The following is a 113511-nucleotide window of genomic DNA, read 5'->3' as shown; positions in this document are numbered from 1 at the left end:
CCCCTTCGCGCGGCAGCGCTGGGGCGCGCTCTGGCAGCGATCAGCCAGGACGGCGAAGTGCTCAGTCGCGCCGTGGAGTACCAGCCGGAACGTGGCGTTCCCGCCCACCGTGAGCGGCTCGCCGCCTGGATGGACCGGCTGGGCATGCCGGTGGACCCCGAACGGCTGCTGGTCACCCAGGGCGGTCAGCACGGCATCGATCTCACGCTGCGCGCCCTCACTCGCCCCGGGGATCGCATCGCCGCCGATGCCCTCACCTATCCCGGCCTGATCGGCGCGGCGCGCCAGGCACACCTCAAGACCCTGGCCGTGCCGATGGACTCAGAGGGAATGGACATGGAGGCCTTGGCGCGGCTCTGTGCACAGCAGCCACCGCAGTTGGTCTACGTCACCCCGGATCAGAACAACCCTACGGGCACCGTGCTCAGCGAGACGCGCCGTGAGCGGCTCGCCGAGTTGGCCGAGCGCCACGAGTTCTGGATTCTGGAGGATGGCGTGCAGTACCTGCCGGAAGGCGAGCGGGGCACTCCGCTCTATCGGCTGGCGCCACAGCGTACCCTGTTCGCTTTCAGCACTGCCAAGGTGCTCGCCGGCGGGCTGCGCATCGGCGTGCTGGTGGTTCCCGATGCGTTGCAGGAGCGGCTGGGAGCGGCGCTGCGCGCCCAGAGCTGGATGGTGCCGCCGCTGATGGTCGATGCGGTGTGCCACTGGGTGGCCAGCGAAGACGCCGAACGGCTGCTGGCCTGGCAGACTCAGGAGCTGGGCGAACGCCAACGCCTGGCCCGCGAGTGGCTCAGCCCCTATGCACCTTGCGGCCGCCCCCACGGCAACAACCTGTGGCTGCCGCTGCCCGACGGCATGCGTGCCGCCGAACTCCTGGCCAACCTGGAGGCAACCGGAGTCCGCCTGACCAGCGCCGAGCCGTTCTGCGTGGGCAGCGAGCCGGCGCCCCAGGCCGTGCGGCTCTGCCTGGGCGCCGCCGCCTCGCGGGAAACCCTGGCCCTGGCCCTGGAGCGCCTCGTCGCAACGCTGGCCGAACCGCCGCCCTCGCCGTGGCACACGCTATGAAATATCCTCTATAGTCTCTCTTGATGCCACTCACCCACGGCGAGACACGTCATGCCGCAGTATCGCAACGACCCGACGCTGGAGGTCCCGGTCTTTCCCGGCAGCCACGTGGTCTTCGACGACCACTATCTCTTCGTGTCGGGTTTGACCGTCACCGACATCCAGGGCGGCGAGACCGTTCTCGGCGATATCGGTGAAGAAACCACCTGGATCCTGCACCGGCTGAAACGCATGCTCGCCTTCGTCGGCGCCGACCTGGCCGATACCGTACGCGCCGACGTCCACCTGACCAACCTCGACGACATCCACGAGTTCGATGCCGCCTATGCCGAATTCTTCCATCACGAGCGCTACCCGGCACGCACCTGTACCGAGTCACCGCGCCTGTACGGCGGGGCCAACGTGGAGATCACCCTGATGGTGAAACGCCGCCCCGCGCCGAATGGGGATGACGGCGCCGAGGCGGCATCTCACGAAACCTGACCTCTCAGGCCTCGGCCGGATGGCGGCGACGCCCCCACAGGCAGGTGGCCAGCAGCAACAATCCCGCGACGGTGGCGATCATGCCCGCCGCACTCAGCGAGGCATCGAAGCCCAGCCAACCCGGCCCATAGCCGGCCAGCACGTAACCGAGCACCGAAGCGACCACCGCAAACCCCTGACTCCAGGCGATCTGTGCGCCTAGCCGGTCGGTCATCAGCCGGGCGGCAGCGGCCGGACAGATGAACATGGCGATGACGATGATCGACCCCACCGCCTCGAAGGCGGCGATGGCCGCCACCGCCACCAGCGACACCAGCAGCAGGTCGACCAGCGCCGGGCGAGCGCGAACGCTGGCCGCGAAATCCGCATCGAAGCTGCCGAGCACCAAGTGGCGCCGAAACACCGCCACGAAGGCCACCACCAGCCCACCCACCAGGACGACGCGCGCCAACTGGGGTGGCAGTTCGGCGAGCGCCAGCGGATCGAACAGTGCGTACGGTCCAGTACCCTCGAACCAGATCAGGCTTTCCAGATTGCCGTACAGGGCGTGCTCTACATCGAGATGCACGCCGGCCGCGTCGTGCCACTCCAGCAACAACACGCCCAGGGCGAACAGACTGGTGAAGGTCACCCCCATGGCGGCGCTGACTTCCACCCTCCCCAGCCGGCGAATCAGTTCGATCATCACCACGGTGACCAGAGCCGACACGCCCGCCCCCAGCATCATGGCACCCGAGGCGAGCATGCCGGTGAGAATGAAGCTGGCCACGATACCGGGCAACGCCACGTGGCTGATGGCATCGCCGATCAGGCTCTGGCGCCGAAGCACCAGGAAATTGCCGAGCAGCGCACAGGTCATGCCGATGACCACCGCCACCGCCAGCGGCACCAGGCTGAACATGAAGAAATCGCTCATCGGCGGGCCTCCTGCTTGCCATTGGGCGGCAACTGGGCCTCCAGCGTCATGATGGCGTCCGGCGACAGCACGCTGGCAATGGGCGTCAGGCCGGAGTGCTCCTGCTGCAGGGCATCCTCGGGCTGGCATTCACGATACAGCGCCCACAGGCGTTCTTCGTGCTCGGCATCCCGAGCCGCAGCGCGACCCGGCGCCGTGGGCACGCCGTCACGCCTCAGATAACCACGGCGCTGCAGGATACGCAGGGTGAGGTTGTCGAAGATCGGTTCATCGCGGGCGACCGCCAGCAACCCCTGGCGCAGATGCACCCGGCGGCGAAATCGCTGATGGGCAAGCAGCGAGGCCAGCACGCCCCGGCGTGGCGAGAAGAGGAAAGAGACGAAGAACAGGCCGAAGGCAGAAAGAACGATCAGGGGCCCCGTGGGCAAGCCCTCCGTCACACTGGAAAGCGTGACTCCCAGATAGCCGGCCAGGATGCCGAGCAGCGCCGCCAGAATGACCATGTGCAGGGGGCGATCGGTCCAGAATCGCGCCGTCACCGGTGGAATGATGGTCAACGCCACGATCAGGATCAGCCCCGTGACCTTGAGGCCGATCACCACCACCACCATCAGCAGCGCCAGCATGGCCAGATCGACCCGCCCGGTGTGCAGGCCCTGGGTGCGCGCGAATTCGGCATCGAAGCAAACCATCAGAAAGCTGCGGCGCCATACCAGTACGGCCAGCAGCACACCCAGTGCGCAAAGAGCGATGAGCTGCGCCTCGGCCGCCACCATGCCGGCCGTGGCTCCTACCAGGTAGCCGGTGAGACCGGCCTGTCCGGATACCGGCATCGCCTGGATCACGGTGATCAGCACCACGCCGAACGCGAAGAAGGTAGAGAGCACCGCACCGATGGCGGCATCCTCACCCAGGCGAGTTCGCTCACTGATGCGCTGCACGGCCCACAGTCCGAAAGCAGCGCTTCCCGCGGCTCCCACGAGCAGCGCCGGCAACCAGCGACCATCGCCCTGGATCAGGCCCACCACGATGAAGGCCAACGCCAGGCCCGGAAGCGTGGCATGGCTGATGGCATCGCTCACCAGCGAACGCTTGCGCAGCAGAATGAAGCTGCCGATCATGCCCGCCCCGGCGCCCAGCAGCATGGTACCCAGGGTCACCAGGCTAGTGTTGTAGCCCAGTCGAAACGTCAGGGCGAGCCACCAGGTTTCCATCATTCGCCTCTCGATTCGCCTTGCGCCACCGGCTCCATCAGTCGCACCAGTTGCATGGGGCTCAAGCGACCGCCATAGGTCGCCTGCAGGTTGGCCGCGGTGAACGCTTCTTCCACCGGTCCATCGGCGATGCGACGCACGTTGAGCAGCAGCACGTGGTCGAAATAGTCGCGCACCGTGGCCAGGTCATGGTGCACGCAGAGCAACGTCCGCCCTTCGCGCTTGAGCTGCTTGAGCACTTCGACGATGGCCTTTTCGGTGGCGGCATCCACGCCGGCGAAGGGCTCGTCGAGGATGGTCAGCGCCGCCTGCTGGATCAGCGCTCGTGCCAGGAAGACGCGCTGCTGCTGACCGCCGGAGAGCTGCCCTATCTGGCGGTCGGCGAAGGCCTCCATGCCGACCCGACTAAGACTCTCCAGGGCGCGCTGGCGATGTCGATGCCGCGTCGGTTGCCACCAGCGCAGGTCGCGAAACAGCCCCATGGTGACCACGTCGATCACCGTGGCCGGAAAATCCCAGTCGACGCTGGAACGCTGGGGGACGTAGGCCACGTGCCGCGACATCGCCTCCACGGGCTGACCGAACACCCGCACTTCGCCAGTGAGCCGCCGCGTGATGCCCAGCACGGCTTTGAGCAGGGTCGACTTGCCGGCCCCGTTGGGGCCGACGATGGCCGTCATGCTGCCCGGCGGAGTCACGAAATCCACCGAATGCACCACCGGACGATGAGCATAGCTGACCGTCAGCCCACGAATGGCCAGAGGGCTCTGAACGATGGCCTCGCTGTCACCCATCATGAATCCTCCTTCTCGTCGGCATCAGCAAGACGCCCCTCGCGCCCTCCCTCCGGGGCTTCGCCACCCAGCGCCGTGGCGATGGCCGTGACGTTGTGATCGAGCATGCCCAGCCAAGTCCCCTCGTAGCTGCCTTCCGGACCCATGGCATCGGAGAACAGCTCACCACCGATGCGGACCTCGTGATCGCGCGACTTCGCGCCTTCGATCAGCGCACGCACGTTACGATCCGACACCGACGACTCGATGAAGATCGCACGGATGTCACGCGACACCAACTCGTCCACCAGCGACTCGATGCGTGCCAGGCCCGCCTCGCTCTCGGTGGAGAACCCTTGAATGCCGAGCACCTCGAAGCCGTAGGCGTCGCCGAAATACCCGAAGGCATCGTGGGCGGTGACGAGCACCCTGGACGACTCCGGCACGCTCTCCAGTACCTGGCGCGCGTAGTCGTCCAGCGCCTCCAGCTCGTCCAGATAGACATCGGCACGCTTCTCGAAGGCCTCGGCCTGCGAAGGCTCCAGCTCGCTCAGTGCATCGCGCACCGCCACGACCACATGACGCCAGCGAGAGGGATCCATCCATACGTGCGGGTCGTACTGGTTGTCATACTCCGCATCGGCCAGACGCCGCTCCTCTGGCACGGCCTCGCCCACGGCAAAGACCGGGCGGCGCTCGGCCAGCCGTTCGAGGAACTCCTCGAGCTGTGCTTCCAGGTACAGTCCATTCCAGAACACCGCATCGGCCTGCGTCATGGCACGCACGTCGCTGCGGGTCTGTCGATAGAGGTGAGGATCGACGCCGGGCCCCATGAGCCCGTCCACCGACACCGCATCGCCACCCACCTGGCGCAGGACATCGGCGATCATGCCGGTCGTTGCCACCACTTCGAGCCGCTCACCCTCCGCGTCGGCATGGGCGTCGAGAATCATCCCCAGGGCCATTGCCCCCATCAGACCGGCCTGCGCAAGGCGGCGAATTCCTATCACGTTCGAACTCCTCTTCTGAAGCCATCGCGTCTGCGATTATAAAGGCTACCATCGATAGGCTATCTTGTCGGAAAGCGATGGCTAATCGGGGTTGGCTAGCCGGCCCATAGCCTCGGCTCATTCGGTACCCGCCAGGGGAGCGACATCATGGCCAATGGATCATTCGAGCCGCCCGTCGAAGGCCCTCTCAATCATTACGCTTACATACATCGCCTGCTGCACTGGCTGATTGCCGTGCTGGTCCTGTACTCGCTGACCAGTGGCATGACGTTGGGTTCCCTGGGCTTCGAAGGCAGCGTGGAAACCTTCGGCCGTGCAGCCACCGACACGATCTACACTCTTCACAAGACATCCGGCGTACTGATTCTCGGCTTGATGGTGCTGCGTCTGGTGAGCCGGTTGACCAACGGCAAACCACCCTATGCCGTGCCCCTGCCAACCTTCCACCGCCTGGCCAGCGGCCTGGTGCACACCCTGCTCTACGTACTGCTGCTGACGATGCCGATACTCGGCTGGCTGGCCACGGCCAGCGGGGATTTTCCCGTGCAGTTCTTCGCCTGGAATCTACCGAGGTTGATCGGCGTGGACGAGGCGCTCTCCGAAACGCTGTTCCTCTGGCACGGCCGCGTGGGCGTGCTCATCCTGCTGCTGGCGACACTGCACATCGCTGCCGCTCTCTACCATTGGCTGATCCGCAAGGATGGCGTCATGGCGCGCATGAGCCTGTTCCGGCACTGAGCGCTACAGCGTCATGCCCGGCTCGATGCGATAGCCCAGATCGATCACCCGCTCGGCATCGGTTCGGCCGCCGATACTGGCCAGCAAAGCACGAGCCGCCCATTCGCCGATCGCCTGACGCGGGGTGATCACGCTTGCCAGGCGCGGCGTCATCACCTGGCCCACGTCATGACCGTGAAAGCCGGCAATGGCCATCTGCTCCGGCACGCGGACCCCGCGACGCAGACACTCGAAATAGGCACCGACGGCCACGTCGTCATTGGTACAGAAGATGGCATCGGTTTCGGGATGATCGACCAGAATTTCGCCGAGCAACGCCGCGCCGACACTGTAGGAAGAGCGCTGGCTGCGATGCAGGGTGACCGGCATCAGTTCCCGCTCCTCCATCGCCCGACGGTAGCCCTCCTCGCGCTGGCGGGTGCGCTCGTCCAGCCGCACCGCCAGATAGAGCACATGACGGCGACCGCGGCGAATCATCTCGCTGACCATGTCGTAGGCAGCCGCGACATTGTCGAACCCCACCGCCTGTTGCAACGGCGTGGAGCGCGCGTCCATGATTTCCACGGTGGGAATGCCGGCCGTTTCCAGCATGCGTCGCGTGCGCGACGTGTGGCGGCTGTCGGAGAGAATCACACCGTCGACGTTGTAGGAGAGCAGCGAGGCCAGGCTGCGCTCCTCGAGTTCCTGGCTGTAGCCGTAGTGAGAGAGCATCAGGTGATAGCCGGCCGGCTCGGTCACCGCCTCGATACCCACCAGCACGTCGGCGAACACCTGATTGGTGAGCGACGGCACCAGCACCCCGATGGAATGGCTGGTGGCTCGCGAGAGCAGGTCCGGGGCACGATTGGGGATGTAGCCGACCTGTTCGGCAGCCGAGAAGATGCGTTCGCGCAAGCCCTCCGAGACGGTAGCGGGATCGCGCAGGCAGCGACTGACGGTCATTTTCGTCGCGCCGACGCGATCGGCGATGTCCTGGAGGGTGGGGCGTCGTTTCTTCACGGTACCGTCAGTCGTTTGATGAACGTCTCGACCAGTGCCTCGGGCGACTCGGCAATGTCCAGCTCCACTGCCTCATCGGGTCCGGGAGGCTCCAGGTCGGCGAACTGGCTGTCGAGCATCGCCTCGCCCTTGAAGAAGTGGCTTTCCCGGGCCATCAGACGCTGCAGCAGGCAAGCCCGGCTGCCGCTCAGGTAGAGGATGAGCAGGTCGGGATCGCCGTCGCGCAGGATGTCGCGGTAGTGCCGCTTGAGCGCCGAGCAGCCGATCACCACCCCGGCCCCGCGGTGCCGGTAATCGGCGAAGCGCTCTGCCAGCGTCTCCAGCCAACCGCGACGATCCTCGTCGTCGAGCGGGATACCGCGAGCCATCTTGGCGATGCTGGTCGGGGCGTGGTAATCGTCGCCATCGATGAAGTCGAAGCCGAGCCGCTCCGCCAGCAAGCAGCCGACATGAGACTTGCCCGAGCCCGACACCCCCATCACCAGGATACGCTGCGATACCGTCACGCTGCCCCTCCGTCAATTGCCGCTCACAGCGGTGAGTTCGGGCAGCCAGGTGACTAGCCCCGGGAAGGCAATCAGGATCACCAGAACCACCAGCAGCGCCGCGTAGTAGGGAAGCATGGCCTTGACCAGTTGCTCCATCGACACCTTGCCCACGCCGCAGCCGACGTAGAGGCAGGTTCCCACCGGCGGGGTCAGCAGGCCGATGCCCAGCACGAAGGCCATCAGCACGCCGAAGTAGACGGGATCGATACCCACCGAAGTGACGATGGGCGTGAGCATCGGCGCCATGATCACCATGGCCGGCGTCAGATCCATGACGAAGCCGACGAGCAGCAGCAACCCGGCGACGATCATCAGCAGCCAGAACGGATCCTGAGTGATCGCCCTCACCTGCTCGACCAGCGTCTGCGGCACCATGTTGATGGTGAGAAACCAGGCGATCACCGTGGCGAACGCCAGCAGCAGTAGCACCATACCGGTCAGCCGTGCCGTGCGCACCAGCATGCCCCACAGCTCGCTCACCTGGAATTCGCGGTACACCACCAGCGAAATGAACAGCGAATAGAGCAGGGCCGCCACCGCCGCTTCGGTGGCGGTGAACACCCCACCGATGATGCCGCCGATCACGATCACCGGCAGCAGCATCGCCAGCCACGCCTGCTTGAAGGCCTGCCACAGCAGATCGAGGCGAAACTTACGGGTCTGCCCGGCGTGCTCGAGGCTGGCCATGATGAACGTCGTCACCATCAGCGCGAAACCGATCATCACGCCGGGCACGATGCCGGCAACGAACAGCCGGCTGATCGACGTCTCGGTGACGATCCCGAAAAGAATCAGCGGGATCGACGGCGGAATGATGATGCCGATCACCGAGGAGACGGTGTTGATGGCAGTGGCATGGGGAGCGGAGTAGCCCTGCTGCTTCATCGAGGGAATCATCATCGAGCCCGTGGCAGCGGTGTCGGCCACGGCCGAACCGCTGATGCCGCCGAAGAACATCGAGCCGGTGATCGCCACCTGGCCGAGCCCGCCGCGAATGAAGCCGACCAGCGCTCCAGCCAGATCCATCAGTCGTCGGGCGATGCCGCCGGCACTCATCACCTCGCCGACGAGGATGAAGAAAGGAATGGCCAGCAGCGGGAAGTTGTTGACCCCGCGGATCGACTGTTCGATGAGGATCGACAGCGGGATGTCGGAGATCACCGCCAGTACCACGGCTGCCACGCCCAGGCCGAAGGCGATGGGCAGGCCGATGGCGATCGAGACGAAAAGAATGCCCAGGAAAATCCACAGCATGACTCAGGCTCCTGCATCGGGGGTCGTCGACGACCGCTCGGGGTCTCGCAGCAAGCGTATGCACTGCAACGCACGCCATACGGCAACCGCGGTGATGAAAGCGGCACACAGCACCAACGACGCGTTGATCAGGTTCCAGGGCACGCCGAGGATGGCGGTGGCCCCGGTAGAGCGGCTCATCACCAGATACCCGCTCCACAGAATCACGACCATCAAGGCAATGATGAGCAGGTGCTGAAGCAGATAGAGCGCATAGGCCGCGCGCGGCGGCAACCGACGCACCATGAAGTCCACGGCGATGTGCTCATAGCGTACGAAGGCGGCCGCCGCACCGATGAAGATCAGCCAGATGAACAGCATGCGTGCCAGCTCATCGGCCCAGGGCAAGGAGTGGTTGAGCAAGGAGCGTCCGATGACATTGGATGATACGGAGACGATCAGCGCAACGAGGATCGCCGCGATCAACTGCTCCATGGCGAACGTGATCCAGCGAAACGCAGCGGGTCCCTTGCGTAGCTCGAGATCGATCTCTAGCGAGTGGCGGCGGGGATCGTCGAGATATACCTCAGGGTCGACCGCATCGCGGTCGCGTGAGGGCGAGGAAGTGGTTGTCATGCCGAACTCCGGGGGGCAGAACGGGGCTACGCCCGTCCTGCCCAGCATGGGAAGGAAGTATCAGTCGCTGGTGGTTTCTTCGACGATGGCCTGGACTTCCTGGATCAGCTCCTCGCCGATCTCGGGCGACCACTTCTCGTAGACCGGCTGCACGGCTTCCTGGAAGGCAGCCAACTGCTCGTCGTCCAGGCGAGTGATCTCCATGCCACGCTCTTCGAGCTGTTCGCGCGACCAGTCGTCATACTCCGCCGAGAGCTGGATTTCGTACTCCGCCGACTGGCGAGCCGCCTCTTGAACCAGCTCCTGGTATTCCGGCGCCAGATTGTCCCAAGTGCGCTCGGACATCATCATGATGAACGGCGTGTAGACGTGCCGCGTTTCCGAACCGTAGTCCTGCACCTCGTAGAAATTGGAAGTCAGGATGGTGCTCCAGGGGTTCTCCTGGCCGTCGACCACGCCCTGCTCCATGGCCGAGAACAGCTCTCCGAAGGCCATCGGCGTGGGGTTGGCGCCCAAGGTCTCCCAGATATCCAGGTGAACCGGGTTCTCCATGGTGCGAATCTTCAAGCCACTGACATCGAGGCCAGCCACGTCTTCCGGAGTCTCCACCGGACGAGCGCTGTTGGAGAGTTGACGATAACCGTTTTCGGAAAACGTCAGCGCCTTGATCCCGGTACCGTCGAAGGCATCGAGCATCTCCTGGGCAACGTCGCTCTGCATCACCGCCACGGCTGCCTCGCGGGTGGGCAGCAGGAAGGGCAGGTCGAATACCGCCAGCTCTTCGACGTAGGTCGTGGCGGGTGACGACGAGGGATAGCTCATGTCCAGCGAGCCGGTCTGCAGCATCTCCATCATCTGCACGTCGTCGCCCAGTTGGCTGTTGGGGAAGACGTTGACGGTGATGCGCCCTTCGGTCCGCTTATCGAGGATATCGGCGAAGTACTGGCTGGAGAGGTACTGCGGCGAACTCTCGGCCAGACCGATTCCCATACGCAGGGTGTGGCTGCCGTGATCGCCAACCACTTCGCCGTCGATCGCGGGCGGGTCGGAGAGGTCCGGCGTCTGGGCGTGAGCCATGCCGAGCGTGAGACTGGCCGCACCGGCCAGAGTGAGCGTACGGCGCCAGATAGCAGTCATGGCGTGGTCTCCTTTCATCGGGTTGTTGTTGGTCGTTGACGATATAGGACCGGCCGGGGAAAGCCTGTCCCTGGTAGGCCGCATTCAGAAAGGCCTACGAATGTCCGACTTGTGCCTTGTTACCGGTAACATTCACCTCGAAACTAGTTGCAGCACCACGGAGTGTCAACGCAGAACCGCTCGACTTCGACCAAGGTCTCATGCCGATCGACGTCGCCGCGAGCATGACACGCCGGCCATCAACCGGCAGAGTGGAAGCCGTATCGACGGACAGGAGCCATTACGTGAGCGACATCCCTTCGCTGGACTGGCTGACGACCCGGGGCAGCCATTTCGACATCGGCCTGGCACTCGGCCGCAGAGGACGAGCGGCCGTGCGCGACCAGCTTCGCCACACGGCACTCTGGCAGCGTATCGTCACCCTGGCCGATTCGCCGGCGGTCGCACGGATGCGCGCCTACACCGCGCATCGCTTTCCGCGGGTGATGGCAGAGCTCAACGGCCTGGCGGAGGGGCTCGCCCTGCCGCTCGACGATGTCTTTGCCTGGCACTGCCGCGGCGAGCTGTTGGCAGGTGCCCCCGAAGGTTGCACCACGCTACTGCTACCCGGCGAGACGCCGATTCTGGCTCACAACGAGGACGGTCTACCCTGTCTCGACGGTACGGCCTTTCTGGTCCATGCCATGCCCGACGACCAGCCGGCCTTCCTGTCGTTCTGCTATCCCGGTTCCCTGCCGGGCCACACCTTCGCCATGACCGATGCCGGCCTGGTGCAGACCGTCAACAATCTGCGCCTGACCGGCCTCGAGCCCGAGGTGCCGCGCATGGTGCTGGGCCGCGCCACGCTCGCCCAGCCTTCGGTGACGGCGGCTCTCGAGCGGCTCGAGGCCGCTCCGGCCTGCGCCGGCTTCCACTTCGGCCTTGCCCGGCTCGGTGAGCCCGACCTGACCAGCGTCGAGTTCGGTGCTGGCCAGGCATGCCACCGCCCGGTCTCCGCGCCCCAGTTGCACGCCAACCACGCGCTCTACCACCCCGCCATGGAGGCAGGCCAAGTGATCACCCGCTCGTCACGCGACCGACAGCACCGAGGCGAGGCGCTGCTCGCCGAGGGCGAGCGCGACCCTCTGGCGATTCTCCGCGATGGCGGCCTGCCGATCTTCCGTCGTTCTCCCGACGATCCCGACGATGAGAACACCCTGGCCACCGTCTGCTTCCGGCTGTTGCCCGACGATATCCTCTGGGAAGTGCATGCGCCGGGGCAGGCAACGCCGCGGCGCGGCAGCCTGCAGACGCTGTTCGGCAACGATGACTGAAGGCCTGCTCTAGCCCGCCACAACCACTATGCTGAGGGTATGGAATCCACACGCGAAGGGAGGCATCTCATTCCCTCGATCATCGGCCCCGGGGGCCGAAGGAGCACATCCCATGGCCATTCCCATGACCCTCAGAGAGTATCTCAGGGCCTGCGACATCGACTACGAGGAGGTGAAGCACCCACGGGAAGTGAGCACCAGTCGCCTGGCCCAGCAGGTGCACATCACCGGCGACCAGTTGGCCAAGGCCGTCATGGTCCACGGCGACTCGGGCTACCGCATCGCCGTGCTGCCCAGCAGTTGCGACGCCGATCTCGACAAGCTCTCGCAGCTGTTCAACGAGAAGGTGGACCTCGCTTCCGAAGACGAGATCGTCGATCGCTTCAACGACTGCGACCCCGGCGCCACCATCCCAGTCGGTCAGGCCTACGGCCTGCAGGTCTACCTCGACGACCTGTTGCGCCAACAACCGGATATCTACTTCGATGCCGGCGATCACGAGACCCTGCTCCACATGAGCGGCAACGAGTTCGGCCGCCTGATGGGAGACACCCCCCACGGGGCCTTCAGCCGTCCCCACTGACGGTCCGGGCCTCTTCCCTCACGGCCGCCGCGGGACGCGGCGGCCGTGATCGTTGGCCCCGCCGCTTGCTCCGGCTCGCCTCACCGCCTACACCTTGAGCATGGAGACGCATCCCGCAAGCCAGGCAACCGCCCGGGGCCCCATGGGCGTCATGCGCTTCCTGGCCCTGGTGCTGCTGGGAGCGCTGATCGGCGCTGTGGCTGCCGCACTGGCGACGGGGTTCGTCAACGCGGTGCTGTGGCTCAACGAAGCGCTGCTGGTCTCGCCGCGCAGTCGCATGATGTTCGACCGGCCCGACATGCTGCTGATCGCCACCGTGGCGGTACCCGCGCTGGGTGGACTCATGGTGGGGCTCTTGCACCGCGCCATCGCCGAGCGGCGTGCCCATACTCCGGCCGACGTGATTGCGGCCGTCCAGACGCGCCAAGGCCGCCTGCCGGCCCGAGCCGGCGCGCTTTCGGCGCTCTCCGCCCTGGTGTCGCTGGGCGCCGGCGCCTCGGTGGGCCAGTATGGCCCGCTGGTGCACCTGGGTGCGACCATCGGTTCGCTGGGCGCGCGACTGCTGCGCCTGGGCCGCTCGGAAGACAACATCACCATCGCCTGCGGCGTGGCGGCGGCCATTGCCACCGCCTTCAACGCCCCGCTGGCAGGCATCGTCTTCGCTCACGAGGTGGTGCTGCGCCACTATGCCCTGCGGGCCTTCGCCCCCATCGCCGCGGCAGCCATCGTCGGCTACGTGATCGCCACCAGCGTGCTGGAGCGCGGCGCGCTGTTCCACGTCGCCGATACCGCCGTGCCGCAGCCCTGGGAGTTCGCGCTGTTTCTCGCCATCGGCGGCCTAGGCGCTCTGGTCGCCGGTGCCTACATGCGCGCCACCCTCGGCGTCGCTCGGCTCGCTGCCCACCTGCCCCTGGCGCCAGCCCTGCGTCCGGCGGCGGCGGGCGCCTTGCTGGGCGCCACGGCGCTGTGGGTGCCGGACATTCTGGGTATCGGCCAGGAGACCCTGCGCTTCGCCACCATCGCCGGCGCTTACGACAGCGGCGAACTGGTGGTCGTGCTGGTGCTCAAGATCGCCGCCACGGCACTGTGCCTGGGCATGGGCTTCAGCGGCGGAGTGTTCAGCCCGGCGCTGGTCATCGGCACCCTGTTCGGCGCCCTGTGCGGTAGCCTGGTGGGCGAGCTGGGAGCCCTCTCCACCGACACCTTCATCTATTACGCAGTGTGCGGCATGGTGGCCGTGACCGCCCCGGTGATCGGCGCTCCGCTGACCAGCCTGCTGATCGTCTTCGAACTGACCGGCAGCTACGCCCTGACGACTGCCGCTCTGGCCAGCGTCACTCTGGCCAGCCCCATCGCCGCCCAGCTGTTCGGCCGCTCGCTGTTCGACATCCAGCTCCAGGCGCGCGGCCTGGACCTCTCCGCCGGCCGCGGCCGTGCGGTGCTCCAGAGCATGCCGGTGGGCGAGCACCTCAGCCGCGACGGCGTGACCCTGGCGCCGAGCGTCACGGTGGATCGCGCCGTGGCGGAGCTGGGCCGGGCCGGCCACGGCGAAGCCTATCTGGTCGATGCATCGGGCCGCTACCGCGGCTGTGTGACCCTGGCCGACCTGGAAGGAGCCCGTGCGTCGCAAGATGCTCCCGCCTCCGTCGGCGAACTCGCCACCGTCGAACGTCCGGTGCTGCACCCCAGCACCTCGCTATGGGCCGCCATGACCACGCTCGAGACGGTCACCGGCGAAGCGCTACCGGTCGTCGACGAAGCGGACGACGAAACCTTCCTGGGCGTGGTCTACGAAACGAGCATCGCCCGCGCCTACCTGGCTCACAGCGACGAACTCAGGCAGGAGGAACATGGCACCGGCTAGACGATGGCGGTACGGCATCGGCGTCCTGCTGCTGGGACTGAGCCTGGCGCTTGCCGCCGACAGCGAAGAGAAGGCCGAAGCCCTGACCGTGCTGAGCTGGGGCGGCGCCTACGAGCGCGCCCAGCGCGAGGCATGGTTCGAGCCATTCACGGCTGAGACCGGCATCCCCGTCGAGGTAGCACGCTACGATGGCGGCCTCGACGGCCTGCGCCGAGCCGTCGCCAGCGGCGAGGTACCCTGGGACGTCATCGACATGACGCGCAGCGACGCCATGGCTGCCTGCGAAGAGGGCCTGCTCGAGCCCCTGTCGCCCACGCTGCTCGCCCCGGCCCCCGATGGCACCCCGCCCGAGCGGGACTTCCTGCCCGACTCCATCGGCCGCTGCGCCGTCACTCACACCCTGTTCGCCACGGTGATCGCCTACCGTCGCGACGCCTTCCCCGGCCAGCGCCCCACTGCCATCGCCGATCTCTTCGACCAGCAGCGTTTTCCCGGCCCACGCGCCCTGCAACGCACCCCAGCGGTCAATCTCGAGTGGGCGCTGCGTTCCTACCGCGTACCGCGCGAGGAGCTCTACGGCCTGCTCAGCACGCGACGCGGCCTGTCCCTGGCGCTCGATCGGCTCGAGCAACTCGACACCATTCGCTGGTGGGAAGGCGGCGAGCAGCCGGTGGAGTGGCTGCTGGACGGCGAGGTGGTGATGGCTTCGGGCTACAACGGCCGCTTCTTCGATGCCATGATCCACCGCAACGCGCCCATCGAGATACTGTGGGACGGCCAGGTCCAGGAACACGAGACCTGGGTGATCCCACGCGGCAGCCCCCAACCCGAGTCGGCGCGCGAACTCGTCCGCTTCACCACCTCTACCGAGCGGCTCGCCGAACTGGCGCGACGCATTCCCTATGGCCCGGCACGCCGCTCCGCCACCCGCCGGGTGACCGACCATCCCGAGACCGGCCAGGACATGCGTCTGCACCTGCCCACCCATCCGCTCAACGCCGACGGCGCCATCGTCAAGGACGAGGCCTGGTACGCGCGTACCCTCGAGCGGATCGACGACTATTTCCGTGACTGGCTGGCCGCGCACGTCGACGAGTGACCCTTGCCGGTCGGTACGCGCCTCACTGGCGCTGGCGCATCCAGCCCACCATCGCGATCCAGCCAGCCGAGCCCAGGATCAGAGCCAGGGCGATGCCCAGCACCTGGGGGTAGGAATACGCCTGCCAGGCCCCGAGCAGAAAGCGCAGCACCAGAAAGATCGCCACGATATGGAAGATGAAGGCCATCAGCGCATCCGAACCGATGACGGCGAGCGGGCGCAAGGCACGTGCCGCCCGCTCGCCTCCCGCCAGGCACAGCGCCAGGATCGCCAGAGCGCCGCCCAGGCTGAACAGCACGAAGGATGGCTCCGGCGGATGCTTGCCGGTGTTGCGGGCCACCGCCGTCAGCGCCGGATCGAGTTCGGGCAGCGAAACCAGCACGAACCCGGCCAGCAGGGCCACACCGCCGCCGCCCAACGCCAGCAGCAGATGGCGCATTGCCGGCGACTCGCGGGTACGCAGCAGCGCCTCGCCGATCAGCAGCCCCAGCATCACCAGCGGCAGGCGCGCGAGCTGCCCCCAGGCGTAGTGATCGTCGTCTTCCACGAGGAGCGCCTTGAGCGGCTCCACGCCCCAGAAACCGACGTGGCCCTCCAGCCAGCCCGAGAGCAGCGCAACGGCCGGCGGCAACACCAGCCGCGATACGAGCGGCAGACGCCGCCACAGCGGCAGCACCCAAGGCAGCCATAGCAGCGCGATGGCGTAGAAGCCGAGAATCTCCACCCAGATCGGAAACCGCTGGTAGAGCAGGGTGTCGAGGATGTCCTGGGGCTCGTACAGCGGCAGCATCTCGACCACGGTGAGCACCTTGTACCAGAACAGCACCTCGAGGCCGCGCAGCAGCAGCTTGAGACGCCGGCGCGGCCAGTCCGACGTCTCGGTATGCGGCAGGAAGGCCACTGACAGGGCGATGCCGAACACCGTGATGAACAGCGATGACGCGAACTTGGTGAGTAGATGGACCGGCACCAGGCCCCAATCGGGAAGCGCATCGATGCCCAGCAGCCCACTCGCCGTATGGCTCAGGATCATCAACGCGATGGCCACGCCGCGTGCGAGGTCGATCGCCGCGATGCGCCCTCGCGCCGGCGGCAACGTCGGCCGCTCCGTCAGTCTCGCCGCGACCGCCTTCCCTTGCCTCATCCGGACCCCTCGTCCGCGGTCACGCAACGGTGCTCTCGGCAGCCGGCGACAACCGGGCAACGCGCCTTACTCATCGCCGCCCGGTCGTTGCCCTGGGCATTGCCTCATTCATCCAGCGTCTGCCCCGAGCCACCCATTTCCGCCGGCACGTCCCGCATCTTGGGCAGACCGTCGCGCAGCGGCAGCACCGACTCCTGATAGTGGACGTGCAGCCCCGGCGCGAATGGAAAGTCGGGCATGACCGCCGCATAGACGTCGATCAATCCCATCTGGGGATGCTCGGTCATCACGTGCCCTCCGCAGGTCTGGCACCACATGCGCCGGCTAGCCGGCGTCCGACTGTAGCTCGCCAGGTTGTCGGCCCCCTGGGTGACCCGTACGGCGTCCGGCTCCCACAAGGTGAAGGCGTTCACCGGCCCCGCCGACCAGTGCCGGCACGATTCGCAGTGGCAGTAGCCCATGCCGGCCGGCTCACCGCTCACCTCCACCTGCACGGCGCCGCAGAAACAGCTGCCCCGATAGCTCTGTGCATTGCTCATGGCATACCTCCCGAGGGTCCCGCTTCGTCGAATTGCCCATTCAGTGTAGCCAGCCGCCACTGCTCAGCGATGCAGCCAGCAAGCCGAGCGATGACCACTTCGAGGCTCGAACTCGGGCGGGTCGTCGCGGTCGCACAGCCCGGCCATGAAGTGCGGGCAGCGCGGGTGGAAGCGGCACCCCGCCGGCGGCCGCAGCAGGCTCGGCGGCTCGCCGGCGGGTACCTCGCGCAGCCGGGTGGCGTTGGCCGCGTCGGGATCGGCCAGCGCCGCGAGCAGCGCCTGGGTATAGGGATGCTGCGGGTGATCGAGCAGGTCGTCCACCGCAGCGCTCTCCACCACCCGGCCGGCGTACATGACGAAGATGCGTTCGGCGTAATGACGCACGGTGGAGAGGTCATGGGTGATGAAGGCCAGCGTCAGCTCGCGCTCCTGCTGGATGCGCCGCAGCAGCTCGAGGATCTCCACCCGCACCGAGGCGTCGAGCATGGAGACCGGCTCGTCGGCGACGACCAGCCGCGGGGCGAGAATCAGCGCCCGGGCGATCACCACCCGCTGCTGCTGGCCGCCGCTGAGCATATGGGGAAACTTGCCCAGGTACTCGTCGGCCGGCGACAGGCGGACCTCCTCCAGCGCCGTGCGGATGCGCCGTTCGCGCTCGCTGCGAGCGCCCACGCCATGCACGATCAACGGCTCGGCGAGGATGCGCCGCACGTCGAGAAACGGCGGCAGCGCCCCGTAGGGATCCTGCTGCACGTAGCCCACCTCGGCCCGATACGCCTTGAGTTGGCGACCGCTCAGCGTGCCGAGCGAGCGGCCGGCGAAGCGAACCTCGCCGCGGGTCGGGCGATGCAATCCGAGCAGGGTGCGCGCCAGCGTGCTCTTGCCGCAGCCGCTCTCCCCGACGAAAGCCACGGATTCGCCGCGAGCCAGCGCGAAATCGACGCCGTCCACCGCATGCACCGCACCCACCCGCAGAAACCCCCACTGACGCAGTTCGAACCAGGTGTGCAGGTTGCGGGCGGCGATCAAGTGCGCCGGTTCGTCGCCTGCAGTCGGGATGGGGGGCGAACTCATGAATCGTCTCCTGGCTGAGCATCATCGGCATGCAACCAACAGCGCACCCTATGGCGGTCGCCGAACGGCAAGGCGGGCGGTTCCCGGTCGCAGCGAGCGAAGCGGTGCGGGCAGCGCTCGGCGAAGCGGCAGCCGCCGGGCGGGTCGAAGAGGCTCGGCGGCTGGCCGGGTATCGGTTCCGGGCGGAGGCGCTGATGCAGGCGCGGGACGCTGGCCATCAGCATCTGCGAATAGGGGTGAGCCGGCTCTGCGAAGAAGCGCGCGGCGTCGGCGACCTCGACGAACTGACCGGCGTACATCAGCGCCACCCGATCGGCCAATTCGCTGGAAGTGGCCACGTCGTGGGTGATCAGGATGAAGCTGGTGCCGAGCTCGCGCTTGATGCGTTTCAACGCATTCATGATGCTCGCCTGGGTCAGCACGTCGAGCGCCGAGGTGGGCTCGTCGAGTATCACCAGTTCCGGTTCGGCGATCAGCGCCATGGCCAGCACGACACGCTGACGCATGCCGCCGGAGAGCTCGAAGGGGTAGCGAGCCAGGAAGTCCGTCGACACGCCCACCAGTTCGAAGACCTCAGCGGCCCGGGCAAGGGCACGCCTGCGCGACCAGCCGCGCAGCACCCGAAGCGGCTCGGCAACCTGTTCGCCCACCCGCACGACTGGATTCAGGGCGTTCATGGAAGCCTGCATCACCAATGCCATGCGCGACCACTGCACCTCGCGGCGAAAACGCTCGTCGGGCAACGCCGACACTTCGACGTCGCCCAGCACGATCCGTCCGCTTCGGTGACCGACATTGCGCGGCAGCACGCGCATCAACGTCTTGGCCAACGTGCTCTTGCCGCAGCCCGACTCACCGAGCACCACCAGCGCCTCGCTGCGCTCCACGTCGAAGCTGATGCCGTCCACCGCCCGCACCGCCCCCTGGCGAGTCCGATAGTGCAACGCCAGTTCCTCCACGCGCAGCAGCGTCTCGCTCATCACAGACTCCTCAGCCGCGGGTTGAAGACGCGGTCCAGCGCGAAGCCGAGCATGGCGAAGCCCAGCCCGGTGAGCATCAGCAGCAACGCCGGCGAGATCACCCAGTAGTAGTAGCCGTTGTAGAGCGCGCTCTGCGACTGGGCATCGTTGAGCACCTTGCCCCAGGTGGGCAGCAGCGGATCGCCCAGACCCAGCACCGCCAGCGACGCCTCCAGGAATACGAAGGAGGGAATCAGGGTGACGAAGGTCGGGATCAACACCGGCAGGATGCGTGGGATCAGGTAGCGCAGTACGATGCGCGCGTTGCTGGCCCCGTAGGCGCGTGCCGCCTCGATGTAGGGCGCTTCGCGGATCGGCAGCAGCATCGCCCGGTACATCTTGATGCTGGCGCTGAAGATGCCCAGCACGACGACTACGCCGAGCATCAGCCAGATGCTGGTCGAATAGAGGGTGCCGACCATCACCAGGATGGGCAGGACCGGCAGGATCATGTTGACCTCGGTGAGACGCTGGATGGTCGCATCGACCCAGCCGCGATACCACACCCCCACGGCGGCGATCGCCAGGGTGGTGACGGTGGTGCCCACCGCCGCCAGCAGGCCGAAGGCGAGCGCCACCGGCGTGCCCCACAGCAGGGCCAGGCTCAGCTCGCGGCGTTGATGGTCGGTGCCGGCAATGCCGTGCACCCGGCCATAGAGCACCAGCTCGGCGTCGAACGCTGCCGTCTCGTCGAACGCCAGCACGTCCAGCAGCAGCGTATGGCGGCCTGGCAGCACCTGCGGTTGTCCCTCCTCCCGCTCGGGATCGGCCAACAGCCCGATATGCGGCGCCAGCCCGCCCAGACGACGCTCCAGGGCCCGGTCCTGGGAGATCGAAATGCGCTCATCTGCCCCGATGCGATGCCCTCCGAGCGCGATCTCGCGCCCATCTGGCGTGTGCCACGCCAGGCGCACGAAGGGCGGCTGCTCATGGCCGGGCGCATGCAGGAACAGGTTGAGCTCACTGGGAAAGCCCCCTGCGTCGTAGTCGAAGGCGAGCGGAATGCGCAGGCGGCGACCGCCTTCGAAGACGCGTTCCTCGATCGGCGCCGCCTCGCTGGCGACGACTTGCGTACGCGGCGCATCGCCACCGACCAGGCGATCGAGCCATATCGGTGCAGCATTCACGGGGTTGTCCTGCCACGCCTCGCTGCCGCGCCACTTGGCCACCGCCTCGGGATAGGGAATGGCGATGACGGTGTAGAGCGCCAGCACCAACAGGCCGGCGATGATCGCCATGCCCATGAGCGCCGAGGGGTAGCGGCGCAGCTCGCGCCAGCCCGTCTGCCAGAGTGCTCCCCTCATTGCCGACCTCCGGCAAGGCGAACTCGCGGATCGAGCACGGCATAGAGAATGTCGAGCAGGAAGACCGTGGCCGCGAGCAGATAGGCGAAGATCACCACGCCGCCGATGATCACCGGGGTGTCGCGATGACCGATGGCCTGGAACAGCAGCGAGCCTAGCCCGGGCCAGTTGAACACCTGCTCGAGGATGATGGCGCCACTCCACAGCCCGATCAGCATCAGCAGAAAACTGGTGACGATGGGCGCCAGCGTCGGGCGCAGAATGTAGCGACGTTCGATGAGACGCGACGGCAGCCCCTTGGCGCGGGCCATCTCCACGTAGTCTTCGCTCGAGTGGATCAAGAAGAAGGTGCGCCAGGAGTAGATGGAAATGAATATCTGGGAGAGCAGCATTGCCGACACCGGCAGCAGCAAGTGGCGCACCACGCTGAGCGCATAGGCCCAGCGCCCTTCCGGGGGTGGTACCGCGACCATGCCGCCGGCGGGCAGCAGCGGCGCCACGAAGGCGAACAGCAGAATCAGAAAGATACCGTAAAACCAGGCCGGTGCTGCCGAAGTGGGCGCCAAGGCGACCACGCTGCGGTCGAGCGCACTGCCATAGCGTCGTGACAGCCACAGCGCCACGAATACCGAGACGAAAAAGATCAGCAGGTTGGCGGTGCCGAACAGCAGCAGGGTCGCCGGCAGCCGCTCGACGATGATGTCGCGAACCGCCCGTGAGCCGAGGTCGCTGTGCATCTGTTCGGCGCGCCCCAGGTCGAGACGCAACGCTCGCTGCAGGTAGTCGACGCTGCGCACCAGAAAGGGCTCGTCGAGACGCAGCCGCTCCACCTCGAGCGCCACCTGGCGCTGGATCAGCTCGTTGCGCTCCGCGGGGGAAAGATCCTGGAAGGCAGGATCGGCTCGCGCCGCCTCGGCGGCCTCGCTACGGATCTGCACGCGGCGCAGGTCGTCCACCTGACCGCCCATGTTGGCGATGACGATGGTCAGGTAAACACCCACCACCACGGTGACGAACAGCGCCAGCAGTCGCTTCGCCGTATACAGCAGCAGCCGACGCAGGTCGCGCCACCGGCCGCGACCTGCCGTGGGCGCACTGCCGGGAGCACCGTGCCGAGTCATGGCGATGCCTCCAGGCCGCCGGGCGGCACCGTGGCAAAGACATGCGAAGCGAATGCCGGCAGCGCCACGCGGCGGCTGATCACCGCCACTTCCAGGCTGTTCGCACCAACGCCCAGCGAGGCGAGCACCGGCCTCGGGATCTCGATCCGCCAGTGCCCCTCGGCATCGAGTTCGGCCTCGCCGCGCTCGACCAGAGCCCCGCGTCCATCGAAGAGCAGGAACTGCACGCGTTCGATGTCTTCCGGCGGATAGGGCTTGCCCTCGAAGGTCACCGTCAGTTGGAACCCTGCCGCCCGTCCATCGGCGGCCTCGCCGGAGACGGCTTCCACCAGCAAGGGGCCATCCAGTGTCAGTTCGGGAATCGCCGGGCGCGAGAACCCCAGCCACTTGTCGGCCGGATCGGGAAAGCCGGCAAAGCGTTCGAGTACCAGACTGCCCTCTACCGGATGGACGGAATCGAGCTGAAAGGGTCCGTTGCCGACCCAGAAGTGACCGCGGCGAGCGTGCCACTCGGCAAGCGAGCGATAGCGGGCAGCGGGTTCGTGCGACTCCAGAAACCCGTCCAGCACTTCGCGATAGGGGGCGGCATCGCGCTCGCGGACACGCTCGAGACGACGTTTCAGGATCGGCACGCTGGGACCGGCCACCAGGCTCATCCAGTCCACTTGCAGCCGATCGGCCTTGTTGGAGGAGAACGCCAGCTCGCCGTGACGCTCGGCGAAGATCCCCAGTGCCAGCACATGCCAAGGCTGTGGCGCGGGCGCACGCCTGGCCACCAGGGTCTCGGCATCGGGGAAGACCTGGTCGCTGTAGACCTCGACCACCAGTGGATCGCGGGAGACGATATGCCAACCCCGGAAGTGGCGCTGGAACGCCTCGAAGGTCGGCAGGTGGGCCACGTCGTACAGCGGGCTCGCCTCGTCGGCACGCTCGAAGTCGAGGATCAGCGGCAGCACGAAGTCGGCGAGCGAGAGTGGGGAGCCGTCGTGCCAGCGCTGTTCGAAGATCGCTTCGTCGTAGCGAATGCGTACCTGCGTGCGGGCGGTGACGGGCTCGTCATGCTGCTCACCGACGGTGACGAACCGGTCCGCCTCGCCGTCCCAGTCGATCCACGCCGCCTCCGGCACCTCGATCCGTTCCGCCGTCGAGACGCTCAACCAGTCGAGCGTCCGTTCCACGGTCACGTCTTCCTGCACCGTCACCTCGGCCTCGGCGATGCGCTGGGGACGATAGAGCCCGGTGAAGGGATCGGGTAACGCCACCGGATCCTGGGTGGCACGCATGATCATCCGGTCGAAGATCCAGTTGCTGCCGGCCACGAGATTCCAAGGCTCGGTCAACAGCCCCGGCGTACCGAACACCATCCGTCCGCCCACCCGGTCGGTATAGCGCAGGGTATAGGGCCACAGCGCCGAACCGGAGAGCCCTCCGGCGAGATCCACGGCCACTTCGACGTTGCTGGCCCGTGCCGAGGCGTTGAGCTGGTCGACGAGCCAGATGCGCGCCGAATCCTGCATGGCCAGTTCCAGAGCCCGGGCCATCATTGCCTGGCGCTCCTCCCAGCTCCGGTAGTCGCGGCGCAGCAGACGATCGGCCAGTTCATCGAACGCCGGGGCGGGGTCGTAGGCCTGCCACAGCGGCTCTGCCCGCCCTCGTGGGGTGTAGTAGAAGCTGAACGCCTCCGCCTGATCGCGCTGGATCTCGATGGTGATCCAACTCCCGGTGTAGAGATGCCACTGACCGGCCTGCGGGTCCGTGGCGATCCAGATCCGCGAGGCCTCCTCGGCGGTGCGATAGCGGCGCTCGACGGCGAAACCCTGCGCCTCCAGCAGGTTGGCGACGTAATCGCCGACCAGGCGGCGCTCGTCCTCGGTGCGAATCAGCACGATCAGGCGCACCGGCTCTCCCGCGTAGTGCCACTGGCCGCCGCGCAACTGCGCCCCGAGCGTCTCCATTTCACGCTGGATCACCTCGCGGGCGGCTTGCGGGTCATGCGCATAGCGCAGCTCGAGCTCCCGGGCGACGTCAGCCAGGCGCGCATAGTCGGGGAAGGCGGTGGAAAGCGGTAGAAAGCGCGGCACTGCGAGCCCGCCGTAGAGTTCCTGAGCGATGTAGTCGCGGTCCACCAGGCGGTTGAGCGCCTCGCGGATGGCCGGCACGTGAAAGGGATTGAGGGTGCCGTCGGCGAACTCCGGCCCCGCCGGATTGAGCGTCAGTTCGCTGGAGGTGCCATAGGAGAGGTCATGGGCGATGGCCGGCGAATCGCGCAGCCGACGGTATACCGCGGGACTCGATATGCCCTGGGTGAAGACCTGCTGGGCCCCCGTTTCGATCAGCCCGGTGACCCGCCCCGGCTCGTCCTCGCCGGTGAAGACGACCTGATCCACCAGCGCCCCGCGTCGTTCGGACAATGCATCCTGATCGACGGCCGGGGTCGCACCCAGAGGAGATGTCGACGCGAGAGCCACGACCGACGCAACCAGCGATACCGAGGCCAACCATGGAGCAGCGTTCATCTTTTCCCCGGGAATCGAGCGATAGGCAGTTCCGTACGTCTCTCTACACGGTAGGTGACGACGAAGCTGCACGAACGCTCGGCTTTCAACGCTGGCCGGGGCGAGGCGCGAACCCGCGACGTCCAACGGACTTGCCTCGGGGTTCGGCCTCCGCTCTCAGCAACAGATTGCGTGGCGTGAGTTCGCGGGCGCAAAAGGTGCCGAGTTCGACCGCAAATCCCGCTTCCTCGAGGCGCATCCGTCGATCCAGCGCCAACCACACCTCCAGCGGCCGGCGAAACAGGTGGCGCACGAGCTCGAGCCGTTCGACCTCGGCCAACCGCCGCTGCCCTTCTCGTTCGAAACGTGCAGCGTCCAGCCGGGCTGGCAATGCCAGTCCCTTCTGCTCTGCCGCCCAGCGGCAGAAGCCGGCGAACGTCTCGGGCAGTCGCCCATGGGCGAGGCTGGGCACCGGCAGATAGGCGTCGATGCCACGCACTTCGCGTTGCAGGGCATCGAAACCCAGCCGCCAGGCGTTGGCCCGCGCGCGGCGGCGTCGGTCGCCCCGTGGCGCGGTGACGGTCTCCTGCACGGCCAGCGTCAGATCGTCACGCGCGAGCGCCAGGCCCCGCTCGGCGGTGAGTCGACGTGCGTACCGCGAGAGCGGCCGATAGCGCTCGGCCGCCGTGCGGTGGTAGCAGCACGGAGCCAGGGTGACGGCACCGGCGTGGTCGGCGGCCAGTTCGATCAGCCGGACGTGCAAGTCGCCGCAGGCATGCAGGGCGGCGAGGTGGCCGTTGCCGCCCAGCCAGCGCGTGGCATCCCCGGCCATCACGTCCTGCCCGACCAGAGCGACGTCCGCCCCCTGCCGTTCGGCGAGGCATCTTCCCGCCGCGCACAACGAAGCCTGCCACTCCAGGGCGGTGACATGGCATCCGTGCAGGCGAGACAGCGTCCGCGCCAGATGGCCCTTGCCGGCACACCATTCGATCAACGGTCGGTCCGCGGCCACTGGCATGCGCGCGGCGAAGGCGACGATCTGCTGCCATTTGCGCCCGCCGATGTGTGCGCTCCAGGCGGACGGCGGCTCGACCGAGTCGGCGGAGATCGCCGGCAGGTCGACCAGGGCCGCCAGTTCCTCTACCGGCAGCCATGCGGCCAACGGTGAGTGCTCGAAAGGCGCGTCCTGCAGTCGGGTCAGCGCTGTCTCGTCCAGGGCACGCAGCATCGCCGCCAGCCCCGGCATGCGCTCTTCCCAAGGCAGGCGACGATGCCGAAAGGGCAAGGGGCGCCATGCTCCCTGCCATTCGGCCAGCAGCACGGTGAGGCGAGCAAGGCGCTCGGCGGGTGGCAGCGTCGCAGTGCTCAAATCGCGTTGCGCAGCCCCAGCTCGTAGGGATGAGGGTCGAGATAGGTCTGGGCGCGAACGTAGTCGGAGCCGTGACGCTTGATGTAGTGGTTGATCATCCGGATGGGCACGGCGAGGTGTACGTGCCCCTGGCGATAGTCTTCGATGGCGGCGAGCAGATCCTGCCTGATCTCACCGTCCAGAGAACGCTTCAGATAGCCCAGCACGTGCATCAGCGCGTTGGCGTGGGTCTTGCGCGTGGCCGGCCGCGAGAGTGCCGCCATGAAGCGTTGCAGGTAGTGTTGCATGGCTTCCTCGAGCGGGCGCCGGCCGGCGTCGGCCAGATAGCGACCCAGCTCGCGGTAGGCTTCCACGTGGTGAGCCATCAGCAGGTACTTCTGGCGGCTGTGGAATTGCAGCAGGACGTGGTGGCTGGGAGCGGGCTCGACGTGGCGCTTCCAGTCGTCGAAAGCGTAGACGCGAGTGATGAAGTTCTCGCGCAACACGGCGTCGTTCATGCGCGCCTCTTCCTCCAGCGGCAGCTCGGGGTAATGAAGACGCAGAGCACGCACGAAGGCACCCGAGTCGCTGTGACTGGGCATGCCGTTGTCGTGATAGACCTTGACTCGCTCCAGGCCACAGCTCGGCGACCCCTTCATGAGGATGAAACCGCGCAGGTGGCGGTGTTGCTCCACGAACCGTTCGCTCACCTCGGCCAGGCGCTCGGTGACATCCAGGCTGGGGTCCTTGGTACCCACCAGGCGCGGATCCTCACCGGGCTTGCCGACCAGGCGAATGGGGTCGCGAGGCACGCCCAGACCGGCCTCCAGCTCCGGACAGAAGGGTTCCAGACGGAAACGCTCGGCGAGTACGTCCAGACAGTAGCGCGAACGCTTGTGTCCGCCGTTGTAACGCACCTGCTCGCCCATCAGGCACGCGCTGATGCCGACCGGTATGCCGGCGTCGGCCTCTAGCTGATCGGTCATCTCCTCTCCTCCATCGCGGCTATCGCCGGTGACCCTGACGCTGACGATATTCTGACATAGCCGGCCAGAGCGGTCAGTCGCGGCGACGCCAACCGTGGTTCCAGCGTAAAAGACCGGCATGAGCGGGCTGCTATCTTGTAGCGGTCACGACAATCACGAGGAGTGCACGATGATCGATCTGTGGACCTGGAGCACCCCCAACGGCCGCAAGGTCTCCATTTTGCTAGAAGAGCTCGGCTTGCCCTACCGCACCCACGCCGTGGACATCACCCAGGGCGAGCAGTTCTCCCCCGACTTTCTCGCCGTCAGCCCCAACAACAAGATCCCCGCGATTCACGATCACGACACCGGCATCGACCTGATGGAGTCGGGGGCCATCATGATCTATCTGGCCGAGAAGACGGGGCAGCTGCTGCCGAGTGCCGGCGAAGCTCGTCATCGGGTCTTGGAGTGGCTGATGTGGCAGATGGGCGGATTCGGCCCCATCCTCGGTCAGGTCCATCATTTCGTGAAATTCAACGCCGGACGAGCGCCCTATGCCGAAGAACGTTTCCAACGCGAAGCGCATCGCCTGTATGGCGTACTCGACAAGCGGCTCGCCGATCGCGACTTCGTGGCCGACGAATACAGCATCGCCGACATCGCCATCTGGCCGTGGGCCTCACGCTTCGAGTGGCAGCGGATCGATCTCGGGGAGTACCCCAACGTCAGGCGCTGGTACGTCGAGATCGCCAGACGCCCTGCCGTGGCGCGCGGCTACCACTGCCCGAAATGGGTCAACGAGATTCCGCTGCCATGAAGGATTCGGCATCGCCGCTCCTGCGGCCATCGATTCGCATGCTATGCTTCGACATCGATCGTCAGCCAGCCACCCGTCTCGAGGAACGCCCGATGAACGACGACGCCTTCCACCAGAGCATTCGCAAACTGCTGAAAAACGTGGGTGTGAATTCACAGCAGGCCATCGAGCAAGCCGTTCGCGAGGCCCTGGCCGACGGCCGCCTGCGCGGCGATGAATCGCTGCCGGCCAGCGTGCGCGTGCAGGTGGCCGGCATCGACGTCGACCTGACGTTCAGCGAGGACATCACCCTTGAGTGAGCAGGCGATGATCCGCGTCGAGGGACTCTCCAAGACCTTCGCCGACGGCTTCCAGGCGCTCAAGGACATCGACCTGACGATCCGCCGGGGCGAGATCTTCGCCCTGCTCGGCCCCAACGGAGCCGGCAAGACGACCCTGATCAGCGTGATCTGTGGGCTGGTCAACGCCAGCCAGGGGCGGGTCCTGGTCGACGGCCACGACAACGTGCTCGACTACCGGGCCGCCCGCCAGCGCATCGGCCTGGTGCCCCAGGAGCTCACCAACGAGGCCTTCGTCACCGTATGGGACACGGTGAGCTTCAGTCGCGGGCTGTTCGGCAAGCCCAAGGATCCCGCTCACATCGAGAAGGTGCTGCGCGCGCTGACGCTGTGGGAAAAGCGTCACAATCGCCTGCTCGAACTCTCCGGCGGCATGAAGCGTCGCGTGCTGATCGCCAAGGCGCTGGCCCACGAGCCGGACGTGCTGTTCCTCGACGAGCCCACCGCCGGAGTCGACGTGGAACTGCGACGCGAAATGTGGGAGGTGGTACGCGGGCTGCGCGACCAGGGAGTGACCATCATCCTCACCACCCACTACATCGAGGAAGCCGAGGAGATGGCCGACCGCATCGGCGTCATCCGCAACGGCGAAATCGTGCTGGTGGAGAACACCCACGCCTTGATGCAGCAACTCGGCAGCAAGGAGCTGACCCTGCACCTGCACGAGGCGCTGGAACGGATTCCGCCCGCCCTGTCCGGCCATGCGCTGACGCTGGCCGAAGAAGGCCACGCTCTCGTCTATACCTACGATGCAACGAGCCAGCAGGATGGCACCGGCATTTCCGGGCTGCTCGCCGATCTGGAAGCGGTGGGGCTGCAGGTCAAGGATCTGCACACCCGCCAGAGTTCGCTGGAGGACATCTTCGTGAGCCTCGTGCGGGAGCATCGATGAACATCAGGAACATGAACCTGCAATCCGTCAAGACCCTCTACCTCGCCGAAATGGCACGCAGTCTGCGCACCGTCCTGCAGAGCATCGTCTCACCGGTGATATCCACCTCGCTCTACTTCGTGGTGTTCGGTGCCGCCATCGGCACGCGCATCAGCGAGGTGGAAGGCGTCAGCTATGGCGCCTTCATCGTGCCAGGGTTGATCATGCTGATGCTGCTCACCCAGAGCGTTTCCAACGCCTCCTTCGGTATCTTTTTCCCGCGCTTCTCCGGCACGATCTACGAGGTGCTGTCGGCACCCATGTCGTATGTCGAGGTAGTGCTCGGCTATGTCGGCGCGGCAGCCACCAAGTCATTGATTCTCGGCGCCATCGTCTTGGTGACGGCACGACTGTTCGTGCCCTACTCCATCCAGCATCCGTTCATGATGGTACTGTTTCTGGTGCTCACCGCGGTGACCTTCAGCCTGCTCGGCTTCATCATCGGCATCTGGGCCGATGGCTTCGAGAAGCTGCAGCTGGTTCCGCTGCTCGTCATCACGCCGCTCACCTTCCTCGGCGGCACCTTCTACTCCATCGACATGCTGCCCCCTTTCTGGCAGGCAGTCACGCTGGCCAATCCGGTGGTCTACCTGGTGAGCGGCTTTCGCTGGAGCTTCTACGGCATCAGCGACGTGAGCCCATGGGTGAGCCTGGCCATGATCCTGCTGTTCCTGGGCGTGGCGCTGGCGGTGGTGGCCTGGATCTTCCGTACCGGCTATCGGCTCAAGCCGTGAGAAACGGGCAGTCTGGCGACGCTGCATAGCCCGTCCGTTGGCCATGGCCGAGCGCCGGACGCCTCTTTCAGAGTCAGTGAACGCTAACCCGCACAGCGGCTGGGAAAAAGGAGATCGACTGATAGCAACGACTGATCGAATGGCTCATTCTTGCTTTGTAGGCATTCTCTTACAGGTTTTGTCAGCTCTGAATGACATTCTTTCAAGCCACTGGAAGGCGCTGTGATTCCTGCCATGATTCGGTTTGAGAGACGGCCATGTCGTCGGCGCCTGCCGCCGATGACACCGAAGCCGTTACCGAACTGAAGGGAAGGGAGCGGCCGACGCGACCGCCGCCCTCAAGGATGGTGGCAAATGGCATCAGGCGTATCCGACGCTAAGGCAAACACTCGGCTCAACTGGTACTCCGAATTCAGCGAGCCGACCCTGGAAGCCCTGTTCCAGCGCACGATGCAGACCCACCACGCCTGCCAGCTACGCTATGCGTTGTGGTCTGCTGCCGGACTCTTTCTCGCCTTCAGCCTCGCCGATTATGCCCTGCTCGGCATGGGTGAGGCGTACGGCTGGCTGCTGGTGATGCGCGTGGCCGTGGCGCTGAGCTGCGTGGCCTTGGCCATGGCGACGCTCAAGCGCCCGGCGCTCGCCCAGCGCCCACTGCCGGTCAACGTCATCTGCCTGCTGTGCCTCACCGGACTGATGACTACCATTCCCCTGCGCCCGGATCAGATCGGCATCCACCTCGCCTCGATGATCTTCGCCAGCATGGTGCTCTACCTGTTCGTGCCCAACCGCTTCCCCTGGATTCTGGCCTGGAACGCCTACCTGGCCAGCGGGGTGGTCACGGCGATGCTGATATGGTCGAGCCTGGCCCCTGAGCTGATGTTCACCGGCCTGCTTTTGATGGGCTTCGTCAATATGCTGGGCAGCCTGACGCTGACGCGCCTCGATCGCCTGCAGCGCAACCAGTTCGCATCGTTGCTCGAAGAGCGCGAAATCAATCGCCAGCTGCATCGCGAGATCGAAGAGCGCCGTCTGCTCGAGGAGCGGTTGCGCCACATGGCCACCACCGACGAGTTGACCGGCATCGCCAATCGCCGCCACTTCTTCGAGCTGGCCAACCGCGAGCTCAGCCGCGCCCTTCGCGAACGGACCCCGCTGGCGATGTGCATGGTGGACATCGACCACTTCAAGCGTCTCAACGATCGGTACGGTCACGCCACGGGCGATCGCGTGCTGGCCGCCGTGGCCGACTGCTGCCAGTCCGTTCTCCGGGACACCGACATCATCGGCCGCTACGGCGGCGAAGAGTTCGTGCTGGCCTTCCCCAACGCCAATCTGCACACCGCCGCCTCCATTGGCGAACGCTTGCGCGAGAAGGTCACCCAACTGACGCTACCCGACATCGACGACCTCGGCCCGCTGTCGGTCACGGTGGGCATCAGCCGCGTCGAAGCGCACGAAGTCGAGCTCGACGGCGCCCTGCTGCGCGCCGACCAGGCGCTGTACGCCGGCAAGACGCGCGGTCGCAATCGTGTCGTGGTGGCCGACCCGCAGGTGTCGTTGCTGACCGACGTCAAGGTCTCGGCAGGGCATTAGCGCCGGAACCGTGCTCGTCTTCGAGCGGGCTGGTATCGTACGGTAACGCTTCGCCTTCCACCGTTTCGGCCCGCTGAGATGCCCCACCCCGATCCGCGTATACTCCTGCGCCTGACCCGCATGCTGCGGCCTCATCGCCTGCGCCTGGCCGTGGCAGCGCTGGCACTGCTGATGGCGGCTGGCTGCGTACTGCTGCTGGGCCAGGGACTGCGCCTGGTGATCGACCAGGGTTTTCTCGCTCGGGATCGAGGCGGAATTGCCCAGACGCTGGCGCTGATGCTCGGGGTGGTGGGACTGCTCGCGAGCGCCTCGGCACTCCGCTACTACCTGGTCACCTGGATCGGCGAACGCCTGGCTGCCGATCTGCGTCGGCGGGTCTTCGACCACTTGCTCGAGCTCGAGCCAGGCTTTTTCGAAGATGCCACCGTCTCGGCTCAGGGCCCCGGAGAAATCGCTTCACGCCTGACCGCCGACACCAGCGTGCTGCAGACGCTGTTTGGCTCGTCGATCTCGCTGGCGCTACGCAACCTGGTGATGCTCATCGGTGCCACGGTACTGATGCTCATCACCCAACCCTGGCTCTCGGGGCTGGTACTGCTGGGCATTCCTCTGACCGTGCTGCCGATCCTGTGGTTCGGCCGCCGCGTACGCCGGCTGTCGCGCTCGAGTCAGGACCGCGTGGCCGAACTCGGCCGCTATGCTGGCGAGACACTCGGCGGCATACGTACCGTGCAGGCGTTCACGCACGAAACCGAAGACCGCCATGACTACGGCGTCCGGGTCGAGGAAGCCTTCGACACGGCCGTGGCACGTACCCGCCAGCGGGCATGGCTCACCGGCATCGCCATGCTCGCGGTGTTCCTCGCCGTGGGCGTGATGCTATGGCAAGGCGGCGAGGCCGTGCTCGCCGGGCGCATGACGGCCGGCGAGCTCTCGGCCTTCATCTTCTACGCCGTACTCGCCGCCGGTGCGGTGGCCACCTTGGCCGAAGTGGCCGGCGACGTGCAGCGCGCAGCAGGCGCAGCAGAGCGTCTGTTCGAACTTCTCGACGCCCAGCCCACCATCACCGCCCCGCCCCACGCCATGGCGCTTCCCTCACCGCTGGCCGGCAAGCTGACGTTCGAATCGGTGAGCTACACCTACCCAAGCCGTGAAGAGCCGGCCCTGGAAGCCTTCGACCTGATCGTCGAGCCGGGCGAGCGGGTGGCCCTGGTGGGTCCTTCGGGTGCCGGCAAGAGCACGCTGCTCGCCCTGCTGCTGCGCTTTTACGATCCGGATTCCGGCCGCATCCGCCTCGACGGTATCGAGCTGCGCGACCTCGATCCTCGCGACCTCCGTCGAGCCATGGGGCTGGTCGCGCAGGAACCGGTGCTGTTCACCGGCACCGTGGCCGAGAACCTACGCTACGGCAACCCCCAGGCCACCGTGGCCGAACTGCGCCGTGCTGCCGCCGACGCCAACGCCCTGACCTTCATCGATGAGCTGCCAAACGGCCTGGACACCTCACTCGGACCCGGCGGCGTGCAGCTCTCCGGCGGCCAGCGGCAACGGCTCGCCATCGCCCGCGCCCTGCTCAAGGATCCGCGCGTGCTACTGCTCGACGAAGCCACCAGCGCACTGGACGCCGAAAGCGAACGACAGGTTCAACAAGCGCTCGACCGACTGATGGTCGGCCGCACCAGCCTGGTGATCGCCCATCGTCTGGCCACCGTCATGGCGGCCGACCGACTGATCGTGCTCGACCGGGGACGTCTCGTCGCCAGCGGCAGTCACGCGGAACTGCTCGAACGCAGCCCCCTCTATCGCCACTTTGCCGAGCTGCAGTTCGGCCCGCAGGCGGCTTCCCGATCGGCGACCACGGCCTCGTGAGTCGCACACCGACCAAGGTCGCATTGTCTCTTCCACGGCTGTGAACGAGGCTTCTCTGCGGACGACACATAAAAAAGGTCCCCCGAAGGGGACCAGTAGGAGCACGCCAGCTCACTCGGTATATCGCCACGTCGGTGGCGATGTGGGTCAGGGAGGCGATTCGTCTCCCTACCGCTTGTTCGCTTGCCAAGAATAAAGCGATATTCAGGCCAAAAACAAAACAATCCTTTGCATTCAAAGCCTTGAATAAAAACTATGGCCAAGGCTTTGTCATTGCCCACCATCCTATCACGCTGCACCGCACCATCAACCGCCATTCTTGCCGCAAGCCGCACCACAGTGGCGCAAAACGTCCCTTACGAACGACACTCCGCGCCTCTCGCCCGCCTCTTGCCTCTTCGCGTCGATTGCCAGGCGCCAGCTCGTCCGGCCGAGCGACATGTCGACTTGCTGGAAAACCCTTCCATCGCGCATGCTGGAGTTTTCGACCGCCGCTGGAGACATGCCATGACATCCCCTCGCCTCGGTTTCATCGGGATCGGTCTGATGGGCGATCCCATGACGCGCTGCCTGCTGGATGCCAGCTTCGACGTGACCGTATGGAACCGCTCGCCCGACAAGGCCGAAACGCTGCGCGAAGCCGGAGCCAAGGTGGCAGGCTCCATCGGCGAGCTGGTGGAAAGCGTCGACGTGGTGATGCTTTGCCTGGCGAATACCGCCGCCGTGGAGTCGGTGGTGTTCGGCGACGGCGGCGTCGCTCAGTACGGCCGCAGCGGACAGCGGCTGATCGACTTCTCCAGCAGCGACCCGGCCGCCACGCGAGACTTCGCCGAGTGGCTGGACAGCGAGTGCGGCATGCGCTGGGTGGACTGCCCCGTCTCCGGCGGCGTGGCAGGCGCCGAGTCCGGCACGCTGGTGATGATGGCCGGCGGCGAGAGCGAGGACATCGACGCCATCCGCCCCCTGGTCGAGCCGATATCCGCCCGGCTGACGCACATGGGCCCGGTAGGCAGTGGCCAGGTAACGAAAGTGTGCAACCAGATGATCGTCGGCTGCCAGGCGGCGGTGATCGCCGAGATGGTGGCCCTCGCCGAGGTCAGTGGCGTGGATGCCGGCCGACTCACCGAGGCGCTCTCCGGCGGGCACGCCGACTCCAAGCCCTTCCAGATTCTCGTACCGCGCATGGCGGCCAGCGACTACGAAAAACCGCCCTGGCACCTGCGCACTCTGCTCAAGGATCTCGACATGGCAGTGGCCCAGAGCCAACGTGCCGGCAGCGCCACGCCCATGAGCGGACTGGCGGCACAGCTGATGCGCGCCCACGCCAGCCACGGCCACGCCGAGCACGATCCGGCCACGCTGGTGGAAGCCTATCGCCCCGAAGACGGCGATTGAGGTCTACGACCGGCCCCGCTGTCAGCACCGCGCGGGGCCATCCTGAGCCTGCGCCCCTCACCAGAAGAACGGTTCGGCACTACCAGGCGCGCCCAAGATGCACGCGTCGAAGAGGCACTCTCAACCGCGGAGCGCCGCCTCGATTGCCGCGATGTCGATCTTCTTCATCTCCATCATCGCCTCGAACGCCCGCTTGGCGGCCACGCGATCGGGACCGGTAATCGCTTTCGTCAGGGCGATCGGCGTAATCTGCCAACACAATCCCCATCTGTCCTTGCACCAGCCGCACGCACTCTCTTGGCCGCCATTGCCGACGATCGCATTCCAGTAGCGATCCGTTTCGGCTTGGTCGGCGGTTGCCACCTGAAACGAGAACGCTTCGCTGTGCTTGAAGGCGGGGCCGCCATTGAGCCCGAGGCAGGGAATGCCCATCACGGTGAACTCGACCGTCAAGACATCCCCTTGCCTCCCGGACGGATAATCTCCCGGTGCACGGTGCACCGCGTCGACGGAGGAATCGGGAAAGGTCTTGGCGTAAAACCGCGCCGCCTCCTCGGCGTCACCATCGTACCAAAGACAAATCGTGTTCTTTGCTGGCGTACCCATACTCTCTCGCTCCTGCATCGTGATGAGTTCCATCGAAGGCGAAGACAACCCGCATTTCGCTTCGGAGACCTACTTCTCTCGCTGCATCTTCTCGCGCCGTGCGAGCTCCGCCGCCGTGGGGGGATCCATGGCGAAGTCACCGGTCGTCACCGCGCCGTCGCGCACGTACCGCGCGATCACGATACCGTTGGGCGACTCGCGACTGGCGGCGAGCTTGAACGCCGCGGCTTGCGCGCCGTCGTCGAACAATCTCTTGCCTCCACCGAGCACGACCGGGAATGTAAAGAGATGGATCTCGTCGACGAGTTCCTCCGCCAGCAAGGTTCGGATCAGGTCGCTGCTGCCTTGCGTCACCAGCGCCGGTCCGTCTTCCCGCTTCAGCCTGGCGACATCGGACGCCGCGTCACGCAGGGCCACCGAGTCCTTCCAGGTCAGCTCCAGGCCCCTTCGGGTCGCCACGTACTTGGTGATCGAATTGAAGGTCCTGGCGATGGAGTCATCCGGTCCGTCCTCGGCATACGGCCAGTGCGCGGCGAATATCTCGTACGTCTTGCGTCCGAGCAGCAGGTCGAACCGCTGACCGAACAGCTTGTCGATCTCTTCACCGAACACCTCGTCCGCCAGCGGTGCGACCCAGCCGCCGTAGCCGAATCCGCCGGTCGGGTCTTCTTGAGGCCCGCCAGGCGCCTGCATGACGCCATCCAGCGAAACCATGGCGCCGACAATCACTTTTCGCATGAGCTCCTCCTCTTGGTTTACTCGCACCCAATCGTCGAACGAGGCTCCGCGCAATCGACAGCCGGTGCGTCCTGGATGAGCGTGGCGCCAAATTTCCTTCACGCAGAATAGTGCACCGCCAGCCACAGGGTCGCCTGCTGCGGGTCGGTCCACTTGACGCGGTGCCGGCAGTGCGCCGGAATCGTGAGGTGGTCGCCGGGCGCGAGGACCACGTCGTCGCCCTGCTCGAAGGCGAGCACGGCCCGCCCCTGCAGCACCACCACCCACTCGTGCTGTGGCTGGTCGTACCAGCCGTGTTCCGGCGAGGCGTGGCCGCGCGAGACGATGCGCTCGACCCTCACGTCCTTGCCACCCGCCAGCTCCTCGAACTGCTCTGCTTCCAGGGAGAGGGGAATCGATGCGAACAGGTTCTTTATCACCGCCTTCTTCTCCTTACGTCCATCAAGTCGACATCGGAACTACCTCTGGCTAGTGTAAAGGGCCACTTGCCGCAGAAATGGGTTTGTCCCCTCCCCCGCCCTTCCGTACACTCGTTCGATTGCGAACCTTTCCCGACGATTCAGGGAAACGCTGAACGAATCGGCGAGCGGGATGACGCGCAAGGCGCCCGCGCAAGCATTCGTGCAGTGTTTCCCCAGCCGAGGCACGACTCCATGGCATTTACTTCCACTGCCACCTACGTGGCCACCGAGGCCCTCGAGCAGGCGGTGAACGCCGCCGTGACCCTCGAGCGGCCGCTGCTGATCAAGGGCGAGCCGGGCACCGGCAAGACGCTGCTCGCCGAGGAACTGGCGAGCTCGCTGGACACTCGCCTGATCACCTGGCACATCAAGTCCTCCACCAAGGCGGCCCAAGGGCTCTACGAGTACGACGCGGTGAGTCGCCTGCGCGATTCCCAGCTCGGCATCGAGGGGGTGGAGAACGTCGCCAACTACATCAAGCCCGGCAAGCTGTGGGAGGCCTTCACCGCCGACCAGCGCGTGGTGCTGCTGATCGACGAGATCGACAAGGCGGACATCGAATTCCCCAACGACCTGCTCCAGGAGCTGGATCGCATGGAATTCCACGTCTACGAGACCGGCGAGACCATCACCGCCAAGCACCGCCCGATCATCGTCATCACCTCCAACAACGAAAAGGAACTGCCCGACGCCTTCCTGCGCCGCTGTTTCTTTCACTACATCGAGTTCCCCGACCGCGAGACCATGCAGGCCATCGTCGACGTGCACTTCCCCGACATCGCGCCCAAGCTGGTCGGCGAGGCGCTGGAGGTGTTCTTCGACCTGCGCCAGGCGCCGGGCCTCAAGAAGAAGCCCTCCACCTCGGAGCTGGTCGACTGGCTGAAGCTGTTGATGGCCGACGACCTGGCCCGCGAGGCGCTCTACCAGCGCGACCCGGTGAAGGCGATCCCGCCGCTGGCCGGGGCCCTGGTGAAGAACGAGCAGGACACGCAACTGCTCGAGCGACTGGCCTTCATGCTGCGCAGGCAAGGCAGGTAACCGATGTTCATCGGCCTGTTCGAGACCCTGAAGCGTGCCGGCGTGCCGGTGTCGCTGCGCGAGCTGCTCGATCTTCACGCGGTGGTCGAGCGCGGCGTGGTGTTCGCCGACATGGAGGCCTTCTACCGGATTGCCCGTACCGTGCTGGTCAAGGACGAACGCCACTTCGACCGCTTCGATCGTGCCTTCGCCGCCTGGTTCGAGGGGCTTTCGAACCTCGACGCTGCCATCGAGGCGCTGATCCCTGACGACTGGCTGCGCCGCGAGTTCGAGAAGCAGCTCTCCGAGGAAGAGAAAGCCCAGATCGAGTCGCTGGGCGGGCTCGAGAAACTGATCGAGACCTTCAAGCAGCGCCTCGAGGAACAGCAGGAGCGCCACGCCGGCGGCAACAAGTGGATCGGCACCGGCGGCACCAGCCCCTTCGGCGCCTACGGCTACAACCCCGAGGGCATCCGCATCGGCCAGGAGGGCTCGCGCCACCGCCGGGCGGTGAAGGTATGGGACGAGCGGCGCTTCCGCGACTACGACGATAGCCTCGAGCTCGGCACGCGCAACATCAAGATGGCGCTGCGCCGGCTGCGCAAGTTCGCCCGCCAAGGCGCGGCGGCGGAGTTCGACGTCGACGCCACCATCCTCGAGACGGCCCGCGACGCCGGTCTGCTCAACGTGCAGATGCGCCCCGAGCGCCACAACGCCGTGAAGGTTCTGCTGCTGCTCGACGTGGGCGGCTCCATGGACGACCACATCCGTACCTGCGAAGAGCTCTTCTCCGCGGCGCGAGCGGAATTCAAGCACCTGGAGCCCTACTACTTCCACAACTGCCTCTACGAGGGGGTGTGGCGCGACAACTCCCGTCGCCATCATGAACGCATCCCGACGATGGACGTGCTGCACACCTATGGGGCCGACTACCAGGTGGTGATCGTCGGCGACGCCGCCATGTCACCGTACGAGATCACCCACCCCGGCGGCAGCGTCGAACACTTCAACGACGAGGCCGGCGCAGTGTGGCTGAAGCGCCTCGTCGACAAGTTCCCTCGCCTGGCGTGGCTCAACCCCATGCCGCCACGCGCCTGGGAGTTCACCCACTCCACCCAACTGATCCGCCAACTGGTCGACGACCGCATGTATCCAATGACGCTGGAAGGCCTCGAGAGGGCCATGGGCGAGCTCGCCAAATAGCGGTGCCGGGTTATTCACCCAATTTATAGCCCCTAAGGGTTATTTACTGGCAACATAGTCTTTAAGGGCTATACTGAAGGCGACACTGAATGGAGCCCTCGTTGTCATGTCCCAGCGAATCGCTGTGCTGACAGGCGATGTCATCGATTCCCGCCAGGTGCGGGACCGCACTCGCCTCTACCGTCTGCTGGATGACACCCTGGCGGCGCTGGTCGCCCGCAACGGCGGCCGCGCCGAACGCTTCCGCGGCGATGCCTTCCAACTCGCCCTGCCCGACCCCCGCCCGGCCATGACGGTGGCCATTGCCCTGCGCGCAGCGCTGATCGAGTGCTCCGAACCCGAGCAGCGCTGGGACGCGCGCCTCGCTGTGGCAGTAGGCGCATCGCACTGGCACGGCGAGCGACGCCTCACCAACGCCGACGACGCCCCCTTCGTGCAATCCGGCCAGGGGCTGGATACGCTGGCCGAAGGGCCGGCGCGACTATCGCTGGCACTGCTCGACGAAAGCGACGACGGCGGCCTGGCCCTGCTGGTGCGCTACCTCGACGACCTGGTGGCGAGCTGGTCGCCGTACTCGGCGGAGGTGGTGCGACTGAGCCTGGAAGAAGCGCGCTCCCAGCAGGCGCTGGCCGAGCGGCTCGGCATTCGCCAGCCCAGTGTACACAAGCGCCTGCGCGTGGCGCGCTGGCCGCTGCTCGCCGACACCCTCGCCTATTTCGCCGAACGCCTGGCCGACCGCAAGGAGCGTCCATGACCGCCGCCGAACTTGCCGTGCTGCTGGCGCTGCTGCTCGCTCACCTGGCGGGTGACTTTCTGCTTCAGCCGCTCGCCTGGGTCGAGGATCGCCAGCATCGCAAGCATCGCTCGCGACACCTCATCCACCACGTGCTGGTACATGGCGCACTGACCTTCGCGGTGCTCGCCGTCGCGGGCCTGAGCATGGCCGACGCACCGGGGCTGGTAGCGGCACTGGTCGGGGCCGTGGCGGTAATCGTGAGTCACTGGCTGATCGACCTGGCCAAGGCGCGGCTGCCGCCGGGTCGGCTGCGCTGGTTCCTGCTCGACCAGGCACTGCACTGGCTGGTGCTGGCGGGGGTGTGGCTCGTCTGGCTGGGCAGCGCCCGGCCACTCGATGCGGCCGTCGGCTGGCTCGTCTCGCCCGAGACGCTGGGGGTTGCCACGGCTTACCTGCTGGTGACACGCCCGGCCGCCTTTGCCATCGCGCTGGCCATGCAGCGCTGGAGCGAACAGCTCAGCGCGCCAGGCACCCTGGCCCGGGCCGGGACACGCATCGGCATGCTCGAGCGCACCCTGGTACTGACCCTGGCATTGCTCGACCAGCTCGCCGCAGTGGGCTTTCTGCTCGTTGCCAAGTCGGTGCTGCGCTTCGGCGACCTGCGCGAAGCGCAGGACCGCAAGCTCACCGAATACGTGCTACTGGGCACCCTGCTCAGCGTCACCAGCGCACTGCTGCTGGGGCTGGTGCTACGGCGGCTGTTGGCGGCGTGAAGGCAACCGGCGTCGGGGCAGGAGCGACCAGGGAATGTCCGGAACCGTCATCGCGCACGGCAACCCGGGGCTTGACGCCAGGGTGACGTTGTCGGCCGGAGTCCCGATCGGCAAAATCGGAAGCAGTTCCCATCCATTTCGCGTTTCACCCGCTGACGGAGCTCCCCATGGCCGAGATCCAGCTGACGACCTGCCAGGGCGAGGCCATCGGCCCGCACCTCGAGGACTTGGCACGCCTGCGCATCCGCGTCTTCCGCGACTTCCCCTACCTCTACGACGGCGACTTCGACTACGAGGCGACCTACCTGCGCCGCTACGCCGAGTGCCCCGACAGCCTCTTCGTGCTCGCCTTCGACGGCGACATACTGGTCGGTGCCGCCACCGGCATGCCGCTCACCGACGACGTCGAGGAGTTCCGCGCCCCCTTCGAGCAGGCGGGCTACGACATCGCCCAGATCTTCTACTACGGCGAATCGGTGCTGTTGCCGGCCTACCGCGGCCGCGGCATCGGCAAGGCCTTCATGGCCGAACGGGAGGGGCATGCCGCCCGGCAAGGCTTCGCCATCGTCGCCTTCTGCGCCGTGGAGCGCCCCGACGACCACCCGCTGAAGCCGGAGGGCTACGTGCCGCTGCACGGCTTCTGGCGCGCCCAGGGCTACGAGCGCCAGCCCGAGCTGACCACCACCTTCCACTGGAAGGACATCGACCAGACCGAGGTGACCGACAAGCCCATGGTGTTCTGGCTGAAGACGCTGGCCTGACCGGCTTTTGCCGCGCCCTGCGCTTGGCCGTACAATGCGGGGTCATTGCGGCCGACTCGCGGCCCCTCCCGTTCGAAGAGCTCAAGGAACCGCCGGACCCATGCGCGCCACCCAACTGCTGATCGCCACACTCAAGGAAACGCCCGCCGACGCCGAGATCGTCAGCCACCAGCTGATGCTGCGCGCCGGCATGATTCGCCGCCTCACCTCGGGGCTCTACACCTGGCTGCCGGTGGGCCTGAAGACTCTGCGCAAGGTGGAGCGCATCGTGCGCGAGGAGATGGACCGTGCCGGCGCCCAGGAGGTGCTGATGCCGGCGGTGCAGCCTGCCGAGCTGTGGCAGGAGTCCGGTCGCTGGGAACAGTACGGCCCCGAGTTGCTGCGCCTCAAGGACCGCCACGAACGCGACTACTGCGTCGGCCCCACCCACGAGGAGGTGATCACCGACCTGATGCGCAAGGAGCTCTCCAGCTACAAGCAGCTGCCGGCCAACTTCTACCAGATCCAGACCAAGTTCCGCGACGAGATCCGCCCGCGCTTCGGGGTGATGCGCGCGCGCGAATTCATCATGAAGGACGCCTACTCCTTCCACGTCGACCAGGCCTCCCTGCAGGAGACCTACCAGGTGATGTACGACGCCTACGCGCGCATCTTCGCCCGCCTGGGGCTCGACTTCCGCGCCGTGCTCGCCGACACCGGCGCCATCGGCGGCACCGACTCCCACGAGTTCCACGTGCTGGCCGATTCCGGCGAGGACGCCATCGTCTTCTCCACGGAGTCCGACTACGCCGCCAACATCGAGAAGGCCGAGGCACTGCCCGCGCCGCTCGATGCCACGCCCCAACGCCCTGCACCGAGCGAAGAGCTGCGCCTGGTCGACACGCCCAACGCCCGCACCATCGCCACCCTGGTGGAGCAGCACGGTCTGCCCATCGAGAAGACCATCAAGACGCTGATGGTACATGGCGCCGAAGGTGGTTTGATCGCCCTGCTGGTACGCGGCGACCACGAGCTCAACGAGATCAAGGCCGAGAACCAGCCCGAAGTGGCTGCGCCGCTGACCATGGCCAGCGAAGAGGAGATCCGCGAAGCGGTCGGCGCCGGCCCCGGCTCACTGGGCCCGGTGAACCTCGACATGCCGCTCGTCATCGACCGCAGCGTGGCGCTGATGAGCGATTTCGGCGCCGGTGCCAACGTCGACGGCAAGCACTACTTCGGCATCAACTGGGAGCGCGACGTACCGCTGCCCAGGGTGGCCGACCTGCGCAACGTGGTGGAGGGCGACCCCTCGCCGGACGGCAAAGGCACGCTTGCCATCAAGCGCGGCATCGAAGTGGGCCATGTCTTCCAGCTCGGCAAGAAGTACTCCGAGGCGATGAACGCCACCGTGCTCGGCGACGAAGGCCGCGCCGTGCACCCCTGGATGGGCTGCTACGGCATCGGCGTGACCCGCGTGGTGGCCGCCGCCATCGAGCAGAACCATGACGCCGCCGGCATCATCTGGCCCGATGCCATCGCCCCCTTCCACATCGCCCTGGTGCCGATGAACGCCCACAAGTCGCAGCGCGTGCGCGAGGAATCCGAAGCGCTCTACCAGAGACTGACCCAGGCCGGCTACGACGTGCTTCTCGACGACCGCGACCTGCGGCCCGGCGTGAAGTTCGCCGACCAGGAACTGATGGGCATCCCCCACCGCCTGGTGGTGGGCGATCGGAGCCTCGACAAGGGCGAGCTCGAGTACAAGGGGCGTCGTGACAGCGACGCCACCATGGTGCCGGCCGAGCAGATCCTTGACTTCCTGGGCGAGACGATCAAGCGCTGATGTCAGGCAGGCCATCGCCCTGTTGACGTTGGCCTGCCTGCCGCTGTCCGCCGGTGCCGAATCGGCGGAGCGCCCCTCAGCATCTCCCGAGACGCGGCCCGCCCCGGAACGGCCAGCGTCGCTACGCGACACCCTGGAAGACCTGCAAGGTGCGAAGCCTGCCTCGATGGACGTCCGGACGGCCCGGCAGTGGGTCGATACCATGGAGCCGCGCCTGGCAGGCTTCATCGCCGATGGCGATCGACGCCGTACTCTCCTGTTGCGTCTCTACCAGGAAGCCGGACTCGCCGGGCTGGCACCGGAGCTGGTGCTGGCGGTGGTCGAAGTGGAGAGCGCCTTTCGCGCCGATGCCGTCTCGTCGGCCGGCGCCGTAGGGCTGATGCAGATCATGCCATTCTGGATCCACGAGCTGGGTCTGCCCGCCGACGACCTCGAGGACCCATGGCGCAACCTTCGCTACGGCTGCACGATCCTCGCCCACTATCTTGCCATGGAGCAAGGCGACCTAACCCGAGCGCTGGCCCGCTACAACGGCAGCCTGGGGGAAACCTGGTACCCCGAGCGAGTGATGAGTGCCTGGCAGAGCCGCTGGCATGTGCCGCGCTCCGCAAGCGACGTGACCGTGCGCTGAGCACGGCCGATCAGGCCTGATTCGCGTCGACCCGGTTGGCTTGGGCGTCCTCGCCCTCGCTCGCCTCCCAGCCGTTGCGGCCGTGCTCCTTGACGCGATAGAGCGCGCGGTCGGCCGCCGCATAGCCAGCGGCGAACCCGGCCTCTCCCGCGATGAAGCAGGCCGCACCGATGCTGAGCGTCACGCAACGGTTTTCGGGATGCCCTGGATGGGCGATCGCCGCCTCGCGCAGGCGTTCGGTGATCTCCTCGCATCGCCGGGCCAGGCCGCATCCGTCGTGGCAAGGCAACAGCGCCGCAAACTCGTCGCCCCCCATTCGATAGAGGCGCGCCTGCCCCGCCAGCGACTCGTCGATGAGCAGCGCCAGTCGGCGCAGCAGTCGATCGCCATCCGGATGGCCCAAGGTGTCGTTGTACTGCTTGAAATAGTCGATATCGATCAGCATCAGACTCATGGCCTGACCGGTCTGAGCCATGACGTCTTCGTGCAGGGCGCTACGGTTGCCGACACCGGTCAGCGGATCGCGCAGGGCGCGTCCCATCCAGCGCAGACTTTCGCGAGTGGCTCGCACGGCATTGCGCCGCTGACGTTCGTGCATCCACCAGAAGACCAGCCCCATGAGAAAGATCACCAGGCTACCACCCAGCACCACCCCCTGATGACGGCGAGTGTCTTCGACGAACGCACTGGTCACCTCACTACGCCGATCGAGCTGATCCATCTCGATCTCGGTGAGGCAGCCAATCGGTCCCAGTAGATGGCGATTGAGTTCGGCCGGCGTCAGAACGTCGCCGGCAGACAACCGGCGGCTCAGGCCATCCAGCGAGTCCAGGCTCGGCTCGGTACAGGCGTATTCCCGCCGGTAGAGACCGATATCGAAGAGGCTGTACGCCAGATCCACCCGAAAGGCCGCCTGTTCGCGTGCCGCTTCATCGTCAGGGGCTTCCAGCAACACGCCCAGCCCCTCCTGCAAGTAATCGCGTGAACGAGTGGCAAGCTGCTGACCGGTCAGGTTACCGGTCTGGCTGAAGTAGGCATGAATTTCGGGGTAGACCCAGCGCGTCTCGTAGGTGATGAGGATCAACAGCGTGGTGAAGCTCATCAGGCTGAGCCACAGCCAGCCGGCGTGGCGCCGCCAGGGTCGAGGCGTTGTCACGGAACCGCCTCGATGCTGCGGATCATCCAGATCCAATCGTTGAAGCCACGCAGGTTCTCGGGATCGCGATCGCCATAGTCCCGCTCCACCAGACGAAGCGGGCCACGGTCGCGCAGCGTCAAGGGCTCACCGTTCTGATGGGTGACCAGTATCCAATCGGGATCGTCCCACCCCTCGAGGGTCACTCGATATTCATCCCAGGCCTCGAAGGCGAGCGCCTCGGGTACCTCGCCGAAGTGCTCGACGAGAAAGTCGCGAAATACCAGGCCGCGCATCGCGACGTCTGCGGCTTCGAAGGGGTCGTAAAGGGTGAAGCGTTCATCGGCCTGGTCGCGCAGTGCGGCGATGGAGAGGCGGGTCTCCTGACCCTCATCGCGCAACACCAACTCATCGGTACCGGCCGCCACGACGGTTGCCATCAGCATCGTCCCGACGACGCCAAGCCCCATCTGGGCTATGCGACGGAATATCTGCCATGCCAGCATGAGTGAACGTTCCTTGCGTCGTGGATCGTTATGACGTTTTCGACGAGTCTATACCAGCAAGAAAAAAAAGCCGACCCAGATGGGTCGGCTACACTGGGGGGAAGATCCCCCCTCCCCTGACGACTTGGTGTGCTGCTGGACTCAGTGGCGCTTCTTGCGCTGGTGATCACGGACCACGAAGCCGATCCAGCCAGCCATGAATGCGATCATCATCCCGACGGTGACCAGACCAAAGATTACGGCGTCATCCCAGTACATGGTGCGTCTCCCCCGTCTCGTGATGTGTTGAGGGAACTGTAGCTCGACACCGGCAGGAGAAAACTGACCTGAATCAATTCAGTGGGACCGCATATTGGCGGCCGGCCACAAACTTGATGCAGATCAGTTTTAAAGGCACTCACACGATCAGGGCGCCTTGCGATCTTCGACCTGGGAAGGCTCGACATCGGGGGGAAGGGGGTGGCCCTTGGCAAGTTCGGCGCGGCCGGCCTCGCGCACCTCGAGCACTTCGAGGCGATAGTGCAGTGACTGACCGGCCAGCGGGTGGTTGGTGTCGATGCGGACTCGGTCGTCGCTGACGTCGAGTACGGTGACGATCTCGGGACCGTCGTCCCCCGGCGACTGGAAGCGCATGCCGGGAGACAACACCTCGACGGGAAAGGCATCGCGCCCCACCTCGCGCACCAACGCCTCGTCACGCTCTCCATACGCCTCGGCAGGGGGAAGGATCACTTCGATCGCATCCCCCGCCTCGTGTCCGCTCAGGGCATGCTCCAGCCCGGCGAGGATGTTGTCGTGGCCGTGCAGATATTCGAGGGGCTGCTGGCGACGTTTCGAGTCGTCGAGAACCTGACCGCAGTCGTCGCTGAGCACGTAATGCAGGCTGACGACTCGCTGCGGGGCGATCATCATGAGGGAAACCTCCGGTCACAGGTGGACGAGGGAAGCGAGTCGACTTCACTCCCGACGGCATAAATGGGATATCGGCATTTCCAGGCGCTGCTGACGCTGCAGCAGGTCGAGCAGAACGATGGCGCGCGCGTCGCCTCGATGGGTGTCGAAAACGGCGCTCAGATCCTTGAACGGCCCCTCGGTGATCTCGACCTTTTCGCCGGCGCGGAAGTAGACGTTGGCCGAGGCGTCGCGAGCCACGCTGGCATGACGACGCAGCGTCTCGATCAGCGCATCGTCCACCGGCAGGGGCTGGTCGCCGAAGCTGACGATCTTGAGCACGCCACGGGTGGAACGAATCGGCCGCCAATTGCTGGCCAACCGGTCGAGACGGATGAAGAGATAGTAAGGAAACAGCGGTTCGCACACCCACTCGAGCTTGCCGCGGCGCTTCTTCTGCACTTCGAGCACCGGATGAAAGATCTCGAAGCCCTGATTGTCCAGATGCTCGCTGGCCCGGAAGGACTCCCCACCCTTGCACTGGATCGCATACCAGCGGGGTACGGCCGCGTCATGGGATGTTTCGAGATCGTTCATAGAACTCCTTCGGCTGGTATCACTGCCGCTGCTCTGCAACAATCCATCGCTGCAGTTCACTGCCGCGCGCGGTGGATGACGGTTCCAAGCGCGGCGACAGTCTACCATCGATGATAGGCAGCGCGTGGCTGCTGTCGCCACCCAGCTGCCGGGAGCCTTGCCCCGACATGACCTCTCCCGTCGCCCAGCGCAGCTGGCGAGCCGCCCTGGCCATCTACCTGCGTGCCCCCGTCATTACCATGCTGTTCCTCGGGTTTTCGGCCGGCCTGCCCTTCCTGCTGGTGTTCTCGACCCTTTCCGCCTGGCTGCGCAGCGATGGCGTAGAGGTGGCCGCCATCGGTTTCTTCTCTTGGATCGGCATTCTCTACTCGATCAAGTTCTTCTGGGCACCCGTGGTGGACCGCCTGGCACTGCCACTGCTCACTCGCGCCCTCGGCCAACGACGCGGCTGGATGTTGCTGGCCCAGGTCATGATCGCCGCCGGCCTGGTGGGTCTGGCAAGCATCGAGCCCGCCGGCAACCTGCCGCTGGTCGCCGTATGCGCCCTGCTGGTGGCCTTCGGCTCGGCGACCCAGGACATCGCCATCGACGCCTTTCGCATCGAATCGGCCCCGGACGACATCCAGGCTGCCATGGCCTCGACCTACATCATCGGCTACCGCGGCGGACTGCTGGCCGCCGGCGCCGGCGCGCTCTACGTCGCCTCGTGGCTGTCCTGGGAAGCGGCCTACCTGACCATGGCAGCGCTGGTCGGGGTGGGCATGATCACGGCACTGGTACGCCCCGAACCCCCTCGGCTGTCGCTGACCACCCAGTTGATTCACGAACCCCGGGTGCGGGCCTTCATACGCGCCACTCGCGGCAAGCCCAAGGCACTGCGCCGCCTGGGCGCCTGGCTGATCGGTGCCGTCGTCTGTCCCTTCACCGACTTCTTCACCCGTCATCGCCAGAAGGCGCTGTGGCTGCTGCTGTTCATCGCGGTATTCCGCATCAGCGACCTGGCCATGGCTTCCATGGCCAATCCGCTCTACATCGACCTGGGCTTTTCACTGGCCACCATCGCCAACGTCACCAACGTGTTCGGCATCGCCATGAGCATCGGCGGCGGCATCCTCGGCGGTCTGCTGGTGGCACGCTACGGTATCGGGCCGATCCTGATTCTGGGCGCCGTCGCGGCCACGCTCACCAACCTGCTGTTCACTGCCCTGGCGCTGGCCGGCGAGAGTCTCCCCTTCCTGGTGGCGACGATCGTCGGGGACAATCTGGCCAACGGCCTGGCCAGCGCGGTGTTCATCGCTTTCCTGTCGACTCTCACCTCACGGGCCTACACGGCCACTCAATACGCCCTCTTCTCCTCGCTGATGACGCTGCCGGGCAAGTTCCTGAGCGGGTTCGGCGGCCTGGTGGTGGCGGCGGAAGGTTATGCGCCGTTCTTTCTGATCGCTTCCGCCCTGGGCATTCCCGCCGTCTTGCTGGCGATCTGGGTCAGCCGTGACCCCGCGCTGGTACCGCCCCCCACCCCGCGTACGGCCTGAGCCGTGCATCAGTCGAGCTGATCGCGCAGCCAGGCCAGCGCCTCCGGCGTGGTACGCCACTGATCGCGCATCAGGGTGCGATACTGCCAGGCCTCGGCGCGACTGCCAGGCTCGGCGGCACCATCCGGTCCGGCCGCCACCGGGCGGGGATTGTCGGCACACAGCATGCCCAGGGCATGCGCATTGTGACGTTCCACTTCGGTGAGCGCCTCGGCCGCCTCGTCGCGGCGCCCGAGACGAAACAGCGCCAATACGCGCCCCATGAGCAGGCCGAGAACCGGGGTCGAATCGCGATAGCGCTCGGTCATGGCCAGTGCTTCCCGGTCACGCCCTTCGCGCAGGAGTTGGTCGAGTACCAGTTCCTGCAACCCCAGACTATCCTGGTCATCCAGTACCAATAGTTGCTCGGCCAGCTGGCGAGAACGCTCACGAGCGCCGCGCTCCATCCCCACCACCAGCGCCAGACCGGTCCGCAGCAACACGGCGTTGTCCGCGCGCTCCCACAGGAAGGGGCCATCACCGGCATCGCGGACTCGGGCCAGCCAACGTTCCAGGCGGTCGGCCAGCGGTTCGAACAGGCTCGGCGACATCCATGGCAGGCTACCGAAACGACGGGTCAGCGCCAGCGCCAGGGACTGCACGACGCACGGCGCATCGAGCCATTCCGGGTGGGCGCACAGCTCGCGTAGCCAGTCACCGGCCTGGGGCCATGGATCGGCTTCGAAGCCCATCGCGCTTTCCTCGTCCACGGCCGCCATGAAATGCGCCTGCCAGGCAGCGAACAGCGTGTCCTCTCGAGCACTGGTGTGGTATTCGAGTTCTCCCTCGGCATTGACGCGCACATCGAGCGCCGGTGCCGGCGGCAGTTCGGCGAGCAGTGTCTGCAACGCCGCCAGTGGCTCGGCAATGTCCTCCTCGGCATTGAGCAGTTGGTCGGCAAGGGTCGCACCGGGATTGTCGGCCAGGTCAGAGAGGAACTGCATTTGATCCGGATCGAGCTCGCCCTGACGTGCCAGGCGACGAAACCAGAAGCGCGCGCGTTCGCCAGCCTCTTTCTCGTGCCCTTCGTGAAGCAGCAGCATGGCCTCGATGTAGGCCAACGTCGGCGAATCGGGCAGCGCCTGCTGCGCACGCACGAAGGCAGCACGGGCGCTGTCCAGATCGTCATCGTCGAGATGCATCAGGCACAGCCGCTCCAATGCCACGCCGCGCAGGAACAGCGGTCCGCGCTCGAGCACCTCGTCGAGCAATGCCGTGCGCTTGCGGGTGAAACCGCGCTCTTGATAGAGATCGATCAGCAGCTCGAAGGCCGGCTCGGCCTGTTCGGGAAGACGTGACCAGTCGGGGCGCTGGAACAGCGCTTCGAGGATCTGCTGGGCGCGGCCACGCTGACCGGTCTCGGCGGCGATCAGCCCGGCTTCGAGCAGCGCCTGGGCCGGCGCGCGACCGCTGGCCAGCGCCGCCTTGAGCGTGGGGCCGGTCCAGTCGCGTAGCGAGAGCATCCACATCAGATGCTCAGGCACCTCACCGGGCAGGTCCACGGCGCCACAGCAGTGCCGGGTCTTACGCCCGGAATCGCACCAGCAGGGCTCATTGGCTTCCGGGCGGGCCAGCGGTTCACAGGCATAACCGAGGCGCTCGAGGGGGGTCTGTGACCACAGCTCCGGTGCCAGCGCCTGAGCCAGTGGCAGATCGCCGCCCAACTGGTCGGCCCCCTGCCGGCGTGCCCAGGCCATCAGCGTCGGATAGTGCTCGTCCTCACGAATCGCCGCCAGAGCGCCCGTGGCAAAGCCCAGCAGCTGTTCCACCCATACCGCCAGCATCGCACTCTCCGCCATCCAAAAACGGCACAGTCTAACAGCCCCGCGCGATGCTGGGCAGACTCAACCCATTGGCCGGCGGCGCGCCCAGTCGAGCAGTGGGCGACTGCGTGCCTGCATGTCGAGACGCCCACCGAGTCGCACCAGGTTCCAGTAGTGACCGTTCAGCGTCCGCGACAGCAGCAGGGTATCGGCAGGCGGCTGGAGACGGTCCATGGCTGCCCAGACCTTGGGGCTCAGATCTCGCAGGCGGCGATGCACCCGTACGTCGCCGAAATCCCGTTCTCCCGGGGCGAACAGCGGGGCCACGGCCTCGGCAGCCTCACGATAGAGCGCCAGCGGCGCTCCCTGCCCCTGCCGGCCACCCAGGTCGAGCAAGGCGCTGTCCATGGCCATGGGATCGCCATCGAGCGTCGCCTCGAGCAGGCGCATCATGGCCACCAGGCGGGCCTCGGGAACGGGAATCACCGCCCCCAGATCGTATATCACCAGGCGGCCCCGATCGTCGGCGGCGAAATTGCCGGCATGCGGGTCGGCATGCAATTCGCCGTGAGTGAAGAGCTCTTCGGTGAGCCAGTCGGCGAGCGTCGCGGCCAGGCGCTGACGCAAGGCATCGTCGGCCGTTTCCAGTTCACGCAATGGCGTCCCCGCCACGTAACGCATGGCGAGTACCCGCTGCGTGCAGTACTCGGGCAGCGGTTCGGGAATCACCAGGTTCTCGAGGTGGACGTAGCGCTGACGATAACGGGCCAGGGCACGCGCTTCGGCACGGTAGTCGAGCTCGCCACGCAGGCTCGTCGCCAGCTCCTCGAAAAGCGCATCGATACGCGCCTGGGGCACCTTGAGCCAGCGTCCCAGGCGCATCAGCCGACGCAACTGGGACAGATCGCTCTCGAGCACCTCGGCCAGTCCCGGGTACTGCACCTTGAGCACCAGCGTCTCGCCGTCACGGGTCACCGCGCGGTGCACCTGCCCCATGGAAGCGCTGGCAAAGGGACGCTCCTCGATCTCGTGAAAGTGAGAGTCGAGATCGCCATGGGCTTCGACCAGAGTACGGCGGATGTCAGGCCAGGGCATCGGCTCGGCCTGTCGTTGAAGGCGCGACAACTCGTCAGCCAAATCCGCCGGCAGCAGGTCATCCCACTGCGCCATGATCTGGGCGAGCTTCATGGCCGGCCCCTTGAGTTCGGAGAGCCCCTCGAACAGCGCCTCGCCCAATGCGCGCCAGTCGGCCTCACCGCCCAGTCGCGTGCGCACCAAGGCGCCACCGGTTCGAGCCCCGAGACCGATCAACCGCCGGGCCCTGCCACGCTCACGCATCGCGATCTCCAGTATGATTGATACAAGAGTTGTACATCACACGAGCAGCTTACACCTGGCAGCAAATCGCGAATACTGGAAGAATGTCCATGTCACCGTCGAAGACTTCGCCATGCGCCTGATCATCGCCGAGAAACCCAGCCTGGCCCGAGCCATCGCCGACGCGCTGCCCGGCACGTCCCAGCGCGCAGAGGGTTCGCTGCGCGTCGGCGACACCACCGTGACCTGGTGCCTGGGCCACCTGCTGGAGCAGGCGCCGCCGGACAGCTACGACCCGGCGCTCAAGCAGTGGCGGCTCGACACCTTGCCGATCCTGCCCGACCGCTGGCGGCTCGTGCCGCGCCCCAAGGCGCGCAGCCAGCTGACGGTGATCCGCCGCCTGCTCAAGGCCGCCCGCGAGGTGGTCCACGCCGGCGACCCGGACCGCGAGGGCCAGCTGCTGGTGCAAGAGGTCATCGAATATCTCGGCTGGAATGGCCCGGTGTCACGTCTGCTCGTCAGCGACCTCAACCGCCCGGCGGTGCAGCGCTCGCTCGCCCGGCTCGAGGACAACGCCCGCTACCAGCCGCTCTACCGTGCCGCCGAATCCCGGGCGCGGGCCGACTGGCTGTACGGCATCAACCTGACCCGGGCCTGGACGCTCACCGGCCGCCAGGCCGGCCACGACGGCGTGCTCTCGGTGGGCCGGGTACAGACCCCCGTGCTGGGCCTGGTGGTGCGCCGCGATGCCGAGATCCGCGACTTCGAACCCCGCCCCTTCTACACGCTGTGGGTGGACCTCGGCGTGGCGAACGGCGAGCTGCGCGCCTGGTGGCAGCCGGGCGAGGCCCACTCGCTGGACGAACAGGGCCGCCTGCTGGTGCGCGAACCAGCCGCTGCCCTGGCCGAGCGCCTGCCGGGCGCCGCGGGTCGCCTGACCTCGCTCGAGTCGCGCGAGCGGCGCCAGGCCGCCCCGCTGCCCTACTCGCTCTCGGCACTGCAGGTCGATGCCGCCCGGCGCTTCGGGCTCTCCGCCCAGGCGGTGCTCGACATCTGCCAGCGCCTCTACGAGCGCCACCAACTGATCACCTACCCGCGCTCGGACTGCCGCTACCTGCCCGAGGAGCACTTCGCCGGCGCCCACGCCACCCTGAAGGGCGCCTGTCGCCAGGACGACACCCTGCGCGAGTGGCTCGCCGGCGCCGACTTCACGCGCCGTTCCAAGGCGTGGAACGACGCCAAGGTGGGCGCCCACCACGCCCTGGCCCCCACCGGCAAGCCGGCCGACACGACGCGCCTGGCCAAGGCCGAGGCCGACGTCTTCCGGCTGATCGCGCGCAACGTGCTCGCCCAGTTCTACCCGGCGCTCGCCGTGCGCGAGGTGAAGGCCGAGTTCACCATTCTGGGCGAGCGCTTCCGCGCCAAGGGCCAGGAAATACTGGAACCCGGCTGGAAGCCACTCTTCACCACCCGCGACGAGGCGCCCCCCCTGCCCCCGCTCCGCGAGGGCGAGACGTGCCGGGTTCTCGATGCGGGCGTCGAGGATCGCGAGACGCGTCCCCCGGAGCCCTTCACCGATGCCAGCCTGATCAAGGCGATGATGAACATCGCCCGCTATGTCGAAGACCCGGCGGTGAAGCACACTCTTCGCGAGCATGACGGCCTGGGTACCGAGGCGACCCGCGCCGGGGTCATCGAGACCCTGGTGACCCGCGGCTACCTGGTACGCCAGGGCAAGGCGCTGCGCGCCACGCGACTCGGCAGCGCACTCATCGCTTCGCTGCCCGATGCGGTGGGACGGCCCGAACGCACCGCGCTATGGGAGCAACGCCTGAGTGCCATCGCCGAGCAGGCCGACTCTCCCGCTCCCTTCCTGAATGGCCTGGTCGAGGATCTGCGCGGCCTGCTGGACCACGCCGATGCCGGCCGGCTGCGTCAGGCCCTGCATGGCGCCCAGGGTGAAGCGGCGGCATCGCCACGACCGCCCGGCCGGCGCAAGTCTTCCACCGGCAAGCGCAAGCCACGACGAAGCCGGCGGCGCAGGAGTTCGACATGAGCGAGCCGGCAGGGCTCTGGAGTGCCAGCCACTGGATCGTCGGCCCCGGCGCCCTGGGGCGGTTGATCGGGCTGCGTCTGGCCGCGTCGATACCGGTGACCCTCGTCGGTCGCCGCCCACTGCCCGCCGGCCAGGTACTGATCACGCCCGAGGGCGACACACTGGCGCGCCAGTTGACCACCACCAGCCTCGACGCCCTGCCCGACATCAAGCCCGACGTGGTACACCTGACCACCAAGGCCTACGCCGCCGAGTCCGCGCATGCCGCCCTGGTGCCGCACCTGCCTCCCGGCACCCCGCTGGTACTGTGGCAGAACGGCTTCGCCTGCCAGCCACGGCTCGGCGAACGCCATGCCGGGCCAGTGCTGTGCGCCACCACCACCGAAGGGGCCTACGTGCAGGGCGACGACCGGATGACCCATGCCGGCCATGGCGAGACCCGCATCGGCGCCCTCGGCGGCGGTCATGTCCACCTTGCCCAGGCGCTGGCCCAGACGCTGACTCGAGCCGGGCTGCCGGCCTGGGCCGTCGACGACATCCATACCCGGCTGTGGCACAAGCTCGCCGTGAACGCCGCCATCAATCCTCTGGTGGCACGCTTTCGCATCCGTAACGGCCAGTTGCGCGACCGCCCCTTTCGCCCCCTGGTGGAGACCGTGATCGCCGAGATCGCCGCCATCATGGCCGCCGAGCAGATTCCTCCTCCACCTCGAGGCTGGCGCGATCTGGTGTGGCGAGTAGTCGCGGGGACCGCTCGCAATCGCGCCTCCATGCTGCAGGACGTGCTGGCCGGCCGCCCCACCGAACGCGCGGCGATCCTCGGCCCGCTGCTGGAAGCCGCGCACCGCCATGGCCTTTCGTCACCCCTTCTCGTCGAGCTCGACGATGCATTGAGCCACCACGGCTGACTGGCCGTTGCCTCGTCAAGTAAACTGGCGGGGTCAATTCGAGGTTGCTAAGCTACAAAAGATAATGACGAAAACGCAACGGGCAGGCGGCGGCAAGGCTAATCCGCCTGTTCGAGGTCAGGGATATGAAAACGGGTTTTTCCGCCGCCACCTTAGCGGTTGCGCTTGCCTTGCTGTCGCCACTGGCTGCAGCCGACGAGGCATCACCCTCGTTGTCGCTGACGCCGGTCGTCGAGGACCCTGTCTATACCAGCGAAGACATGGCGCGCCTGGCGCAACTCGACAATGGGATCATCGTCCAGGGTGCCGATCTGGACACCCCGGACGGTTACACGTCCGGATTTCGGCTCACCGCCGGCTACTCTCCCTATCGCCTACCGCAATTCGACCTGGGTGCAGAGCTGACCTATCGCACCAGTGACGAGGTTCCCTTGTCCATGGCGGGAGAAAGTCTGCTGATGAACACCACCAGCGTCGGCGGTAGCCTGGTGGCTGGCGTGCGCCTCGGACACCTGGGACTCTATGCCAAGACCGGTTTCGCCGAATGGAACGGCGACCCGCTCGAACCTGGCGAGTCGGCAAGACTGGCCACCGCCGGCACCTCGCGGGTGAACGGTTTCGGCGCCCGCCTCGATTTCCCGAGCGTCAGCGGCCAGCTGGAGTTCGAGGAGATCGATGCCCCGAGCATGCAGCATCTGAATCAGTTGACCGCCTCGCTGCACATCCCGTTCTAGCGATCCCCCAAGAAGGAAGAGAGGCCCCTTCCTTCTTGGTCATCTCGTGTGTCTCCTTGCTTCTTCCTTGCAGGCTCAGCCGGTATTGCGCAGCCCCGCTGCGATCCCCGCCATGGTCACCATCAGCGCCCGCGTCAGCTCGCCGCTGATGGCGCCGTCGGCATCGCGGTTGCGCTGCAACAGCTCTGCCTGCAGCCCGTGGAGCGGGTCGATGTAGGGATTGCGCACCTCGATGGCCTGACGAATCAGCGGCGTCTGCTCCAGCAGCACGTCCTGGTCGAGAATCTCCAGCACCACCCCTTCCAGACGCGTGAACCGCTCGCGCAGCGCTTCGCCCAGCGCCTTCAGAGCCGGCTCGTCGACCAGACGCCGCTCGTAGTAGGTGGCGATACCCACGTCGGCCTTGGCCAACAGCATCTCGAGCATATCCAGATAGGTCCCGAAGAAGGGCCAGCGGTCGCGCATCTCGCGCAGAACCTCGAGTCCGCCCTCCTCGGCGACACGCGTGGCGAAGGCCTCTCCGCTACCCAGCCAGGCCGGCAGCATCAGGCGGATCTGCGTCCAGGCGAAGATCCAGGGAATGGCGCGCAACGTTTCCACTCCGCCGTCCTGGCGACGCTTGGTAGGCCGCGACCCCAGCGGCAGCCGCCCCAACGCGCCTTCCGGCGTGACGGCACGAAAGTAGGGCACGAAGTCTGGATCCTCACGCACCACGCCCACGTAAGCCCGGTGGGCGATCTCGGCCAGACGATCCATCTCATCGCGCCAGTGCGGCTCCGGGGCAGGCGGCGGCAGTAGGGTCGCCTCCAGCACGGCGCAGGCATAGATCTCCATGGAGCGCAGGGCGATGTCGGGCTGGCCGAACTTGAAGCGAATCATCTCGCCCTGTTCGGTGACCCGCAGACTGCCGTCCACCGAGCCCGGCGGCTGAGACAGAATGGCCGCGTGAGCCGGTCCGCCGCCGCGCCCAACGGCCCCTCCACGGCCGTGGAATAGGGTCAGTGACACGTCGTACTGGCGACATACCAGTACGAGACGCTCCTGCGCGCGGTACTGTGCCCAGGCGGCGGCGAGCTGGCCGGCATCCTTGGCCGAGTCGGAGTAGCCGATCATCACTTCCTGGCGGTCGCCGGCGAGCGAACGATAGCCGGGCAACGACAGCAGCCGGTCGATGACGTCGGGAGCGCGATTGAGATCGTCCAGGGTTTCGAAGAGCGGCGCGATGGGCAGCGTCACCCCGCCACCCACTTCCTTCATCAGCAGCGCCACGGTGAGTACGTCGGAGGGCTGCGCAGCCATGGAAATCACGTAGGTGCCGAGCGCTTCACGATGCTCGCTGGCGATGACACGGAAAGTATCGAGCACCTCACGCGTCTCTGCCGAGCACTCCCAGCGTCGCGGAATCAGCGGACGACGCGACTCCAACTCGGAGAGCAGGAAGGCCTGGCGCTGCTCCTCGCTCCAGTCGCGGTAGTGGCCGAGAGCCAGGGTATCGGTGAGTTCGTCCATCACCTGGGCGTGGCGACTCGCTTCCTGGCGGATGTCGAGCTTGGTCAGACTCACTCCGAACACCGCCACGCGACGCAGGGTATCGAGCAGCACGCCGTTGGCGATGGTGTCCAGGCCCACGTCGCACAGCGAGCGGTAGCAGGCCAGCAGCGGCGCATACAGCTGATCGCGGGTCTCGATGATCGGACCGCCTTCGAAGCTGTTGCCGTCGAGTTCGGCCTTGGCCCAGTCACGAGTTGCTTCGACACGGCTCAGCAGCCGCTTGAGCAGCTCCCGATAGGGCTCGGCGACATCGCCCACCTCGGCCTTGAGCGCACTGTTGGCCTTCCACATGGACAGTTCGGCCTTGAGCTGGTCGAGGTCGCGCAGATAGAGATCGGCCGCCATCCAGCGCCCCAGCAGCAGCACTTCCCGGGTGACCCGTGCGGTGACGTTGGGATTGCCGTCACGGTCGCCGCCCATCCAGGAGGCGAAGACGATCGGCGAGGCATCCAGGGGCAGACGTTCGCCAGCGGTTTCCAGCAGCAGGTTGTCGAGATCGCGATGGAAGGCCGGTACCGCCTGCCACAGGGAGTTCTCGATCACCGCAAAGCCCCACTTGGCCTCGTCCACCGGGGTGGGACGTTCGTGACGGATCTCGTCGGTGTGCCAGGCCTGGCTGATCAGTTCTTCCAAGCGCCCGCGGGCGCGGCTGGCCCGCTCCGGATAGTCGGCGGACGACTCGATGACCGACAGGCAGTCGTCGATGGCATCGTACTTCTGGATCAGGGTCCGCCGAATGACCTCGGTGGGGTGGGCGGTGAGGACCAGTTCGACGCGCATGGAGGCCAGCGTTTCGACCAGCTTGCGCGGCGCATGGCCTGCGCGGCGCACGCGCTCGAGCAGCTCGCCGAGCACCGGCTGACTGCCCGGCTTGTAATCCTCCACGCGGCGGAAGCGAGCGCGGTAGTGCTGTTCGGCGATGTTGGCCAGATTGAGGAACTGGTTGAAGGCGCGGGTCACCGGCAGAAGGTCGCGGTCGGGCAGCTTGCGCAGGTAGTCGATCAGTTCACGGCTGCTCTGGACATCTCCCTGGCGGCCCTGTTTGGCCAGTCCGCGAATGGTCTCGATACGATCGACGAAACCGGAGCCCAGGTCATCGGCAATGGTGCGTCCCAGCCCATCGCCCAGAATGCGCACGTTGTCGCGCAGCGATTCGTGCAGGTCGTCGCTCATGGCCGTTCTCCTCGCAAGGGTGTCGCTGTCGGGGTGTCATGTCGTTTGGCCCGCTGCCAATGCCTTTCCAGGGTGTTCAGGTCGGCGTCCTGGAGCCGTACGCCACGTTCGGTGAGGGTGGCTTCCACGTGGCGAAAACGCCGCTCGAACTTGGCATTGGTGGCACGCAAGCGTTGTTCGGGGTCGGCCTCGAGAGATCGGGCCAGGTTGGCAACGGCAAACAGCAGGTCGCCCACCTCCTCGGCGGCGTGGGCACTGTCGCCATCGGCGAGCGCTTCCTCCACCTCATCGAGCTCCTCGCGAATCTTGGCGATCACCCCCCGGGTATCGGGCCAGTCGAAACCGACCCGAGCGGCGCGCTTGGACAGCTTGGCGGCCCGCGACAGCGCCGGCAAAGTGAGCGGCACATCATCCAGCACCGAGGCCGTGCCGCTCGCCTGCCGCGAGTCGTCGGAGGCTTCGCCGGTCCGTTCGGCTCGCTCCTCGGCCTTGAGCGCCTCCCAGCGCGAATGAACCTGACGGGTTTCGACCTGCTCGGCGGACACGCCGGGCGGGCGACGCGAAGCCAGGGTACCGTCGGGGAAGACGTGGGGATGACGACGCAACATCTTCACCGTCAACGCATCCACCACGTCATGGAAGTCGAAACGCCCCTCCTCGCGGCCGAACTGGCTGTAGTAGACCACCTGGAAAAGCAGGTCGCCGAGTTCGCCGGGCAGCTCGTCGAAGGCCTCGCGTTCGATGGCATCGGCCACCTCGTAGGCTTCCTCGAGGGTATGCGGCACGATGGAGTTCCAGTCCTGTTCGAGGTCCCAGGGACAGCCCTGCTCGGGGTCGCGCAGCACTGCCATCAGAGTCAGCAGGTCCCGCAGGTCGTGACGTATCTCGCTCATGCCTTCTTCCTCTTGTGCTTGCCGCCCTTGGCACCGCTTCTCAGGCGCTTGACGTCGATCACGTTGGGCAGTTGCTGAATGCGCGAGAACAAGCGCCCGAGGGTTTCCAGGCCGTCGACCTCCACGGTGATGCGCATTCTCGCGATGCCGTCGCGAGTATCGGTCAAGGTATTCACCGACAGGACATTGACCCGATCATGGCTGAGCACGCCGGTCACGTCGCGCAACAGGCCGGAGCGATCCCAGGCCTGGATCTCGACATCCACCGGATACTGGGTGAGCGCGCGTTCGCCCCATTCCACCTCGATGATGCGCTGCGGTTCGTCGACGCGCAGTTGCAGAATGTTGGGGCAATCCTGGCGATGCACCGTCACGCCGCGGCCCTGGGTGATGAAGCCGACGATGGCATCCCCCGGCACCGGGTGGCAGCAGTTGGCCATGCTGGTCTTGAGATTGCCCACGCCCAGCACGGTGATATCGCTGGTCCCACCCTTGGACTGATCGCGGCGCGGCTTGGCCAGCAGGCGGTCGAGTTGCTCCTGATCGTCGCTCTCGCCGAACAGCTGCTGGGCCTGGTGCAACACCTGACCGACGCGCAGGTCGCCGGCACCCAGCGCCGCATACATGTCGTCGGCGGTAGCATAGTTGACCTTGCGCGCCAAGGTTTCGAGATCCATGTCCTCGACGTCGAGACGCTTCATCTCGCGCTCGAACAGTGACTTGCCCTCTTCCAGATTCTGCTCGCGCGCCTGGTGCTTGAACCACGCCTGGATCTTGGCGCGAGCCCGGGACGTACGCACGTAGCCGAGGTTGGGATTGAGCCAGTCACGGCTGGGGCCGCCCTTGGTGGCCGTGAGGATTTCCACCTGTTGACCGGTCTTGAGGCGATAGGTGAGCGGTACGATACGACCGTTGACCTTGGCGCCGCGGCAACGGTGCCCCACCTCGGTATGCACGCGGTAGGCGAAATCGATGGGCGTGGCGATGCGCGGCATGTCGATGACGTGGCCATCGGGAGTGAAGACGTAGATGCGGTCCGGCGCCACGTCGCTGGAGAGCCCTTCGCGCAGGTCGCCGAAGTCGCCGACTTCCTCCTGCCATTCGAGCACCTGGCGCAGCCAGGCGATCTTCTCCTCGTAGCTGGAGCTCTTGGCCTTGGTGTCGTGCCCCTTGTAACGCCAGTGGGCGCACACGCCCAGCTCTGCCTCTTCGTGCATGGCGAAGGTACGAATCTGTATCTCCAGCACCTTGTTCTCGGGGCCGAGCACCGCCGTGTGCAACGACTGATAGCCGTTCTTCTTGGGGTTGGCGATGTAGTCGTCGAACTCGTTGGGCACGTGATGCCAGCGCGAGTGAACGAGCCCCAGCACGGTATAGCAGTCGGTCACCTCGGGCACCAGGATGCGCACCGCCCGCACGTCGTTGACCTGGGAGAAGTCGATGCGCTTGCGCTTCATCTTGCGCCAGATCGAATAGATGTGCTTGGCACGGCCATTGACGTCGAAGTGCGATATGCCCTGGGCGCTCAGCATCCCCTGAAGGGTCTCGACGACGTCATGGATGTAGCGGTCGCGGTCGACGCGCTTCTCGGCCAGCTGCCGGGCAATGGTCTTGTACTCCTCCTCGTGGAGATAGCGGAAGGAGAGGTCTTCGAGTTCCCACTTGATCTGGCCGATCCCCAGGCGATGCGCCAAGGGAGCGTAGATGTCGAACACCTCACGGGCAACGTGCTGCTGCTTCTCTCGCGGAGCATCCTTCACCTGGCGCAAGGCACAGGTACGTTCGGCGATCTTGATCAGCGCCACCCGTACGTCATCGATCATGTTGACCAGCATCTTGCGCAGGTTGTCCTGCTGATCGTGCTGTATCAGGCCTTGGCTGGGTGTCTGACCGTTGCTGATGGCGGCCATCTGCAGCACGCCGTCGATCAAGCCGGCCACCTCGCGTCCGAAACGCTTGGTCACCGCCTCGAGCGACAGCAGCCCCTCTCGCACCGCACGGTATAGCACCGCGGCCTCCAGCGCCGGCTGATCGAGCTTGAGCTCACCGAGAATGTCGGCCATCTCCAGGCCCATGCGATAGCTGGTCTCGGCGGGCAGCCACGGCTTGTGGGGCTTCTCGGCCTCACGGGCGAGACGCAAGGCCAGTTCGCAGGCCTGGCGCAGCTCCTCGCGATCCCGCAGCTTGACGTCTTCTTCCAGGCGGGCGAGCCAGTGGTCGATATCGACCTCGCCGCTCGACGTGAGCGGCTGATCGTCGCGCACTTTGACCATGTCGTCAGGTTCCTTGCGATAACGGCTGCCGCTCGGGGTGCTCGAACAGCAGCACGGATTCCAGGTGCGAGGTGTGCACGAACATGTCGGCCACCGCCGCACGCGCGATACGGTATCCACCATGCACGAGGCGTGCCGCATCGCGAGCCAGCGTTGCCGGATCGCAGGCGATGTAGGCCACGACCGGCACGGGGCGCGCCGTCAGCGCCCGGCACACGGCCTCGGCGCCCTCGCGTGGCGGATCGAGCAGAACGGCCCGTGGCGCATGCGTCTCGAGCAACGCCGATACTGCGGCAATATCACCCAGGTCGGCTTGCTCGGCGGTCAGCGTCAGGGCGTTGTCGCGGGCATTGTCGGCCAGACGACTCACCATCGCCGGGTGCCCCTCGATGGCCGTGACTCGGGCACCGTCGGCGGCCAACGGCAAGCTGAAGTTGCCAATGCCGGCATAGAGATCGAGCACCGTCCGCCCGGCAGGCACGGCTAGCCAATCGCGTACCGTTGCCACCAGGCGACGATTCACCGCAGCATTGACCTGCACGAAATCCCCCGGGGCGAAACGCAGTCGCAATGGTGCATCCCCCGGGCCCCCGGGCAGCACGTAGTGCAGCGACGGCGGCGGCGTCAACCAGGCGAACTCGGGACTCTCACGCCCCAGCCAGTGGCCCACCGCTACGCCATGGGCCTCGCCAAAGGCTTGCCAGCGTTCGCGGTCAGCCGGCGACTCGCGCAATTGACGAACGACCACCGCCGCACCGCCATCGCTGTCGAGCAGTTCCACATGGCCGACGCACCGCGGCGCCTCGAGACGCTCGAGCGACTGGCGAAGAGGGCCGAGCAACGCCGCGAGCCGCGGCACCAGAACGGGGCAGGCGCCGATGTCCACCAGGCGGTTGGCGTGGCGCTCGCGAAACCCCAGGTGCAGCCGACCTTCGCCGTCCACCTTGACGCCGAGCCGGGCGCGCCGCCGATAGGCGGTGTCCGGCTCGGCCAAGAGTAGAGGCGGCTCGGCGAGTTCGATGCCTTCGCGCGCCAGCAGGTCGACGAGCACCGCCTGCTTGTGCGTGCGCTGACCGGTCAGCGACAGATGCTGAAGGTCGCAGCCACCGCAGCGCGCATAGTGCGCGCAGGGAGGCGCAACGCGTTGGGGCGAGGCTTCGAGCACGGTGCGGACATGGCCCTCGTCGTAGCGCTTGCGAGCGCGATGCACGGCCGCCTCGACACGCTCGCCGGGCAAGGCACCCGCGACGAACAGCGTCTTGCCATCCGCGGCATGGGCCACCCCGCGCCCATCGTGAGCCAGGCGTTCGATGACCGGCGCGGTAGCGTCTTCGCCGACTACCGGCGGTGGCGTCGCTTGACGCTGAAGCCCCGAGACTCCGCTGCGCCGACGATTCGGACGGCGCTTGCCCAGCATGGCCATGTCAGGCCTCCGGGGCGAACAGGCCGGTGGAGAGATAGCGGTCGCCACGGTCGCAGACGATGAACACGATCACCGCATCCTCGACCGTCTCGGCGACGCGCAGCGCACCGGCCAGGGCGCCGCCGGAAGAGACCCCGGCCAGGATGCCCTCCTCTCGGGCCAGGCGACGCATCTGCTCTTCGGCCTCGTGCTGGCCGATGTCGAGCACCCGGTCGACGCGGCTGCTGTCGTAGATGCGCGGCAGGTAGGCCTCGGGCCAGCGGCGGATGCCGGCAATGCTGGCGCCATCCTCCGGCTGCAGGCCGACGATCTCGACCGCAGAGTTGCGTTCCTTGAGATAGCGCGACACGCCCATGATGGTACCGGTGGTGCCCATGGAACTGACGAAGTGGGTGACACGGCCCTGGGTCTGCTCCCATATCTCCGGACCGGTACCCTGGTAGTGGGCCAGCGGATTGTCGGGGTTGGCGAACTGATCGAGACGCTTGCCATCGCCGCGAGCGATCATCGCCTCGGCAAGGTCGCGCGCCTCCTCCATGCCGCCCTCCTTGCTGACGCTGACCAGCTGCGCCCCGTAGGCCGCCATGGCTTGCTTGCGTTCGCTGGAGGCGCTCTCGGGCATGATCAACACCATGCGGTAGCCCTTGATGGCCGCGGCCATGGCAAGTGCAATCCCGGTATTGCCGGAGGTCGCCTCCACCAGGGTATCGCCAGGCGTGATGTCACCGCGCGCCTCTGCCTGCTCGAGCATGGAGAGCGCCGGTCGATCCTTCACCGACCCCGCGGGATTGTTGCCCTCCAGCTTGGCCAGCAGCGTATTGCCGCGACCGGCCGAAATGCGCTTGAGCTGCACCAGCGGCGTATGGCCGATGACTGTCTCGATGGTGGGGAAAGACATGCAACCGTCCTTAAGAAAAGGTCATCTCTTCATTATATCCGTGGGGCCAGCCACTGGACAGGCTAGCCGCTTGGCTGTGGCATACTGGGCTGGTCACCCACGCCCCGACCGAGGAAGCAGCGATGTCGCTCGGCAACCGTCTCGCCCTGTGGATTCTCTGCCTGCCCCTGGCGGTACTGGCGCTGGCGGCGATACTGGCTCTGCATCAGGATGCCCAGTGGCGCAAGTCGGCCCTGAAGGAACGCTTGACCACGGCAGCCGAGCTGCAGGCTCCACGCTTCGGCGAAGCCTTGGCGGCGGCCGACGACGCACGCCTCGAGAGACTCGGCCAGCAGTTGCTGGAGCTCGACGAGATCCGGCATCTCGGCATCCACGACACTGCCGGCAAGGCTCTGTTGTCGCTGGGTTCGCGCAGCGAGCCCTTCACTCCACCTTCAGCGACGCAGCGCCAGCTGGACAGCGAGGGTGACATCTGGCGGCTCATCCTGCCACTCGCCGCCCCCTCCGACCGGAGCGACGCCGCTCCCGCGGGCTGGATGACGCTGGACATCGATACGCGGCGCCTGACCCTCGCCTTCTACCGCCACCTGGCCAGTGCCGGTCTGGGCCTGCTGGTGATCGGCCTGCTGCTGTTCGTGATCGGCGCCACCCTGGGGCGGCGCCTCGACGGTCGGTTGCAGGACGCCAGTGAAGCCCTGCATCGGCTCGCCAAGGGCAGCCACCATACTGCCCTCGACACCGAACAGGGCTCGCCCGAACTCGACCGACTGGCCCGGCGCATCAACGCCTTGGGAACGGCCCTGGAAGCGTCCCGCGATGATATGCAGCGTCAGATCGAGCAGACCACTGCCGAGCTGCAGGAGTCGATGGAAACCATCGAGATCAAGAACATCGAACTCGACCTGGCCCACCGTCGGGCGCTGGAAGCCAGCCGCGTCAAGTCGGAGTTCCTGGCCAGCATGAGCCACGAGATCCGCACGCCACTCAACGGCATCGTCGGTTTCTGTCGCCTGCTGGGTCGCTCACGCCTGGAGCCGCGCCAGCGGGAATGGCTCGATCAGGTACAAGTGGCCTGCGACAACCTGCTCGCCCTGGTCAACGACGTGCTGGATTTCTCGCGCCTCGAAGCCGGTCGACTGGAGCTGGAACGCACCGACATCGACATGGTGACGCTGGTCGACGAGGTGCTGGGACTGCAGGCACCGCTCGCCCACCAGAAGCATCTGGAACTGCTCGGGCTGGTCTATGACGACGTCCCTCGCTCGCTGCGCGGCGACCCGCTGCGCATTCGTCAGGTGCTCACCAATCTGGTGCACAACGCCCTGAAGTTCACCGAAAGCGGCGAAGTCATCGTGCGAGTGATGGTCGAAGCGCAGACGACCGACGGCCGGACGACGCTGCAGATCAGCGTCAGCGATACCGGCATCGGCCTGACGCCCGAACAGCAACGCGAACTCTTCCAGGCTTTCCGTCAGGCAACGCCCGGGCATAGCCGGCAATATGGCGGTTCGGGGCTAGGGCTGGCCATCAGCCGCCAGTTGGTCGAGCAGATGGGCGGCGAGATACGCGTGGACAGCGAACCCGGGCAGGGCAGCACCTTCACCATCACCCTACCGCTGGAGAGCCGGGGCGATGGCATGCCCGCCCCGGAACGGCTCTTCGCCGGCGAACGCATCGCTCTGCTCGAGCCCCATGCACCGACCCGCTTCGCACTGCACCACCTGTTGAGCGGCTTGGGAGCCAGGGTCGTCGAGACATCCCAGCTCGGCGCTGACGATCCACCGCCGACCCTGGCCGTCGCTGCACTGCCCTCGCCATTGACGCCGGAAGCCCAGCAACAGTGGCAAGCCCGCCTGTCGGCCTGCCGCCATCCGGTGCTGCTGCTGGTCAATGCAAGCCCCTTGGAGCTGCCCGAGATCACCCTTCCCGAGCACAGCGAAATGCTGTGCAAGCCGCTGGCCCGCCAGCCCCTCGCCGACGCCCTGCGACGCCTGGTCGATCACATCAACCAACCCGCCCAGGTGACGCAGTCCACGCAACTGCTGGTGGTCGACGACAACGCCAGCAACCGCCGCCTGCTGCGCGAAATGCTGGCTCGTCCCGGCCTGATCGTGGCAGAGGCGGCCAGCGGCGAGGAGGCCCTCGCCCTGGCGGAGAGCGAGCACTTCGATCTGGTACTGATGGATATTCGCATGCCGGGAATGGACGGAATCGAAACCACCCGAGCCCTGCGACGCCTGGGAGGCTCCTGGTCACGCTGCCCCGTGATCGCCGTCACCGCCCATGCCCTGGAACCGGACCGTCAGCGCCTGTGCGATGCCGGCCTGCAGGACGTGCTCATCAAGCCGGTAGACGGCCGCCAGCTGGAAACGCTATTGCATCGCCACTTGTCGGGGTGGCCGCCCAGCGAACCCCATGAGAGCGACGTCGCTGCTGGCGTCTCTCCCGCCAGTGAATCGCTCGACGTGGTGGACATGGCGCTGGGCACGCGACTGGCCAACGGCAGCGAAAGCCTGGCTCGCGAACTGCTGGAGGAGCTGGTCCGGTCGCTGCCGGAAAGCGAGCGGGCCATACGCGACGCCCTGGCCGGTGACGACGAGGAAGCGCTGCTCGATGCCGTACATTCCCTCAATGGCGCCTGCCGCTACTGCGGGGCTCCCGAACTGGCGTTGATCGCCGAAACCCTGGAAACCCGTCTGCGCTCGCGGGGCATGGCTGCAGTCGATGGCCTGGTCGCGGCACTGTTCGACGCCATGGAGCGCGTACTCGAGTGGCACGCTCTCGAAAACGGCGCTCAGCCCTCGAGCACCACCATGGCCAGCGCCAACTCGGCCTCGTCGGAGAGTGACAGGTGAATCGTCGTGACCCCGGCAGCCTGGGCGAGCTCGTGGGCCTTGCCGGAGAGTACCAGTGAGGGCCGCCCCAGGGCATCGTTGACCACCTGAACCTCGCTCCAGCGCATGCCGCGCCGCATGCCCGTGCCCAGCGCTTTGACGAAAGCCTCCTTGGCGGCAAAGCGCTTGGCCAGATAGCCGGCGGCCTGGGGATGGCCGTTGAAGCGATCGAACTCGGCCGCGCTGAGCAGCCGCCGAGCGAATCGCGGGCCATGGCGCACCATGCCCGCCTGAAAGCGCGCCACTCGGGCGATGTCGGTACCGATGCCGATGATCATGGCTCAGTGATCATGCTCGTGGTCGTGGGCTTCGATGGCAGCCACTAGCCCCGCTTCCTGGCCGGCGACGATCAGTCGTTTCATCTCAGCCACCGCCTCCTTGAGACCCACGAACAGCGCTCGAGCGATGATCGCGTGCCCGATGTTCAGCTCGTTGATGCCGGGAATGGCAGCCACTGCTTCGACGTTATGATAATGCAAGCCATGTCCAGCGTTGACGACGAGCCCCAGCGCCAGCGCCTGTTCGGCAGCGCGGCACAGGCGCGCATATTCGCGCCGCGCCGCCTCGCCCGTCGCCTCGGCATAGGCACCGGTATGCAGTTCGATCACGGGCGCCCCCGCTTTCACCGCCGCCTCGATCTGTGCCGGCTCCGGGTCGATGAATAGCGACGCCTCGCAACCCGCAGCCGCCAGCCGCCGACAGGCATCGGACACAGCACCGAGACCGCCGGCCACGTCTAGCCCCCCTTCGGTAGTCAACTCCTCGCGCTTTTCGGGTACCAGGCAGACATGCGCCGGCCGCATCTGCTCGGCCAGCGTGAGCATCTCCCCGGTGACCGCCATTTCCAGATTCATGCGGGTGTTGAGCGTCTCCGCCAGCAGACGTACGTCGCGCTCCTGAATATGCCGGCGATCTTCGCGCAGATGAATGGTGATGCCATCGGCACCGGCTTCCTCGGCCAGCAGCGCGGCCTGGACCGGGTCGGGATAGCGAGTGCCGCGGGCCTGGCGCAGCGTGGCGACGTGATCGATGTTGACGCCCAGCAGGATGCGAGGGGGATACATGGAGTTCTCCAGGATACGAAGGTCAAGGGGTCGAGGGACAAGGGTAAAGCGATAAGCTGGAAGCTGGAAGCTGGAAAGGCAGCCTGTTGCCAGTCCCCGTATCAAGGTCTTGCTGCTAGCTTCAAGCTCCCGACCGGCGATTCCGGGAGGCCGCGAGCTTCTGCATCAGTTCACGGGACCGCAGAGGACGCGAGCCGAGCAGCGGGGCGAGCGCCGCGCGGGTCACCGCCTTGGCCGGGCCGGCCAGCCCCGGTTCGTCCCAGCCGCCGCTGGCCAGCAAGCGCAGGGTGCGCCCATCGAGGCCCGGATCGGCAACGATGAAAGCGTGCGACGCTGCATCGAAACGGTAGCGACACTGGGGGTCGAGTTCACTCCCCTGGGAATCGGTGAAACGCGGCATGGCATCGAGCGCTTCGAGCAGCGCCACTTCCAGGCGCCGAAGCCCTGGGGCTCGCGCCTCGGGCAGTGGCAGCGCGTCGAGCAGCGCCGTGTAGTGGGCGAACACCTCGGCCACCGGTAGCTCCAGAGGCAACACCCGGGTCAAGAGTTCATTGGCGTAGAGCCCGCACAACAAGCCTTCCCCGGCCAGCATCGCCGCTGCCCCGCCGCTCTCCATCAGCCTCAGCCGTTTGAGCTCGCCCTCGCCCACCCAGGTGACGTGCAGCGGCGCGAAGGGCTGCAGCCGCCCGCGGGAGCGCGAGCCGGGCCGCTGCACGCCCTGGGCCACGGCCCGCACCCGTCCATGCTCGAAGGTGACCAGATCCACCAGCGCACTGGTTTCGCGGTAGGGGCGCTTGTGCAGCAGAAAGGCGGGTTCGGGCGTCATCAGCGGGCGTCCATTGCGACGAGGGCGAAGCTCGAAGCTCGAAGCTCGAAGCTCGAAGCTCGAAGCTCGAAGCTCGAAGTCGCTAGTCTAGGTGATACCCCAGGCTCTTCAAGGCTCGCTCGTTGTCCGACCAGCCTCGCTTCACCTTGACCCACAGATTGAGCATCACCTTGGCATCGAGCAGGCGTTCCATCTCGAGGCGTGCCTCGCGCCCGATGGTCTTGATGCGCTCACCGTTCTCGCCGATGAGGATCTTCTTCTGGCCGGCGCGCTCGACCAGAATCAGGGCACTGATGTGCACGACCTTGCCCTCGTCGCGGAATTCCTCGATCTCCACCGTCATCTGGTAGGGCAACTCGTCACCGAGCTGACGCATGATCTTCTCGCGTACCAGTTCGGCGGCCAGGAAACGCTGGCTCTTGTCGGTGATCTGGTCGTCCGGGAAATGATGCGGACCCTCGGACAGATGTTTCGCCACCTCTGCCTCGAGCTCGGGCACGTTGGTGCCATGCTTGGCCGAAACGGGCACGATGGCGGCGAAGTCGCGCCGCGCGCCCACGCTGTCGAGCCAGGGCAGCAAGGCGCGCTTGTCCTGGAGGCGATCGACCTTGTTGACGGCCAGGATCACCGGCGCCTTGACGTGCTCGAGGCGCTCGAGCACCACCTGATCCTCATCGCTCCAGCGGGTGCGGTCGACGATGAACACCACGCAATCGACGTCGCGCAGCGCCTGGCTTGCCGCCTGATTCATGAAGCGATTGATCGCCTTGTTGCGGTCGCGGGTCTGAATGTGGATGCCGGGCGTATCGACGTAGATGAACTGAGCGTCGTCCTCGGTCTTGATGCCCATGACCTGGTGACGGGTGGTCTGAGGGCGACGCGAGGTGATCGACACCTTCTGGCCGAGGATGCGATTCATCAGGGTCGACTTGCCCACGTTGGGTCGGCCGACGATGGCCACGAAGCCGCAGGTCTGAGTCATGAAGGCCGTCCTCCGCGAGGGTCGAGACTCGCCAAAGCCCTGTCGGCAGCCTGCTGCTCGGCGTGTCGCCGGCTGGGACCGATGCCCAGGGTGCAGTCCCGGAGCAGCTCGACGTGGCACTCGACGGTGAAGGTCTGATCGTGAGCCTCGCCTTCCACCGACACCACCTCGTAACGTGGCAGCGCCGCCTGGCGAGACTGGAGAAACTCCTGCAGCCGCGTCTTGGGGTCCTTCTGGGTGTCCTGCAGGTCGATCGCTTCCAGACGCTCCGCATACCAGGCCAGCACTCGTGCTCGGGCCGTGTCCATGCCGGCATCCAGATAGATGGCACCAATCACGCCCTCGACCGCATCGGCGAGGATGGAGTCGCGACGATGACCTCCGCTCTTCATCTCGCCGGAACCGAGCCGCAGACACTCGCCGAAGGCCATTTCACGCGCCAGCTCGGCCAGCGTCTGGCCGCGCACCAGGCGCGCGCGCAGACGCGAAAGCTGGCCTTCCCGCGCCTGGGGAAAGCGCTGATAGAGAGCTTCGGCAATGACGAAGTTGACGATGGAATCGCCGAGAAACTCGAGTCGTTCGTTGTTCTGGCCGCCGAAGCTGCGATGGGTCAGGGCCAGCTCCAACAGCGAGACATCGCTGAAGTCATGACCGATCCGTCGGCTGAAGGCGATGAGAGAGTGGCTCACGAAGCTCCTGCTGGTCTTTGGTTGATTGTGCGGAGCGCGCCCCGCCTCGATCACGGCCGGAATCAATGGATGCGCCGTACGCTGGTGAAGCTCGGCAGACCGCCATCCCAATGCATCCATACGGCGAAGGCACGTCCCACGATGTTCTCTTCCGGCACGAAGCCCCAGTAGCGACTGTCGTTGGAATGATCGCGATTGTCGCCCATCGTGAAGTAGTGTCCTTCGGGCACCTCCACTTCGCGGACCCGCGGGCCGGGGTCTCGGGGATTATTGTAGATACGGTGGCTGACCTCGCCCAATTGCTCTTCCAGCAGCCATTCGCCGGGCTCTCCCGCCGGCGCCGCATCCAACAGTTCCTTGGCAACCGGCTCGCCATTGATGAAGAGCTGCTTCTCCTCGTAGCGCACCACGTCGCCGGGCAGCCCTACCACGCGCTTGATGAAATTGACGGACGGCTCCTCGGGGAACCGGAACACCATGACATCTCCCCGCTCGGGCTCGCCGATCTCGATGATCTCGGTGTTCACCACCGGCAGGCGCAACCCGTAGGCGAACTTGTTGACGAGGATGAAATCGCCCACTTCCAGGGTGGGGCGCATCGAGCCCGAGGGAATCTGAAAGGGTTCGACGAGAAAGCTCCTCAGCAGCAGCACGACCAGCAGCACCGGGAAGAAGGAGCGTGCGTAGTCGACCGGCCAGGGCTCCTTGAGCGCCTTTTCACGGGCCGCCTCACCGAGACCCTCGGTAGTACCGACTCCGGCGGAGTCCAACCGGCGCTGGCGAGCCGGGCGCCACCATACCAGGTCGAGCCCCCAGATCACCCCGGTAACGGCGACCGCCACCACCAGCAGAAGAGAGAAATCCATGTTGCGTCAATTCCTAGTCGTTGACCTTGAGCACGGCGAGGAAGGCGTCCTGTGGGATCTCCACTCGACCGACCTGCTTCATGCGCTTTTTGCCCGCCTTCTGTTTCTCGAGCAGTTTCTTCTTGCGCGTCACGTCACCGCCATAGCACTTGGCAGTGACGTTCTTGCGCAGCGCCTTGACGGTGGAACGCGCCACCACCTGGCCGCCGATGGCGGCCTGGATCGCCACGTCGAACATCTGGCGGGGAATCAGCTCTTTCATCTTGTCGACCAGAGCGCGCCCGCGGAAGTGGGCGTGGTCACGATGAATGATCACCGCCAAGGCATCGACGCGATCACCGTTGATCAGCACGTCGAGGCGCACCAGCTTGGCGGCCTGAAAGCGCTCGAAGTTGTACTCCAGCGACGCGTACCCCTTGGAGATCGACTTGAGACGATCGAAGAAGTCCATCACCACCTCGGACATCGGCAGCTCATAGGTGAGCTGAATCTGGCTGCCCAGGAACAGCATGTCGAGCTGGGTGCCGCGCCGCTGCTCGCACTCGGTGATGACGTTGCCGACGAACTCCTGGGGAACCAGGATGCTGGCCCGCACGACGGGCTCCCGCATCTCCTCCACATCGGCCATGTCGGGCAGCTTGGAAGGATTGGCGACGTAGATGACCTCGCCGTTCTTCATCGCCAGTTCGTAAACCACGGTGGGCGCGGTGGTCAGCAGGTCCAGGTCGTACTCGCGCTCGAGCCGCTCCTGGATGATCTCCATGTGTAGCGTACCGAGGAAGCCGACGCGAAAACCGAAGCCCAGAGCATCGGAATTTTCCGGCTCGTAGTCGAGGGAGGCATCGTTGAGCGCCAGCTTCTCCAGGGCATCGCGGAAGTCTTCGTAATCGTCGGCACTGACCGGAAACATCCCGGCATAGACTTGCGGCTTGACCTTCTGGAAACCGGGCAGGCGCGGCACGTCCGGCGTTTTGGCATGGGTGATGGTGTCCCCCACCGGCGCACCGTGGATGTCCTTGATCCCCGCCACCACGAAACCCACCTCACCGGCGCGCAGGATGCCGGTTTCACGCCGCAGCGGCGTGAAGATGCCCACCTCGTTGGCCTGCCAGTCGCCGCCGGTGGACTTGATGCGGATCTTGTCGCCTTTCTTCAGCGTGCCGTCGAACAACCGTACCAACGAGACCACGCCCAGGTAGTTGTCGAACCAGGAATCGATGATCAGCGCCTGCAGAGGCGAGGCGGGGTCGCCCTTGGGCGGCGGGATATCGCGCACCAGGCGCTCGAGCAAGGCGTCGATGCCCATGCCGCTCTTGGCCGACACCTGGCAGGCGTCGGTGGCGTCCAGACCGATGATCTCCTCGATCTCGTGCGAAACCTTGTCGGGGTCGGCCTGAGGCAGATCCATCTTGTTGAGCACCGGCAGCACCTCGAGCCCCTGCTCGATCGCCGTGTAGCAGTTGGCCACCGACTGCGCCTCGACACCCTGACCGGCGTCGACCACCAGCAGCGCCCCCTCGCAGGCGTAGAGCGACCGCGAGACCTCGTAGGAGAAATCGACGTGTCCGGGAGTATCGATGAAGTTGAGCTGGTAGACGTTGCCGTCCTGCGCATGATAATCGAGCGTGACCGACTGCGCCTTGATGGTGATGCCGCGCTCGCGCTCCAGGTCCATCGAATCGAGCACCTGCTCCTTGAGCTCGCGCTCGGTCAACCCGCCGCAGGTCTGGATCAGGCGGTCGGCCAGGGTGGACTTGCCATGGTCGATATGGGCGATGATCGAGAAATTCCGTATGTGCTTCAGCTTGTCGTGGGTCTTTTCGTTGCTCATCTAGCCCGGTCCGATGTTCGGTACGCGCGCGGCACCGGCGGCCTGTCCGCCACCGTTCGCGTATCGTGAGTTCGATGGCCGGTATTGTACCGGCATGACACGGGGTTGGACAGCGCAGCCGGGCGATGCCCACATAGCAACGCCTCGCCGGCTGAGCGGCGAGGCGTTGCGGGAGTACGCATGGAACGGTGGGTCAGCTCACTCCTGCTCCACCCGCAAGGCAACGAACAGCGAGCGGCCATCACGGTAGAGCCGCACCGGAACGGCACGATCCGAGGGCAGCGAACCGACCAGCTCGGCCAACTGCTCCGGGCTCTCCACCAGGCGGTGGTCGAGGCCCACGATGACGTCTCCCGGGCGGATTCCCGCCGCTGCGGCGGCACCCCGCGGATCGACGTCTGTCACCATGACGCCGGCATCGATGCCCAGCCGCTCACGCTCGTCATCGCTCAACGCGTCCACGGCAATGCCCAGGCGCGCCTGCGCACTCGGTTCGCTGCGGCTGCTGGAAGCCGTGGTCTCGCTCTCGGGCCAGTCACCGATGGTGATCGTCTCGGTGATTTCGCGGCCATCGCGCAGCACGGTCAACTCGGCCTCATCGCCGGGGTTGATGCGGCCGATCAGCCGCGGCAGGGTGCTCGAACGATCGACTTCCTCGCCATCCACTTCCAGGATGACGTCACCGGCCTGCAAGCCATCCCGCGCTGCCGGCCCTTCCGGGTCGAGGTCGGCGATCAGCGCACCACTGGCCCGATCCATGCCGAAGGATTCCGCCAGATCGCGTGATACGGGCTGGATCATCACCCCCAGCCAGCCACGGCTGACTCGCCCTTCGTCACGCAACTGATCGGCCACGTCCATGGCCACGTTGATGGGGATGGCGAAGGAGAGACCCATGAAGCCACCGCTGCGGGTGAATATCTGCGAATTGATGCCGACCACTTCGCCATCGAGATTGAACAGCGGCCCTCCCGAGTTGCCAGGGTTGATCGCCACGTCGGTCTGAATGAAGGGAACGTAAGCATCACGCGGCAAGGTCCGGTTGATGGCGCTGATGATGCCTGCCGTGACCGAGTGATCGAAACCGAAGGGCGAACCGATGGCGGCCACCCACTGGCCGACTTCGAGCTCCTCGGAGTCGCCGGTGCGCAGCGTCGGCAGGTCCGAAGCATCGACCTTGAGCACCGCAACGTCCGTGCGTTCATCCGCACCGATCAGTTCGGCCTCCAGCTCGCGGCGGTCGTTGAGACGCACCAGGATCTCGTCGGCTTCACTGACCACGTGAGCATTGGTCATGATGTAACCGTCTTCACTGATGATGAAGCCCGAACCGAGCGACTGACGCTCTTCGCTGTGGCCGGGGCCGCTGCCGCCGGGCGGGATGGGAAAACGATCACCGAAGAAATGGCGGAAGATTTCCGGAATCTCCTGCCCGCCAAAATCCTGGAAGGGGTCGCGGCGTTCGATGGTTCGCGACGTGGAGATGTTGACCACCCCGGGTGCAGCCTCTTCCACCAACTCGGTGAAATCCGGTAGCCCATCTCGGGCCATGGCCGACTGCCAACCCAGCAGCAGCGTGACCAGTAAAAACCACAGGGAAAGGTGTCGCGTAATAGGCTTCATGAAAAGCTCCTGCGTCCGCTCGTTCTATTGGCAAGCAGGCCAGTGATCGCACACTGGCCCCGGAACCTTTCGGACTCGACACCGATCGTCCGTCTGATGACGATCGATGCAATCCGACAGGCTCCTAGACAGACATAACCAGTTGCATCGAAAAAGGTTCACCCTACGGCCAACGATTCCAGAAGGTCGTGGCGACCTATCCTTCTCGACTCGCCACCCCCTCTGACGGTTCCTTCACTCGGTCCTTTCGGACTCTTCCCATATCAGGCCTTCGGATACGCGCACCAGTACCCGAACTGGCAACTCACCCATTACCACTACCTGATGTGGCTGCCCCGCCCGCTCAATATGGCGCACCACGGCCATCGAGATCCCGAGACGGTGAAGGCCGGGCATCAGCCGCTTGCCTGCCTCGTCGAGAGGTTCGACGAACAGGCTGAGCGTCGATAGTCCATCGCTGTAGATGCGATGCCCGACCCGTTCGCCATGACGCTGACTGCGCGTAACGACCGGCTGGGCGATGAATCCCTTCGGCAACCAGCCTGGGCGCCATGCCAGGGACGGCGGTGATCGACGACGATCCATGATCACGTCGCCTTCATGGAGCTGCGGTCGCTGGAGTTCGGTGAACTGGAAAGTTTCGACCACCCGCCCCTCTTCGTTGAGCAGTTGCTGCTTGAGCGGCAGGGCCGTGTCGCGATCGAGCCAGAACCGATGCCCGTAGCGGTGATCGTCCAGCGGCTCTACGTCGAGACGCACAACGCGACGACTGGCGATACGCTCCTCTTCACCCAGGCTGAGTCGATAGAAGCGCTCCAGGTGACGAGCAATGCCGGTGGGCGACGCGGGCGCTTCGGAGCCGTCTTCGGTCCAGGTGAGTCGACCGATGCGCCCACGACGCTCGAAGATCATCGGAGGACCGTCCAGAAAGCGTGCCACCTCGCGCTCCACGCCATCCTGCACGTCGTGAGAAAGCGCCACGGTGCGCACGCCGTCGACGCTGATGCGCACGGCCCGCGCCTGGAAAACGTAACAGTGGTTGGCCCATAGACTGCGCTCGAACCACTCCATGGGCGAATCGGGAGCGTCCCACTCGGCCACTTGTGCGCAGTCGAAGGAATCGGCCTCGCCCTCTTCCTCGCTCGCCAACACTCCCGCGGAAACCCAGATCAGCCCCCCGAGCAGCGCCAGGCGCCACGCCGTGCGCCCGACCCGCATCAGCGCGTACCCAGTGTCTCGCTACCGGATGCACGCAGCAGCGGCATCCAGGCATCGCTACTGCGATAGGCGGCTCCCTCCGAATGGCGGTCGAGGTAGCTCTGGAGCAATCGCGCCTGCTCCTGATCGCCACTCGTCGACTGGCGCAGGTTGGGAGACGTATCCAGTGGACGGCCGAAGCCAAAGTCTGCCTGAGACAGGAACGAGGAGGCATTGCCACTGGAGGGAGCGTTACCGAAGAGCGACATGCCCACCTGCTCTGCCTGGCCGGACAGGGCGGGGAGAGAAAAGCTGCGCTCCCCGGACACCGCTTCGACCGATGCCGGTGCCTCGGACCCGGTATCGGCCAGATCGGACCGATCGCCGCCGAAGCCACTGCCCTGATAGAACTGCACGCCGCTGATGACCATCAGTGTCACCGCTGCAGCAATGCCGGCACCGCGTGCCAGCGGTATCGAACGTCGCGACGATGGTGCCGGAGCCTGTGGCGCGGGAACGGGCTCTTCCTCGATGCGAGCCAGGATTCCCGCCGAGAGGTCCATGCTGACATCGACGTCATGATCCCGTCGCAGCAGGCTACGCATCAGATGATAGCGTCGCCAGGCGTCCGCTGCATCCGGGTCGTCCTCCAAGGACTTCAGCACCCGGCGCAGCTCGAGATCATCACCTTCGCTGTCCATCAGGGCAGAAAGCGATTCCCGTGCGTTCTGACTCATTCTTCACATCCTCACATCACAAGGCCGCTGCCTTGGCTTCGATGAATTCCCCGCCTTCCCTGCACGGCGGGCAGGCCACCCCTCGAGGAATAGCGGAAAACCGACCCGCTTCTCCTACCGATCACAGCTTCTGACGTCAAAGGCACTCAACAGTTCAGCAACCGTGCAAAAACCTTGCACTGGATCATCAATCGGCCACCGATTCGCGGCTTCGAGACGTGGTGACCAGCGGCTGAATATGCTGGTCCACGGCCTCTCGGGCGCGGAAGATTCGTGAGCGTACCGTCCCTACCGGACACTGCATGATATTGGCGATGTCCTCATAGGAGAGGCCGTCGAGTTCACGCAGTGTGATGGCCGTGCGCAAGTCGTCGGGCAGCTTCTCGATGGCCTCGAACACCGCCGCCTCGAGCTGGTCGCGGGCAATGGCCGCTTCCGGTGTCTCGATGTCGGCCAGCCGCCCGCTATGGTCGACGATCTCGGCATCGGCGATGTCCAGGTCGCTGCCTGGCGGACGCCGCCCCTTGGAAACCAAGTGGTTCTTGGCCGTATTGATGGCAATACGGTACATCCAGGTATAGAAGGCGCTCTCGGCACGAAACTTGCCGAGCGCCCGATACGCCTTGATGAAGGCCTCCTGGGCCACGTCCTGAACTTCGGCATGGTCCTGAACGTAGCGGCCGATCAGGCCAATGATCTTGTGCTGGTACTTCTTCACCAGCAGGTCGAAGGCGCGGGTATCCCCCTGCTGGGCGCGTTCCACGAGCTGCTGGTCGGTTTCACGATTTCCCATTCACACCCTCCCCAATCGGGAGAGATCCTGGCGCAGCGTCGTGAAGGTGCAGCGGGGCGTTGCAACGAAATCTGCATGCATGGTCTCAACCTGGTGCCTGGCGGCAGCTCATGTCCCTGAATGTCACCGTTCATCGAAACGGCAAGTGTTCCTGTTTCTCGCTCGCGCATCAAGCCGACTTGCCATCGTCAGCACCGGCGCTGTGACCGGGCTCGACGCCTTGCGGTTCCCCATCCGATTGATTTTTGCCTCATCGGCGAGCGATAGTAGGCGGAAGACTCGCCCCCAACGCATCATGACACGATACAGGTAGCACCCATGTCCGATCAGCAGGTCAACAACCTCAATGTTCTTTCCCAGGACGTTCTGGTCACTCCCGAGGCCCTCAAACAGGAGATACCCCTGAGCGAGGCCGCCGAACGGACGGTCATCGAAGGGCGTCGTACCATCCAGAACATCCTCGACGGCACCGACCCGCGCCTGCTGGTGGTCATCGGTCCTTGCTCGATCCATGACGTGGATGCCGCCCTGGATTATGCCCGCCGCCTGCGCCGCCTGGCCGATGAGGTCAAGGATAGCTTGTATGTCGTGATGCGCGTCTATTTCGAGAAACCCCGCACCACCGTAGGCTGGAAGGGACTGATCAACGACCCGCACATCAACGGTTCCTTCGAGATCGAGGAGGGTCTGCGAATCGCCCGCCGGCTGCTGGTCGAGCTCTCCGAACTGGGCCTGCCGCTCGCCACCGAAGCGCTCGATCCCATCTCGCCGCAGTACCTGCAAGACTGCATCGGCTGGTCGGCCATCGGCGCTCGCACTACCGAATCGCAGACCCATCGTGAGATGTCCTCCGGCCTGTCGAGCCCGGTCGGCTTCAAGAACGGCACCGACGGCAGCCTCGACGTGGCGGTCAACGCCTTGCAGTCAGTGGCCCATCCGCACAACTTCCTGGGCATCGATCAGGCCGGCCAGGTGGCGATCATTCGTACCCGCGGCAACGCCTATGCTCACGTCGTGCTGCGCGGCGGCAACGGCAAACCCAACTACGACAGCGTCAGCGTGGCGCTGGCCGAGCAGGAACTGCGCAAGGCCGGAGTGAAGCCCAACATCATGATCGACTGCTCCCACGCCAACTCCAACAAGGACCCGGCCCTCCAGCCGCTGGTGATGGAGAACGTCACCAACCAGATCCTGGAAGGCAATCGTTCCATCATGGGCCTGATGGTGGAGTCGAACATCGGCTGGGGCAACCAGAAGATTCCCGACGATCTCGGCGATCTGCAGTACGGCGTCTCCATCACCGACGCCTGCATCGACTGGGACACCACCGAGCAGGCCATGACGCGCATGGCCGAGAAGCTGGCTCCGGTGCTGGCCGAGCGACGCCGCGACACCTGAGCCACGGCGACACTTCTCCTCGACGGCCCGCCATCGGCGGGCCGTGGTGCATCACAGACCGGCACCGCCCGAATTGCCGGCGTTTGCGTCAGCGATTCAGGGTGACTGACGGACCCCGTCGATCTCGCGCTCGAAGGGCGGCAATGCATCGAGCAGTGCGCGGCCATAACGCCGTGTCAGTACGCGGCGATCCAGCAGCGTGATGCGACCGCGGTCGGCCTCCTTGCGGATCAGCCGCCCGCACGCCTGAACCAGCTTGATGGAGGCGTCCGGCACGCTGATGCGCATGAAGGGATTGCCCCCGCGGCTCTCGATCCACTCCGCCAGCGTCGCCCCTACCGGGTCGTCGGGTACGGCAAAGGGCAGCCGGGTGATCACCACGTGGGTCAGGTAGTCACCGGGCAGGTCGATACCCTCGGCGAAACTGGCCAGGCCGAATATCACGCTTCCCTCCCCCGCATCGACCCGCGCGCGGTGGCGGCCAATGAGTTCGCGCTTGGGCAGCCGATCCTGGGCCAGCACCCGCTCGGCGAGCGTTCGCGGCAGCGCCTTCTCTACTGCACGCAGCTGTGCCCGCGACGAAAACAGCATCAGCACCGCCTCGTCTTCGCCCAGGCCTGCGACGAAGTCGACGATCGCCCGCTCGTGGACCTCGCGATCGGCGGGATCCACTGCCTCGCGGGGCACGCTGAGCACTGCCTGGGAGTAGTCGAAGGGGCTCGGCAACCGCTGATAGCGATAGCGGTTGGCCAGCCCGGCACGCTCCTGCAGCCGCTCGAAGCGTCCCAGGGCCGTCAGCGTCGCCGACGTGACCACCGCACCGAAGCAGCTGCCCCACAACGTGCGCGCCAGCGTCGGTGCGGCAGAAACCGGGCTTGCCGAGAACGTCAGTTCACCATCGCCGCCCAGGCGCTCCAGCACCATCCAGCGCGCCCGCGGCGCCTCGCCTTCCTCGTCGCTCTCGGCATAGGCCTGCCACAACGCATGGGCCTCCAAGGCGCGACCGTGCAGCAGAGCGACCAACGGCAGCCACGCCTCGGCTTGCTCGCGGGGCAAGCCGGTCTGCTTGTCGGGATCATGACTCTCGCGCAGGATGTCGCTCATCGTCTCGAGACTGCGCGAGAGTTCGGCGAACGCCGTGACCAGAGCTCCAGCCTGGTCGCGCAGCCCATCGGGCACGCGCCCCATGGGAAAGCGGTGGGTCATGCTCTCCTCTGCGTCGCCCAAGCCCTGCTGACGACCCGCCAGCTGATGACCGAGCGCAAAGACCTCGCCGAGACGCGGCTCCAGGGCGGCGATCAGCTCGGGCAGGCCGGCCAGCAGGCGCGCCAGGGTGGGCTGCACGGCCAGCGCCGCGTTGAGCTCGGTAAGCGACTTCTTGAGGGTGCCTAGCCAGCGCAGCGCGCCGCTCACGCCCACGCGATGGGTGAAGTGCTGCAAGGCCTTGTCGGGAAGATGGTGGCCCTCGTCGAAGACGTAGATGCAATCGCCCGGCGGCGGCAGCACCACTCCACCACCCAGCGACAGGTCGGCGAGCACCAGGTCATGATTGGCGACGATGACGTCGGCGCTCTCCAGATCGCGGCGAGCGCGAAAGAAGGCGCAGGCGCCGAAGTGGCCGCAGCGGCGATTGGTACACTGGCGATGGTCGATGGTCAGGCGACGCCAGTCGGCATCCGCGATGGCTTCCGGCCAGCTGTCGCGATCGCCTGGCCAGCGACCGCTGCCGTAGGCATCGGCCATCTCCTGCACCAGCGTCTGAAAGTCGTCGCCTCCCTGCCCAGCCAGGCTCTGTTCGAACAGCGACAGAGTGGGATTGTCCGCCACGCCGTCGAGTGCCTGTTCGAGACGCGCCACGCAGAGGTAGCGGCCGCGCCCCTTGGCCAGGGCGAAATCGAAGTCGAGACCGCTGTGCGCCTCGAGCGCCGGCAGGTCCTGGTGCAGCACCTGCTCCTGCAGCGCCACCGTGGCCGTGGCAATCACCAGCCGCTTGCCGTGCGCCTTGGCCACCGGCAGCGCGGCAAGCAGGTAGGCCAGGGTCTTGCCGGTACCGGTGCCGGCCTCGAGCACGCAGACGTGCTCGTCGCTGGTGCGCCGCCCCGCCTCGTCGGCGGTGATGCCGCCCAGGGTGCGAGCGATCTCGGCGATCATCAGCCGCTGCCCGTAGCGTGGAGTGAGATCCAGCGCCTCGAGCACGCGGCGATAAGCGGCCTGGATCTCCTCCTTGAGGGCTTCGTCAAGCATATTCACCCAAGCTGTAAGCTGGAAGCGGTAAGCGGTGAGAAAACTCCACCTCACCGACCGTGCAGAGCATGAACTGAGCTTGCATCGAAGCCGTCAGCATCGGCAGCAAAGCATCGTCGGTTTCCAGAGCGCTACCTGCAGTAGTGTTACAGCCCATTCAGCGCAGACCTTCGCCTTGTCTGGCCGTCACTCGAGATGTTCATCAACATCTGGGCTGACCATGTTGCTATGGCTTCCAGCTCCCAGGCGCGTAGCGCCGCTCTTCGAGCTTAGCGCTCATAAAAGTCCTTCCGGCGGATGCTCGCAGGGCAGCTTGTCGCCGATGTAGCGCTCGATCTCGGGCAGCGAGAAGGCATCCTCCTCGCCCACGAAGCTGATCGACACGCCCTTGGCACCGGCACGACCGGTACGCCCGATGCGGTGCACGTAGTCCTCCGGATCCTCCGGCAGGGTGTAGTTGATCACGTGGCTGACGTCCTCGATGTGGATGCCGCGCCCCGCCACGTCGGTGGCCACCAGTACCTGGATATCGCCCTCGCGGAAACTCTCGAGGGTCTTGATGCGCTGATTCTGCGGCACGTCGCCGGAGAGCATGGCGACATTGATGCCGGCCTTGCGCAGCAGCTCGTCGAGCCGGCGCACCAGGTCCCGGCGGTTGCCGAACACCATCACGCGATCGAAGGCCTCCTGCTGGAGCAACTTGACCAGCAGTTTCTGCTTGTCGTCGTCGCTGACCAGGTAGACGCGCTGATCGATATCCGCCTGGTTCTCGACGGTGACCTCGATCTCCACGTACTCCGCCTGGTGCGTCCACTGGTTGGCCAGATTGAGTATGTCCTGAGAAAAGGTCGCCGAGAACAGGAAGGTCTGTCGTTCTTCCTTCTTGGGCGTATGGCGGATGATGCGCTTGACGTCGGGGATGAAGCCCATGGAGAGCATGCGGTCCGCTTCATCGAGCACCAGCACCTCCACTTGGGTGAGGTCGACGTCGCGTTTCTCGTGGAAGTCGAGCAACCGCCCCGGCGTGGCCACCAGAATATCGACATTCTTTCCGAGGTTGTCGCGCTGCTTCTGGTAGTCCATGCCCCCCACGACGCTGGCCACGTTGAGCGACGTGAAGCGGGCCAGCGCCTTGGCATCCTTTTCGATCTGCAGCGCCAGCTCACGGGTCGGCGCCACGATCAACGCACGCGGAGCCCCCGGCTTCTGGCCGTCGGGCGCCTCCTCCTCGAGAAAGTAAGCCAGGATCGAGATCAGGAAGGCAGCCGTCTTGCCGGTGCCGGTCTGGGCCTTGCCCACCACGTCGCCACCCAGCAGCGTATGGCGCAGCGCCTCCGCCTGGATCGGCGTGCAGTATTCGAAGCCCAGCGCATGAATGGCGCGCATCAGCGGCAGCGGCAACTCGAAGTCGTGAAAGCGCCACTTGCCCGCCACGGCAGGCACCTGAAACTGGCGCAGATCCCAGTTCGACTGGCGGCGGCGCGGCTTGCGACGCCGACGCTTCGGCTTGCGATTCTGGGCCGGGGCTGTGGTCTGTTCCGACTCGCTCATAGGCTGTGTGTCTTGTCCGTAACAGTGGATGGAAAGCCTCGTTCGGCGGGCATTGTACCAGCCTCGCGCGACGAGGGCGCGCTTGCGGGTCGAGACTGGTAGAATGCACACCCGCTTGGCATTCGACACGCTCAGGAGTCCGGCCATGACCCGCCGCAAGAAGACTCGCTCGCTGGCCGACAAGGTGACCATCCGTACCGGCCGACGCAAGGACTACCGCCAGTGGCGTCACGAAAACCCCGACGAGGTGGCCCCGTCGCGCCGCTTCACCCAGAAGAAGCGCCAGCAACGCAAGCTGCAGGCGGCGCGCAAGCAAGCCCGTCAGCAAGCCGGCCAGCCGATCGACATCCACCCGCCGCGTGACGACAAGGAGACCGACTGATGCGTCTGGTGTCGTTCAACATCAATGGAGTCCGCGCCCGTCTCCACCAGCTTTCGGCGCTGGTGGACAGCCACCGCCCGGCGGTGATCGGCCTGCAGGAGACCAAGGTGCAGGACAGCGAGTTTCCCCGTGCAGCGGTGGAGGCACTGGGCTATCGAGTCGTGTTCCACGGTCAGAAGGGGCACTACGGCGTCGCCTTGATGATCGACCCTGCCCAATGCGGAGAGCCGGACGCCGTGCACTACGGCCTGCCCGAGGACGGCGAGGACGCCCAGCGGCGCCTGATCGGCGTGCGACTTCGCCCGGCATCGGGCGAACCGCTGACGATCTACAACGGCTATTTTCCCCAGGGCGAAAACGTCGAGCATCCGGTGAAGTTTCCGCACAAGCGGGCCTTCTACGCCCAGCTCACCGAACGGCTGGCGTCGCATCACCACCCCGACGAACGCCTGGCAGTGATGGGCGACTTCAACATCTCGCCGGAGGACATCGACATCGGCATCGGCGAGGCCAATCGCAAACGCTGGCTACGCGAGGGCAAGACCAGCTTCCAGCCCGAGGAGCGTGAGTGGCTCGCTCGTCTCAAGACCTGGGGGCTCACCGACAGCTACCGACTGCGCCATCCCGAGATCGACGACCGCTTCAGCTGGTTCGACTATCGCTCCCGCGGCTTCGAGCGCGATCCCAAGCGCGGTCTGCGCATCGACACCATCCTGGTCACCCGCTCACTGGCCGAATCGGTCACCGACGCAGGCATCGACTACGCCTTGCGCGGCATGGAGAAGCCCTCCGACCACGCCCCGGTATGGACCGACATCGACCTCTGACCGGCACAACGCCGACGGCCGCCCGACTGGGCGGCCGTCCATGAGGCCTGAAACTGGCGCCGACCACTACCGGATGACCGTCCAGGCCGTCTTCAGATAGGCTTCGCCGTTGGCCTTGACGCCTTCGTAGTCCCCCGTCTCGGAACCGAGATGCACCTCTTCCAGGGTGGCGGCCACGTTCTCCAGATCCGTGTGGATCTTGGCCAATGCCTCTTCGATGGTGTAGCTCAGCTGGTGAATGTTGCCCATGTCCTCATCGCTGAGCTCGTCCTTTTCGAGGATGGCGGCCAGTTTCTCGTTGTATTCGGTGAAGTTGGCCACCGCTTCCACCAGCGTTTCCGAGGACTTGGCCTCGAAGTGATCGACACGCTCCTGCTCATCGGCAACGGCCAGTGAAGCGGTGGTCATCAGGCTAGCGAGGGCCAGTGCGATCAGCGGCTGTTTCATGGTGCATCCCCTTCCATTCGTTGACGGATAGCGTGATTGAAAGTCGGCAGACTCGACCTGCCGTAGCCATTCGACTCTACCACCCAATATAGCGAATGAAAACGATTGGCATTGTGTTTGACGTTGTCAATGGACCTGGGTCAAGTCCTGGCCCGTTTCGGCGCGCTCTTGCGAGCGCTCGTCCGCCGATGCCTCTAATGTCGCCAGCCAGGACTCAGCCTCCTCGGCACCTCTCGCGGCGGCTTCGTCCAAGGCTTGTCGCGCCCGCCCGTCGCGCCCCCAACCCAACGCCAGCTGACCGAGGCGCAGCCAGTCGTCAGCGTTTTCGCTGCGCTCGGCCACGTCCTGCCACGCTTCGAGCGCCCGATCACGGTGGCGCGCCCGCTCCCAGGCACTGGCCAAGAGACGCCGATTCTCCACAGTGTCGGGCAATGCCTCTTGGTCGAGAGCCGCCGACAAGCGCTCAGCGGCTCGCGCCGGAGTGCCGCCGGCCAGGTGCAGCTTGATTAGCATCAGGCGGTCTTCGCGACCGTCGAGTACGCCCAGCCGCCAACCGGCCTCCCATAGTGCAGCTGCCTGCCCATGGGCTCCGATCTGCTGGGCGAGTCCCGCTGCCTGGCGCCACTCGGAAGCGTCGCTATCGGCATCCAGGTCTTCGGCCAACACGTCCAGGGCTCGCTCGCCATGCCCGGCGCGCTGATAGACGACAACGGCCAGCCGTCGCTGGGCATCGTCCGGTGAGTCATCCACTTCGAAAGCGCGCCCCACCCAGTCGGCCGCCGCCGACCAACGCTCCAGTTCGGCCAGGCCACGTGCCATCTGCCAACGATCGTCGGCATTGCCAGCATGACGCTCGAACCAGTCGCCGAGCAGCTCGACGCCTGCCTCGGCTTCGTCGGCGGCCAGGCGCAGATTGGCTTCCTGACGCAGCCAGCGGTCGGCCTGCTGTGCTTCGACCACATCGCTGGCGCGTGCCTGGCGCAGCAGCTCCGCCGCCGTATTCGGGCGGCCGGCGCGCGCCTCGGCACTGGCGGCAAGCTGCAGATAGAGTGCCCGCGCCCATCGGTCGGCGACATTCCCCCCGGCAAGTCGCTGGGCCTGGCTACGGGCACGCTCGCTGACCGTCTCGAGATCGCCCTGCTCGAGCCGGCGCTCCTGAGCCTGAAGATCGGCGATGATATCGCCAGGGAGGGCCGGCGCCGCCCATGAGGGCATGCCAATGGCCATGCCCAGCAACAGAGTGGCAACCAGTCGACACGCTGTCATGGCATCACCTCAGTTGGAATTCCAGACGCTGGCGTGCACGGCGCAACCCCTCGCCGGGTTCGAACTGCCAGCGCGCCACGGCCTGCCGTGCCGCCCTGTCGAACACGTTGCCCGGCTGCGCCTCCACGATTCGGATGGTGTCGGGATCGACGCTGCCATCGGGCCGAATCACGAAGGTCAACTCGACATGCCCTTCCATTCCCCGACGCTGGGCACGCGCGGGATAGTCCGGCGGCACGCGACTGGTGGGCGTGGGCGACCCCACATCGACCGGCTCCCGGGACGTCTCGGAGGCATCGGAGGCCCGTTCGGCGACTGCCGTCTCGTCCGTCGTCGCTTCCACGGCCTCGCTGGCGGGCTCGGGCTGCGGTGCCGGTTCCGGCTCGGGCTGCGGCTCGGGTTCGGGCCGTGGCTCGGGGCGCTGCTCGACGAGCTCCGGCAGAGAATCATCGAGTTCCATGGGCGGAGTCTCGGATGTCGGCAGCTCGGGATCGGGCAACGCGATGCGGCTCTCGCTCAGTGGCGCCGGCTCCGGCACGGGAGGAGGCTCCACCGGCGCCGCGGGGGTCGGCGGAGGCGGCGCCGCCTCCGCCGGCATCTGCTCCGCCGGGGCCTCGGCCTCGACGAGATCCAGCGTGGTCGGCTCGAGCACCTCGATGTCGGCCTGTGGCGGCGCTACCAGCAGCGCCAGCAGCCAGAACAGGCCCAGCGCCAGCATCACGCCCCCGACCATCGCAACCGGAGGTCGGATCATGGGGTACCCCGGTTCGCCGCCACGGCGACCTGCTCCACGCCCGCCTCACGAATGCGGTCCATCACTTCGATCAACAGACCGGTGGTCGCATCCCGGTCGGCCTGGATGACCACGCCACCGTCACCGCTGACCAGATCGGCGACCCGCCCCCCTACGCGATGCGCATCCACGGCCTCGCCATCGACCCACACGGCCCCCTCCGGGGTGATGGCGACCATCACCTGAGCATCGGGCCGTGGGCTTGCGTCGCTGGACTCGGGGCGGTCTATCTCCACGCCGCTCTCCTTGATGAAGCTCGTGGTCACGATGAAGAAGATCAGCATGATGAAGACCACGTCGAGCATCGGCGTAAGATTGACTTCGCCGGACTCGTCGCTATCGGCGCCCAGACGGCGTCTACGCATTGGTGTCCTCCAGGGCGCGGGCCAGGCGGTCATGCAGCCGCTGATTCTCGCGCCGGATGATGTGCTCCAGGCGGCTGGTGAAGAGCAGGCCGACCACTGCCACCGCCATCCCGCTCAGGGTCGGCAACGTCGCTCGCGCTACGCCGTCGGCCATGGCGCGCGCTTGATTCGTCTCGCTCATCGACAGGCTGTCGAAGACGCTGATCATGCCGGTCACGGTGCCGAGCAGGCCGAGCAGCGGACACAGCGCCACCAGTAACCGCAGCCAGGGCAGGGGACGCCGCAACCGAGCGATCAACTGGCGGGTCCACACCTCGCGGAGAGTGAGAGCACTCCAACTCAGGTGGTCGCTGCGCGCTACCCAGCGCTGGATCAGGCGACGCCGTGCACGTCGATAGGTGATGCGCACGTACCACAGCCGCTCCAGGGCGAGCCCGAACAGAGCCGTCGCCACCGCCATGATGACCAGCAGGATGATGCCGCCGGCCTCGATCAGCCGTTCGAGGGGCTCAAGCCAGGGCAGAATCACGGACTCGGCTCTCCGTCGGTGGTGGACCGTCCGCATGCCGGCCTTCCAGATGCTCGGCGAGGGCAGCGCTCGCTTCACCCTCGACGACACCCGTCAGTGCCCGGCTGCGCGCGGCGAGTGCGGTATGGGCGAACAGCAGCGGTACGGCAGTGATCAGGCCCAGCACGGTAGTGACCAGTGCCTGGCTGATGCCGCCGGCCATCAGCTGCGGATCACCGGTTCCGAACACCGTGATGGCCTGGAAGGTGACGATCATCCCGGTGACGGTACCCAACAGTCCCAACAGCGGCGCCACCGCGGCCAGCAGCTTGACAAGCGGCTGGCCGCGCTCGAGACGCGGCAGCTCGGCGAGCACCGCTTCGTCGAGGCGCGCTTCGAGCGCCTCGGGAAGCTGATCCGTCTTGAGAGCACGAAAGCGCTGGAGCACCCGCCCCAAGGGATTGTCACCGCGCAACCGGTTCAGGTCGCGACGCTGGCGACGCACGGTCAGACTGACCCGCAGCAGATAGAGATACTGCGCCAACGCCACCAGCAGGCCAATCCCGCCCAACGCCACCACGACATAGCCGACGGCCCCTCCCTGGTGGAAACGTTCGATCAGGGTGGGCTGCTGGGCCAGCGCATCCACCAACTCTCCCCCCGTGGGATCGATGGCCAGGCGGCGAGACTCACCGGCGTGAAAGGCCTCCAGAGTCTCTGCCACTGCCGCCGGCGTGCGCGGCACCACGGAAAGCACGCCGTCGTCCTCCCCTCGGCGCAACAAATCGCTCTCGATGAAGGCGGCGAGATCGCCAAGGCGTACGACCTCACGCGGCTCGATCGCACCGTCGCGCCCCGCCACCGGAGCCGTGAAGCGTGTGACTCGTCCAGTCTCGGCGGTCAGCATCATCAAGCTGTCAGCGAGTCTTTCCAAATGCTCGAGTTCCAGCACCTCGGCATCGTCGAGGCGCGGTGGCAGCTCGGCACCGCCGAGGCTGATCCAGCTTTCGCCCAGGCTGTCGCGCAGCTCGCCGCTGTGCCGGGCCACGGTGGAAAGCAGTGCAGCGAGCTCTTCCCCCTGCTCGTCCTGGCGCTCATCGAGCTCGTCTTGCCAGGCCGCCTGGTCCGCCTGGCGCTCCGCCAGGCGTTCGCTGCGCGCCTCGGCATCGGCATGGGCGGCGCGCGCCTCGGCCAGCGCCTCCTCGAGCGCCTCCTGATCGTCGAGCAGCTCGGCCAAGCGAGCCCGGTCACGCTGTTCGGCCGCTTCACGCTCGGCCTGTAACGTGGTGAACGCATCGGACTGTGCCAGGGCCGGCAAGGCAACAGCCCCCTGCATGGCCAGCAGTACCGCCGTGATCAGTCGTCGAAACGGGGTCATGACCGCCCCTCCTCGTCGTCATGCGACTCCAGGGGCTGGGAGAGCGGCAACGTCAAGAGTTCCGGCGCACGCTGGTCGCGAGCGATACGCAACCCGGTACGCACCTCGCGCCGTGCCGCCTCGTCGAGTGACGCCCAGCGCCCTTCTTCCGCCTGCCATACCCCTCCTTCTCGGCCATCGGGAGTCAGATAGTAGAGTCCCACTCGCGCCAGACGCAGAAAGTCGACCTCACGGCGCGATGCTTCCTCATCGCCTTCGCCTCCGAGATAGCCGCGCCAGGCATCGAACTCGCGACCGTAGTCGAGCTCGGCCCGCCAGGCTCCCAGAATCCGGTCGAGCTGATCGGCCTCGGAGAGGTCGGGATCGCTCAGACTGGCCTCCAAGCTGGCCACCCGAGCCCGGCGTTCCTCGCGCAGAAAAGGCAGGTCACCCTCGACCCAGGCATCCAGCCGTGCCACCAGGCTACGCTTGAGCGCCGGCAGCGCCTCGCGCGTGTCTTCGAGGGTATCCAGAGCGGCCTCGCGCCGCTCGAGGTTCTCGGCACGGCGCTCGAGGCGGGGCGCCCGTTCCTCGTTTTGCGCCGTCAAACGGCGCGTCTCGCGCTCCAGTCGACGAAGCTCGCGCAGCTGCTCACGAGTGCTCTCGTCGGCGGCGTCGATGCGCTCCTGAAGCGCCGCCTGCTGGCTCTGCGCCTCCAGGGCTGCCTCGGGCAGCGGGCTCTGACCCGCCGCCGGCATCGACAACAGCACCGTGCCAAGCAACAGCACACGCCCTGAGGCGACGAACGGCGGAGTAACGCTCACACAGAATCTCCAGTGACCATCGCTCGAGTTGCAGCCCGAACGTAATGAAAGTGATTGGTATTTGCGCACAGCCTGATAGCCTACCACGCTGCGACGGCATGGCAAGGGGAAACTCCGCATCGGTCAGCGGGTGAAGGCGGCTAGCCGGGTATGCAAAAAGACGGCCCCGAAGCCTTGGCTTCGGGGCCGTCGATGGGGAGAGAAGCGAAAGAGGGGTCAGGCAGTGGCAGCCTGATAGCGGCGCTCCACTTCATCCCAGTTGATCACGTTGAAGAACTCGGCGACGTAGTCCGGGCGCTTGTTCTGGAACTTGAGGTAGTAGGCATGCTCCCACACGTCGAGCCCCAGCACCGGTGTGTTGCCGGCTGAAATCGGGCTGTCCTGGTTGAGCGTGTTCTCCACCACCAGCTTCTTCTCCGGGGTTACCGAGAGCCACGCCCAGCCGCTGCCGAAGCGTCCCAACGCCGCCTTGGTGAAGGCATCCTTGAAAGCCTCGAAGCCGCCCAATTCGCTATCGATGCTCTCGGCGACCTTGCCCTTGGGCTGACCGCCGCCGTTGGGCGACATCATCTGCCAGAACATGGTGTGGTTGGAGTGACCGCCACCATTGTTGATGACCGCCTGACGCTTGGCCTCGGGCACTCGGTCGAGATTCGCCAGCAGCTCATCCACGGGAACGTCCTCGAGGCCGGTCCCTTCGAGGGCGGCATTGAGGTTGTTGACATAGGTCTGGTGATGCTTGGAGTGGTGGATCTCCATGGTCATGGCATCGATGTGTGGTTCCAGCGCATCGTAGGCATACGGCAGGTCAGGGAGTGTATGTGCCATGTTGATCATCTCCTTTGGTGGCTTTGTTTGCGCTTCACAGGTAGGAGGTGCGGTCACCGCCGGGCGATTTCAACCGCTCCTGTACCTTCATCGCGAATCTTCCATTGCGAAGCGTGAGCCACCCTACTCCAGACGGCGCGAGCCCGTCCACTCGGCAAGAAGCCGGCTCCTGACGGAGCCGGCTTCTCGACACGGGCGCCATGTTGCCGTCAGAGCTTCTGCTCGAGCTCCGGCAATGCCTCGAAGAGATCGGCGACGAGGCCGTAATCGGCGACTTGGAAGATCGGCGCCTCCTCGTCCTTGTTGATCGCCACGATCACCTTGGAATCCTTCATCCCCGCCAGGTGCTGGATGGCCCCCGAGATGCCCACGGCGATGTAGAGCTCCGGGGCGACGATCTTGCCGGTCTGGCCGACCTGCATGTCGTTGGGCACGAAGCCCGCGTCCACCGCCGCACGGGACGCGCCAATGGCCGCCCCGAGCTTGTCGGCGATCCCTTCGAGCAGCTTGAAATTGTCGCCGTTGCCCATGCCACGGCCGCCGGAGATCACCACCTTGGCAGCCCCCAGTTCGGGACGATCGCTCTGGGCCAGCGCCTCCTTGACGAAAATGGACTGGTCGTTGTCGGCCACGAACTCCACCGCCTCGATGGCGGCACTGCCGCCCTCGCCGACGGCGTCGAAAGCCGTGGCACGCACGGTGATCACCTTGAGCGGGTCGCCGCTCTGCACGGTGGCGATGGCATTGCCCGCATAGATCGGCCGCTGGAAGGTGTCGGCACTCTCCACGGCGATGATTTCGGAGATCTGGCTGACGTCCTTGAGCGCGGCGAGACGCGGCAGCACGTTCTTGCCATTGGTGGAGGCGGCCGCCAGCACGTGAGTGTAGTCGCCGGCCAGCTCGACGAGCAGTGCGCTCAGTGGCTCGGCGAGCTGGTGGGCATAGGCGGCGGCGTCGGCCACGCGCACCTTGCTCACACCATCCAGCTTGGCCGCGGCTTCGGCGATGGCGGCGACGTTCTCGCCGGCAACCAGCACGTCGATGTCACCACCGATGGCTTGGGCCGCCGCAACGACGTGGGCGGTGGCACCGGCCAGGGCACCGTCGTGATGTTCGGCCAGAACCAGAATGCTCATGAGATCACCTTCGCTTCGTTCTTCAGCTTGTCGACCAGCTCGTCCACCGAGCCCACCTTGATGCCGCCCTGCCGCTCCGGCGGCGGCGTGACCTTGAGCAGCGCGACCTTGGAGGCCACCTCGACGCCCAGCTCGGCCGGCGACTTGACGTCCAGCGGCTTCTTCTTGGCTTTCATGATATCGGGCAGCTTGGCGTAGCGCGGCTCGTTGAGGCGCAAGTCGGTCGTCACCACCGCCGGCAGGCTCAGCTCGACGGTCTGCAGACCGCCGTCGATCTCGCGAGTCACCTGAACCTTGTCACCGTCCACGACCACTTCGGAGGCGAAGGTACCCTGCGGCATCCCGGCCAGGGCGGCCAGCATCTGGCCGGTCTGGTTGTTGTCGGTATCGATGGCCTGCTTGCCGAGGATGACGAGACCGGGCTGCTCTTCGTCGACGACCTTGGCCAGCAGTTTGGCCGCGGCCAGCGATTCGACGCGCTCCTCGGTCTCGACGTGCACGGCGCGGTCGGCGCCCAGCGCCAGGGCGGTGCGCAACTGCTCCTGGGCTGCCTTGGGGCCGATGGTCACGGCGACGATCTCGGTCGCCACGCCCTTCTCCTTCAACCGAACCGCCTCTTCCACGGCGATCTCGCAGAACGGATTCATGGCCATCTTGACGTTGGCAAGGTCGACGTCGCTCTGGTCCGGCTTGACCCGAATCTTCACGTTGTAATCGATGACGCGTTTGACCGCGACGAGTACTTTCATGGTGTCCTCGCTTGGTTCACTCTACGAACCGTCTGGTTTGGCACATGCCACAGACCCGCTCGACCGAAGGAGCTGGCAGCATGGCCATCATGAGCCGGCGCCCTGACACACGGCATCGATCAGCTTGCGCTGCCCGTTTCATGCAAGCGTTTGATAGGCGCCGCACCGAAAAACGTTTTCAATGTGCCACAACCCCGCCTGCGGCAACAATCCCTATGGCTTCGTTGCCAGGACTCTTGCCACCAGACATGCCAGACGTCTGCCCTGTCCGACATGACGCGACGAACGGACATTGCCCATCGTCGGGGGTGACCTGTTTCGTCTATTATGCCTATCATGGAGAATATCGAGAAGCAAACGACCGTTTTAATGCATATAGACGTTGGTGGCATGACCGTGACACCACGTCGCCGGTGAGGGGAGGAGTGTGCTGATGGATAACGAACAGCTGGAAGGCGTCGAACGCGATACCATGGACTTCGATGTGGTCATCGTCGGTGCTGGCCCCTCGGGCCTGGCCGCGGCCTGCCGTCTCATGCAACAGGCGAACGAAGCCGGGCAGGAACTCTCGGTGTGCGTGGTGGAAAAAGGCTCGGAAGTGGGCGCCCATATCCTCTCTGGCGCCGTCTTCGAGCCGCGCGCCCTGAACGAGCTCTTCCCCGACTGGGCCGAACGTGGCGCTCCCCTCAAGACCCCGGCAACCCGTGACGAGGTACACCTCCTCAAGGATGCGCAAACGTCGCAGAAACTCCCCAGCGCCCTGGTGCCCAAGAGCATGCACAATACCGGCGGCGACATCACGCGCTACGTGATCAGCGCCGGCAACCTGTGTCGCTGGCTGGCCGAACAAGCCGAAACGCTCGGCGTCGAGGTCTTTCCCGGCTTCGCCGCCCAGGACGCGATCGTCGAGGACGACGTGGTCAAGGGCATCCTGATCGGCGACATGGGCGTCGATGCAGACGGTCAGCCCAAGGACAGCTACATGCCGGGCATGGAGCTGCGCGCCAAGTACACCCTGTTCGCCGAAGGCTCCCGCGGCCACCTCGGCAAGCGGCTGATCCAGCGCTTCCAGCTCGATGCCGAGTGCGACCCGCAGCACTACGGCATCGGCCTCAAGGAGCTGTGGGACATTCCCGCCGACAAGTACGAGCCGGGGCTCGTGCTGCACGGCTCCGGATGGCCGCTCGGCAAGCACGCCCACGGGGGCTGGTTCCTCTATCATGGCGACGACCAGCAGGCAGTGGTGGGTCTGATCATGGACCTCTCCTACCAGAACCCGTGGCTGTCGCCCTTCGACGAATTCCAGCGCATGAAGCACCATCCGGTCCTCAAGCAGTACCTGGAGGGCGGCACTCGCGTCGCCTATGGCGCTCGCGCCGTCACCAAGGGCGGGCTCAACTGCCTCCCCAAGATGACCTTCCCCGGCGGCCTGCTCATCGGCTGTGATGCCGGCACTCTGAACTTCGCCAAGATCAAGGGCCTGCACACCGCCATGAAATCGGGGCTGGTGGCCGCCGAAGCCGTGTTCGGGGCGCTGGCCGCAGGCGACGAAGGCGGCAGCGAACTCACCGCCTTCACCGACGAGTGGCGATCCTGCTGGGCCTACCGGGAGCTCGAGGAGAGCGCCAGCTTCGGCCCGGCGATCCACAAGTACGGCACCGTGCTGGGTGGCGCCTACAACTACGTCGACCAGCTGATCGGCGGCAAACTGCCCAGGGTGCACGACACCACACCGGATCATGCCGCTCTCAAGCCGGCTGCGGAATGCGAGAAGATCGACTACCCCAAGCCCGATGGCAAGCTCTCCTTCGACAAGCCTTCCTCGGTGTTTCTCTCCAACACCAACCATGAGGAAAACCAACCCTGCCACCTAAAGTTGGCGGATGCCGACCTGCCGATCCGCGACAATCTACCGACCTACGCCGAACCCGCCCAGCGCTATTGCCCGGCCGGCGTCTACGAGGTCGTGGAGGGGGACGACGGCAAGCCGCAGTTCCAGATCAACTTCCAGAACTGCGTGCACTGCAAGACCTGCGACATCAAGGATCCTGCCCAGAACATCACCTGGGTGGCACCGGAGGGCGGCGGCGGGCCCAACTACCCCAACATGTAAGCCTCACTCGCCCGTGGCGATGGGCCGCTCGGGGTCGCGAATCCATCCGCTCCATGAACCGGGGTAGAGCCGCGGCAACGGGAGTCCGGCAACGGCATAGGCGAGAATGGTATGGCAGGCAGTGACGCCGGAGCCGCAGTAGGCGATCGTCGCTCCTGCCCCTGGCAGTTCGGCAGCCAGTTCCTCGGGCCTCTTGAAACGTCCCGTCTCGGTCAGATTGTCTGCACTCGGCCGACACACCGCACCGGGAATGTGGCCGGCCACCGCATCGATGGGCTCGGCTTCGCCACGAAAACGCTCGCGGGAGCGCGCATCCACCTTTTGCTCACGACCGGAGAAGACAAGGTCGGCGTCCACCCAAGCATCGTGGTCGAAGCGCGGCTGCCAGTCGCTCGGCACCGGCGGTGCCTCGCGGCCCACCGGCAGCTCGCCCCCCGCTTCCTGCCAGGCACGCAGTCCACCGTCGAGCACGCGCACGTCGGGATGACCCGCCCAAATGGCCAGCATCCACCAGGCCCGCGCTGCAGCGAGCTGGCCACCCATGTCGTCGTAGACCACCACCGAACGCTGGGGAGAGAGCCCCAGACGCTGCACGACCGTGGTGAACGCTTCGGGTTCCGGTAATGGATGGCGCCCCCCTTCCCCCGGCGGCGCCGCCAAGTCACGGTCGAGATCGAGATGGTGACTGCCTGCCAGATGGCCTTCACGCCATAGCCGTTCGCCGGCGGTCGGATCGCCGAGACGGGCACGGCAGTCCAGCACGTCCGGGGGATTCGAGGTGGCCAGCGCCTGGCGCAGCTCGGCGGCAGTCATCAGTGGATGGGGCATGGTCGATATCCTTCGATCGTGGTTGGGGCTCAACCGGACTGTGCCGCCAGGAGTTCGATGGGCGCCCGGCGCGCGATGAGACGTCGCCGCCCCGCCTGGCGGAAGCGAACTTCGATCACGGGATTGGCAGGGTCGCCCTCCACCACGGCGATCTCTCCTTCACCGAAGACGGCATGGCGCAACCGCTGGCCAACGCTGAAGGGCCCACCGCCTGCGGGCTCGGTGCCTCCGACGTCCGAACGGCGGGCAGGTTCCAGTGGCAACGAACGTCCCAGCACCGTCAGATAGCGGCCCACCAGCTCCGGGTCGGAAACCGCCAGCGGCGACCCAGCCGCATCGTTCAACAGTCGCTCGTTGACCTGCCGACAATCCTGCCAGGCACTCTCGGCAACGAACCGGCTGGGACGATGATCGCCGCCGTCGTGCAGTATCAGCAACCGCTCGCGGGCACGGGTAATGGCCACGTAGAAGAGCCGTCGCTCCTCTTCCAATCGCTCGGCGGTCAGTGGATTGTCGCGCCCATAGTGAGGAAAGTCGCCCTCGTTGACACTGCCCAGCACCACCAGCGGCCACTCCAGGCCCTTGGCACCATGCACCGTAGTGATCAGCATGCCGTCTGCGTGATTCTCGACGGGACGCTCCAACAGTTCGATGAAGGCACCGAGATCGCTCACCTCATCCGCTTGTTCGATGAGCACGTCGAGCAAGCGGACGTCCTCCTCGCCCTTGTCGCGGCTGGCCGCCGCTCGCTTGAGCACTTTGTCGGCTTCGAGACGCTCCACCACATGGGCGAGCAGCCGCGCCGGCGGCCAGCCGGCCAGGCGCGGCAACTCGCAGAGCAATGCCCAGCGGCGCTTGAGGTTACGCAGCGGAAGCCCCTTGAGATCGGCCAGCAACGGGTCGTGACGTTCGGGAAAGGCCTGGGTTTCGGCCAGGCGGTGCGCCAGCATCGCCAGCCGTTCGCGGGCCACGAACGGCGTCGGCTGTTCCAGTAGGCGCTGGATCAGCGCCGGGTCAGTGAGCAGGCGAGCATCGCGCGCCAGGCGCAGATAGCCGGACAGCGCCTGGACCAGCGGCAAACGAAACACGAAGCGGTCCTCGCGGGCGAGGCGAAACGGCACGCCCGCCCGCAGCAGGGCGAGCTGAGCCGGTACCGACAACGCCCAGCTGCGCACCAGCAAACAAGCCTCGTCGAGCCGGCGTCCGGCACGCTGCCAGTCGTCCAGCGTCTCGAGCAGTGGCGTGCGACCCGTGGCCACGTCAAGACGCGTGTCGGGGGTACCGGCCGCGGCCAGGCACAGTTGGTCGGGACGTCGACGGTTGGCGGCGATGGCATGGTTGGCCGCCAGCGCCAGGGCATGGCCGTGGCGAAAGGTGGTGGAGAGCGGGTAGTCGGTGGCGGCGCCGAAAGTGGCGGCGAAATGCTCGTGCATGGTGTCGGGGTGGGCCCCGCGCCACTCGTAGATGCACTGGTTGGCATCGCCCACCGCCATCACTGCGGCCCCGCGTCCGGCCAGGGTGGCCAGCAGGCGCAACTGCGCCTGGTTGATGTCCTGATATTCGTCGATGATGACGTGATCGAGGAATCCCTGCACCCGCGCAACCAGCGCGGCATCCGCCTCCAGGGCGCGTAATGGGCGGTAGAGCAGGTCCGAATAGGTCATCAAGGCATGCTCGGCCAGCATCGCCTCGAGATGTTCGAAGGCGCTGACGAAGTGACCGCTCTCCTCACCCAGGTCGAGACGCTCATGGAGCGTGGCCGGGGCGACCATCTCGGCCTTGACCAGGCCGCAGAAGTGCGCCAGCGCCTCGAGGGTATCGGCCTCCAGGGCCGTCTCGCGTCGCTCGGGATCGTCGGCCAGCGCCGCCAGGGTGGCCTGGCGCAACAGCCGTTCCACCTGCCAGTCGGCGGCCAGCAACTGGCGCGGCTCCAGCGCGCCCCAGCGGGTCAGACTGGCGGTCAGACGATGGCCCAGTGAATGAAAGGTGCGCACGTCGGGCAGCCGCTGCCCGGCCGGTGCCAGTGCAGCCAGCCGCGCCTGGAAATCCTCGCGAGCGGAGCGATTGAACATCAGCACCAGCAGTCGCGCTGGCGGCACGCCACGTTCCAGCAAGTGAAGCACCCGGGCGATCAGGGTAGTGGTCTTGCCGGAGCCGGCCACCGCCGCCACCCGGGCATGGCCGGACACGTGCTCGACCACGGCTCGCTGCTCGGTGGTGAGCCTCATGCGTCCTCGGCCGCCAGGCGGCCCAACGGCTGCCAGACACCGTCGCTGATCAGCCCCAGGGCCACGCTGCCGTCTTCGCCGGGACGCGCCTCGGCGGCATCCACCAGGCGGTAGTAGAGGCTGCGCCCCAGCCGCGCACCGAGCCCGAAGCGTACCGGCACCTCGGGCACCTCGGCGCCATCGGGGGTGACGGTGAGGCTGAAGCGGTGTTCGGCACCGAGACGCAACCGGTCGCCGACGTTGGTGACCAACCACCAGCCATCGGGGTCGGGATCGGCATCCACGATCACGAAGGGACGGTCGATCACTCGAATGCGCTGCTTCTCCACCGGCGTCACCAAGTAATAGTCGCCGTCCGTTTCCCGGCGCAGGATGGTGGAGAGCAGCCGCACCAGGCGCGGCCGGGCGATCGCAGCCCCCTCATGGATCCAGCGACCGTCTGCGGCGATCTCCAGGTCCATCTCGCCGGACGCCTCCGGATGCCAGCGATCCACGGGGGGTATATCGCCCCACGCCTCGATACGAGCCAGCAGCGGTTCCAGGTTCATGGCGATCTCCGCGAAGACGTCATCGACTCACACCAGGCCAGCCCCAGCCAGAATCTGGCGCATCTCGGCAGGCGCTTCCGGGGCAGCACCGCGGAACAGGCGATAGAAGTTGGCGGTGGTCTGCATGGCCACCTCGTCGACGCTGATGCCACGCTCGGCGGCGATGCATTCGGCGACCTCCACCACCCAGGCCGGCTCGTTGGGCTTGCCGCGGTGCGGGACCGGTGCCAGGTAGGGACTGTCGGTCTCGATCAGCAGCCGATCCAGCGGCACCTGTCGCGCCACCTCGCGCAGCGATTCGGCATTGCGGAAGGTCACGATGCCGGAGAGGGAGATGTAAAAGCCGTGGCGTACCGCCTCGCGGGCCATGTGGAGATCTTCGGTGAAGCAATGCAGCACTCCGCCGACCGCCGGGTCGGTGTGCTCGCGGATCAGATCGAGCGTCTCGTCCCGCGCCTCCCGGGTATGGACGATCGCCGGCAGCTCGAGCTCGCGCGCGGCGATCAACTGGCGGCGGAACCGCTCGCGCTGCACCTCGCGCGAAGGCACCTCGTGGGGCGCCTTTTCCAGATAATGGTAGTCCAGCCCGCATTCGCCGATGGCTACGGCGCCATAGCGTTCGGCGGTTTCCTGAATCGCGGCGATGCTCGGCTCTTCGTCCACCCGATACAGCGGATGAAGGCCCGTGGAGATCACCACGTCAGCGTGCTCGCGGGCGATGGCGGCCACCCCGGGCACTTCCTCCAAGGTCACGCCGATGGCCAGGAACTGGCGCACGCCGCGCGCCCGGGCGGCATCGAGGGTGGCGTCGAGATCCCCGTCATGGGTGGCGGGGTCGAGACGATCGAGATGGCAGTGGGAATCGACGAACATCGGCAAGTTTCAATCAACGGATAAATGGATATCGGAATTCGAAGCTCGAAGCTCGAAGCTCGAAGCTCGAAGCTCGAAGCTAATCAGAGCGTATAAGTCGGCGCCCCCTTGTCGAGATGCCCCGCCAGCAGGGTCTCGATGCGATCGCGCACGGCCTGATCGTCGGGGCTGAAGTGAATGCCGATGCCCGGCACGCGACGCCCAGCCACGCCATCCGGCGATACCCACACCACTTGCCCGGTCACCGGCACCCGTTCGTTGTCGCCCGGCAGGGTGAGCAGCAGATAGACTTCCTGTCCCAGATCATAGCGCTCGCGAGTGGGCACGAAGATACCACCGCGTTCGAGCAGCGGCATGTAAGCGGAGAGCAGCGTCGTCTCGTCCTGGATGGTCAGCGACAGGGCTTTCTGCGCAGCCATGGTGTCTCCTCCCGGGCCCGGCATCACGAACGCAGCAAGGCCGACCAGCGAACCAGCCAGGCCTCGAGGACCAGCTGGGGGTTGGGATTGCCGCCCGCGACCAGCAGCCGACGCTGCTCGCGAGCATAGTCGAGCAGCCGAAACCAGTCACGCACGCGGGCGTTCTTGGCCGCCTGGCGAAAGAGCGGCAATAGATCGGGGTTGCGCACTCGGGCAGCGTCACCGGAGAGTCCCAGGCGCACAAGATCCTCGAGCCAAGCGATACCGTACCACAGGATCGCCTCCACGGACTGTCGATCGAGGCGCGTCACCTCGGCCACCGGTTCGGCACCGCGAACCAGCGCATCGAAGGTCTCATGCAACTGCTGTCGCAGCGCGCGTGCTGATGGCTCGGCGAGCTCCGTGGCGAGCAGCGGCAGTTCGCCCGATACCTGCCACCAGAAACGTGCCTCCTCTTCGCTGCCCAGCTGCTCGGCCAGCCATCGCAGGCTGCTCTCCGCCTCGGGCTGGGACAGACTCCACTGCTGGCAACGCGAGCGAATGGTGGCGACCAGGCGCGAGGGCACATCGGCCAGCAGCACGAACTGGGTGTCGCCACCCGGCTCTTCGAGGCTTTTCAGCAACGCATTGGCGGCGGCCACGTTCATGGCTTCGGCCGGAGCCAGGCTGACGACACGGTAACCGCCCTGCTGCGCCGTTTGCGACACGAAGGCATTCACTTCGCGAATGGGATCGATGCGAATCTGCCGCTTGCCCTCCTCTGGCGCCACCCGGCGCAGATCGGGATGATAGCCGGACGCAAACATGCGACACGCATGGCATCGGCCACAAGCGACCTCGCCCGGGGAGGCGCACAGCAGGTGAGCGATCATCGCTTCGGCGAACTGCTGCTTGCCTACGCCATGCGGCCCAGACACCAGCAAGGCATGGGGCAGACGTTCCGAGCGGCGCTGGTCGAGATAGCGCTGCCAGAGCGGCCATTGCCACGGCAGCGGCCCCGGCACTGGGGCCTCCTCGGCGATCACCTCGGCAGCCATGGCGACACCCGCTCATCGAGAACCTTGTCCAGGCGAGCCTGGACCTGCTCCAGCGACGCATCGGCATCGATCACCGCAAAACGCTCCGGCGCCGCCGCAGCGCGCGACCGATAGGCGTTGCGCACCGCCTCGAAGAAAGCACTCTGCTCCTGCTCGAAACGATCCCGGGTGGTGCCGCCGACGGTCAAGCGCGCCTGCAAGCGCCGCTGAGCGGCGGCCACCGGCATATCGAGAAGCAGCGTCAGGTCCGGCTCGAGCCCCCGCTGCACGAAGGCTTCCAGCTCGGCGATGCGTGCCGCATCGATGCCACGCCCGCCTCCCTGATAGGCAAAGGTCGCATCGGTGAAACGATCGCACAGCACCCAGGCGCCCCGCGCCAGGGCCGGGCGAATGCAGCGGGCCAGGTGCTGGGCGCGAGCGGCGAACACCAACAGCAGTTCGGCATCGTCGTCCAAGGGCTCGTCACCGATCGGGTCGAGCAGCAGCTGGCGAATCGCCTCAGCGCGGGGCGTGCCTCCCGGTTCGCGGGTTCTCACCACCTCAACGCCACGCGACGTCAGCCAAGTTTCCACCCAGCTCAGGTTGGTGGTCTTGCCAACGCCCTCGCCGCCTTCCAGGGTGATGAATCGTCCTCGCTGGGCCATCGTGACTCCTTGCCGACCGCAGCCGCGACATCGACAACCCGTCAACGGTTGCGAATGTAACGGTTCACGGCATTGTTATGTTCGCGCAGGGTGCGCGAGAAGTGATGAGTACCGTCGCCCCGAGACACGAAGTAGAGCGTATCGCCGGGTTCGGGATTCACCGCGGCCTCCAGGGCAGCCCGACCAGGCAACGCGATGGGCGTCGGCGGCAGGCCGTCGATCACGTAGGTATTGTAGGGCGTTGCCTCGCGCAGGTCCGCCCGGGTGATATTGCCTTCATAGCGCTCGCCCATGCCATAGATCACCGTGGGGTCGGTCTGCAGGCGCATGCCGCGCTCCAGTCGCCGCGTGAAGACACCGGCGATCTCGCGGCGCTCTTCCGCAGCGCCGGTCTCTCGCTCGATCAGCGAGGCCAGAATCAGCGCTTCGTAAGGAGAATCGATCGGCAACTCTTCCTGGCGCTCGGCCCACGTCTCGGCAAGGACTTCCTCCATGCTGGCATGCGCCTGACGCAGAATGTCCAGGTCGCTCATGCCCTTGTGATATTGGTAGGTATCGGGAAAGAAGCGTCCTTCCGGATGCTCGCCTTCCTGCCCCAGTCGAGCCATGATCTCGTCGTCGGAAAGCCCGCTGGTGCGCTGTTCCAGTTTTTCGGCTCCTTCCAGCGCGGCACGAAACTGGTCGAAGGTCCAGCCTTCGGGAACGGTCAGCGAGTAGGTGACGACCTCGTTGCTGCCCAGCAGCGTCAGCAGCTCGCGCCCGCTCATGCCGGGCTCCAGGGCATACTCGCCGGCCCGTAGCGATGGCACGCTACCGGGCTCGAGTCGCACCAGCAGGCGAAACGCCCAAGGGTCGTTCAGGATGCCTCGACTGGCCAGTTCCCGGACCACCTGATGGTACCCGGCACCGCGCGGTACCTCGTAGAGCGTGGTTTCCTCCACGGCGATGGGGGCGTCGAGGCGACTCTCCCAGTAGCGATAGCCGGCAAACGCCGCTACCGCGGCCAGCACGGCAAGTACCACCAGTGTCTTCACCACGCGCAGCATGCATTCTCCTCGTTCAGTGTTCTGCCAACGGGTAGCCGAGCAGCGCCTGAGCCTCGGCCTGCAGCGCCCGGTGCATCTTGCCGAGGCGCCAGCTCGCCAGCATGTGGCCGTCGCTATCGTCCAGGCGAACCAACGGCCACACCCCCTGTACGGAATTGCCCACCCAAACCGCCTCGGCGTCGAGCAGCGCCTCCGGCTTCGCGGCGACCTCGTCGATGGCGAGGCGTTCGAGCAGTGCAGCACGTAGCGTACCGGCCACGCCGCAGCGGTCGAGGCACGGAGTTTCCAGGCGCCCATCTCGCTGCCAGAAGAGATTCATCGCCGTCGCCTCGACCAGCACGCCGTCACTGTCGCAGACGAGCCCCTCGGCGACTTGCGGATCGCTCCACTCGGCCCGTGCCAGCACGTTCTCGAGACGCCCCAGGTGCTTGATACCCGCCAGCAAGGGCTGAATGCCCAGCCGCAGCCGGCAGTGACGAACCCGCACACCCTGGCGCCAGGCATCGACAGCGGGCGAAAACGCCGAGACTTGCCAGGCCAGACGCGGCTCGGGATCGCGTGGCGGGCAATAGCCACGGCCGCCACTGCCGCGGGTGACGACCAGCTTGAGAACGGCCAGACCCCGTGGCGCCTCGGCCAGCGGTGCCGCCAGGTCATGTTCGGCCGGCATGGGAATCCCCAGCGCATGACAGCCCCGCACCAGGCGAGCCAGATGCTCATCCCATAGCCGGGGCTGGCCATCGTTCAGCAGAACGGTCTCGAAGAGCCCATCGCCGTAGGCCAGGCCGCGGTCCTCGAGTGGCAGCGACGACGTCATCACACCTTGGTGAAGACCAGAGTTCCGTTGGTGCCGCCGAAGCCGAAGGAGTTCGACATCGCCACGTCGACCCGGCGCTCGCGGGCTGTGTAGGGCACGTAGTCCAGGTCGCAGTCTTCATCGGGGTTGTCGAGGTTGATGGTCGGCGGCACGACCTGATCGCGAATCGTCAGCACCGAGAAGACCGCCTCGACGGCGCCGGCGGCGCCAAGCAAGTGACCGATCATGGACTTGGTGGAGCTCACCGACACACTGTGTGCTGCCTCGCCCATGACCTGCTTGACGGCCCGTGTCTCGGCGACGTCGCCGGCTTGAGTCGAGGTTCCATGGGCATTGATGTAGTCGATCGTGGCGGGATCGAGCCGCGCATCGCGGATGGCATTGCGCATGGAAAGCGCGGCGCCACTACCGTCCTCGGGCGGCGCCGTCATGTGATGGGCATCGTCGCTCATGCCGAAACCGGCCAGTTCGGCATAGATGGTCGCTCCGCGAGCCTTGGCATGCTCGTACTCCTCCAGCACCAGTACCCCGGCACCGTCGGAAAGCACGAAACCGTCGCGGTCGCGATCCCAGGGGCGACTGGCCGCTGTCGGGTCGTCGTTGCGCGTGGAGAGCGCGCGCGCCGCGGAGAAGCCCCCCAGGCCCAGGGGGGTGGTGGCCATCTCGGCACCGCCGCAGATCATCACGTCGGCATCGCCGTAGGCGATGGTGCGCGCACTGTAACCGATGTTGTGCGTTCCGGTGGTACAAGCCGTGGTGATGGCGATGTTGGGACCACGAAAGCCGTGCTGAATCGCCAGGTTCCCGGAAATCATGTTGATGATCGAGCCGGGCACGAAGAACGGCGAGATGCGCCGTGGCCCGCCCTTGAGCAGGGCATTGTGATTGTGCTCGATCATCGGCAACCCACCGATGCCGGAGCCGACCGCCACGCCGATCCGTTCGGCGTTTTCCTCGCTGCACTCGAGGCCCGCATCGCTGATGGCCTGAGCGCCTGCGGCAATCCCGTACTGGATGAACAGGTCCATCTTGCGCGCATCCTTGGGATTGAGGTGGGGGCTGATGTCGAACCCTTTGACCGAGCCCCCGAAGCGCGTGTTGAAGCTGCTGGCATCGAAATGCTCGATGGGGGCGATGCCGCTCTTGCCAGCCAGGATGCTCTCCCAGCTCTCTTCGACGGTGTTGCCCACCGGCGTGACCAATCCCAGCCCGGTCACCACTACTCTACGAGCCATCCGCTCTCCTCCAGACAACCTTGATGACACGACCCAACGGGTCGCCATTGGCACGCATTATACCGGACTCACCCCCGCCTGGGGGAACCGCGCCCATAAAGCGGAAAGCCGCCCTGAACGCAGGGCGGCTTTCCGCGGGCCTCGCATGCGGCCCTAGCGATTCGCATCGCTCGATTCACCTCAGCAAGCGGTGACGACCAAGCCCTCACTGATGGGCATTGACGTAATCAACGGCTTCCTGAACGGTGGTGATCTTCTCGGCTTCCTCATCGGGAATCTCGGTATCGAACTCCTCCTCGAGCGCCATGACCAGCTCGACGGTGTCCAGAGAATCGGCACCGAGGTCCTCGGTGAAGGAGGAGCTGTTCTGGATGTCCTCTTCCTTGACGTTCAGGCGCTCGGCCACAACCTTCTTCACGCGCTCTTCGATGGTGCTCATTATGACGTACTCCAGTCGTTCAAGTTAGCCGTTCAGATGACCAGCCGGGTGGTCCGCAACCGCAAAGCTGCGGGGTAGTTTATAGACGGCCCCCGGTCGGCGCAACCGCCGACCCGCGGGGGGTTCAACGCATGTTCATGCCGCCGTTGACCTGCAGCGTCTCGCCGGTGATGTAACCGGCGCCGTCGCTGGTGAGAAAGCCCACGGCCGCAGCGATCTCTTCCGGTTCTCCCAGGCGCGAAAGCGGGATCTGTTTCAGCAGCATCTGGTGCTGTTCCTCGGGCAGTGCCTGGGTCATGTCGGTGGCGATGAAGCCGGGCGCCACGGCATTGACCGTGATGGTGCGCGCGGCCACTTCACGTGCCAGCGCACGAGTGAAGCCCTCCATGCCGGCCTTGGCGGCCGCATAGTTGGTCTGCCCCAGGTTGCCCATGGTGGCCACTACCGAACTGATGTTGACGATACGCCCGAAGCGCGACCGGGTCATCCCGCGCAGACACGCCTTGGTCACGCGGTAGACCGACTTGAGGTTGGTGTCGAGCACCGCATCCCACTCGTCTTCCTTCATGCGCATCAGCAGGTTGTCACGAGTGATGCCGGCATTGTTGACCAGAATGGTGGGAGCGCCGAACTCATCGCCGATGCCCTTGATCAGCGCATCCACGCTGGCGGAATCGGTGACGTCCAGGGCGCGTCCCGCCCCCTCGATGCCCTGGGCGCGCAGATCTTCATCGATCTTGGCCGCACCGCTTTCGGTGGTGGCGGTGCCGATCACCACGCGTCCCTGGCGCCCCAATTCGTGGGCGATGGCGCGACCGATGCCACGGCTTGCGCCGGTGACCAGGGCGATTCTGCGTTCGCTCGTCATAGGTGTTCCCAATAGTCGTTTGGATCCATGCCGGGCTCCCCGGCCCAGCCTACTGGCCCAGCGTCTCGCGGGCGAGTTCCAGGGCTGCCTCGAGACTGTCCGGGTCGTTCACCGCCAGCCCCTTGCTACCCCGAGCGATGCGCTTGCTGAGCCCGGTCAGAACCTTGCCCGGCCCACACTCGATGAAGACCTCGGCGCCGTTGGCAACCATCGCCTCCACACAGGCCGTCCAGCGTACCGGCTGGTAGAGCTGTTCGATCAGGCGAGTGCGCAACGTCTCCACGTCGGCATGCGCCTCGGCATCGACGTTCTGGTAGACGGTGTAGCGCGGCGGACGCATGTCGAGCTCGTCCATGGCGGCGGCAAGCCGCTCGGCAGCAGGCCGCATCAGCTCGCAGTGCGAAGGAACCGATACCGGTAGCGGCATGGCACGCTTGGCACCGGCTTCCTGGCAAGCTGCGATGGCACGCTCCACGGCATCCTTGCTGCCGGCGATGACCACCTGACCGGGAGCATTGTAGTTGACGGCGGCAACCACATCACCCTGCGCCGACGCGGTACAGGCCGCCTCCACCTGTGCATCGTCGAGCCCCAGGATCGCCGCCATGGCGCCCTCGCCTTCCGGCACGGCCGCCTGCATCGCTTCGCCACGCAGTCTCACCAGGCGCACCCCATCGGCGAACCCCAGCACACCGGCACACACCATGGCACTGTATTCACCCAGGCTGTGACCGGCCATCGCAGCGGGCCGCGGCCCCTCCAGCTCCTGCCACACGCGCCAGACCGACACGCTGGCCGTGAGCAATGCGGGCTGGGTACAGGCCGTGGCGTTGAGACGCGCCTCCGGCCCTTCCTGGACCCGCTTCCAGAGGTCATAACCCAGCGCGTCGGACGCCTCTTCGAAGGTGGTGCGTACCACGCTGTAGCGCTCGGCCAGCTCACGCAGCATGCCGACTTGCTGGGAGCCCTGCCCGGGAAAGACGAGGGCGAGGGGTTGGGTCATGTCATTCACCTTTACTCTTGTTGAGTGCTGTCCTGCATTGGGACCGACCGCCGGCCAGTTCCCTGGCGAGATGTGACGGCAGATCCTGGTTCACCTCTCGTACGGCGCGCTGTACCGCATAGGCGAAACCGGTGGCCTCGGCACTGCCGTGGCTCTTGATGACGATCCCGGCGAGCCCCAGCAGGCTCGCACCATTGTAACGTACCGGGTCGAGTTCGCCCTTGAGCCGTCGCAGCGCCGGGCGCGCCAAAAGCCCTACCAGGCGACCGCTCCAGCTAGCCTCCAGAGTGGCCTGCACGCGCTCGATGAGCATGCGCGCCAACCCCTCGCTGGCCTTGAGCACCGCATTGCCGACGAAGCCGTCGCAGACGATGACGTCGGCGGCACCCGAGAACACGTCGTCACCCTCGACGAAGCCGCCATAGTTCAACGCCTCCCGTTCGCGCAGCCGAGCATCGGCCTCGCGAACGGCAGCACTGCCCTTGGTCCCTTCGCTGCCCACGTTGAGCAGGGCCACCCGAGGCGACTCCAGGCCATCCACATGACGCGCCATGGCCTCGCCCATGCACGCGAAATCGACCAAACGAGCGGCACTGACGTCGACGTTGGCCCCCAGATCGAGAAGATAGCAGCGCCCTTCATTGCGGGTGGGTATCGCCGTGCTGATGGCAGGCCGGGGCATGTTCGCCACCATGCCGAGATGGCGCCGCGCCAGCGCCATCAAGGCACCGGTGTTGCCAGCACTGACCCCGGCGTCCGCCTGCCCGTTCGCCACATGCGCCAGCATGCGGGCCATGCTGGTATCCGCACCGCGGCGCAGCGCTTCGGAGAGGCTCTGGTCCTGGCGAATGACGTCGGGAGCGTGATGGACGGACAAGTGCGATTCTGCCGCAGCGAGGTGCCGCGGCAGATTGGCGATCTCGTCTGCCAACTGGGCCTGCGGACCGAACAGTTCGAGGTGCAGACCCGGCTGATTCAGCGCGGTCAGTGCCGCACCCTGCACCACCGCACGGGGGCCCGCATCCCCCCCCATGGCATCGATGGCGATCCGCACGCGGCACGACCTGGCGTTATCAGCTATTCGTCAGCTCAGACGTCGACGACCTTGCGGCCGCGATAGAAACCGTCGGGAGAGACATGATGGCGCAGGTGAGTGGTACCGGTTTCCTTGTCCTGAGACAGGGTCGGTGCACTCAGGGCGTCGTGACTACGACGCATGCCGCGCTTGGAACGGGTCTTGCGGTTCTGTTGAACTGCCATGGGATCACACTCCAGAGTGAATCGATCGAGAAATCAGGGTTTGCCCTTGAGGCGACGCAGCACCTCGAAGGGGCTGACAGCAGCCGGCGCCGATGACTCCGCCGCCTCGCCACTGCTCAGCTGGTCGCTCGAGACGCTACACTGCGCCTCGTCGTGGTAGACCGACTGGGGCAGGCTGAGGATCAGCTCGTCCTCCACCGTCTCCAGCAGGTTCAGCTGTTCGTTTTCCACCAGCACCGGCTCGTGGGTGCTCGGCAGTTCGGCCGCCAATGCATCGCTGGTCACCATGCCCAGTCGAAAGTCGCTCTCGACCTGCTGAGTCATGGGCAACAAGCAGCGCCGACACGGCAGCTGCAACTCGGCCTTCAGGCGGCCATGAATCTCACGCCGCCCCTGGGCGTCGATGGCGAAGTCGAGCCACACCGAGCAGTCGCCTCTCTGCGCTCCCACCTGCTCGGCCAGCCGCGCGAACCCATCCAGGGCCACCAGGCCCTCGAGGCGTTCGGCACGGGCAGCGAGCTTGTAGGGCTCGACCCAGTCGGGAAGTCGTGAGGTCAACATAGGCGCGCAATGATAGGCACTCCCCCCGCCCCTGTCAAAGCCGCTGCACCGACTGCGCGACGTGGCATACTGAGACGCCACTCGCTCCCCTTCATCGCCGCAGGAGACATGCATGACGCGCCTCGTTCTCGCCTCCGGCTCGCCCTACCGCCGCCAATTGATCGACCGCCTGGGCATCCCCTACGCGTGGGCCAGTCCGGACATCGACGAGACTCCCCGGGAAGGAGAATCGCCACAAGTCCTGGTACATCGCCTGGCGCTGGCCAAGGCCAGTCGCCTGGCAGACGACTACCCGACTCACCTGATCGTCGGGTCCGACCAGGTCGCCGTGTTCGACGGCGACATCCTCGGCAAGCCCGGCGATGCCGCCACCGCCCGCGCACAGCTGGCGCGTTTCTCGAACCAGCGGGTACGCTTCCTCACCGGCCTGGCACTGCTCGACACGGCCAGTGGCCGGCACTGGGTATGCCACGAGCGTTTCGACGTGGTGTTCCGCAAGCTGAGCAAGGCCGAGATCGCCAGCTACGTGGAGCGAGAGCGCCCGCTGGACAGCGCCGGCAGCTTCCGCATGGAGGGGCTGGGCATCGCACTGTTCGAATGCCTGGAGGGAGACGACCCCAATGCCCTGATCGGCCTACCGCTGATCCGCCTGTGCACCCTGCTACGCGAGGCGGGGCTGGACCCGCTCGGCGCGCAGTGAACTGCGGCTGCGGCTGCGGGCTGCGGGCTGCGGGCTGCGGGCTGCGGGCTGCGGGCTGCGGGCTGCGGGCTGCGGGCTGCGGGCAATGGTCTGACTTGCCCGTCGAAACCCGCAACCCGTGGCTCGTGGCCCGCATCTCGTGGCTCGTGGCCCGCATCTCGTGGCTAGCGGCTCGTGGCTAACGAAGCTGGTAGCGTACTGGCGATCCGCTTTTCGGCACGCCCAGCCACTCCATCGCCACCCGTCCGAAGCGACGACTCAGCCGCTCGAAGGGGTCGAGGCCGGGTGTGTAATCGTGCAGTCGCACCTCGCCGAGACGGCTGCGCGCCACGCCTTCGATGCTGTCCAGGCCATCGATCAGGCCCAGGGACAGCGCCTGCTCACCGCTCCAGATGAGCCCGCTGAAGAGCTCCTCGTCCTCCGCCAGGCGATCTCCCCGGCCTTCGCGCACGGCGTCGATGAACTGCTGATGAGTCGTATCGAGCACCGACTGCCAGAAACGACGCTGATCCGGGGCCACCTCGGAGAAGGGGTCGAGAAACGCCTTGTCTTCGCCGGCGGTGTAGACGCGACGCTCCACGCCGAGACGATCGATGGCCTCCTCGAAGCCGAAACCGGAGAAGATGACCCCGATGGAGCCCACCAGGCTGGCCGGCGAGGCGACGATCTCGTCCGCCGCGGCGGCGATATAGTAGGCGCCACTGGCACCGACGTCCTCGATCACCGCGATGATCGGCTTGTCGCCCTGATCGCGCAGCCGCATGATTTCGTCGAATACCCGCTGCGACTGCACCGGACTGCCGCCAGGGCTATCGATATGCAGTATCACCGCCTCGGCACCCGGCGACTCCCAGGCCCGATTGAGCCCGGCGATGAGCCGCTCGGCGCTGGCCGGCGACTGCGCATCGATGGCGCCCCTCAGCTCTACCACCCCCAGGTGCGGACGCTCGGGCTCGTCCGTCATCGCCCCGGCGAAGAAAGCCCCATAGAGCGCCGCGGACAGCGAGGCCAGGATCAGCGCGACGAAGACGAGGCGGAAGAAGAGTTTCCAGCGGCGGCTGCGTCGCTGCTCGGCCAGCACGCCGCCCACCCAGCGGTCGAGCATCTCCACCTGAGCCAGCCGCTCGCGGGCCTGCAACGTCTCGGCATCTTCGCGGTCGGGCTCCGTCTCCGCCGAGGACGGCAACGGCTCGCGCCCCCCGCTCGGTGACGACTCATCGCCCTGGGTCCAGGGGTCGTTGCGCTTGTCGTCGTTCATTTCAACTCGTGCTCCTGTTGACGAGGTACCAGGTCGTCGCGACCGAACCGGGCGTGTTCACCGCTCCAGCCAATCGAACAGTGCCGCAACGCTCTCTGCCATGTAAACGGGTCGACTGGCCTCGAGCCGCGCCGGGGCGTGCACGCCCCAGGTAACGGCCACTCGATCCATGTCCAGCGCCCGCGCCATTTCCAGATCGTATTCGGTATCGCCCACCATCACCGCCTCGCCGACATCGACGTCCAGCTCGGCCAGGAGCTCCTCGAGCATCAGCGGGTGGGGCTTCGAGCGCGTCAGGTCGGCGGTACGGCTGGCGTGGAACCAGCGGGCGCTGTCGCTCTCCCGAAAGATGCGATCGAGCCCCTTGCGACTCTTGCCGGTGGCCACTGCCAGGCGGCGCTCGGCCGAGGCGCGCAGCCGCACGATACCCTCGACCACGCCAGGAAAGAAACGCATCGGCGTGGCATCGCCCTGCACGAAATGAAAGGCGTAGCGGCTGCGCAGCAACTCCGCACGCTCGGCATCGATGCCAGGACACAGACGTGCAATGGCCTCGGGCAGCCCCAGGCCGATGATGTCGCGTACCGCCTCGTCGGGCAGCGCTCCCCAGCCCGCTTCGTGGGCGGCCGCCTGCATGCTGGATACGATTCGGGCGGCGGAGTCCATCAGGGTGCCATCCCAGTCGAAGATCACCAGTCGGTAACGCATCGCCACTCCGCTTTCGTCATTGTTGGCTGTGGTGGGGTAGCCATCGATTCTTGCTGGCCCGGCCTCAACCGAGTTCCCGGGCACGCGCGAGCACGCCCTCCAGATCCTCGGGCAGCGGCGCCCGAATCTGCACCGGACGGCCACTGGTCGGTTCCGGGAAGGTGAGCGCCGCGGCATGCAGGAAGAGTCGCGACAGGCCCAGTCGCCTGGCGAGAGCCTTGCCCTCGCGAGAGCCGTACTTGTCATCGCCCAGCAGGGCATGGCCGGCGTGGACGGCATGGACGCGGATCTGGTGGGTACGCCCGGTGACCGGCTCTGCCTCCACTAGACTGACCTTCGACATGGCCTCGCGTACCGAGAAACGGGTACGCGCCACCTTCCCCGCGGCATCGACCCGCACCCGACGCTCGCCGTTGGCCAGGGTGTAACGCTCCAGGCGGGCGCTGACGAAGTCGCGCCGAACCGGCCAACGCCCCGCCACCAGCGCCAAATACTGCTTGTCCATGCGCTGCTGCTTGAGCGACTCGTTGAGCGCCAGCAGCGCCGGGCGCGATTTGGCCAGCAACAGGCACCCGGAGGTGTCGCGATCCAGGCGATGCACGAGTTCGAGAAAGTCGAGATCCTCGCGCACCTGGCGCAACGCCTCGATCAGACCGATCTTGACACCGCTGCCGCCATGCACGGCAAGCCCCGCCGGCTTGTTGATCACCAGCCAGTCGCGCCCTTCCAGCAGGACGCTGCCGGCCAGCAGGTTGCGCAGGTTGTCGCTCACCTCGCGCACTGCCTCGCGAGGCGACAACCTGAGCGGCGGAATGCGCACCCGATCACCGACAGCCAGGCGCGTATCGGCCTTGACGCGCTTCTTGTTCACCCGCACCTCACCCTTGCGCACGATGCGGTAGATCAGCGCGCGCGGCACGCCTTTCAGACGCGTGACCAGGAAGTTGTCGATACGCTGACCGGCCTGGCCCTCGCCCACTTCCACCCACTGCACATCGCGTCCTTCGGTCATGGTTCTCCCGCTCGAGAAGTCGTTGAGAAACGGCATTCTATCGCACTGCAGCGCTTTCCGCGCCAATTGCCGCTCCCCCCCATTGCTGCTATATTGCCTGCTCGCTCGGATGGATCCCTTCGGTCCCCTAGCGCCTGCCCGACAGACACGCAGGCCGGAGCGACGAAATCAGGCCGCGACGACCCATGCAAAGGTCCCGCCGCCGACGAGTGGACCCAGAAACAGACAAGCAGTAACGCCACGCCCGGATCCCCGCTCGCCCCTTCAGTGCGAGCAGTGGCCACGGGAATCGTTCAACATCGTGTCGGTGGCCGGCGTTGGCGAATCGATGAATGCCAGGTGTCTGGTGGAGACCGCAGGGCCGGATGGGCACAGAACCCGCCGAGACACGTCTTGCCTCCACCGCGTACTCAACAGGATCATGTCGTATCGGACTCACGGTCCGGTATCGATCGGGCGCCACTGCGCATCCGCGACATGCGCTGAGCACAAGCACGCAGCACCAGCGGTTCGCCGTCGCCGAGGCTCGCCGGCGCACTCAGTTTGCGAGACGACATGAAACGCATGCTCATCAATGCGACCCAGCCGGAAGAGCTGCGGGTCGCCCTGGTCGATGGACAACGCCTCTACGACCTGGACATCGAATCCGGTGCCCGGGAGCAGAAGAAAGCCAACATCTATCGCGGTCGCATCACCCGCGTCGAACCCTCGCTGGAAGCCGCCTTCGTCGATTTCGGTGCCGAGCGCCACGGCTTTCTGCCCCTCAAGGAAGTGGCCCGCGAATACTTCCTCAAGGAGACTTCCGGGCGCCCCAGCATCAAGGAGGTGCTCAAGGAAGGCCAGGAAGTCATCGTTCAGGTCGACAAGGAGGAGCGCGGCAACAAGGGAGCGGCGCTGACCACCTTCATCAGCCTGGCCGGCCGCTTTCTGGTGTTGATGCCCAACAACCCACGCGCCGGCGGCATATCGCGGCGCATCGAGGGCGAGGAACGCAGCCAGCTCAAGGAGGCCATGGGCCAGCTTACGGTGCCCGACAAGATGGGCGTCATCGTGCGTACTGCCGGCATCGGCCGCTCCACCGAGGAGCTGCAGTGGGATCTCGACTACCTCGTGCAGGTGTGGGAAGCGATCACCGAAGAGGCCGGCAAACGCCCAGCGCCCTTCCTGATCTATCGCGAGTCCAACGTCATCATCCGTGCCATGCGCGACTACCTGCGCCAGGACATCGGCGAGGTGCTGATCGACAGCGAACAGGTGCATCGGGACGCTCTCTCCTTCATCCGTCAGGTGATGCCCTCCTACCAGCAGAAGATCAAGCTCTACGCTGACGAGGTGCCGCTGTTCTCGCGCTTCCAGATCGAGTCGCAGATCGAAACCGCCTACGAGCGCGAGGTCAAACTGCCTTCCGGCGGTTCCATCGTCATCGACCACACCGAAGCGCTAGTCTCCATCGACATCAACTCGGCGCGCGCCACCCGCGGCAGCGACATCGAAGAGACCGCCCTGCAGACCAACCTGGAAGCCGCCGACGAGATCGCGCGCCAGCTGCGCCTGCGCGACATCGGCGGCCTGGTGGTGATCGACTTCATCGACATGAGCCCCGCGCGCAACCAGCGCGAGGTCGAGAACCGCATGCGCGACGCCCTCAAGCTCGACCGCGCGCGGGTGCAGATCGGGCGCATCTCGCGTTTCGGCCTGATGGAGATGTCGCGTCAGCGCCTGCGCCCCTCGCTGGGCGAGACCAGCGGCGTGGTCTGCCCGCGCTGCAATGGTCAGGGCACCATTCGCGACGTGCGCTCCATCTCGCTTTCCATCATGCGCCTCATCGAGGAGGAGGCCATGAAGGAGCGCAGCGCCCAGATTCGCGCAATCCTGCCGGTACCCGTGGCCACCTATCTGCTCAATGAAAAGCGTAACGTACTGGCCGACATCGAGCGCCGCCAGGAAGTGCGCCTGCTGATCCTGCCGAGCCCCGACATGCACACGCCGCACTACGACGTGCAGCGCTTGCGCGACGATCACGTCGAGGATGAAGGGGCCCTCGACAAGTCGAGCTTCGAGCTTTCCACCGACAGCGAGGTGGGCAAGGAGCCGGACACCAGTGCCGCCAAGCCCACGGCCCGCGCCGAGGCAGCGGTCAAGACCGTGATCCACAACGAGCCGGCCCCTGCCTCGCTCCAGCAGCAACCCTCCTCCTCGTCGTCGACGCCACCCGCCTCGCTGCCGGCTCCCAGCGGCGTACTCGGCCGCCTGGTGAAGGGCGTGGCCAAATGGCTCGGCAGCGATGAAGCCGGCGAGACCGAAGCCCCGGCTGCAAGTCCCAAACCGAGCGACAAATCCAGCCAAGGCACGCGTGGCAGCGGCGAATCGCGCAGCGATCGGGGCCAGAACCGTCGTCCGCGCAGCGACGCTCGCGATGAGGGTCGCAGCCCGCGCAACCAGGGCCGCACTTCCGAATCCAGCCGTGGCGATGCACGCAGCGATGGTGACGAAGGACGGCGCGGCAGCCGTGGTGGCCGTGGACGCAGCACGCCCCAGGCAGACAAGCCAGCGGCCCGTGACGGTGGCGGTCGTGGGCGCGATGCGGCTCGCAAGCAGCCCACCGAGAAAACGGCCGACAAGCCCTCCGGCAACGGCAAAGCGAGTGAAAAGCCAACCCCCGAAAAGGCGGCAGATACCGCCAAGGCCGATACCGCCAAGGCCGATAGCGGCAAGCCCAAGCGCACGCGCAACAACCCGCGCAACCGCACCCGCCAGCACGCCATCAAGCCCGAGGCAGAAGCCGAGCAGAAGCGGCTCCAGGCAGAGGCTACGGACTCTTCTGCCGAAACGACGGCACAGGTAACCGAGACCAAACCGAACGAGAAGCGCGCCCAGCCCAAGGCCGAGCCGGCACAGAAGCCCGCCGAGCCCAAGGCGGAAACGCCCAAGCCCAAGCCGGCACAGAAGCCTGCCGAGCCCAAGGCGGACGCGCCCAAGCCCGAGGCCCAG

108 protein-coding genes (1 of these 108 running past the window's edge) are annotated in these 113511 nt (G+C 66.1%); 32 read left to right on the top strand and 76 right to left on the bottom strand.

What is annotated here, in order from left to right:
* On the top strand, positions 1-1068 hold the 3' portion of the coding sequence (locus BLP96_RS01875) for an aminotransferase-like domain-containing protein (RefSeq protein WP_089682478.1). It extends 327 nt beyond the left edge of the window; 1068 of the gene's 1395 nt are visible here — the last part of the coding sequence; its start codon lies beyond the left edge, outside the window; it ends in the stop codon at positions 1066-1068.
* 51 nt (positions 1069-1119) lie between these two features.
* Entirely contained in the window at positions 1120-1551 is a 432-nt protein-coding gene (locus tag BLP96_RS01870; protein WP_089682475.1) for a RidA family protein, read from the top strand.
* 4 nt (positions 1552-1555) lie between these two features.
* On the opposite strand, the gene BLP96_RS01865 is transcribed toward BLP96_RS01870, so the two are convergent.
* From BLP96_RS01865 to BLP96_RS01850, 4 genes are read right to left on the bottom strand one after another with little or no spacing between them, the layout of a single operon-like run.
* Complete coding sequence (locus tag BLP96_RS01865) at positions 1556-2467, bottom strand: metal ABC transporter permease (protein WP_089682474.1); 912 nt, start codon at positions 2465-2467, stop codon at positions 1556-1558.
* Entirely contained in the window at positions 2464-3684 is a 1221-nt protein-coding gene (locus BLP96_RS01860) for a metal ABC transporter permease (protein ID WP_218118564.1), read from the bottom strand. The genes BLP96_RS01865 and BLP96_RS01860 overlap by 4 nt, the downstream gene beginning before the upstream one ends.
* Positions 3681-4478, bottom strand: a complete 798-nt coding sequence (locus BLP96_RS01855; RefSeq protein ID WP_089682472.1) for a metal ABC transporter ATP-binding protein — start codon at positions 4476-4478, stop codon at positions 3681-3683. Before BLP96_RS01855 ends, BLP96_RS01860 begins: the two co-directional genes overlap by 4 nt.
* Entirely contained in the window at positions 4475-5464 is a 990-nt protein-coding gene (locus BLP96_RS01850) for a metal ABC transporter solute-binding protein, Zn/Mn family (protein ID WP_218118563.1), read from the bottom strand. The genes BLP96_RS01855 and BLP96_RS01850 overlap by 4 nt, the downstream gene beginning before the upstream one ends.
* A 147-nt stretch (positions 5465-5611) precedes the next feature.
* Between BLP96_RS01850 and BLP96_RS01845 the strand changes: the two genes are divergently transcribed.
* On the top strand, positions 5612-6202 hold the full coding sequence (locus BLP96_RS01845; RefSeq protein WP_089682468.1) for a cytochrome b: 591 nt from the start codon (positions 5612-5614) through the stop codon (positions 6200-6202).
* Between the two features lie 3 nt (positions 6203-6205).
* Here BLP96_RS01845 and BLP96_RS01840 read toward each other — a convergent pair whose 3' ends face one another.
* The 5 genes from BLP96_RS01840 to BLP96_RS01820 are packed head-to-tail and all read right to left on the bottom strand — an operon-like array spanning position 6206 to position 10755.
* Positions 6206-7201, bottom strand: a complete 996-nt coding sequence (locus BLP96_RS01840; protein WP_089682466.1) for a substrate-binding domain-containing protein — start codon at positions 7199-7201, stop codon at positions 6206-6208.
* The gene (locus BLP96_RS01835; protein WP_340147946.1) at positions 7198-7707 is read right to left on the bottom strand and encodes a gluconokinase; all 510 of its coding nucleotides are present in this window, start codon (positions 7705-7707) and stop codon (positions 7198-7200) included. Before BLP96_RS01835 ends, BLP96_RS01840 begins: the two co-directional genes overlap by 4 nt.
* Positions 7708-7719: 12 nt before the next feature.
* Positions 7720-9003, bottom strand: a complete 1284-nt coding sequence (locus tag BLP96_RS01830; RefSeq protein ID WP_089682464.1) for a TRAP transporter large permease — start codon at positions 9001-9003, stop codon at positions 7720-7722.
* A gap of 3 nt (positions 9004-9006) precedes the next feature.
* The gene (locus BLP96_RS01825; protein WP_089682462.1) at positions 9007-9618 is read right to left on the bottom strand and encodes a TRAP transporter small permease; all 612 of its coding nucleotides are present in this window, start codon (positions 9616-9618) and stop codon (positions 9007-9009) included.
* A gap of 60 nt (positions 9619-9678) precedes the next feature.
* Positions 9679-10755: a TRAP transporter substrate-binding protein gene (locus BLP96_RS01820; RefSeq protein WP_089682459.1), complete on the bottom strand. Its 1077-nt coding sequence runs from the start codon at positions 10753-10755 to the stop codon at positions 9679-9681.
* 284 nt (positions 10756-11039) lie between these two features.
* On the opposite strand from BLP96_RS01820, the gene BLP96_RS01815 reads away from it, so the two are divergent.
* The 4 genes from BLP96_RS01815 (at position 11040) to BLP96_RS01800 (ending at position 15614) form a co-directional block, all read left to right on the top strand.
* Complete coding sequence (locus BLP96_RS01815) at positions 11040-12068, top strand: C45 family autoproteolytic acyltransferase/hydrolase (RefSeq protein ID WP_245682124.1); 1029 nt, start codon at positions 11040-11042, stop codon at positions 12066-12068.
* 112 nt (positions 12069-12180) lie between these two features.
* Positions 12181-12651 (top strand): aminoacyl-tRNA deacylase, encoded by a 471-nt coding sequence (locus BLP96_RS01810; RefSeq protein WP_089682458.1) that lies wholly within the window; start codon positions 12181-12183, stop codon positions 12649-12651.
* Between the two features lie 52 nt (positions 12652-12703).
* Positions 12704-14515, top strand: coding sequence for a chloride channel protein (locus BLP96_RS01805; protein WP_245682123.1), 1812 nt, complete (start codon positions 12704-12706; stop codon positions 14513-14515).
* Positions 14502-15614: an ABC transporter substrate-binding protein gene (locus tag BLP96_RS01800; protein WP_089682453.1), complete on the top strand. Its 1113-nt coding sequence runs from the start codon at positions 14502-14504 to the stop codon at positions 15612-15614. Before BLP96_RS01805 ends, BLP96_RS01800 begins: the two co-directional genes overlap by 14 nt.
* Positions 15615-15636: 22 nt before the next feature.
* On the opposite strand, the gene BLP96_RS01795 is transcribed toward BLP96_RS01800, so the two are convergent.
* From BLP96_RS01795 to BLP96_RS01755, 9 genes are all read right to left on the bottom strand, one after another.
* The gene (locus tag BLP96_RS01795) at positions 15637-16758 is read right to left on the bottom strand and encodes an acyltransferase family protein (RefSeq protein WP_089682451.1); all 1122 of its coding nucleotides are present in this window, start codon (positions 16756-16758) and stop codon (positions 15637-15639) included.
* Between the two features lie 104 nt (positions 16759-16862).
* Positions 16863-17297, bottom strand: coding sequence for a GFA family protein (locus tag BLP96_RS01790; protein ID WP_089682449.1), 435 nt, complete (start codon positions 17295-17297; stop codon positions 16863-16865).
* Positions 17298-17360: 63 nt separating this feature from the next.
* Positions 17361-18371, bottom strand: a complete 1011-nt coding sequence (locus BLP96_RS01785; RefSeq protein ID WP_089682447.1) for an ABC transporter ATP-binding protein — start codon at positions 18369-18371, stop codon at positions 17361-17363.
* The gene (locus BLP96_RS01780) at positions 18368-19351 is read right to left on the bottom strand and encodes an ABC transporter ATP-binding protein (protein WP_089682445.1); all 984 of its coding nucleotides are present in this window, start codon (positions 19349-19351) and stop codon (positions 18368-18370) included. The genes BLP96_RS01785 and BLP96_RS01780 overlap by 4 nt, the downstream gene beginning before the upstream one ends.
* Positions 19351-20694 (bottom strand): ABC transporter permease, encoded by a 1344-nt coding sequence (locus BLP96_RS01775; protein WP_089682443.1) that lies wholly within the window; start codon positions 20692-20694, stop codon positions 19351-19353. The genes BLP96_RS01780 and BLP96_RS01775 overlap by 1 nt, the downstream gene beginning before the upstream one ends.
* Entirely contained in the window at positions 20691-21815 is a 1125-nt protein-coding gene (locus tag BLP96_RS01770; protein WP_089682441.1) for an ABC transporter permease, read from the bottom strand. The genes BLP96_RS01775 and BLP96_RS01770 overlap by 4 nt, the downstream gene beginning before the upstream one ends.
* Entirely contained in the window at positions 21812-24331 is a 2520-nt protein-coding gene (locus tag BLP96_RS01765; RefSeq protein WP_089682439.1) for an ABC transporter substrate-binding protein, read from the bottom strand. The genes BLP96_RS01770 and BLP96_RS01765 overlap by 4 nt, the downstream gene beginning before the upstream one ends.
* Positions 24332-24416: 85 nt before the next feature.
* Positions 24417-25679: a methyltransferase gene (locus BLP96_RS01760; RefSeq protein ID WP_245682122.1), complete on the bottom strand. Its 1263-nt coding sequence runs from the start codon at positions 25677-25679 to the stop codon at positions 24417-24419.
* Positions 25676-26644, bottom strand: coding sequence for a YbgA family protein (locus BLP96_RS01755; RefSeq protein WP_089682437.1), 969 nt, complete (start codon positions 26642-26644; stop codon positions 25676-25678). The genes BLP96_RS01760 and BLP96_RS01755 overlap by 4 nt, the downstream gene beginning before the upstream one ends.
* A gap of 169 nt (positions 26645-26813) precedes the next feature.
* Here BLP96_RS01755 and BLP96_RS01750 point away from each other — a divergent pair, with 169 nt between their 5' ends.
* From BLP96_RS01750 to BLP96_RS01715, 7 genes are all read left to right on the top strand, one after another.
* Positions 26814-27443 carry a glutathione S-transferase N-terminal domain-containing protein gene (locus BLP96_RS01750; RefSeq protein WP_089682436.1) on the top strand — a complete coding sequence of 210 codons (630 nt, stop codon included), beginning with the start codon at positions 26814-26816 and terminating at the stop codon, positions 27441-27443.
* On the top strand, positions 27440-27742 hold the full coding sequence (locus BLP96_RS01745) for a DUF6494 family protein (RefSeq protein WP_218118562.1): 303 nt from the start codon (positions 27440-27442) through the stop codon (positions 27740-27742). Before BLP96_RS01750 ends, BLP96_RS01745 begins: the two co-directional genes overlap by 4 nt.
* A 7-nt stretch (positions 27743-27749) precedes the next feature.
* On the top strand, positions 27750-28673 hold the full coding sequence (locus BLP96_RS01740; protein ID WP_089682586.1) for an ABC transporter ATP-binding protein: 924 nt from the start codon (positions 27750-27752) through the stop codon (positions 28671-28673).
* A gap of 11 nt (positions 28674-28684) precedes the next feature.
* The gene (locus BLP96_RS01735) at positions 28685-29446 is read left to right on the top strand and encodes an ABC transporter permease (protein ID WP_089682584.1); all 762 of its coding nucleotides are present in this window, start codon (positions 28685-28687) and stop codon (positions 29444-29446) included.
* Between the two features lie 354 nt (positions 29447-29800).
* Complete coding sequence (locus BLP96_RS01730) at positions 29801-31042, top strand: GGDEF domain-containing protein (protein WP_089682434.1); 1242 nt, start codon at positions 29801-29803, stop codon at positions 31040-31042.
* A 78-nt stretch (positions 31043-31120) separates the two neighbouring features.
* Positions 31121-32911, top strand: a complete 1791-nt coding sequence (locus BLP96_RS01725) for an ABC transporter transmembrane domain-containing protein (RefSeq protein WP_089682432.1) — start codon at positions 31121-31123, stop codon at positions 32909-32911.
* A gap of 507 nt (positions 32912-33418) precedes the next feature.
* The gene (locus BLP96_RS01715) at positions 33419-34306 is read left to right on the top strand and encodes an NAD(P)-dependent oxidoreductase (protein WP_089682428.1); all 888 of its coding nucleotides are present in this window, start codon (positions 33419-33421) and stop codon (positions 34304-34306) included.
* Between the two features lie 120 nt (positions 34307-34426).
* Here the strand turns inward: BLP96_RS01715 and BLP96_RS01710 are convergent, their stop codons facing one another.
* The 3 genes from BLP96_RS01710 to BLP96_RS01700 all read right to left on the bottom strand — a co-directional run bounded on the left by BLP96_RS01710 (position 34427) and on the right by BLP96_RS01700 (position 36069).
* Positions 34427-34945: a VOC family protein gene (locus BLP96_RS01710; RefSeq protein WP_245682121.1), complete on the bottom strand. Its 519-nt coding sequence runs from the start codon at positions 34943-34945 to the stop codon at positions 34427-34429.
* A gap of 36 nt (positions 34946-34981) precedes the next feature.
* Positions 34982-35650, bottom strand: coding sequence for a dihydrofolate reductase family protein (locus BLP96_RS01705; protein ID WP_089682426.1), 669 nt, complete (start codon positions 35648-35650; stop codon positions 34982-34984).
* A 98-nt stretch (positions 35651-35748) separates the two neighbouring features.
* Positions 35749-36069, bottom strand: a complete 321-nt coding sequence (locus tag BLP96_RS01700) for a cupin domain-containing protein (protein ID WP_218118561.1) — start codon at positions 36067-36069, stop codon at positions 35749-35751.
* A gap of 234 nt (positions 36070-36303) precedes the next feature.
* On the opposite strand from BLP96_RS01700, the gene BLP96_RS01695 reads away from it, so the two are divergent.
* From BLP96_RS01695 to BLP96_RS01665, 7 genes are all read left to right on the top strand, one after another.
* Positions 36304-37149, top strand: a complete 846-nt coding sequence (locus tag BLP96_RS01695; protein ID WP_089682424.1) for an AAA family ATPase — start codon at positions 36304-36306, stop codon at positions 37147-37149.
* A 3-nt stretch (positions 37150-37152) separates the two neighbouring features.
* Positions 37153-38331, top strand: coding sequence for a vWA domain-containing protein (locus tag BLP96_RS01690; RefSeq protein WP_089682422.1), 1179 nt, complete (start codon positions 37153-37155; stop codon positions 38329-38331).
* A gap of 106 nt (positions 38332-38437) precedes the next feature.
* On the top strand, positions 38438-39085 hold the full coding sequence (locus BLP96_RS01685) for a nucleotidyl cyclase domain-containing protein (RefSeq protein WP_089682420.1): 648 nt from the start codon (positions 38438-38440) through the stop codon (positions 39083-39085).
* The gene (locus BLP96_RS01680; protein WP_089682418.1) at positions 39082-39840 is read left to right on the top strand and encodes a DUF3307 domain-containing protein; all 759 of its coding nucleotides are present in this window, start codon (positions 39082-39084) and stop codon (positions 39838-39840) included. Before BLP96_RS01685 ends, BLP96_RS01680 begins: the two co-directional genes overlap by 4 nt.
* A 167-nt stretch (positions 39841-40007) precedes the next feature.
* Positions 40008-40601, top strand: a complete 594-nt coding sequence (locus BLP96_RS01675) for a GNAT family N-acetyltransferase (RefSeq protein WP_089682415.1) — start codon at positions 40008-40010, stop codon at positions 40599-40601.
* 100 nt (positions 40602-40701) lie between these two features.
* On the top strand, positions 40702-42423 hold the full coding sequence (locus tag BLP96_RS01670; RefSeq protein ID WP_089682413.1) for a proline--tRNA ligase: 1722 nt from the start codon (positions 40702-40704) through the stop codon (positions 42421-42423).
* Between the two features lie 22 nt (positions 42424-42445).
* Complete coding sequence (locus BLP96_RS01665; RefSeq protein WP_422666796.1) at positions 42446-43054, top strand: lytic transglycosylase domain-containing protein; 609 nt, start codon at positions 42446-42448, stop codon at positions 43052-43054.
* 10 nt (positions 43055-43064) lie between these two features.
* Here the strand turns inward: BLP96_RS01665 and BLP96_RS01660 are convergent, their stop codons facing one another.
* The 5 genes from BLP96_RS01660 to rfaH form a co-directional block, all read right to left on the bottom strand.
* Complete coding sequence (locus BLP96_RS01660) at positions 43065-44210, bottom strand: GGDEF domain-containing protein (protein ID WP_245682120.1); 1146 nt, start codon at positions 44208-44210, stop codon at positions 43065-43067.
* Positions 44207-44629, bottom strand: a complete 423-nt coding sequence (locus BLP96_RS01655; RefSeq protein WP_245682119.1) for a hypothetical protein — start codon at positions 44627-44629, stop codon at positions 44207-44209. The genes BLP96_RS01660 and BLP96_RS01655 overlap by 4 nt, the downstream gene beginning before the upstream one ends.
* 207 nt (positions 44630-44836) lie before the next feature.
* Entirely contained in the window at positions 44837-44953 is a 117-nt protein-coding gene (ccoM, locus tag BLP96_RS20460; RefSeq protein WP_281182537.1) for a cytochrome c oxidase subunit CcoM, read from the bottom strand.
* 147 nt (positions 44954-45100) lie between these two features.
* Positions 45101-45607, bottom strand: coding sequence for an FKBP-type peptidyl-prolyl cis-trans isomerase (locus BLP96_RS01650; protein ID WP_089682409.1), 507 nt, complete (start codon positions 45605-45607; stop codon positions 45101-45103).
* 45 nt (positions 45608-45652) lie between these two features.
* A complete protein-coding gene (gene rfaH / locus BLP96_RS01645; RefSeq protein ID WP_089682407.1) occupies positions 45653-46183 on the bottom strand; it encodes a transcription/translation regulatory transformer protein RfaH in 531 nt (176 codons plus the stop codon).
* A 167-nt stretch (positions 46184-46350) separates the two neighbouring features.
* Here rfaH and BLP96_RS01640 point away from each other — a divergent pair, with 167 nt between their 5' ends.
* Entirely contained in the window at positions 46351-47718 is a 1368-nt protein-coding gene (locus BLP96_RS01640) for an AmpG family muropeptide MFS transporter (RefSeq protein WP_089682405.1), read from the top strand.
* A gap of 8 nt (positions 47719-47726) precedes the next feature.
* On the opposite strand, the gene BLP96_RS01635 is transcribed toward BLP96_RS01640, so the two are convergent.
* Both BLP96_RS01635 and BLP96_RS01630 read right to left on the bottom strand, forming a co-directional pair.
* Entirely contained in the window at positions 47727-49541 is a 1815-nt protein-coding gene (locus BLP96_RS01635) for an SEC-C domain-containing protein (protein WP_089682404.1), read from the bottom strand.
* A 60-nt stretch (positions 49542-49601) separates the two neighbouring features.
* Positions 49602-50858 (bottom strand): ABC1 kinase family protein, encoded by a 1257-nt coding sequence (locus BLP96_RS01630; protein ID WP_089682401.1) that lies wholly within the window; start codon positions 50856-50858, stop codon positions 49602-49604.
* A 112-nt stretch (positions 50859-50970) separates the two neighbouring features.
* On the opposite strand from BLP96_RS01630, the gene BLP96_RS01625 reads away from it, so the two are divergent.
* The 3 genes from BLP96_RS01625 to BLP96_RS01615 all read left to right on the top strand — a co-directional run bounded on the left by BLP96_RS01625 (position 50971) and on the right by BLP96_RS01615 (position 54535).
* A complete protein-coding gene (locus BLP96_RS01625) occupies positions 50971-52893 on the top strand; it encodes a DNA topoisomerase III (RefSeq protein WP_089682399.1) in 1923 nt (640 codons plus the stop codon).
* A complete protein-coding gene (locus tag BLP96_RS01620; RefSeq protein ID WP_089682397.1) occupies positions 52890-53801 on the top strand; it encodes a ketopantoate reductase family protein in 912 nt (303 codons plus the stop codon). Before BLP96_RS01625 ends, BLP96_RS01620 begins: the two co-directional genes overlap by 4 nt.
* A gap of 125 nt (positions 53802-53926) precedes the next feature.
* Entirely contained in the window at positions 53927-54535 is a 609-nt protein-coding gene (locus BLP96_RS01615; protein ID WP_245682118.1) for a hypothetical protein, read from the top strand.
* A 75-nt stretch (positions 54536-54610) separates the two neighbouring features.
* Here the strand turns inward: BLP96_RS01615 and ppc are convergent, their stop codons facing one another.
* From ppc to cysM, 5 genes are read right to left on the bottom strand one after another with little or no spacing between them, the layout of a single operon-like run.
* Complete coding sequence (gene ppc / locus BLP96_RS01610) at positions 54611-57259, bottom strand: phosphoenolpyruvate carboxylase (RefSeq protein ID WP_089682395.1); 2649 nt, start codon at positions 57257-57259, stop codon at positions 54611-54613.
* A complete protein-coding gene (mazG, locus tag BLP96_RS01605) occupies positions 57256-58152 on the bottom strand; it encodes a nucleoside triphosphate pyrophosphohydrolase (protein WP_089682393.1) in 897 nt (298 codons plus the stop codon). The genes ppc and mazG overlap by 4 nt, the downstream gene beginning before the upstream one ends.
* Positions 58149-60425: a GTP diphosphokinase gene (gene relA, locus BLP96_RS01600; protein WP_089682391.1), complete on the bottom strand. Its 2277-nt coding sequence runs from the start codon at positions 60423-60425 to the stop codon at positions 58149-58151. The genes mazG and relA overlap by 4 nt, the downstream gene beginning before the upstream one ends.
* 4 nt (positions 60426-60429) lie before the next feature.
* Positions 60430-61848: a TRAM domain-containing protein gene (locus BLP96_RS01595; protein WP_089682389.1), complete on the bottom strand. Its 1419-nt coding sequence runs from the start codon at positions 61846-61848 to the stop codon at positions 60430-60432.
* Position 61849: 1 nt separating this feature from the next.
* Entirely contained in the window at positions 61850-62746 is an 897-nt protein-coding gene (gene cysM / locus BLP96_RS01590) for a cysteine synthase CysM (RefSeq protein WP_089682388.1), read from the bottom strand.
* A 122-nt stretch (positions 62747-62868) separates the two neighbouring features.
* On the opposite strand from cysM, the gene BLP96_RS01585 reads away from it, so the two are divergent.
* A complete protein-coding gene (locus tag BLP96_RS01585; RefSeq protein WP_089682386.1) occupies positions 62869-65601 on the top strand; it encodes an ATP-binding protein in 2733 nt (910 codons plus the stop codon).
* Here BLP96_RS01585 and BLP96_RS01580 read toward each other — a convergent pair.
* The 11 genes from BLP96_RS01580 to rpoE all read right to left on the bottom strand — a co-directional run bounded on the left by BLP96_RS01580 (position 65541) and on the right by rpoE (position 76248).
* Positions 65541-65918 (bottom strand): holo-ACP synthase, encoded by a 378-nt coding sequence (locus tag BLP96_RS01580; protein WP_089682383.1) that lies wholly within the window; start codon positions 65916-65918, stop codon positions 65541-65543. The genes BLP96_RS01585 and BLP96_RS01580 overlap by 61 nt on opposite strands.
* A 3-nt stretch (positions 65919-65921) precedes the next feature.
* Positions 65922-66704 (bottom strand): pyridoxine 5'-phosphate synthase, encoded by a 783-nt coding sequence (gene pdxJ / locus BLP96_RS01575; RefSeq protein ID WP_089682381.1) that lies wholly within the window; start codon positions 66702-66704, stop codon positions 65922-65924.
* A 121-nt stretch (positions 66705-66825) separates the two neighbouring features.
* Positions 66826-67530 (bottom strand): DNA repair protein RecO, encoded by a 705-nt coding sequence (recO, locus tag BLP96_RS01570; protein ID WP_089682379.1) that lies wholly within the window; start codon positions 67528-67530, stop codon positions 66826-66828.
* Between the two features lie 82 nt (positions 67531-67612).
* Complete coding sequence (gene era, locus BLP96_RS01565) at positions 67613-68512, bottom strand: GTPase Era (protein ID WP_089682377.1); 900 nt, start codon at positions 68510-68512, stop codon at positions 67613-67615.
* A complete protein-coding gene (rnc, locus tag BLP96_RS01560; protein ID WP_089682376.1) occupies positions 68509-69201 on the bottom strand; it encodes a ribonuclease III in 693 nt (230 codons plus the stop codon). The genes era and rnc overlap by 4 nt, the downstream gene beginning before the upstream one ends.
* 62 nt (positions 69202-69263) lie before the next feature.
* Complete coding sequence (lepB, locus tag BLP96_RS01555; protein ID WP_089682374.1) at positions 69264-70067, bottom strand: signal peptidase I; 804 nt, start codon at positions 70065-70067, stop codon at positions 69264-69266.
* A 13-nt stretch (positions 70068-70080) separates the two neighbouring features.
* Positions 70081-71898: a translation elongation factor 4 gene (gene lepA, locus BLP96_RS01550; protein WP_089682373.1), complete on the bottom strand. Its 1818-nt coding sequence runs from the start codon at positions 71896-71898 to the stop codon at positions 70081-70083.
* 198 nt (positions 71899-72096) lie between these two features.
* The gene (locus BLP96_RS01545; protein ID WP_089682371.1) at positions 72097-73521 is read right to left on the bottom strand and encodes a DegQ family serine endoprotease; all 1425 of its coding nucleotides are present in this window, start codon (positions 73519-73521) and stop codon (positions 72097-72099) included.
* A gap of 234 nt (positions 73522-73755) precedes the next feature.
* Positions 73756-74739, bottom strand: coding sequence for a MucB/RseB C-terminal domain-containing protein (locus BLP96_RS01540; RefSeq protein WP_089682369.1), 984 nt, complete (start codon positions 74737-74739; stop codon positions 73756-73758).
* A complete protein-coding gene (locus BLP96_RS01535) occupies positions 74739-75455 on the bottom strand; it encodes a sigma-E factor negative regulatory protein (protein ID WP_089682367.1) in 717 nt (238 codons plus the stop codon). The genes BLP96_RS01540 and BLP96_RS01535 overlap by 1 nt, the downstream gene beginning before the upstream one ends.
* Before the next feature lie 187 nt (positions 75456-75642).
* Entirely contained in the window at positions 75643-76248 is a 606-nt protein-coding gene (rpoE, locus tag BLP96_RS01530) for an RNA polymerase sigma factor RpoE (protein ID WP_089682365.1), read from the bottom strand.
* Between the two features lie 318 nt (positions 76249-76566).
* On the opposite strand from rpoE, the gene BLP96_RS01525 reads away from it, so the two are divergent.
* Complete coding sequence (locus BLP96_RS01525) at positions 76567-77646, top strand: 3-deoxy-7-phosphoheptulonate synthase (RefSeq protein WP_089682363.1); 1080 nt, start codon at positions 76567-76569, stop codon at positions 77644-77646.
* 96 nt (positions 77647-77742) lie between these two features.
* On the opposite strand, the gene dinG is transcribed toward BLP96_RS01525, so the two are convergent.
* On the bottom strand, positions 77743-79890 hold the full coding sequence (gene dinG, locus BLP96_RS01520) for an ATP-dependent DNA helicase DinG (protein WP_089682361.1): 2148 nt from the start codon (positions 79888-79890) through the stop codon (positions 77743-77745).
* Between the two features lie 276 nt (positions 79891-80166).
* Positions 80167-81441, bottom strand: coding sequence for an ATP-dependent RNA helicase RhlB (gene rhlB, locus BLP96_RS01515; RefSeq protein ID WP_089682359.1), 1275 nt, complete (start codon positions 81439-81441; stop codon positions 80167-80169).
* Positions 81442-81586: 145 nt separating this feature from the next.
* Between rhlB and BLP96_RS01510 the strand changes: the two genes are divergently transcribed.
* Both BLP96_RS01510 and xthA read left to right on the top strand, forming a co-directional pair.
* On the top strand, positions 81587-81823 hold the full coding sequence (locus BLP96_RS01510; RefSeq protein WP_089682357.1) for a hypothetical protein: 237 nt from the start codon (positions 81587-81589) through the stop codon (positions 81821-81823).
* A complete protein-coding gene (gene xthA, locus BLP96_RS01505) occupies positions 81823-82650 on the top strand; it encodes an exodeoxyribonuclease III (RefSeq protein ID WP_089682355.1) in 828 nt (275 codons plus the stop codon). The genes BLP96_RS01510 and xthA overlap by 1 nt, the downstream gene beginning before the upstream one ends.
* Positions 82651-82716: 66 nt before the next feature.
* Here the strand turns inward: xthA and BLP96_RS01500 are convergent, their stop codons facing one another.
* From BLP96_RS01500 to BLP96_RS01455, 10 genes are all read right to left on the bottom strand, one after another.
* Positions 82717-83097 carry a DUF6746 family protein gene (locus BLP96_RS01500; protein WP_176761428.1) on the bottom strand — a complete coding sequence of 127 codons (381 nt, stop codon included), beginning with the start codon at positions 83095-83097 and terminating at the stop codon, positions 82717-82719.
* A 126-nt stretch (positions 83098-83223) separates the two neighbouring features.
* Positions 83224-84363 (bottom strand): hypothetical protein, encoded by a 1140-nt coding sequence (locus BLP96_RS01495; RefSeq protein ID WP_089682353.1) that lies wholly within the window; start codon positions 84361-84363, stop codon positions 83224-83226.
* Between the two features lie 4 nt (positions 84364-84367).
* Positions 84368-85117, bottom strand: a complete 750-nt coding sequence (locus BLP96_RS01490) for an energy transducer TonB (RefSeq protein ID WP_089682351.1) — start codon at positions 85115-85117, stop codon at positions 84368-84370.
* Positions 85114-85521, bottom strand: a complete 408-nt coding sequence (locus BLP96_RS01485) for an ExbD/TolR family protein (RefSeq protein ID WP_089682349.1) — start codon at positions 85519-85521, stop codon at positions 85114-85116. Before BLP96_RS01485 ends, BLP96_RS01490 begins: the two co-directional genes overlap by 4 nt.
* A complete protein-coding gene (locus BLP96_RS01480; RefSeq protein WP_089682347.1) occupies positions 85514-86086 on the bottom strand; it encodes a MotA/TolQ/ExbB proton channel family protein in 573 nt (190 codons plus the stop codon). Before BLP96_RS01480 ends, BLP96_RS01485 begins: the two co-directional genes overlap by 8 nt.
* A complete protein-coding gene (locus tag BLP96_RS01475) occupies positions 86031-87407 on the bottom strand; it encodes a MotA/TolQ/ExbB proton channel family protein (RefSeq protein WP_089682345.1) in 1377 nt (458 codons plus the stop codon). The genes BLP96_RS01480 and BLP96_RS01475 overlap by 56 nt, the downstream gene beginning before the upstream one ends.
* Complete coding sequence (locus tag BLP96_RS01470; RefSeq protein WP_281182536.1) at positions 87404-88210, bottom strand: DUF3450 domain-containing protein; 807 nt, start codon at positions 88208-88210, stop codon at positions 87404-87406. Before BLP96_RS01470 ends, BLP96_RS01475 begins: the two co-directional genes overlap by 4 nt.
* 216 nt (positions 88211-88426) lie before the next feature.
* Entirely contained in the window at positions 88427-89038 is a 612-nt protein-coding gene (locus tag BLP96_RS01465) for a superoxide dismutase (RefSeq protein ID WP_089682341.1), read from the bottom strand.
* A 209-nt stretch (positions 89039-89247) separates the two neighbouring features.
* Positions 89248-90174, bottom strand: a complete 927-nt coding sequence (locus BLP96_RS01460) for an electron transfer flavoprotein subunit alpha/FixB family protein (protein WP_089682339.1) — start codon at positions 90172-90174, stop codon at positions 89248-89250.
* The gene (locus BLP96_RS01455; RefSeq protein WP_089682337.1) at positions 90171-90923 is read right to left on the bottom strand and encodes an electron transfer flavoprotein subunit beta/FixA family protein; all 753 of its coding nucleotides are present in this window, start codon (positions 90921-90923) and stop codon (positions 90171-90173) included. The genes BLP96_RS01460 and BLP96_RS01455 overlap by 4 nt, the downstream gene beginning before the upstream one ends.
* A 448-nt stretch (positions 90924-91371) precedes the next feature.
* Between BLP96_RS01455 and BLP96_RS01450 the strand changes: the two genes are divergently transcribed.
* Complete coding sequence (locus BLP96_RS01450) at positions 91372-93036, top strand: electron transfer flavoprotein-ubiquinone oxidoreductase (protein ID WP_089682569.1); 1665 nt, start codon at positions 91372-91374, stop codon at positions 93034-93036.
* Between the two features lie 3 nt (positions 93037-93039).
* Here BLP96_RS01450 and BLP96_RS01445 read toward each other — a convergent pair whose 3' ends face one another.
* The 16 genes from BLP96_RS01445 to BLP96_RS01370 all read right to left on the bottom strand — a co-directional run bounded on the left by BLP96_RS01445 (position 93040) and on the right by BLP96_RS01370 (position 106842).
* Positions 93040-93864: a sulfurtransferase gene (locus BLP96_RS01445; protein ID WP_089682335.1), complete on the bottom strand. Its 825-nt coding sequence runs from the start codon at positions 93862-93864 to the stop codon at positions 93040-93042.
* Positions 93865-93893: 29 nt separating this feature from the next.
* Entirely contained in the window at positions 93894-96092 is a 2199-nt protein-coding gene (locus BLP96_RS01440; protein ID WP_089682332.1) for an ATP-dependent helicase, read from the bottom strand.
* On the bottom strand, positions 96089-96640 hold the full coding sequence (locus BLP96_RS01435; RefSeq protein WP_089682330.1) for a DUF1285 domain-containing protein: 552 nt from the start codon (positions 96638-96640) through the stop codon (positions 96089-96091). Before BLP96_RS01435 ends, BLP96_RS01440 begins: the two co-directional genes overlap by 4 nt.
* Before the next feature lie 27 nt (positions 96641-96667).
* Positions 96668-97513, bottom strand: coding sequence for a TatD family hydrolase (locus tag BLP96_RS01430; RefSeq protein ID WP_089682328.1), 846 nt, complete (start codon positions 97511-97513; stop codon positions 96668-96670).
* 83 nt (positions 97514-97596) lie between these two features.
* The gene (locus BLP96_RS01425) at positions 97597-97932 is read right to left on the bottom strand and encodes a PilZ domain-containing protein (RefSeq protein ID WP_089682326.1); all 336 of its coding nucleotides are present in this window, start codon (positions 97930-97932) and stop codon (positions 97597-97599) included.
* Positions 97933-97955: 23 nt separating this feature from the next.
* Complete coding sequence (locus tag BLP96_RS01420; protein ID WP_089682324.1) at positions 97956-98969, bottom strand: DNA polymerase III subunit delta'; 1014 nt, start codon at positions 98967-98969, stop codon at positions 97956-97958.
* Positions 98954-99613, bottom strand: a complete 660-nt coding sequence (gene tmk, locus BLP96_RS01415; RefSeq protein WP_089682323.1) for a dTMP kinase — start codon at positions 99611-99613, stop codon at positions 98954-98956. The genes BLP96_RS01420 and tmk overlap by 16 nt, the downstream gene beginning before the upstream one ends.
* 41 nt (positions 99614-99654) lie before the next feature.
* On the bottom strand, positions 99655-100659 hold the full coding sequence (gene mltG / locus BLP96_RS01410; protein ID WP_089682321.1) for an endolytic transglycosylase MltG: 1005 nt from the start codon (positions 100657-100659) through the stop codon (positions 99655-99657).
* A gap of 13 nt (positions 100660-100672) precedes the next feature.
* Positions 100673-101476 (bottom strand): aminodeoxychorismate lyase, encoded by an 804-nt coding sequence (gene pabC / locus BLP96_RS01405; protein WP_089682319.1) that lies wholly within the window; start codon positions 101474-101476, stop codon positions 100673-100675.
* The gene (fabF, locus tag BLP96_RS01400; RefSeq protein WP_089682317.1) at positions 101476-102711 is read right to left on the bottom strand and encodes a beta-ketoacyl-ACP synthase II; all 1236 of its coding nucleotides are present in this window, start codon (positions 102709-102711) and stop codon (positions 101476-101478) included. The genes pabC and fabF overlap by 1 nt, the downstream gene beginning before the upstream one ends.
* A gap of 205 nt (positions 102712-102916) precedes the next feature.
* Positions 102917-103150, bottom strand: a complete 234-nt coding sequence (gene acpP, locus BLP96_RS01395) for an acyl carrier protein (protein ID WP_016854353.1) — start codon at positions 103148-103150, stop codon at positions 102917-102919.
* 124 nt (positions 103151-103274) lie between these two features.
* A complete protein-coding gene (fabG, locus tag BLP96_RS01390; RefSeq protein ID WP_089682316.1) occupies positions 103275-104018 on the bottom strand; it encodes a 3-oxoacyl-ACP reductase FabG in 744 nt (247 codons plus the stop codon).
* A gap of 49 nt (positions 104019-104067) precedes the next feature.
* Positions 104068-105021, bottom strand: coding sequence for an ACP S-malonyltransferase (gene fabD, locus BLP96_RS01385; protein ID WP_089682314.1), 954 nt, complete (start codon positions 105019-105021; stop codon positions 104068-104070).
* Between the two features lies 1 nt (position 105022).
* Positions 105023-106075, bottom strand: a complete 1053-nt coding sequence (plsX, locus tag BLP96_RS01380) for a phosphate acyltransferase PlsX (RefSeq protein ID WP_089682312.1) — start codon at positions 106073-106075, stop codon at positions 105023-105025.
* Between the two features lie 35 nt (positions 106076-106110).
* Positions 106111-106281: a 50S ribosomal protein L32 gene (gene rpmF, locus BLP96_RS01375; protein ID WP_010627954.1), complete on the bottom strand. Its 171-nt coding sequence runs from the start codon at positions 106279-106281 to the stop codon at positions 106111-106113.
* Between the two features lie 33 nt (positions 106282-106314).
* On the bottom strand, positions 106315-106842 hold the full coding sequence (locus BLP96_RS01370) for a YceD family protein (RefSeq protein ID WP_089682310.1): 528 nt from the start codon (positions 106840-106842) through the stop codon (positions 106315-106317).
* Between the two features lie 112 nt (positions 106843-106954).
* Between BLP96_RS01370 and BLP96_RS01365 the strand changes: the two genes are divergently transcribed.
* A complete protein-coding gene (locus tag BLP96_RS01365; RefSeq protein WP_089682308.1) occupies positions 106955-107542 on the top strand; it encodes a Maf family protein in 588 nt (195 codons plus the stop codon).
* 178 nt (positions 107543-107720) lie between these two features.
* On the opposite strand, the gene sppA is transcribed toward BLP96_RS01365, so the two are convergent.
* The 4 genes from sppA to BLP96_RS20045 all read right to left on the bottom strand — a co-directional run bounded on the left by sppA (position 107721) and on the right by BLP96_RS20045 (position 111077).
* Positions 107721-108800 carry a signal peptide peptidase SppA gene (sppA, locus tag BLP96_RS01355; protein ID WP_089682304.1) on the bottom strand — a complete coding sequence of 360 codons (1080 nt, stop codon included), beginning with the start codon at positions 108798-108800 and terminating at the stop codon, positions 107721-107723.
* Positions 108801-108857: 57 nt separating this feature from the next.
* Positions 108858-109508, bottom strand: coding sequence for an HAD family hydrolase (locus BLP96_RS01350; protein ID WP_089682302.1), 651 nt, complete (start codon positions 109506-109508; stop codon positions 108858-108860).
* A gap of 64 nt (positions 109509-109572) precedes the next feature.
* Positions 109573-110520 carry an RluA family pseudouridine synthase gene (locus BLP96_RS01345; RefSeq protein WP_089682300.1) on the bottom strand — a complete coding sequence of 316 codons (948 nt, stop codon included), beginning with the start codon at positions 110518-110520 and terminating at the stop codon, positions 109573-109575.
* A 419-nt stretch (positions 110521-110939) separates the two neighbouring features.
* Positions 110940-111077: a hypothetical protein gene (locus tag BLP96_RS20045; protein ID WP_176761427.1), complete on the bottom strand. Its 138-nt coding sequence runs from the start codon at positions 111075-111077 to the stop codon at positions 110940-110942.
* Here BLP96_RS20045 and rne point away from each other — a divergent pair.
* Positions 111076-113511 (top strand): ribonuclease E (gene rne, locus BLP96_RS01340; protein ID WP_089682298.1); only part of this gene is annotated, 2436 nt, incomplete at its 3' end. The two genes, BLP96_RS20045 and rne, sit on opposite strands and share 2 nt — an antisense overlap.

It is taken from the genome of Billgrantia gudaonensis, from assembly GCF_900100195.1.
GTDB classification, from domain to species: domain Bacteria; phylum Pseudomonadota; class Gammaproteobacteria; order Pseudomonadales; family Halomonadaceae; genus Halomonas; species Halomonas gudaonensis.
Note: the sequence above shows the minus strand (reverse complement) of the source record. Positions and strands in the feature narration are given on the sequence as shown.

Bases quoted from the DNA above. Each gene is read 5' to 3' on its own strand.
- BLP96_RS01675 (WP_089682415.1), top strand. From the start codon at position 40,008: ATGGCCGAGATCCAGCTGACGACCTGCCAGGGCGAGGCCATCGGCCCG.
- fabD (WP_089682314.1), bottom strand. From the start codon at position 105,021: ATGACCCAACCCCTCGCCCTCGTCTTTCCCGGGCAGGGCTCCCAGCAA.
- BLP96_RS01425 (WP_089682326.1), bottom strand. From the start codon at position 97,932: ATGGCTGCGCAGAAAGCCCTGTCGCTGACCATCCAGGACGAGACGACG.
- BLP96_RS01670 (WP_089682413.1), top strand. From the start codon at position 40,702: ATGCGCGCCACCCAACTGCTGATCGCCACACTCAAGGAAACGCCCGCC.
- BLP96_RS01780 (WP_089682445.1), bottom strand. From the start codon at position 19,351: ATGAGCGAGACGCTGCTGCGCGTGGAGGAACTGGCGTTGCACTATCGG.
- BLP96_RS01640 (WP_089682405.1), top strand. From the start codon at position 46,351: ATGACCTCTCCCGTCGCCCAGCGCAGCTGGCGAGCCGCCCTGGCCATC.
- BLP96_RS01710 (WP_245682121.1), bottom strand. From the start codon at position 34,945: ATGGAACTCATCACGATGCAGGAGCGAGAGAGTATGGGTACGCCAGCA.
- BLP96_RS01690 (WP_089682422.1), top strand. From the start codon at position 37,153: ATGTTCATCGGCCTGTTCGAGACCCTGAAGCGTGCCGGCGTGCCGGTG.
- BLP96_RS01445 (WP_089682335.1), bottom strand. From the start codon at position 93,864: ATGCCCCATCCACTGATGACTGCCGCCGAGCTGCGCCAGGCGCTGGCC.
- relA (WP_089682391.1), bottom strand. From the start codon at position 60,425: ATGGTCAAAGTGCGCGACGATCAGCCGCTCACGTCGAGCGGCGAGGTC.
- BLP96_RS01725 (WP_089682432.1), top strand. From the start codon at position 31,121: ATGCCCCACCCCGATCCGCGTATACTCCTGCGCCTGACCCGCATGCTG.
- BLP96_RS01345 (WP_089682300.1), bottom strand. From the start codon at position 110,520: ATGACCGAAGGACGCGATGTGCAGTGGGTGGAAGTGGGCGAGGGCCAG.
- rfaH (WP_089682407.1), bottom strand. From the start codon at position 46,183: ATGAACGATCTCGAAACATCCCATGACGCGGCCGTACCCCGCTGGTAT.
- BLP96_RS01730 (WP_089682434.1), top strand. From the start codon at position 29,801: ATGGCATCAGGCGTATCCGACGCTAAGGCAAACACTCGGCTCAACTGG.
- BLP96_RS01715 (WP_089682428.1), top strand. From the start codon at position 33,419: ATGACATCCCCTCGCCTCGGTTTCATCGGGATCGGTCTGATGGGCGAT.
- BLP96_RS01810 (WP_089682458.1), top strand. From the start codon at position 12,181: ATGGCCATTCCCATGACCCTCAGAGAGTATCTCAGGGCCTGCGACATC.
- xthA (WP_089682355.1), top strand. From the start codon at position 81,823: ATGCGTCTGGTGTCGTTCAACATCAATGGAGTCCGCGCCCGTCTCCAC.
- recO (WP_089682379.1), bottom strand. From the start codon at position 67,530: ATGACGCCCGAACCCGCCTTTCTGCTGCACAAGCGCCCCTACCGCGAA.
- fabG (WP_089682316.1), bottom strand. From the start codon at position 104,018: ATGACGAGCGAACGCAGAATCGCCCTGGTCACCGGCGCAAGCCGTGGC.
- BLP96_RS01830 (WP_089682464.1), bottom strand. From the start codon at position 9,003: ATGCTGTGGATTTTCCTGGGCATTCTTTTCGTCTCGATCGCCATCGGC.
- BLP96_RS01525 (WP_089682363.1), top strand. From the start codon at position 76,567: ATGTCCGATCAGCAGGTCAACAACCTCAATGTTCTTTCCCAGGACGTT.
- BLP96_RS20045 (WP_176761427.1), bottom strand. From the start codon at position 111,077: ATGTCGTCTCGCAAACTGAGTGCGCCGGCGAGCCTCGGCGACGGCGAA.
- BLP96_RS01350 (WP_089682302.1), bottom strand. From the start codon at position 109,508: ATGCGTTACCGACTGGTGATCTTCGACTGGGATGGCACCCTGATGGAC.
- BLP96_RS01695 (WP_089682424.1), top strand. From the start codon at position 36,304: ATGGCATTTACTTCCACTGCCACCTACGTGGCCACCGAGGCCCTCGAG.
- BLP96_RS01440 (WP_089682332.1), bottom strand. From the start codon at position 96,092: ATGAGGCTCACCACCGAGCAGCGAGCCGTGGTCGAGCACGTGTCCGGC.
- BLP96_RS01740 (WP_089682586.1), top strand. From the start codon at position 27,750: ATGATCCGCGTCGAGGGACTCTCCAAGACCTTCGCCGACGGCTTCCAG.
- cysM (WP_089682388.1), bottom strand. From the start codon at position 62,746: ATGTCTTTCCCCACCATCGAGACAGTCATCGGCCATACGCCGCTGGTG.
- BLP96_RS01455 (WP_089682337.1), bottom strand. From the start codon at position 90,923: ATGAAAGTACTCGTCGCGGTCAAACGCGTCATCGATTACAACGTGAAG.
- BLP96_RS01370 (WP_089682310.1), bottom strand. From the start codon at position 106,842: ATGTTGACCTCACGACTTCCCGACTGGGTCGAGCCCTACAAGCTCGCT.
- BLP96_RS01535 (WP_089682367.1), bottom strand. From the start codon at position 75,455: ATGAGTCAGAACGCACGGGAATCGCTTTCTGCCCTGATGGACAGCGAA.
- lepA (WP_089682373.1), bottom strand. From the start codon at position 71,898: ATGAGCAACGAAAAGACCCACGACAAGCTGAAGCACATACGGAATTTC.
- BLP96_RS01765 (WP_089682439.1), bottom strand. From the start codon at position 24,331: ATGAACGCTGCTCCATGGTTGGCCTCGGTATCGCTGGTTGCGTCGGTC.
- BLP96_RS01790 (WP_089682449.1), bottom strand. From the start codon at position 17,297: ATGAGCAATGCACAGAGCTATCGGGGCAGCTGTTTCTGCGGCGCCGTG.
- BLP96_RS01580 (WP_089682383.1), bottom strand. From the start codon at position 65,918: ATGATCATCGGCATCGGTACCGACATCGCCCGAGTGGCGCGCTTTCAG.
- ppc (WP_089682395.1), bottom strand. From the start codon at position 57,259: ATGAGCGACGACCTGCACGAATCGCTGCGCGACAACGTGCGCATTCTG.
- BLP96_RS01615 (WP_245682118.1), top strand. From the start codon at position 53,927: ATGAAAACGGGTTTTTCCGCCGCCACCTTAGCGGTTGCGCTTGCCTTG.
- BLP96_RS01870 (WP_089682475.1), top strand. From the start codon at position 1,120: ATGCCGCAGTATCGCAACGACCCGACGCTGGAGGTCCCGGTCTTTCCC.
- BLP96_RS01585 (WP_089682386.1), top strand. From the start codon at position 62,869: ATGTCGCTCGGCAACCGTCTCGCCCTGTGGATTCTCTGCCTGCCCCTG.
- sppA (WP_089682304.1), bottom strand. From the start codon at position 108,800: ATGAACGACGACAAGCGCAACGACCCCTGGACCCAGGGCGATGAGTCG.
- BLP96_RS01545 (WP_089682371.1), bottom strand. From the start codon at position 73,521: ATGAAGCCTATTACGCGACACCTTTCCCTGTGGTTTTTACTGGTCACG.
- BLP96_RS01685 (WP_089682420.1), top strand. From the start codon at position 38,438: ATGTCCCAGCGAATCGCTGTGCTGACAGGCGATGTCATCGATTCCCGC.
- BLP96_RS01630 (WP_089682401.1), bottom strand. From the start codon at position 50,858: ATGCGTGAGCGTGGCAGGGCCCGGCGGTTGATCGGTCTCGGGGCTCGA.
- lepB (WP_089682374.1), bottom strand. From the start codon at position 70,067: ATGGATTTCTCTCTTCTGCTGGTGGTGGCGGTCGCCGTTACCGGGGTG.
- rhlB (WP_089682359.1), bottom strand. From the start codon at position 81,441: ATGAGCGAGTCGGAACAGACCACAGCCCCGGCCCAGAATCGCAAGCCG.
- BLP96_RS01865 (WP_089682474.1), bottom strand. From the start codon at position 2,467: ATGAGCGATTTCTTCATGTTCAGCCTGGTGCCGCTGGCGGTGGCGGTG.
- BLP96_RS01745 (WP_218118562.1), top strand. From the start codon at position 27,440: ATGAAGGATTCGGCATCGCCGCTCCTGCGGCCATCGATTCGCATGCTA.
- BLP96_RS01485 (WP_089682349.1), bottom strand. From the start codon at position 85,521: ATGCGTAGACGCCGTCTGGGCGCCGATAGCGACGAGTCCGGCGAAGTC.
- BLP96_RS01435 (WP_089682330.1), bottom strand. From the start codon at position 96,640: ATGAACCTGGAACCGCTGCTGGCTCGTATCGAGGCGTGGGGCGATATA.
- BLP96_RS01480 (WP_089682347.1), bottom strand. From the start codon at position 86,086: ATGCGGACGGTCCACCACCGACGGAGAGCCGAGTCCGTGATTCTGCCC.
- BLP96_RS01465 (WP_089682341.1), bottom strand. From the start codon at position 89,038: ATGGCACATACACTCCCTGACCTGCCGTATGCCTACGATGCGCTGGAA.
- pdxJ (WP_089682381.1), bottom strand. From the start codon at position 66,704: ATGTATCCCCCTCGCATCCTGCTGGGCGTCAACATCGATCACGTCGCC.
- BLP96_RS01820 (WP_089682459.1), bottom strand. From the start codon at position 10,755: ATGACTGCTATCTGGCGCCGTACGCTCACTCTGGCCGGTGCGGCCAGT.
- BLP96_RS01655 (WP_245682119.1), bottom strand. From the start codon at position 44,629: ATGGCAACCGTCGTGGCGGCCGGTACCGATGAGTTGGTGTTGCGCGAT.
- BLP96_RS01460 (WP_089682339.1), bottom strand. From the start codon at position 90,174: ATGAGCATTCTGGTTCTGGCCGAACATCACGACGGTGCCCTGGCCGGT.
- BLP96_RS01800 (WP_089682453.1), top strand. From the start codon at position 14,502: ATGGCACCGGCTAGACGATGGCGGTACGGCATCGGCGTCCTGCTGCTG.
- mltG (WP_089682321.1), bottom strand. From the start codon at position 100,659: ATGCTGCGCGTGGTGAAGACACTGGTGGTACTTGCCGTGCTGGCCGCG.
- BLP96_RS01620 (WP_089682397.1), top strand. From the start codon at position 52,890: ATGAGCGAGCCGGCAGGGCTCTGGAGTGCCAGCCACTGGATCGTCGGC.
- BLP96_RS01855 (WP_089682472.1), bottom strand. From the start codon at position 4,478: ATGATGGGTGACAGCGAGGCCATCGTTCAGAGCCCTCTGGCCATTCGT.
- pabC (WP_089682319.1), bottom strand. From the start codon at position 101,476: ATGACGTCGTCGCTGCCACTCGAGGACCGCGGCCTGGCCTACGGCGAT.
- mazG (WP_089682393.1), bottom strand. From the start codon at position 58,152: ATGAGCGAGATACGTCACGACCTGCGGGACCTGCTGACTCTGATGGCA.
- BLP96_RS01650 (WP_089682409.1), bottom strand. From the start codon at position 45,607: ATGATGATCGCCCCGCAGCGAGTCGTCAGCCTGCATTACGTGCTCAGC.
- BLP96_RS01735 (WP_089682584.1), top strand. From the start codon at position 28,685: ATGAACCTGCAATCCGTCAAGACCCTCTACCTCGCCGAAATGGCACGC.
- BLP96_RS01705 (WP_089682426.1), bottom strand. From the start codon at position 35,650: ATGCGAAAAGTGATTGTCGGCGCCATGGTTTCGCTGGATGGCGTCATG.
- BLP96_RS01775 (WP_089682443.1), bottom strand. From the start codon at position 20,694: ATGAGGGGAGCACTCTGGCAGACGGGCTGGCGCGAGCTGCGCCGCTAC.
- BLP96_RS01845 (WP_089682468.1), top strand. From the start codon at position 5,612: ATGGCCAATGGATCATTCGAGCCGCCCGTCGAAGGCCCTCTCAATCAT.
- BLP96_RS01365 (WP_089682308.1), top strand. From the start codon at position 106,955: ATGACGCGCCTCGTTCTCGCCTCCGGCTCGCCCTACCGCCGCCAATTG.
- rpmF (WP_010627954.1), bottom strand. From the start codon at position 106,281: ATGGCAGTTCAACAGAACCGCAAGACCCGTTCCAAGCGCGGCATGCGT.
- BLP96_RS01595 (WP_089682389.1), bottom strand. From the start codon at position 61,848: ATGGCCATGCTGGGCAAGCGCCGTCCGAATCGTCGGCGCAGCGGAGTC.
- BLP96_RS01755 (WP_089682437.1), bottom strand. From the start codon at position 26,644: ATGACCGATCAGCTAGAGGCCGACGCCGGCATACCGGTCGGCATCAGC.
- BLP96_RS01680 (WP_089682418.1), top strand. From the start codon at position 39,082: ATGACCGCCGCCGAACTTGCCGTGCTGCTGGCGCTGCTGCTCGCTCAC.
- BLP96_RS01540 (WP_089682369.1), bottom strand. From the start codon at position 74,739: ATGCGGGTCGGGCGCACGGCGTGGCGCCTGGCGCTGCTCGGGGGGCTG.
- BLP96_RS01510 (WP_089682357.1), top strand. From the start codon at position 81,587: ATGACCCGCCGCAAGAAGACTCGCTCGCTGGCCGACAAGGTGACCATC.
- rpoE (WP_089682365.1), bottom strand. From the start codon at position 76,248: ATGGGAAATCGTGAAACCGACCAGCAGCTCGTGGAACGCGCCCAGCAG.
- BLP96_RS01430 (WP_089682328.1), bottom strand. From the start codon at position 97,513: ATGTTCGTCGATTCCCACTGCCATCTCGATCGTCTCGACCCCGCCACC.
- BLP96_RS01795 (WP_089682451.1), bottom strand. From the start codon at position 16,758: ATGAGGCAAGGGAAGGCGGTCGCGGCGAGACTGACGGAGCGGCCGACG.
- BLP96_RS01770 (WP_089682441.1), bottom strand. From the start codon at position 21,815: ATGACTCGGCACGGTGCTCCCGGCAGTGCGCCCACGGCAGGTCGCGGC.
- BLP96_RS01625 (WP_089682399.1), top strand. From the start codon at position 50,971: ATGCGCCTGATCATCGCCGAGAAACCCAGCCTGGCCCGAGCCATCGCC.
- BLP96_RS01785 (WP_089682447.1), bottom strand. From the start codon at position 18,371: ATGAGTTCGCCCCCCATCCCGACTGCAGGCGACGAACCGGCGCACTTG.
- BLP96_RS01500 (WP_176761428.1), bottom strand. From the start codon at position 83,097: ATGAAACAGCCGCTGATCGCACTGGCCCTCGCTAGCCTGATGACCACC.
- tmk (WP_089682323.1), bottom strand. From the start codon at position 99,613: ATGGCCCAGCGAGGACGATTCATCACCCTGGAAGGCGGCGAGGGCGTT.
- BLP96_RS01860 (WP_218118564.1), bottom strand. From the start codon at position 3,684: ATGATGGAAACCTGGTGGCTCGCCCTGACGTTTCGACTGGGCTACAAC.
- era (WP_089682377.1), bottom strand. From the start codon at position 68,512: ATGACTCAGACCTGCGGCTTCGTGGCCATCGTCGGCCGACCCAACGTG.
- ccoM (WP_281182537.1), bottom strand. From the start codon at position 44,953: ATGTACTGGGATGACGCCGTAATCTTTGGTCTGGTCACCGTCGGGATG.
- BLP96_RS01635 (WP_089682404.1), bottom strand. From the start codon at position 49,541: ATGCTGGCGGTATGGGTGGAACAGCTGCTGGGCTTTGCCACGGGCGCT.
- BLP96_RS01475 (WP_089682345.1), bottom strand. From the start codon at position 87,407: ATGACCCCGTTTCGACGACTGATCACGGCGGTACTGCTGGCCATGCAG.
- BLP96_RS01825 (WP_089682462.1), bottom strand. From the start codon at position 9,618: ATGACAACCACTTCCTCGCCCTCACGCGACCGCGATGCGGTCGACCCT.
- fabF (WP_089682317.1), bottom strand. From the start codon at position 102,711: ATGGCTCGTAGAGTAGTGGTGACCGGGCTGGGATTGGTCACGCCGGTG.
- dinG (WP_089682361.1), bottom strand. From the start codon at position 79,890: ATGCTTGACGAAGCCCTCAAGGAGGAGATCCAGGCCGCTTATCGCCGC.
- BLP96_RS01420 (WP_089682324.1), bottom strand. From the start codon at position 98,969: ATGGCTGCCGAGGTGATCGCCGAGGAGGCCCCAGTGCCGGGGCCGCTG.
- BLP96_RS01495 (WP_089682353.1), bottom strand. From the start codon at position 84,363: ATGACAGCGTGTCGACTGGTTGCCACTCTGTTGCTGGGCATGGCCATT.
- BLP96_RS01490 (WP_089682351.1), bottom strand. From the start codon at position 85,117: ATGATCCGACCTCCGGTTGCGATGGTCGGGGGCGTGATGCTGGCGCTG.
- BLP96_RS01750 (WP_089682436.1), top strand. From the start codon at position 26,814: ATGATCGATCTGTGGACCTGGAGCACCCCCAACGGCCGCAAGGTCTCC.
- acpP (WP_016854353.1), bottom strand. From the start codon at position 103,150: ATGAGCACCATCGAAGAGCGCGTGAAGAAGGTTGTGGCCGAGCGCCTG.